At 72.8% G+C, this 111219-nt stretch carries 102 protein-coding genes, 1 tRNA gene and 2 pseudogenes (2 of these 105 only partly in view); 57 read left to right on the top strand and 48 right to left on the bottom strand.

What is annotated here, in order from left to right:
• Positions 1-221, top strand: partial view of a C40 family peptidase gene (locus tag ACZ4M8_RS10395; RefSeq protein WP_467605209.1) — the 3' portion only. 961 nt of this gene lie to the left of the window's left edge; 221 of the gene's 1182 nt are visible here — the last part of the coding sequence; its start codon lies off the left edge, out of view; the stop codon is at positions 219-221.
• 414 nt (positions 222-635) lie between these two features.
• Entirely contained in the window at positions 636-2021 is a 1386-nt protein-coding gene (locus tag ACZ4M8_RS10390; protein ID WP_467605207.1) for a PP2C family protein-serine/threonine phosphatase, read from the top strand.
• A gap of 99 nt (positions 2022-2120) precedes the next feature.
• Here the strand turns inward: ACZ4M8_RS10390 and ACZ4M8_RS10385 are convergent, their stop codons facing one another.
• From ACZ4M8_RS10385 to ACZ4M8_RS10375, 3 genes are all read right to left on the bottom strand, one after another.
• Entirely contained in the window at positions 2121-2459 is a 339-nt protein-coding gene (locus tag ACZ4M8_RS10385; RefSeq protein ID WP_467605383.1) for a DUF2516 family protein, read from the bottom strand.
• 100 nt (positions 2460-2559) lie between these two features.
• Positions 2560-3213, bottom strand: coding sequence for a hypothetical protein (locus ACZ4M8_RS10380; protein WP_467605205.1), 654 nt, complete (start codon positions 3211-3213; stop codon positions 2560-2562).
• Between the two features lie 47 nt (positions 3214-3260).
• Positions 3261-3662: a helix-turn-helix domain-containing protein gene (locus ACZ4M8_RS10375; RefSeq protein ID WP_467605204.1), complete on the bottom strand. Its 402-nt coding sequence runs from the start codon at positions 3660-3662 to the stop codon at positions 3261-3263.
• Positions 3663-3900: 238 nt separating this feature from the next.
• Here ACZ4M8_RS10375 and ACZ4M8_RS10370 point away from each other — a divergent pair, with 238 nt between their 5' ends.
• Entirely contained in the window at positions 3901-4638 is a 738-nt protein-coding gene (locus ACZ4M8_RS10370; RefSeq protein WP_467605202.1) for an SDR family oxidoreductase, read from the top strand.
• A 247-nt stretch (positions 4639-4885) separates the two neighbouring features.
• On the top strand, positions 4886-5821 hold the full coding sequence (locus ACZ4M8_RS10365; RefSeq protein ID WP_467605200.1) for a LysR family transcriptional regulator: 936 nt from the start codon (positions 4886-4888) through the stop codon (positions 5819-5821).
• A gap of 58 nt (positions 5822-5879) precedes the next feature.
• Here the strand turns inward: ACZ4M8_RS10365 and ACZ4M8_RS10360 are convergent, their stop codons facing one another.
• Entirely contained in the window at positions 5880-6674 is a 795-nt protein-coding gene (locus ACZ4M8_RS10360; RefSeq protein ID WP_467605197.1) for an oxidoreductase, read from the bottom strand.
• A 430-nt stretch (positions 6675-7104) separates the two neighbouring features.
• Here ACZ4M8_RS10360 and ACZ4M8_RS10355 point away from each other — a divergent pair, with 430 nt between their 5' ends.
• The 4 genes from ACZ4M8_RS10355 (at position 7105) to ACZ4M8_RS10340 (ending at position 11111) form a co-directional block, all read left to right on the top strand.
• The gene (locus ACZ4M8_RS10355; RefSeq protein WP_467605195.1) at positions 7105-7797 is read left to right on the top strand and encodes a DUF4232 domain-containing protein; all 693 of its coding nucleotides are present in this window, start codon (positions 7105-7107) and stop codon (positions 7795-7797) included.
• A 317-nt stretch (positions 7798-8114) separates the two neighbouring features.
• Positions 8115-9014, top strand: a complete 900-nt coding sequence (locus ACZ4M8_RS10350) for an aminoglycoside phosphotransferase family protein (RefSeq protein WP_467605193.1) — start codon at positions 8115-8117, stop codon at positions 9012-9014.
• A 172-nt stretch (positions 9015-9186) separates the two neighbouring features.
• Entirely contained in the window at positions 9187-10173 is a 987-nt protein-coding gene (locus ACZ4M8_RS10345; protein ID WP_467605191.1) for an aldo/keto reductase, read from the top strand.
• Positions 10174-10229: 56 nt separating this feature from the next.
• A complete protein-coding gene (locus ACZ4M8_RS10340) occupies positions 10230-11111 on the top strand; it encodes a class I SAM-dependent methyltransferase (RefSeq protein ID WP_467605189.1) in 882 nt (293 codons plus the stop codon).
• A 36-nt stretch (positions 11112-11147) separates the two neighbouring features.
• On the opposite strand, the gene ACZ4M8_RS10335 is transcribed toward ACZ4M8_RS10340, so the two are convergent.
• The 4 genes from ACZ4M8_RS10335 to ACZ4M8_RS10320 form a co-directional block, all read right to left on the bottom strand.
• On the bottom strand, positions 11148-11726 hold the full coding sequence (locus ACZ4M8_RS10335; RefSeq protein WP_467605186.1) for an NADPH-dependent FMN reductase: 579 nt from the start codon (positions 11724-11726) through the stop codon (positions 11148-11150).
• Positions 11727-12148: 422 nt separating this feature from the next.
• Positions 12149-12580, bottom strand: a complete 432-nt coding sequence (locus tag ACZ4M8_RS10330) for an ankyrin repeat domain-containing protein (protein WP_467605183.1) — start codon at positions 12578-12580, stop codon at positions 12149-12151.
• Between the two features lie 246 nt (positions 12581-12826).
• Positions 12827-13807, bottom strand: a complete 981-nt coding sequence (locus ACZ4M8_RS10325) for an asparaginase (protein ID WP_467605181.1) — start codon at positions 13805-13807, stop codon at positions 12827-12829.
• Between the two features lie 54 nt (positions 13808-13861).
• Positions 13862-14548 carry an RsiG family protein gene (locus tag ACZ4M8_RS10320; RefSeq protein WP_467605178.1) on the bottom strand — a complete coding sequence of 229 codons (687 nt, stop codon included), beginning with the start codon at positions 14546-14548 and terminating at the stop codon, positions 13862-13864.
• Between the two features lie 174 nt (positions 14549-14722).
• Here ACZ4M8_RS10320 and dtd point away from each other — a divergent pair, with 174 nt between their 5' ends.
• Positions 14723-15148, top strand: a complete 426-nt coding sequence (gene dtd / locus ACZ4M8_RS10315; protein ID WP_467605177.1) for a D-aminoacyl-tRNA deacylase — start codon at positions 14723-14725, stop codon at positions 15146-15148.
• A gap of 63 nt (positions 15149-15211) precedes the next feature.
• Here dtd and ygfZ read toward each other — a convergent pair whose 3' ends face one another.
• The 7 genes from ygfZ to ACZ4M8_RS10280 form a co-directional block, all read right to left on the bottom strand.
• Positions 15212-16177, bottom strand: a complete 966-nt coding sequence (ygfZ, locus tag ACZ4M8_RS10310; RefSeq protein ID WP_467605174.1) for a CAF17-like 4Fe-4S cluster assembly/insertion protein YgfZ — start codon at positions 16175-16177, stop codon at positions 15212-15214.
• Positions 16178-16251: 74 nt separating this feature from the next.
• Positions 16252-16701, bottom strand: coding sequence for a Fur family transcriptional regulator (locus ACZ4M8_RS10305; RefSeq protein WP_467605172.1), 450 nt, complete (start codon positions 16699-16701; stop codon positions 16252-16254).
• Between the two features lie 34 nt (positions 16702-16735).
• A complete protein-coding gene (locus ACZ4M8_RS10300) occupies positions 16736-17749 on the bottom strand; it encodes an ABC transporter substrate-binding protein (protein WP_467605171.1) in 1014 nt (337 codons plus the stop codon).
• A gap of 8 nt (positions 17750-17757) precedes the next feature.
• On the bottom strand, positions 17758-18696 hold the full coding sequence (locus ACZ4M8_RS10295; protein WP_467605169.1) for an ABC transporter ATP-binding protein: 939 nt from the start codon (positions 18694-18696) through the stop codon (positions 17758-17760).
• A complete protein-coding gene (locus tag ACZ4M8_RS10290) occupies positions 18696-19796 on the bottom strand; it encodes a FecCD family ABC transporter permease (RefSeq protein ID WP_467605168.1) in 1101 nt (366 codons plus the stop codon). The genes ACZ4M8_RS10295 and ACZ4M8_RS10290 overlap by 1 nt, the downstream gene beginning before the upstream one ends.
• Before the next feature lie 266 nt (positions 19797-20062).
• On the bottom strand, positions 20063-20650 hold the full coding sequence (locus ACZ4M8_RS10285) for a heme-binding beta-barrel domain-containing protein (protein ID WP_467605166.1): 588 nt from the start codon (positions 20648-20650) through the stop codon (positions 20063-20065).
• Between the two features lie 281 nt (positions 20651-20931).
• Complete coding sequence (locus ACZ4M8_RS10280; protein WP_467605164.1) at positions 20932-21624, bottom strand: FadR/GntR family transcriptional regulator; 693 nt, start codon at positions 21622-21624, stop codon at positions 20932-20934.
• A 93-nt stretch (positions 21625-21717) separates the two neighbouring features.
• Here ACZ4M8_RS10280 and ACZ4M8_RS10275 point away from each other — a divergent pair, with 93 nt between their 5' ends.
• Positions 21718-23280, top strand: coding sequence for an MFS transporter (locus ACZ4M8_RS10275; protein WP_467605161.1), 1563 nt, complete (start codon positions 21718-21720; stop codon positions 23278-23280).
• An 82-nt stretch (positions 23281-23362) separates the two neighbouring features.
• Here ACZ4M8_RS10275 and ACZ4M8_RS10270 read toward each other — a convergent pair whose 3' ends face one another.
• From ACZ4M8_RS10270 to ACZ4M8_RS10240, 7 genes are all read right to left on the bottom strand, one after another.
• Positions 23363-23590: a hypothetical protein gene (locus ACZ4M8_RS10270; protein WP_467605380.1), complete on the bottom strand. Its 228-nt coding sequence runs from the start codon at positions 23588-23590 to the stop codon at positions 23363-23365.
• 234 nt (positions 23591-23824) lie between these two features.
• The gene (locus ACZ4M8_RS10265) at positions 23825-24112 is read right to left on the bottom strand and encodes a DUF1416 domain-containing protein (RefSeq protein WP_467605158.1); all 288 of its coding nucleotides are present in this window, start codon (positions 24110-24112) and stop codon (positions 23825-23827) included.
• A 34-nt stretch (positions 24113-24146) separates the two neighbouring features.
• Positions 24147-24992 (bottom strand): sulfurtransferase, encoded by an 846-nt coding sequence (locus tag ACZ4M8_RS10260; protein ID WP_467605156.1) that lies wholly within the window; start codon positions 24990-24992, stop codon positions 24147-24149.
• 168 nt (positions 24993-25160) lie between these two features.
• Complete coding sequence (locus ACZ4M8_RS10255; protein WP_467605154.1) at positions 25161-25268, bottom strand: Ms5788A family Cys-rich leader peptide; 108 nt, start codon at positions 25266-25268, stop codon at positions 25161-25163.
• Positions 25269-25472: 204 nt separating this feature from the next.
• Positions 25473-26171 carry an LmeA family phospholipid-binding protein gene (locus ACZ4M8_RS10250; RefSeq protein ID WP_467605152.1) on the bottom strand — a complete coding sequence of 233 codons (699 nt, stop codon included), beginning with the start codon at positions 26169-26171 and terminating at the stop codon, positions 25473-25475.
• Between the two features lie 223 nt (positions 26172-26394).
• Entirely contained in the window at positions 26395-27849 is a 1455-nt protein-coding gene (locus ACZ4M8_RS10245; RefSeq protein WP_467605149.1) for a hypothetical protein, read from the bottom strand.
• A gap of 10 nt (positions 27850-27859) precedes the next feature.
• Positions 27860-28105, bottom strand: a complete 246-nt coding sequence (locus ACZ4M8_RS10240) for a MoaD/ThiS family protein (protein ID WP_467605378.1) — start codon at positions 28103-28105, stop codon at positions 27860-27862.
• Between the two features lie 336 nt (positions 28106-28441).
• Between ACZ4M8_RS10240 and ACZ4M8_RS10235 the strand changes: the two genes are divergently transcribed.
• Positions 28442-30175: an ABC transporter ATP-binding protein gene (locus ACZ4M8_RS10235; RefSeq protein ID WP_467605147.1), complete on the top strand. Its 1734-nt coding sequence runs from the start codon at positions 28442-28444 to the stop codon at positions 30173-30175.
• A 98-nt stretch (positions 30176-30273) separates the two neighbouring features.
• Entirely contained in the window at positions 30274-32175 is a 1902-nt protein-coding gene (locus ACZ4M8_RS10230) for an ABC transporter ATP-binding protein (RefSeq protein ID WP_467605376.1), read from the top strand.
• A 71-nt stretch (positions 32176-32246) separates the two neighbouring features.
• Here ACZ4M8_RS10230 and ACZ4M8_RS10225 read toward each other — a convergent pair whose 3' ends face one another.
• Complete coding sequence (locus tag ACZ4M8_RS10225) at positions 32247-33386, bottom strand: Fic family protein (RefSeq protein ID WP_467605145.1); 1140 nt, start codon at positions 33384-33386, stop codon at positions 32247-32249.
• A 23-nt stretch (positions 33387-33409) separates the two neighbouring features.
• Complete coding sequence (locus ACZ4M8_RS10220) at positions 33410-34273, bottom strand: alpha/beta hydrolase family protein (protein WP_467605143.1); 864 nt, start codon at positions 34271-34273, stop codon at positions 33410-33412.
• A 236-nt stretch (positions 34274-34509) separates the two neighbouring features.
• Between ACZ4M8_RS10220 and ACZ4M8_RS10215 the strand changes: the two genes are divergently transcribed.
• From ACZ4M8_RS10215 to ACZ4M8_RS10195, 5 genes are all read left to right on the top strand, one after another.
• A complete protein-coding gene (locus tag ACZ4M8_RS10215; RefSeq protein WP_467605140.1) occupies positions 34510-35313 on the top strand; it encodes a response regulator transcription factor in 804 nt (267 codons plus the stop codon).
• Positions 35314-35464: 151 nt separating this feature from the next.
• A complete protein-coding gene (locus tag ACZ4M8_RS10210; protein ID WP_467605138.1) occupies positions 35465-36490 on the top strand; it encodes a LacI family DNA-binding transcriptional regulator in 1026 nt (341 codons plus the stop codon).
• A gap of 139 nt (positions 36491-36629) precedes the next feature.
• Positions 36630-37700: a S1C family serine protease gene (locus ACZ4M8_RS10205; protein ID WP_467605135.1), complete on the top strand. Its 1071-nt coding sequence runs from the start codon at positions 36630-36632 to the stop codon at positions 37698-37700.
• Positions 37701-38319: 619 nt separating this feature from the next.
• A complete protein-coding gene (locus tag ACZ4M8_RS10200) occupies positions 38320-39054 on the top strand; it encodes a response regulator transcription factor (RefSeq protein WP_467605133.1) in 735 nt (244 codons plus the stop codon).
• Positions 39051-40586, top strand: coding sequence for a sensor histidine kinase (locus tag ACZ4M8_RS10195; RefSeq protein ID WP_467605131.1), 1536 nt, complete (start codon positions 39051-39053; stop codon positions 40584-40586). The genes ACZ4M8_RS10200 and ACZ4M8_RS10195 overlap by 4 nt, the downstream gene beginning before the upstream one ends.
• Before the next feature lie 108 nt (positions 40587-40694).
• Here ACZ4M8_RS10195 and ACZ4M8_RS10190 read toward each other — a convergent pair whose 3' ends face one another.
• Entirely contained in the window at positions 40695-42056 is a 1362-nt protein-coding gene (locus ACZ4M8_RS10190) for an LmeA family phospholipid-binding protein (protein ID WP_467605129.1), read from the bottom strand.
• A gap of 369 nt (positions 42057-42425) precedes the next feature.
• Between ACZ4M8_RS10190 and ACZ4M8_RS10185 the strand changes: the two genes are divergently transcribed.
• Entirely contained in the window at positions 42426-43265 is an 840-nt protein-coding gene (locus ACZ4M8_RS10185; RefSeq protein WP_467605127.1) for a hypothetical protein, read from the top strand.
• 111 nt (positions 43266-43376) lie between these two features.
• On the opposite strand, the gene ACZ4M8_RS10180 is transcribed toward ACZ4M8_RS10185, so the two are convergent.
• The gene (locus ACZ4M8_RS10180; RefSeq protein WP_467605124.1) at positions 43377-45209 is read right to left on the bottom strand and encodes a bifunctional metallophosphatase/5'-nucleotidase; all 1833 of its coding nucleotides are present in this window, start codon (positions 45207-45209) and stop codon (positions 43377-43379) included.
• A gap of 483 nt (positions 45210-45692) precedes the next feature.
• On the opposite strand from ACZ4M8_RS10180, the gene ACZ4M8_RS10175 reads away from it, so the two are divergent.
• The 3 genes from ACZ4M8_RS10175 (at position 45693) to mshD (ending at position 48841) form a co-directional block, all read left to right on the top strand.
• Complete coding sequence (locus ACZ4M8_RS10175; RefSeq protein ID WP_467605121.1) at positions 45693-46253, top strand: dihydrofolate reductase family protein; 561 nt, start codon at positions 45693-45695, stop codon at positions 46251-46253.
• Positions 46254-46578: 325 nt separating this feature from the next.
• Entirely contained in the window at positions 46579-47640 is a 1062-nt protein-coding gene (locus tag ACZ4M8_RS10170) for a serine hydrolase (protein ID WP_467605118.1), read from the top strand.
• A 253-nt stretch (positions 47641-47893) separates the two neighbouring features.
• Positions 47894-48841, top strand: a complete 948-nt coding sequence (gene mshD, locus ACZ4M8_RS10165; RefSeq protein WP_467605116.1) for a mycothiol synthase — start codon at positions 47894-47896, stop codon at positions 48839-48841.
• A gap of 148 nt (positions 48842-48989) precedes the next feature.
• Here mshD and ACZ4M8_RS10160 read toward each other — a convergent pair whose 3' ends face one another.
• On the bottom strand, positions 48990-50234 hold the full coding sequence (locus tag ACZ4M8_RS10160; RefSeq protein WP_467605113.1) for an NADH:flavin oxidoreductase/NADH oxidase family protein: 1245 nt from the start codon (positions 50232-50234) through the stop codon (positions 48990-48992).
• Positions 50235-50669: 435 nt separating this feature from the next.
• Here ACZ4M8_RS10160 and ACZ4M8_RS10155 point away from each other — a divergent pair, with 435 nt between their 5' ends.
• The gene (locus ACZ4M8_RS10155) at positions 50670-50918 is read left to right on the top strand and encodes a hypothetical protein (RefSeq protein ID WP_467605110.1); all 249 of its coding nucleotides are present in this window, start codon (positions 50670-50672) and stop codon (positions 50916-50918) included.
• Positions 50919-51401: 483 nt separating this feature from the next.
• A complete protein-coding gene (locus ACZ4M8_RS10150; protein ID WP_467605107.1) occupies positions 51402-51740 on the top strand; it encodes a hypothetical protein in 339 nt (112 codons plus the stop codon).
• Positions 51741-51829: 89 nt separating this feature from the next.
• On the opposite strand, the gene ACZ4M8_RS10145 is transcribed toward ACZ4M8_RS10150, so the two are convergent.
• From ACZ4M8_RS10145 to ACZ4M8_RS10135, 3 genes are all read right to left on the bottom strand, one after another.
• Positions 51830-52705 (bottom strand): helix-turn-helix domain-containing protein, encoded by an 876-nt coding sequence (locus ACZ4M8_RS10145; RefSeq protein WP_467605105.1) that lies wholly within the window; start codon positions 52703-52705, stop codon positions 51830-51832.
• A gap of 756 nt (positions 52706-53461) precedes the next feature.
• Positions 53462-53797 (bottom strand): hypothetical protein, encoded by a 336-nt coding sequence (locus ACZ4M8_RS10140; protein WP_467605103.1) that lies wholly within the window; start codon positions 53795-53797, stop codon positions 53462-53464.
• A gap of 211 nt (positions 53798-54008) precedes the next feature.
• Entirely contained in the window at positions 54009-54617 is a 609-nt protein-coding gene (locus ACZ4M8_RS10135; protein WP_467605102.1) for a GNAT family N-acetyltransferase, read from the bottom strand.
• A 140-nt stretch (positions 54618-54757) separates the two neighbouring features.
• Between ACZ4M8_RS10135 and ACZ4M8_RS10130 the strand changes: the two genes are divergently transcribed.
• The 7 genes from ACZ4M8_RS10130 (at position 54758) to ACZ4M8_RS10100 (ending at position 63072) form a co-directional block, all read left to right on the top strand.
• Complete coding sequence (locus tag ACZ4M8_RS10130) at positions 54758-55822, top strand: ATP-binding cassette domain-containing protein (RefSeq protein ID WP_467605100.1); 1065 nt, start codon at positions 54758-54760, stop codon at positions 55820-55822.
• Positions 55819-56835 carry an ABC transporter permease gene (locus ACZ4M8_RS10125; protein ID WP_467605098.1) on the top strand — a complete coding sequence of 339 codons (1017 nt, stop codon included), beginning with the start codon at positions 55819-55821 and terminating at the stop codon, positions 56833-56835. Before ACZ4M8_RS10130 ends, ACZ4M8_RS10125 begins: the two co-directional genes overlap by 4 nt.
• Before the next feature lie 325 nt (positions 56836-57160).
• The gene (locus ACZ4M8_RS10120) at positions 57161-57583 is read left to right on the top strand and encodes a YjbQ family protein (protein WP_467605096.1); all 423 of its coding nucleotides are present in this window, start codon (positions 57161-57163) and stop codon (positions 57581-57583) included.
• Positions 57584-57895: 312 nt separating this feature from the next.
• Positions 57896-58456, top strand: a complete 561-nt coding sequence (locus ACZ4M8_RS10115; RefSeq protein ID WP_467605094.1) for a DUF5994 family protein — start codon at positions 57896-57898, stop codon at positions 58454-58456.
• Between the two features lie 618 nt (positions 58457-59074).
• Entirely contained in the window at positions 59075-61369 is a 2295-nt protein-coding gene (locus ACZ4M8_RS10110) for an RNA degradosome polyphosphate kinase (RefSeq protein ID WP_467605091.1), read from the top strand.
• The gene (locus ACZ4M8_RS10105) at positions 61353-62567 is read left to right on the top strand and encodes a CHAD domain-containing protein (RefSeq protein ID WP_467605089.1); all 1215 of its coding nucleotides are present in this window, start codon (positions 61353-61355) and stop codon (positions 62565-62567) included. Before ACZ4M8_RS10110 ends, ACZ4M8_RS10105 begins: the two co-directional genes overlap by 17 nt.
• A 40-nt stretch (positions 62568-62607) precedes the next feature.
• The gene (locus ACZ4M8_RS10100) at positions 62608-63072 is read left to right on the top strand and encodes an NUDIX hydrolase (protein WP_467605375.1); all 465 of its coding nucleotides are present in this window, start codon (positions 62608-62610) and stop codon (positions 63070-63072) included.
• A gap of 223 nt (positions 63073-63295) precedes the next feature.
• Here the strand turns inward: ACZ4M8_RS10100 and ACZ4M8_RS10095 are convergent, their stop codons facing one another.
• Positions 63296-63886, bottom strand: a complete 591-nt coding sequence (locus tag ACZ4M8_RS10095; RefSeq protein ID WP_467605086.1) for an RICIN domain-containing protein — start codon at positions 63884-63886, stop codon at positions 63296-63298.
• Positions 63887-64086: 200 nt separating this feature from the next.
• Positions 64087-65094: an aldo/keto reductase gene (locus ACZ4M8_RS10090; protein ID WP_467605084.1), complete on the bottom strand. Its 1008-nt coding sequence runs from the start codon at positions 65092-65094 to the stop codon at positions 64087-64089.
• A gap of 192 nt (positions 65095-65286) precedes the next feature.
• Here ACZ4M8_RS10090 and ACZ4M8_RS10085 point away from each other — a divergent pair, with 192 nt between their 5' ends.
• Positions 65287-66195, top strand: a complete 909-nt coding sequence (locus ACZ4M8_RS10085) for an MmyB family transcriptional regulator (protein WP_467605081.1) — start codon at positions 65287-65289, stop codon at positions 66193-66195.
• A gap of 22 nt (positions 66196-66217) precedes the next feature.
• On the opposite strand, the gene ACZ4M8_RS10080 is transcribed toward ACZ4M8_RS10085, so the two are convergent.
• Positions 66218-67036, bottom strand: coding sequence for a class I SAM-dependent methyltransferase (locus tag ACZ4M8_RS10080; protein WP_467605079.1), 819 nt, complete (start codon positions 67034-67036; stop codon positions 66218-66220).
• A 241-nt stretch (positions 67037-67277) separates the two neighbouring features.
• On the opposite strand from ACZ4M8_RS10080, the gene mshA reads away from it, so the two are divergent.
• The 3 genes and pseudogenes from mshA to ACZ4M8_RS10065 all read left to right on the top strand — a co-directional run.
• Complete coding sequence (mshA, locus tag ACZ4M8_RS10075; protein ID WP_467605077.1) at positions 67278-68690, top strand: D-inositol-3-phosphate glycosyltransferase; 1413 nt, start codon at positions 67278-67280, stop codon at positions 68688-68690.
• A complete protein-coding gene (locus tag ACZ4M8_RS10070; protein WP_467605075.1) occupies positions 68683-69222 on the top strand; it encodes a type III secretion system chaperone family protein in 540 nt (179 codons plus the stop codon). Before mshA ends, ACZ4M8_RS10070 begins: the two co-directional genes overlap by 8 nt.
• Positions 69223-69574: 352 nt before the next feature.
• Positions 69575-70528: pseudogene (locus tag ACZ4M8_RS10065) on the top strand (glycoside hydrolase family 55 protein); the annotation flags it as partial.
• 1014 nt (positions 70529-71542) lie between these two features.
• Here the strand turns inward: ACZ4M8_RS10065 and ACZ4M8_RS10060 are convergent.
• Positions 71543-72943: an MDR family MFS transporter gene (locus ACZ4M8_RS10060; protein WP_467605073.1), complete on the bottom strand. Its 1401-nt coding sequence runs from the start codon at positions 72941-72943 to the stop codon at positions 71543-71545.
• A 314-nt stretch (positions 72944-73257) separates the two neighbouring features.
• On the opposite strand from ACZ4M8_RS10060, the gene ACZ4M8_RS10055 reads away from it, so the two are divergent.
• Positions 73258-74019, top strand: coding sequence for a phosphoglyceromutase (locus tag ACZ4M8_RS10055; RefSeq protein ID WP_467605071.1), 762 nt, complete (start codon positions 73258-73260; stop codon positions 74017-74019).
• A 524-nt stretch (positions 74020-74543) separates the two neighbouring features.
• Positions 74544-76091: a hypothetical protein gene (locus ACZ4M8_RS10050; protein ID WP_467605068.1), complete on the top strand. Its 1548-nt coding sequence runs from the start codon at positions 74544-74546 to the stop codon at positions 76089-76091.
• Between the two features lie 170 nt (positions 76092-76261).
• Here ACZ4M8_RS10050 and ACZ4M8_RS10045 read toward each other — a convergent pair whose 3' ends face one another.
• Positions 76262-76423 (bottom strand): hypothetical protein, encoded by a 162-nt coding sequence (locus ACZ4M8_RS10045; RefSeq protein ID WP_399087251.1) that lies wholly within the window; start codon positions 76421-76423, stop codon positions 76262-76264.
• Between the two features lie 160 nt (positions 76424-76583).
• Positions 76584-77261, bottom strand: a complete 678-nt coding sequence (gene phoU / locus ACZ4M8_RS10040) for a phosphate signaling complex protein PhoU (RefSeq protein WP_143940600.1) — start codon at positions 77259-77261, stop codon at positions 76584-76586.
• A gap of 607 nt (positions 77262-77868) precedes the next feature.
• Between phoU and phoR the strand changes: the two genes are divergently transcribed.
• Both phoR and phoP read left to right on the top strand, forming a co-directional pair.
• Entirely contained in the window at positions 77869-79191 is a 1323-nt protein-coding gene (phoR, locus tag ACZ4M8_RS10035) for a two-component system sensor histidine kinase PhoR (RefSeq protein ID WP_467605065.1), read from the top strand.
• Positions 79192-79196: 5 nt separating this feature from the next.
• Positions 79197-79868 (top strand): two-component system response regulator PhoP, encoded by a 672-nt coding sequence (gene phoP, locus ACZ4M8_RS10030; protein ID WP_467605373.1) that lies wholly within the window; start codon positions 79197-79199, stop codon positions 79866-79868.
• Positions 79869-79972: 104 nt separating this feature from the next.
• Here the strand turns inward: phoP and ACZ4M8_RS10025 are convergent, their stop codons facing one another.
• Positions 79973-80602, bottom strand: a complete 630-nt coding sequence (locus ACZ4M8_RS10025) for a copper chaperone PCu(A)C domain-containing protein (protein WP_467605064.1) — start codon at positions 80600-80602, stop codon at positions 79973-79975.
• Between the two features lie 702 nt (positions 80603-81304).
• Between ACZ4M8_RS10025 and ACZ4M8_RS10020 the strand changes: the two genes are divergently transcribed.
• The 7 genes from ACZ4M8_RS10020 (at position 81305) to ACZ4M8_RS09990 (ending at position 88691) form a co-directional block, all read left to right on the top strand.
• Positions 81305-81787 carry a CarD family transcriptional regulator gene (locus ACZ4M8_RS10020; protein WP_003953493.1) on the top strand — a complete coding sequence of 161 codons (483 nt, stop codon included), beginning with the start codon at positions 81305-81307 and terminating at the stop codon, positions 81785-81787.
• 384 nt (positions 81788-82171) lie between these two features.
• Positions 82172-82915 carry a 2-C-methyl-D-erythritol 4-phosphate cytidylyltransferase gene (gene ispD, locus ACZ4M8_RS10015; protein ID WP_467605062.1) on the top strand — a complete coding sequence of 248 codons (744 nt, stop codon included), beginning with the start codon at positions 82172-82174 and terminating at the stop codon, positions 82913-82915.
• Positions 82908-83441 carry a 2-C-methyl-D-erythritol 2,4-cyclodiphosphate synthase gene (ispF, locus tag ACZ4M8_RS10010; RefSeq protein WP_467605371.1) on the top strand — a complete coding sequence of 178 codons (534 nt, stop codon included), beginning with the start codon at positions 82908-82910 and terminating at the stop codon, positions 83439-83441. The genes ispD and ispF overlap by 8 nt, the downstream gene beginning before the upstream one ends.
• A gap of 330 nt (positions 83442-83771) precedes the next feature.
• The gene (locus ACZ4M8_RS10005; protein ID WP_467605061.1) at positions 83772-84182 is read left to right on the top strand and encodes a PPOX class F420-dependent oxidoreductase; all 411 of its coding nucleotides are present in this window, start codon (positions 83772-83774) and stop codon (positions 84180-84182) included.
• 171 nt (positions 84183-84353) lie between these two features.
• Positions 84354-85748 carry a cysteine--tRNA ligase gene (gene cysS / locus ACZ4M8_RS10000; RefSeq protein WP_467605059.1) on the top strand — a complete coding sequence of 465 codons (1395 nt, stop codon included), beginning with the start codon at positions 84354-84356 and terminating at the stop codon, positions 85746-85748.
• 187 nt (positions 85749-85935) lie between these two features.
• Positions 85936-86892, top strand: coding sequence for a 23S rRNA (guanosine(2251)-2'-O)-methyltransferase RlmB (gene rlmB, locus ACZ4M8_RS09995; RefSeq protein WP_467605056.1), 957 nt, complete (start codon positions 85936-85938; stop codon positions 86890-86892).
• A 200-nt stretch (positions 86893-87092) separates the two neighbouring features.
• A complete protein-coding gene (locus tag ACZ4M8_RS09990; RefSeq protein WP_467605054.1) occupies positions 87093-88691 on the top strand; it encodes a DoxX family protein in 1599 nt (532 codons plus the stop codon).
• Positions 88692-88785: 94 nt separating this feature from the next.
• Here the strand turns inward: ACZ4M8_RS09990 and ACZ4M8_RS09985 are convergent, their stop codons facing one another.
• The 4 genes from ACZ4M8_RS09985 to ACZ4M8_RS09970 form a co-directional block, all read right to left on the bottom strand.
• Complete coding sequence (locus ACZ4M8_RS09985; protein ID WP_467605052.1) at positions 88786-89775, bottom strand: alpha/beta fold hydrolase; 990 nt, start codon at positions 89773-89775, stop codon at positions 88786-88788.
• 90 nt (positions 89776-89865) lie between these two features.
• The gene (locus ACZ4M8_RS09980) at positions 89866-90594 is read right to left on the bottom strand and encodes a nucleotidyltransferase family protein (RefSeq protein WP_467605049.1); all 729 of its coding nucleotides are present in this window, start codon (positions 90592-90594) and stop codon (positions 89866-89868) included.
• A 30-nt stretch (positions 90595-90624) separates the two neighbouring features.
• Positions 90625-91041: a hypothetical protein gene (locus tag ACZ4M8_RS09975; protein WP_467605047.1), complete on the bottom strand. Its 417-nt coding sequence runs from the start codon at positions 91039-91041 to the stop codon at positions 90625-90627.
• 273 nt (positions 91042-91314) lie between these two features.
• A complete protein-coding gene (locus ACZ4M8_RS09970) occupies positions 91315-92451 on the bottom strand; it encodes an ABC transporter ATP-binding protein (protein WP_467605045.1) in 1137 nt (378 codons plus the stop codon).
• Between the two features lie 172 nt (positions 92452-92623).
• On the opposite strand from ACZ4M8_RS09970, the gene ACZ4M8_RS09965 reads away from it, so the two are divergent.
• A tRNA-Thr gene (locus ACZ4M8_RS09965) sits at positions 92624-92697 on the top strand.
• 215 nt (positions 92698-92912) lie between these two features.
• Here ACZ4M8_RS09965 and ACZ4M8_RS09960 read toward each other — a convergent pair.
• A pseudogene (locus ACZ4M8_RS09960) lies at positions 92913-93176 on the bottom strand (tyrosine-type recombinase/integrase); the annotation flags it as partial.
• Positions 93177-93357: 181 nt separating this feature from the next.
• Between ACZ4M8_RS09960 and ACZ4M8_RS09955 the strand changes: the two are divergent.
• Both ACZ4M8_RS09955 and ACZ4M8_RS09950 read left to right on the top strand, forming a co-directional pair.
• Positions 93358-94107, top strand: coding sequence for an HNH endonuclease (locus ACZ4M8_RS09955; protein WP_467605042.1), 750 nt, complete (start codon positions 93358-93360; stop codon positions 94105-94107).
• A gap of 148 nt (positions 94108-94255) precedes the next feature.
• On the top strand, positions 94256-97045 hold the full coding sequence (locus ACZ4M8_RS09950; RefSeq protein ID WP_467605040.1) for a tetratricopeptide repeat protein: 2790 nt from the start codon (positions 94256-94258) through the stop codon (positions 97043-97045).
• A 717-nt stretch (positions 97046-97762) separates the two neighbouring features.
• On the opposite strand, the gene ACZ4M8_RS09945 is transcribed toward ACZ4M8_RS09950, so the two are convergent.
• On the bottom strand, positions 97763-98203 hold the full coding sequence (locus ACZ4M8_RS09945) for an ankyrin repeat domain-containing protein (protein ID WP_467605038.1): 441 nt from the start codon (positions 98201-98203) through the stop codon (positions 97763-97765).
• 365 nt (positions 98204-98568) lie between these two features.
• Between ACZ4M8_RS09945 and ACZ4M8_RS09940 the strand changes: the two genes are divergently transcribed.
• The 5 genes from ACZ4M8_RS09940 (at position 98569) to ACZ4M8_RS09920 (ending at position 102751) form a co-directional block, all read left to right on the top strand.
• Positions 98569-99120 (top strand): GNAT family N-acetyltransferase, encoded by a 552-nt coding sequence (locus ACZ4M8_RS09940; RefSeq protein WP_467605036.1) that lies wholly within the window; start codon positions 98569-98571, stop codon positions 99118-99120.
• Positions 99121-99427: 307 nt separating this feature from the next.
• Positions 99428-99829, top strand: coding sequence for a helix-turn-helix domain-containing protein (locus ACZ4M8_RS09935; protein ID WP_467605033.1), 402 nt, complete (start codon positions 99428-99430; stop codon positions 99827-99829).
• A gap of 97 nt (positions 99830-99926) precedes the next feature.
• Complete coding sequence (locus tag ACZ4M8_RS09930; RefSeq protein ID WP_467605031.1) at positions 99927-100337, top strand: VOC family protein; 411 nt, start codon at positions 99927-99929, stop codon at positions 100335-100337.
• A gap of 165 nt (positions 100338-100502) precedes the next feature.
• On the top strand, positions 100503-101618 hold the full coding sequence (locus ACZ4M8_RS09925) for a M24 family metallopeptidase (RefSeq protein WP_467605030.1): 1116 nt from the start codon (positions 100503-100505) through the stop codon (positions 101616-101618).
• Between the two features lie 464 nt (positions 101619-102082).
• Positions 102083-102751 carry a pentapeptide repeat-containing protein gene (locus ACZ4M8_RS09920; RefSeq protein ID WP_467605027.1) on the top strand — a complete coding sequence of 223 codons (669 nt, stop codon included), beginning with the start codon at positions 102083-102085 and terminating at the stop codon, positions 102749-102751.
• A 283-nt stretch (positions 102752-103034) separates the two neighbouring features.
• Here ACZ4M8_RS09920 and ACZ4M8_RS09915 read toward each other — a convergent pair whose 3' ends face one another.
• Positions 103035-103532, bottom strand: coding sequence for a hypothetical protein (locus ACZ4M8_RS09915; RefSeq protein ID WP_467605370.1), 498 nt, complete (start codon positions 103530-103532; stop codon positions 103035-103037).
• Between the two features lie 194 nt (positions 103533-103726).
• The gene (map, locus tag ACZ4M8_RS09910) at positions 103727-104494 is read right to left on the bottom strand and encodes a type I methionyl aminopeptidase (protein WP_467605026.1); all 768 of its coding nucleotides are present in this window, start codon (positions 104492-104494) and stop codon (positions 103727-103729) included.
• A 226-nt stretch (positions 104495-104720) separates the two neighbouring features.
• Between map and ACZ4M8_RS09905 the strand changes: the two genes are divergently transcribed.
• A complete protein-coding gene (locus ACZ4M8_RS09905) occupies positions 104721-105038 on the top strand; it encodes a helix-turn-helix domain-containing protein (protein WP_467605024.1) in 318 nt (105 codons plus the stop codon).
• Between the two features lie 544 nt (positions 105039-105582).
• Here ACZ4M8_RS09905 and ACZ4M8_RS09900 read toward each other — a convergent pair.
• Positions 105583-106158 (bottom strand): TerD family protein, encoded by a 576-nt coding sequence (locus ACZ4M8_RS09900; RefSeq protein WP_467605021.1) that lies wholly within the window; start codon positions 106156-106158, stop codon positions 105583-105585.
• A gap of 237 nt (positions 106159-106395) precedes the next feature.
• On the opposite strand from ACZ4M8_RS09900, the gene arfB reads away from it, so the two are divergent.
• Positions 106396-106824: an alternative ribosome rescue aminoacyl-tRNA hydrolase ArfB gene (gene arfB, locus ACZ4M8_RS09895; RefSeq protein WP_467605019.1), complete on the top strand. Its 429-nt coding sequence runs from the start codon at positions 106396-106398 to the stop codon at positions 106822-106824.
• A gap of 12 nt (positions 106825-106836) precedes the next feature.
• On the opposite strand, the gene ACZ4M8_RS09890 is transcribed toward arfB, so the two are convergent.
• A complete protein-coding gene (locus ACZ4M8_RS09890) occupies positions 106837-107445 on the bottom strand; it encodes a flavin reductase family protein (protein WP_467605017.1) in 609 nt (202 codons plus the stop codon).
• Positions 107446-107756: 311 nt separating this feature from the next.
• Here ACZ4M8_RS09890 and cdgB point away from each other — a divergent pair, with 311 nt between their 5' ends.
• Positions 107757-109436, top strand: coding sequence for a diguanylate cyclase CdgB (cdgB, locus tag ACZ4M8_RS09885; protein WP_467605014.1), 1680 nt, complete (start codon positions 107757-107759; stop codon positions 109434-109436).
• Positions 109437-109711: 275 nt separating this feature from the next.
• Positions 109712-110590, top strand: coding sequence for a carbohydrate-binding protein (locus ACZ4M8_RS09880; RefSeq protein WP_467605012.1), 879 nt, complete (start codon positions 109712-109714; stop codon positions 110588-110590).
• A 28-nt stretch (positions 110591-110618) separates the two neighbouring features.
• On the opposite strand, the gene ACZ4M8_RS09875 is transcribed toward ACZ4M8_RS09880, so the two are convergent.
• A protein-coding gene (locus ACZ4M8_RS09875; RefSeq protein ID WP_467605011.1) for a 1-phosphofructokinase family hexose kinase crosses the window boundary here: on the bottom strand, positions 110619-111219 show its 3' portion. 341 nt of this gene lie beyond the right edge of the window; 601 of the gene's 942 nt are visible here — the last part of the coding sequence; the start codon falls outside the window, past its right edge; it ends in the stop codon at positions 110619-110621.

Raw genomic sequence — 111219 nt, 5'->3', positions numbered from 1 at the left:
CGATTCCGCGCACCTCGCAGGAGCAGTGGCGGCAGCTGCCCCGCGTCGCCGTCACGGACATGCGCCCCGGCGACCTGATCATCTATTTCTCCGACGCCGGCCATGTCGGGATGTACCTCGGTGACGGGGCGATCGTCCACGCGCCGCGACCGGGCCGGCAGGTCACGATCGCCGGGGCGGGTTCGATGCCGATCCTCGGAGTCGTACGGCCCGATAAATGACGGAATGGGAAGTGGCGGACCGGCCCGGCGTCGTTATCGGACGGTCGCCGGACCGTGGCACATTGCGATCGGTTCCAGCCCCGAGGGGGTGATGTTCGTCATTCCCTTTCCGTCTTCTCCGGCTCTCTCCAGGCCAAATGGCTTATCGGCAGCGGCATATGACGCCCGTCGCACGCGGTGGGTCATTCCGCACACCTGTCCGGTGGCGCTATGGTCGCACTCCCGGTGCCCGGTGGCGCACCGCTCTCCCCCACGAGCGGCGCACGACCGGGCACGTTGGTGCGCCGGACGGCGCGCCCCGGCACCCTCGGGAGCGCCTGCGCGGCGGCCTCGCCCGCCCGTCAGGGCGGCCCCCGGCGAGCCGGGCGGCACGGCCGCCCACCACGAATCAGGGGGAGGGAAGGAAGCAGAGCCATGTCCGTACCCGTACCGCACCGGCGCACGGCCGTGCTGCCGCAGCAGGCGGCCCCGGCCGGTGACGCCTGCGCCGCCGCACGCCGGACGGCGGACGGCTCGGCGGACGGGCCCGGTGCCACGCCCGCGCACCTTCCCCCGGCGGCCCCCGCGGAGGCCCGGCCGCCGATCCCCGGTGCCCGCCGCCCCGGGACGGCCGCCGACAACGGCTCCGGCCCCGGGCTGACCGTCCTCCTCATCGGCGACGACCCCAGCAGCACCGTCCCGGACATGTGGGACTGGGCCGGCCGTAAGGTCCGGCTGCGCACCGCCCGCAACCTCACCGAGGCGGCCCGGCTGCTCACCGACGACGTCGACTGCATCCTCCTCGACCTCGCCCCGGCCCCCGGCGGCCCGGCGGCGGACGGCGACGACACCCTCGGCGCGCTCCACGCGGTGCTGCGGATGGCCCCGGCCCACGCCGTCCTGGTGATGACGCCGGAGACCGACGCCGAACGCGCCGCCGAGGCCGTCCGCGTCGGCGCGCAGGACTACCTCTTCCGCGACGAACTGGACGGCGCCGTCCTCAGCCGCGCGGTGCGCTACGCCGTCGAACGCAAACGGGCCGATCTCGCGCAGCGCCAGCTCACCGAGTCCCGGATGCGCGCCCAGGAGAACGCCCGCCTGGAGCGCGGTCTGCTGCCGACCCCGCTGCTCGCCGGCTCCGACCTGCGGTTCGCCGCCCGCTACCGCCCCGGCCGCAGCCGCGCGCTGCTCGGCGGCGACTTCTACGACACCGTCCGGACCCCGGACGGCACCGTCCACGCGATGATCGGCGACGTCTGCGGCCACGGTCCCGACGAGGCGGCGCTCGGTGTGGAGCTGCGCATCGCCTGGCGGGCGCTGACCTTCGCCGGACTCTGCGGCGACGAACTCCTCTCCACCCTCCAGAAGGTCCTGGAGCACGAGCGGGCCGACGACGAGATCTTCGCGACGCTCTGCACCGTCGACATCTCCCCGGACGGCCGCCGCGCCGGACTCTGCCTCGCCGGCCACCCGGCCCCGCTGCTCTCCCGCGCGGGCGCCGCCCCGCGGCTGCTCCCGTACGAGTACGGCGGCCCGGCGCTCGGTCTGCTGCCGTACGCCCGCTGGCCGCGCCACCAGATCGAGCTGGGCGGTGCCTGGAGCCTGATGCTGTACACCGACGGCCTGATCGAGGGCCATGTCGGGGAGGGCCGGCTGCGGCTGGGCCAGGACGGGATGGCCGATCTGGTCGCCCGCCGGATGGCCGCGGGCCTGACCGGCGAGGAACTGCTCGACACCACCCTCACCGAGGTCCGCGACCTCAACGGCGGCGAGCTGACCGACGACGTGGCGGTGCTGTGGCTGGAGCGCGGCCGGGGCTGAGCGGACCCCCGGGAGACGGGGAACGGCCCGGACCGTGAGGTTCCGGGCCGTCGTGGGGCCGTCGGGCGGGAGCGGCCCGCGTCTCTTCCGCGCCGCCGCTCAGCGTCCGCCGTTGTACGGCCCGTACGGACCGTCGGAGCTGGAGCCGCCGTGGCGGGGGCCGCCACCGGTGGCGTGGCGGAGGGCGGGGCGGACGTCGACGGTGTAGACGATCACCGCGATCACGCCGATGATCGGCAGGAACGACATCAGCGGCATGACGAAGAGCAGCAGTGTCGCGAGAGCCAGGAAGATCAGCCACATCGCCTTGTTCTGCTTGTCGGCCGCGCGGTAGGCGGCGTCGCGGCGGACCGCCGCGTCGATCAGCATCACCGCGGCGTAGAGGCCCAGAGCCAGCTGCGCCCAGCCCAGCAGGGACTGGAATCCGTACACCAGCACGCCGTGCACCACCTTGTCGAACTCGGGCCGTCGCGGCCCACCGTACCCGGACAACGGGCCGGACACCTCAGGCGTGCCCGGCCCGCGGGGATGTCCACCGTCACTTCGACGGCGGGGTGCTCCGGCGGGTGGCGGGCTTGCGGGCCGCGGGCTTCTTCGCGGTGGCGGCCCCGTCGGCCTTGGCGGTGGCGGGCTTGGCGGCCGGCTTCGGGACGGCGCCGGTCCGGGACGGCTTGGCGGTGGCCTTGCCGTTGGCGGTGCCGTTCGCGGTGCCGTTGGCCTTCGCCGGCTTCGGGGCGGTCTTCGGCGCCGGGTCCGGCTCGATGACCACGGCCAGCTCCTCGACGTGGTCGGCGGCGTCACCGCGCCAGCCCTGCACCGCGCCGCGGCCCCGCTCGGCCAGTCCGTCGTACGTCTCGCGTGCCTTGACCGCGTACTCCGCGGCCCGGCCGACGCCCTGGAGGGCGAGGACCTGCGCCTGCTCGCGGATCTTCTTCAGATCGGTGTCGAGCGAGCCGAGCAGGTCGGTCAGCTTGCTCTGGGCTTCCTTGGCCTGCTGGGCGACGCGCGCCTGGACGTCCTTGGGATCCGTGGCCCGCACCGCCTCGATGTGCTTGGGGGCCTCCGCGCGGATCCGCTCGACCAGCACCGGCACCTCACCGAGCTTCTCGGCCGCCAGGTCGGCGGTGCCGGCCAGGGCGTACAGCGGGGTCGGGTCGGTGAGGGTCTTGCGGAGGTCATCGGTGATGGCCATGAGGTGCTTCCTCCTGCGTTCGGTGGACTGAGGTCGGATGCCGTGGCTCAGCCGTGGCCGGGAACGTCACCGGTCGGGGCGGTGTCCGTGCCGCTGCTGCCGTAGCCGTTCTCCTTGCGGAAGGAGTCGTAGATCTGGAGCAGGACCTGTTTCTGCTTCTCGTCGAGCGCGGGGTCGGTGCGTATCGCGGTCTGGACCTCGATACCGCCCGTGCCCTGCTTCTCGTCGAGGATCCCGGCCTGGACGTACAGCGTCTCGGCGGAGATCCGCAGCGCCTTGGCCAGCTGCTGGAGGATCTCCGCGCTCGGTTTGCGCAGTCCGCGCTCGATCTGGCTGAGATACGGGTTCGACACCCCCGCGGCCTCGGCGAGCTGCCGCAGGCTCAGCTGAGCCGTGCGCCGCTGCTCCCGCAGGAACGCGCCGAGATTGCCGACGTTGAGCGATGCCATGGCCCCATCGTGCACCGCTGGTGCTAACTATTGCAAGCAGGGTGCTTGCGGGAGTGTTCTCAGGGGTGGGCCCGGGGCGGAGGGGCCTTCGCCCCCGGTCCGGCGCCGGGCGGCCCGACCTGCGGCCGACCGCGTCGCTCGCGGGCCGTCCGTCCGGGGAGCGGTGGTACAGGTTCGCGTGCAGGCACGCGGGTCACGGGGTGGGCCGCGTGCGTTCTTCTTCCGAGGAGTCGGGGTCATGGCGGGAATTGCGGGCAAGGTGGTGGCGATCACCGGCGCGAGCAGCGGGATCGGGGCCGCGACGGCGGCGTACCTCGCGGCGCGGGGCGCCCGGCTGGTGCTGGGCGCGCGGCGCGAGGACCGGCTCGGCGCGGTGGTGGCGGAGATCACCGGGGCCGGGGGTTCGGCCGTGGGTGTCGTCGTCGATGTGACGCGCCGGGAGGATCTGGTGCGTCTGACGGAGACGGCGATCGAGCGGTTCGGCCGCCTGGACGTGCTGGTGTCCAACGCCGGGACGATGGCGGTGTCGCCCTTCGACGAGCTGCGGCAGGACGACTGGGACGCGATGGTCGCCACGCACATCACCGGGCTGCTCAACGGGATCGGCGCGGCGCTGCCCGTCTTCCGGCGGCAGCGGTCCGGGCACTTCGTCAACGTCGGCTCCACCGCGGCGCATGTCGTGAAGTCGCCGCAGGGCGTGTACGCGGCGACGAAGACGGCGGTCAAGGTCCTCTCCGAGGGGCTGCGGCAGGAGGCCGGGCCGGACCTGCGGGTCACTCTTGTCTCGCCCGGGTTCACCCACACCGAGGGGGTCGGCAAGGCGGCGAGCCCCGAGGTGGCGGCGGAGCTGGTCCGGATGCGCGACGAGATCGCCATGCCGCCCTCGGCCGTCGCGTCCGCGATCGGGTTCGCGATCGAGCAGCCGGACGGGGTGGACGTCGGCGAGGTGGTCGTCCGGTCGACGGCGCAGGGGTGAGGGAGAGGAGGGAGAGCGGGGGCCGGGCCCGAGGCGCTGACCTGCGCGGTTTCCGGCCGTCCCGCCGTACGGGCCGAGGGGCGCAGGTCCGCGGGTGGCGCGCGTCCACCGGTCGCCGCCCGCCGGGCCGGCCACGTCCCTCCCGCGTACCCGGCGCCTCCGGGGAATCCCCGCCGCCACAACCGGGTTACCGCCCCTGGCGGTACGGGAACGGCGGCGGTGGCCTCCGGCGGCAGGGGAGGGCTTCATGAGTCTGCGTCAGTTCGAGTACGCGCTGGCCGTGGCGGAGGAGGGGTCGGTGACGGCGGCGGCCGGGCGGCTGCGCGTCGCCCAGCCTTCGGTGTCCCAGCAGATCCGCGGTCTGGAGCGGGAGTTGGGCGTGGAGCTGTTCGCCCGTACGCCGGCGGGGCTGGTGCCCACCGTCGCCGGCCGCGCGTTCCTGCGGGAGGCCGAGGCGGCGGTGGGCGCGGCGCGGCGGGCCCGTGCGGCGGCGCGGGCCGGTGCCGAGGAGCTGGTGGGCGAGGTGGCGGTGGCGGCGCAGATGGGCTTCGGCGCCCGGCAGTTGCCGGCGGCGCTGGGCGCGCTGCGCCGCCGCTCCCCGCGTCTGGAGGTCACCGTCCTGGAGGAGCCCAGCTCCGCCGAGCTGGAGCGGCTGTGCCGCCGGGGCGCGCTGGATCTGGCCCTGATGGCGGCGTGCGAGCGGAGCCCCGCCGACGCCCACCACCTCGGCGACGAGGAGTTCGTCGTGGTGCTGGGCGCCGGGCACCGCCTGCTCGCCGCCGAGCGGGTCGAGCTGGGCGCGCTGGCCGGCGAGCCGTGGGTGCGGTTCGACCGGGACAGCGCGCTCGACGCCGTACTGCTGGACGTCCTGCGGCGCTACGGACCGGAGCCGGTCACGGCCGCCCGTGTCTCCCAGACGGCGACGGCCGTGCGCTGGGCCGCCCTCGGTCTGGGGGCCACGCTCGTCCCCGCCTCCGCGGTGCCCCGGGGGCATGAGCACCTCACTCGCCCGGTCTTCCCTGCGGTGTCGCAGCCCGTCATCGCCGTGCTCCGTTCCGGCCCGGGGCCGGCCGGGGCGGCCTTGCTGGAATTCCTGCGGAAGGAGGAATGGGGCGGGGACAATAATTCCGCACCGTCCGCCGGCCGTACGGCCGGGGAAAGTGCTGGTGCGGACGCGGGGTGAATTCCGGGTACGGCATGCGGGGGCCGGTGCGGGCCTGCGGTGGAATTCCGGTGGTGTGTCAGCCCCGCGGGAATTCGCCGCCGTCCACGACGAGTTTGCTGCCGGTCAGCCAGTCCGCCCGGCCGGAGGCGAGGAACAGTGCCGCGTGGGCGAGGTCGTCGGGGCGGCCCTCGCGGCCCAGCGGCGGGGTGTCGCCGGCGTTGGTCGCGCCGGGCGCCGCGGCCAGCCGCGCCCACCGCTCCCGGGTGTCCTCGCCGCCGGGCGTGGCGGTCCGGCCCGGGGAGAGGGTATTGACCCGGACCCCGTGCGGCGCCAGCTCCGCGGCCAGTCCGCGGCTGTAGTTCTCCAGCGCCGCCTTCGCCGCCGTGTAGTGCAGGAACTGCCCCACCGGCGTGGCGACCGCGGCAGAGGAGACGTGCACGATCGCCCCGGTGCCCCGCTCCCGCATGCCCGGCGCGAGCAGCGCGTCCAGCCGCACCGCCGACAGGAAGTTCAGCTCCAGCGCCTCCTGCCACCCCTCGTCGCCGATGGCCGAGGAGTCCGGGTACGGGTGCGCCCCGCCCGCGTTGTGTATCAGGATGTCCACCCCGCCGAACCGCTCCCGCGCGGCCGCCGCGACCGTCTCCGCCCCGGCCCGGGTCCGGATGTCCGCCGCCACGAAGGCGGCGCCCTCCGGCGCCGTGCCCGCCGCCGACCGGGCGGTGGTGAGCACCTCGGCGCCCGCCTCCAGGAGGCGGCGGACGACGGCCGCGCCGATACCGCGGGTGCCGCCGGTGACCAGGGCCCGCTTTCCGGTGAATTCCCGCTCCGCCGGGGAGCTCTGCTTCTCCGGCGCTTTCTCGGTGGTATTCATATCGCCGTTTACCTCACTCACGTCAATTCCGTCCGGGACCGGCCCGTTGATGTGCGATAAGCGGTATGCGCCGCGTGGCGGACGCCGCGTGCTTTTCGGGACCGGGCTGTTTCACGGTACGTACGGGAAAGCGGGCGGGGCAAAGACGGAAATGCAGTGGCGGGTAGAGGAAATTCCTATAGGGGGAGTCCGGAGGCTCGGGAGCGTCCTCCCGGTGGGCGGCACGGGCGGGCGCGACGGTGCGGGAGGGGCCCGGCGCCCCGAGCCCGGCGACCGCGGTACGGACCCGGCGCGGCGCCGCCAACGCCCGCCGCCTGTCCCGTTGTTAGCCGCGTGTTAGCCGGGTGGCAGTGGTGCGCCAGGGGCCCACGGCAGAGTTGTCGACGTACCGAGGAGACCGCGTCACCGACTACTCCAGGGGGAACCCGCCATGCGCTCGCTCACCACCCGCCGCCGTACCCTGCGCGTCGCCGCTGCCGCGCTCACCATGGCCGCCGGTCTGACCCTCACCGCCTGCTCCGGCGGGGACACCGGCACGAAGGCCGCCGGCAAGCCCGACTCGGCCGCGGCCGCCCAGGAGAACGCGGGCTCCGGCGAGTCCACCACGGTGGAGAACGGCGAGCCCCAGGGGGACGCGGCGAAGAAGGACGGCGCCGACGCGGGGTCCGCGGGCAAGGGGGCCGCCAACTCGGCCACCACCCAGGGCGAGCGCTGCCACACCGACGAGCTGAAGGCGGCCTTCGCCACCGGCGACGACGCGGCCCCGGACCCGGACGCGGAGGGCTCGACGACCACCAGCATCATGCTGACCAACTCCGGCGACCGCAGCTGCAAGCTCGCCGGCTTCCCCGGCGTGGACATCGTCAACGAGAGCGGCGAGTCCTGGTCGCTGGCCCGTTCGTCCGCCAAGTACAGCGGGATCACCCTGGCCCCCGGCGAGTCCACCGACTTCACGCTCAATGTCGCGATGACCGGTCTGGACGGCGACGCCTGGCTCGCCTCCTCCGTGGTGATCACCCCGCCGAACGAGACCACCCAGCTGCGGGTCGCATGGCCCTGGGGCCCGCTCCTCGACCAGCGCGGCGCCACCCACCCGGCCACCTACGTCAACCCCATCGGCTGACCACCCGGCGCGGTGGTTGCGGAGCGATGACCGGCCCCGGAACCACCGCACAGGACCCGCTGCCTCACCACCGACACCGACCGCCCCGCCACCGGACCACGTCGCACCCCCGCGCCCGGACGGCCCGTGCCCGCACCGGGCACGGGCCCCGACGCGTTACCGGGGCCCGGCGCCCGCCCGGGAAGGCCGCAGGCTCCCGGTCCGCCCGCCCGGGAAACCACCGGCCCCCACGCCCGCCCGGGAAGGCCACCGCCCCCCTGCGCCCGGCCCGGCAAAAGTCGCTGGCCCCCCGGCGCCCGGCCGGTCAGACTCCCGGCATGACGCTCCACGAGGACGAGATCGCGGTCGACGGGACGCTGGTGCGGTCGCTGCTGGCGGCGCAGTGCCCGCAGTGGGCCGACCTGCCGCTGACACCCGCCGGGCACGGCACCGACAACACCCTCCACCGCCTCGGCGACGACCTGCTCGTACGGCTGCCGCGCACCCCCGGCACCGCCCGGTCGCTGCGGAAGGAGCGGGAGTGGCTGCCCCGGTTGGCGCCGCGGCTGTCGTGGGCGGTGCCCGAGCCCGTCCACGCCGGGACGCCCACCGCGCGCTTCCCGCTGGCCTGGTCGGTCCACCGCTGGATCGACGGTGAGCTGCCCGGCCCCGCCACCGTCCGCGACTGGGCCGCCTTCGGGACCGATCTCGCCGCCTTCGTACGGGAGTTGCACGCCGTCGAGCTGATGGGCGCGGTGCGCGGCGGCGACCTCGGCTGGTACCGCGGCGGCGGGCTGCGGGAGTGTGACGACTGGGCCGTCACGTCCCTGGAGGCGTGCCGGGGCGTGCCCGGGATCGACGTCGACGTCCTGACGGAGGCGTGGCGGGCGGCGCGCGCCCTGCCGGACGCGACCGGGCCGCAGGTCTGGCTGCACGGCGACCTCAAGCCCACCAACCTCCTGGTCCGCGCCGGCCGCCTGCACGCCGTCCTCGACTTCGGCGGGCTCTGCGTCGGCCTGCCCGACGCCGAACACGCCCCCGTCTGGGACCTGCCCCCCGAGGCCCGGCACGCGTACCGCACCGCGCTGGATCTCCCCGACGCGACGTGGCACCGCGCCCGCGCCTGGGCCCTCGCCGTCGGCGCCGCCGGACTCCCGTACTACCGCGACAGCTACCCCGCGTTCGCCGCCGAGTGCGCCGCCCGGCTCGCGGCGATCACCGCCGACGCGCGGGGGTAGCAGGCGGGGGTGCCCGTACCGCCGTCGAGGGCCGGGGCGCCGCGCGCCACCGGCGGGAAGCGGCTCCCGCCACCGGCCGCTGTTGCCTTCGACCGCACTCCAACTCCTACCGTCAGGGGACGGCCGCGGCCTGGGAAGGCCCCGGGGCGGGCCACACCAGGAGGAGGCGGACATGACGGGGATGCCCACGCGCAGGCTCGGCGCGCTGGAGGTCTCGGCGCAGGGACTCGGCTGCATGGGGATGAGCCACGGTTACGGGGACGCGGATGACGAGCGGTCGCTCGCCACGCTGCACCGCGCGCTCGATCTCGGGGTGACGCTGCTGGACTCCTCCGACTTCTACGGGGCGGGACACAACGAGGAGTTGCTCGGCAGGCTCCTCGCCGAGCGCCGCGACGAGGTGGTGCTCGCCACCAAGTTCGGCTTCGTCAACCGCGTCGGCGAGCCACCCGTCGTCCGCGGTGACGCCGCCTACGTACGCCAGGCGTGCGACGCGTCGCTGCGCCGCCTCGGTACCGACCACATCGACCTCTACTACCAGCACCGCGTCGATCCGCAGGTGCCGATCGAGGAGACCGTCGGCGCGATGGCCGAGCTGGTCGCGGCGGGCAAGGTGCGCCACCTCGGGCTGTCCGAGGCGGGCGCGGAGACCGTCCGCCGGGCGCACGCGGTCCATCCGATCGCCGCGCTGCAGAGCGAGTGGTCGCTGTGGACCCGTGACCTGGAGCGGGAGATCGCGCCGGTCTGCCGGGAGCTGGGCATCGGCCTCGTCGCGTTCTCGCCGCTCGGACGCGGCTTCCTGACCGGCCGTTACGCGTCCGTCGAGGGCCTTGCCGCGTCCGACCTCCGGCGCACCCAGCCTCGCTTCGCCGACGGCAACCTGGAGCAGAACCTCGCGATCGTCCGGAAGCTGGAGGAGCTGGCCGCCGCCCGCGGGGTGACCGCCGGTCAGCTCGCGCTGGCCTGGGTGCAGCACCGCGGCGACGACGTCGTCCCGATCCCCGGCACCCGCCGCGAGCGCTACCTGGAGGAGAACCTCGCCGCGCTGCGGATCGACCTCTCCGCGGACGACCTGGCCGCCATCGACGCGGCCGCACCCGCGGACCGGGTGGCCGGCACCCGGTACGACGAGGGGAGCATGAAGCTGGTGGGGAAGTGAGGGGAGCGCCGGGCACCGGCGGCGGTACCGGGACGTCGTCCGGCGGCGGTACCGGGATGTCGCCCGACGGCGGCTCCGCCCCGGCCGCCGGAGGCGGCGCGCATCCGTCCGCCCCTGGCGCCGTGGGCGACGCCGCCGCCTTCCTCCGCCGTTTCCACGCCGCGCACCCGGCGGTCACCGCCCGCACCATGGCGCACGGCCGCGCGCCCGACGGCCGGTCCAGTTACGAACTGCTGCGGGACGCGATGGCCGGGCGGCGGCGGGTGCTGGACGTGGGCTGCGGCGACGGCCTGCTGCTGGACATGCTCGCGACCGCCCCCGGCCGACGCGTCGCGGGTCTCGACCTGTCGGCGCCGGAGCTGGCCCTGGCCCGTTGCCGTCCGGGGCTCACGACGGCGGAGCTGCACACCGGGAGCGCCGACCGGCTCCCCTTCCGCGACGGCGCGTTCGACGGTGTCGTCTCGCACATGGCGCTGATGCTGATGGACGGGGTGGAGCGGGTCGCCGCCGAGATCGCCCGGGTCCTCGCACCGGGCGGGAGGCTGGCCGCCGTCATCGGCGGTGGGCCGGCCGGGGGCGGGGCGTACGCGGAGTTCCTGCGGCTGCTGCGACCGGTGCTCGACGCGGCGCCGCCCGAGCGCCGCATCCCCCGCCTCGGCGACCGGCGGCTGCGCGACCGTGAGGGGTTCGACGCTGTCTTCGGGCCCGCCGGGTTCACCCCGGTGGCCTGGGAGCGCGTACCGATCGACCTGACCGCGCCGCCGGAGACGGTGTGGCGGACGGTCGGCGGGCTCTACGACCTCGCCCCGCTGGACGCGGCGACCGTCGCGGAGCTGCGCGCCCGCTTCACCGCCGCCACCGCCCCGACGGCGCTGCCCGACGGCCGCATCCCGTGCGCGATGGCCGTGCACGTGGCGGTGGCCCGGCGCACGGGCTGAGCGGCGGGGCGCGCCCGGTGCCGGGCGCGCCCCGTGTCAGGCGCCGTACGGCCGCGCGGCGCGGCCCTCGCGGAGGGTGAGGGCCCACCAGGTGAGCTGGTGCAGCAGGGTGTCGGCCGCCTTGGTGGCGGGAGCCGGGTCGTGGAGTTCCCCGGTTTCGTCGAAGAGCGACCAGGCCAGCGGGAAGCTGACCGTCTCGCGGACCGTCGTGGCGTGCAACTCCGCGAAGACCAGCCGCAGTTGCTCGACCGCCCGCAGCCCGCCGGAGATCCCCCCGTACGAGACGAAGCCGACGGGCTTGGCGTGCCACTGCGGGTTCAGCAGGTCGATGGCGTGCTTGAGCGGGGCGGGGAAGGAGTGGTTGTACTCCGGGGTGATCACCACGAAGGCGTCGGCGGCCGCGACGCGCCCCGCGAACTCCTCGAACTCCGGTGTTCCGTGGCGCAGTTCGTACGGGCGGACCGCGTCCAGGTCGATGATGTCGACGTCGAGGTGCTCGTGAGCGGCGGCCCGGCGGGCGAACCAACCGCTGATGACCGGCGCGAACCGGCCCTCCCGGGTGGAGGCGACGAGCACGGCGAGGGTGTGCCGGGCGGGAGCGAACGTTTCGGACATGGTTTTTCCTCCGGAGCGGAAGCGGGAGTACGTGGCGCGACGGGGCGGCGCCGCCGTCGGGACCGACGCTAGAACCTCAAGTTGACTTGAGGTCAACCGGCGGGTGGCGCACCCTCCGTCCGCCGCCGACGAGTCCGGTCCGCGACCCCGCGCCGCCCGGTGTCCGCCCTTCCGCCCAGGGCTGCCGAGGAGACGCCGGGGCCCGGCCCGAAGGCCGCTCAGACCCCTGCGCGGCCGGGGGAGGGGACGCCCCGGGCCCTCACTCCCACGTCGCCCGGCACCGGTGTCGCGACGGGCCCGCTCCGAAGGCGCCCGGACACCGCCTGCGAACCACAGCGGGACCGGGCCGCACCCCGGCCCGGTCCCGCTCCGCCCGGGGCCCGTGCCCCGGTGATCCGCCCGCCCGGACGGCATCCGTCCGCTCAGGCGGCTCCGAACAGCTTCAGCAGCTCCGTCTTCTGGAACATCCGGGCCGTGTCGACGGCCGACGGCGTGCCCGCGGCCGGGTCCGCGCCGTGCTCCATCAGCACCTTCACGACCTCGTCCTCACCCTTGAAGACCGCGCCCGCCAGCGGCGTCTGACCGCGGTCGTTGGGGCGGTCGGCGTCGGCGCCGCGCCGCAGCAGCGCCTCGACGGTGGCCGCGTGGCCGTGGTACGCGGCCAGCATGACCAGCGAATCGCCCCGGTCGTTGGTGAGGTTGGCCGGGACCCCGGCGTCCACGTACGCGGCGACGGTGTCGGTGTCCCCGTGGCGCGCGAGGTCGAAGACCTTGGCCGCGAGCTGTAGCACCTCGGGGTCGTGGGCGTGCTCGGTCGCCTCGGGCCCCTGCGGTCCGGTCTGCGCGTCGCTCATGATCGCCGGCCTCCTGCTGTGATCGTCACCAACTGACTGTCGCCGCCACTGTAGGCACCCGCCCGGCCCTTTGTGCAGGCCAACGCCGTACGGCCGGAGAACCCCACGCGAGCGGAACGCCCGTCCGGAAGGCCGGACGGCCGCGGCGCCGGACGGCCGGCCGGGGCCCGGCGGGCGCGCGGACCACGGCGGGCGCCGCTCCCGGCCTCACCGGGCGCCGCTCCCGGCCCCGCCGCACCCCGCCGCTCAGAACGCCGCCCGGACCTCGCCGACCCGGACGCCGCCGCCCGTCAGCGGGACGTCCTCGATCCGCGCCAGCACCGGCGCGTCCACGCCCATCCCGCGCAGCACCCGGGCCAGCACCGGGCCCAGGGTGCGGGTGTTCCCGTCGTCGATCTTGAAGGCGAGGGCCCGGCCGTCGGGCAGCGCCAGCGCCTGCACCGCCTCCGCGCCCATCTTCGACAGCGTGCCGGGCAGCTCCCGCATCAGCCAGGTGTCCGGGCGCCGGGTCCCCGCGACGTACTCGGGGTGCGCCCGCATCGCGTCGGCGACCCGCCGCTCGGGCGTGCCCTCCTCGGCCAGCACGAACGTCCGGAACGCGCGGGCCAGACCGGTCAGCGACAGCGACATCAGCGGCGCGCCGCAGCCGTCCGTGCCGATGTGCGCCACCTCCGTGCCGGATGCCGCGCGCACGCACTCCAGCACCAGCCGCTGGAGCGGGTGGTCCTGGTCGAGGTAGCTCTCCGTGGGCCAGCCGTTGGCGACGCAGGCGGCGAGCATCGCGGTGTGCTTACCGGAGCAGTTCATCGTCAGCGGCGAGCGGACCTGCCCGGACGCCAGGTACAGCTCGGCCTCCTCCGGGTCGAGCGGCAGATCCGGCGGCGTCTGCAACTGCGCCGCGTCGAGCCGGAACTCGTCCAGCATCGTCCGGACCAGATCCAGGTGGAACGCCTCACCGGAGTGGCTGGCCGCCGCCAGCGCGAGCCGTTCGCCGGACAGTTCCAGGCCCGCCCGCAGCAGCGCCGCGGCCTGCATCGGCTTGTTGGCGGACCGGGGGAAGACGGGGGCGTCGGCGTCACCGAGCGCCGTCTCGACGCCGCCGTCCGCGGCCAGCACCACCAGGGAGCCGCGGTGGCGCCCCTCGACGAAACCGGAGCGGACGACCTCGGCGAGGACCGGGGCGTACGGCGCATCCGAAGGGGCGGATATCGGGCGGGACGAAGACATCGGTTAAGCCTTCCGGGAACGGGACCGGTCCTCCCCGGAAGGCTGGTGGCCAGGTCAGGACAGCAGGTCGTCTACTTGTGCTTCCCCTTCACGGTACCTGCGGGTGATTTCGCTGCTGCAATCGTCGGCCATCCGCTGGAGCGACTGCCGCCGCCCGGAGACCTGCTGCTCGTACCGGACGAGCCGGGTCATCGCCTCCGTCAGCTCCCCGTCGGTCCGCGCCCCCAGATCGGAGAGTTCGACCTCGCCGAGCATGTCGTCGGCGAGCCTGCGGTACTCCTCGCCGTGCGGGGTGCCGACCGTGACGTGCCGGGCGGACGAGCGGTGGCGGGAGGGGACGTCCGCCAGGATCTCCGGGAGCCGGTCCAGCAGCGGCGGCAGCGGCGCCGCCCGGCGTGCCAGCTCCGCCCGCAGGATGTCGATCCGGCCCTGGAGCAGCCGCCGCAGATAGCTCAGATCGGCCTCCTCACGCTGCGCGTCGCGTCGCAGCACCCGCAGCTCGGCCAGGGTCGGGGCGGTCAGGTCCGGCTGGTCGACGGGGTGGAAGCGGTCGCGCTGCTGCGGTGGACGGTGCTGCGACCGGCCGGCTTGGAGCATGGGGCCATCCTCGGTGCGGGGGCCGTCGGCCGGGGCCGTCGCCAGGGTCGTCCAACGGGCGGCGGTCGGTGCCGGAGCGGCACTCGGGGTCGTACGGGCGGGTGGTACGGGACCGGGGATCCGCCCGGCGCCGGCAGTGCTCATGAGTGGTTTGTCCCCTCGTCCGGTGCGGCATCCAGGGCATGTTGTCCATGAAACGCACCACGTGCACGCATCGTGCCACTCTGGGCGGTCCGTATGCAGGGCCATGACACCCGAACGGCCCCCGGAGGGGCACGGCTGTCCGAACGCCTCGAAGGCCCCGGCATGATGGCGGGTATGCGAGCAGTGGTGCAGAGAGTGGACGGCGCGTGCGTCGTCGTGGACGGCGAAACGGTCGGCGAGATCGTCGGCGAGGGACTGTGCGTGCTGGTAGGCGTCACGCACGACGACACGGAGGGCAAGGCGGCACAGCTCGCCCGCAAGCTCTGGTCGGTGCGGATCCTCCAGGGCGAGAAGTCCTGCTCGGACACCGGCGCCCCGCTGCTGGTCATCAGCCAGTTCACTCTCTACGGTGACGCGCGCAAGGGCCGCCGCCCCACCTGGAACGCGGCCGCGCCCGGACCCGTCGCCGAACCGCTCGTCGACGAGGTCGTCACCCAGTTGCGGGCCCTCGGCGCCCGGGTGGAGACCGGCCGGTTCGGCGCCGACATGAAGGTGTCGCTCACCAACGACGGACCGTTCACGGTGCTCGTGGAGGTGTGACCGTACGCGGACGGCCGCGGCCCTCCGATGAGGACCGCGGCCGTCGCCGTACGCGGGGGCGCCCTACGGCGCGACCACGACCTCCTGGGCCGCGGCGGTGCCCGCGGCGTCCAGCGGCGCGTCGACGGGGACGTTCCGCTTGATCAGGCCGAGGGCGATCGGGCCCAGCTCGTGGTGGCGGGCCGAGGTGGTGACGAAGCCGATCTGCCGGCCCTCGGGCCCGTCGGCGGCGAGCCGCAACGGCGTGCCGTGCGGCGGCAGATGCACCTCGCTGCCGTCCAGGTGCAGGAAGACCAGGCGGCGCGGCGGCTTCCCCAGATTGTGGACGCGGGCGACGGTCTCCTGGCCGCGGTAGCAGCCCTTCTGGAGGTGAACCGCGCTCTCCAGCCAGCCCAGCTCGTGCGGGATGGTCCGGTGATCGGTCTCCAGGCCCAGGCGCGGGCGGTGCGCCTCGACGCGCAGCGCCTCCAGCGCGAGGACGCCGATCGCCGGGCCGTGCGCCGCGGCGAACGCGTCCAGGGAGCCGCGCGGCAGGAGGAGGTCCCGGCCGTGCGGCGTCTCGCGGACCACCGTGCCCTCGGGCGCCTCGGTGATCGAACCGGCCGGGAGATGCACCACCGCGAGGTCCGCGGTGCGGTCGGCGACCTCGACGCGGTAGAAGAACTTCATGCTCTCCAGATAGGCGATCACCGCCTCCTGGTCGCCCGGCTCGGTGTGCATCCAGGTCGTCTCCCCGTCGTCGACGAGGTAGAGGGCGTGCTCGATGTGGCCGTGCGCGGAGAGGATCAGCGCTTCGGTGGCCCGCCCCGGCGGCAGCTCGCTGACGTGCTGGGTGAGCAGCAGATGCAGCCAGCTCAGCCGCTCCGGCCCGGTGACGGTGACCACGCCGCGGTGCGAGAGGTCCACGAAACCCGAGCCGTCCGCCAGCGCGCGTTGCTCGCGGAAGAGGTCACCGTAGTGCGCGGCGACGCCTTCGTCGGGGGCCTCGGCGGGGACGGCGCCGGGCAGCGACAGCAGGGAACTCTTCATGCCGCCAGCCTACGGCCCGGCCACCGGCCGCCGGGATCGCGGGCGCGGCTGCCAGGCCCCGGGGGACGACGCCCCTACGCCCCGCCGTCCTCCGCCTGCCGGGCGGCCCGCTCCGTGCAGCCGCGGCAGCGGCCGAAGATGGCGAAGTGCTTGAGGTCGGTGGTGAAGCCGAACTGCTCGCGCAGCGTGGCGGCGAACGGCTCGGCCACCGACAGATCCGCCTCGATCACATCCGTGCAGTCCCGGCAGACCAGGTGCATGTGGTGGTGGCGGTCGGCGAGGTGGTACGTGGCCGAGCCGTGTCCGAGGTGGGCGTGGGAGACCAGTCCCAGCTCCTCCAGCAGCTCCAGCGTGCGGTAGACGGTGGAGATGTTCACGCTGCGCGCGGTCTTGCGGACCTCGGTGAGGACCGCGTCCGGCGTCGCGTGCTCCAGTCTGTCGACGGCTTCCAGCACGAGCTGACGCTGGGGCGTCAGCCGGTAGCCGCGTTTGCGGAGGTCGCTCTGCCAGTCGGTGCTCACCACGCCCCCAGTGTAAGGAGCGCCGCCCGGCCGGGCGTCAGTCGTGCGGCCCGGCGGCGAGATAGCGGGCGAGCGCGCGGACCGCCGCCGGGTTGCGGGGCGATTCGACGAGGTCGGCGTAGTCCAGCGTGAAGATCCGCTTGTTCTTCACGGCGGAGACGTTCGCCAGCGGCCCGTAGTGGAGCAGGAAGTCCTTCTTCTGCGCGGCGCTCGGCGCACCGTAGTCGTTGATCACGATGACGTCGGGGTCGCGTTCGACGACGGTCTCCCAGCCGACGGTGGTCCAGGTGTCCTTGAGGTCCTTGGTGAGGTTGACGCCGCCCGCCTTGGTGATGATGTCGTCGGGACCGGCGAAGGCGCCCGCGGTCAGCGGTTTGTCGGTGCCGCTGTCGTAGAGGAAGACGGAGGGCTTCTTCCCGTCCTTCGGGTGCGCGGCGCGGACCGCGGCGATCTGCGCGCGGTACTCCCCGACCAGCTTCGCGGCGCGGTCCTCGACGTGGAAGATCTTCCCGAGGTTGGTCAGATCGGTGTAGAGCGCCTCCAGCGGCGGCATCACCCCGCGGGCGCTGCCGGAGCCGCCGTTGCGGCACGACTCGGTCAGCACGTACGCCCCGATGCCGAGCTTCTTCAGGGAGGCGGGCGTGAGGTCGTTGCCCTCGCCGAAGCCGTAGTTCCAGCCCGCGAGGACGAGATCGGCGCGGGCGTCCAGCGCGATCTCCTTGGTGATCGCCTTCTTCGACAGCCACGGCACCTTGTCGTACGCGTCCCGCCAGGCGACCTTCTCGATGTGGCCCCGGTACGACGGCATGACGTACCCGGCCATCCGGTCCTCAAGACCGAGCGCCAGCATCAGATCGGTGATGCCGACGTCGTTGGTGACGACCCGGGACGGCTTCTTCGCGAACGTCAGGTCGGTACCGCAGTTCTCGACGGTGACCGGGTACCCGGCGGCGTCCTCGCGGTCACCGCCCTTACCGGCGGAGATCTTCGCCCCGCACCCGGTCAGAGCCAGCGCGAGCACGGAGAGCAGAGCGGCGGAACGGCGCAGCATACGGGGCCTCATCTGGGGGCGGGGGAGGGGGCGGCGGACTCCGGACCGTGGTCCGGGGCGTGCGGGGTGCCCGGAGCGTCCGGGGCGGGTGCGTCCGGCGGGGCGGCGTCCGGGCCGGATGAGGGGCCGGACGGCCCGTCCGGCGGCGCGCTCCCCGGGCCGTCCGCCCCGTCCCGCCGCTCCGGCAGCCGGTCGAAGAGCAGCTGTACGGCGCCGGTCTCCGGGTGGCGGACACGGTGGGCGCGGACGCCGAAGACGTCCGCGAGCAGCGCGGCGGTGAGCACCTCGTGCGGGGCGCCGGACGCGACGATCCGGCCGCCGTCGAGGACGTACAGCGCGTCGCAGTGCTGCGCCGCGAGGTTGAGGTCGTGCAGCGCCGCCAGCACCGTCAGCCGGCTGTCGCGGACCAGCGTCAGGACCTCCAGCTGCTGGGCGATGTCGAGATGGTTGGTGGGCTCGTCCAGCACCAGCACCCGCGGCTGCTGGACCAGCGCGCGGGCGATCAGCACCCGTTGCTTCTCGCCGCCGGACAGCCCGGGGAAGCCGCGGTGCGCCAGATGCCCGGCGCCGACCCGGGCCAGCGCCCGCGCGCAGAGTTCCCGGTCGGCGGCGGACGCCCGGCCGGAGCCGCGCTGGTGCGGCAGCCGCCCCATCGCCACGATCTCGGCGACGGTGAAGTCGAAGGTGGCCTGCCCCTCCTGCGGCAGCGCGGCCAGCAGCCGGGCGCCCGCGCGCGCGTCCATGGCGTGCAGATCGGCACCGTCCAGCCGGACCGTGCCGCCCGCCGGGCGCAGCGCCCGGTACACGCACCGCAGCAGGGTGGACTTCCCGCTGCCGTTCGGGCCGACCACCCCGATCAGCTGTCCGGCCGCGGCGCGCAGCGTCACGTCGCGGATCAGCCGCCGCCCGGCGATCTCCACGGCCAGGTCCTCGATGTCGACGCGCATCAGACGCCCCCTCCGAAGCTGTAGCCACCCCGCCGCATCAGCAGCACGAAACCGGGTACGCCGAGCACCGCGGTGATCGCCCCGACGGGCAGTTCGACGGGCGCGATCACCACCCGCGACAGCACATCCGCCCAGACCAGCAGCACCGCGCCGAGCAGCGGCGCCACCGCCGTCACCCGCCGGTGGTCGGCGCCCACCAGCATCCGCGTCACATGCGGCACCAGCAGCCCGACGAAGCCGATCGCCCCGCTGACCGCGACCACCGCCCCGGCCACCGCCGCCACCACCAGGAACAGCTCCCGCCGCAGCCGCCCGGCGTCCACCCCGAGCGCCGCGGCCGTCTCGTCGCCCATCGCCAGCGCGTTCAGCCGGCCCGCGGCCAGCCACAGGTGGAGCACCGCGCAGGCCACCGCACCGGCGGCGAGCGGCACCGACGGCCAGCCCGTCCCGCTCAGACTCCCCAGCAGCCACATCACCGCCGACCGGGCCGCCTCCCCGCGGTCCGCGGAGAACACCATCAGCGTCGTCACGGCGGAGAAGCCGTAGTACATCGCCGTACCGGTCAGCACCAGCCGCAGCGGGGTCAGGCCGTGCGGGGTGCGGGCGGCGGCGTAGACCAGCGCCATGGCGAGCAGCGCGCAGACGAACGCCGAGGTGGACAGCGCCCACACGCCCAGCGCCCCGGCGGCGCCGAAGAGCAGGACGGCGTTGGCGCCGACGGCGGCGCCCGAGGAGATCCCGAGGACGAACGGATCGGCCAGCGCGTTGCGGACCAGCGCCTGCACGGCGACGCCGATGGCGGACAGCCCCGCCCCGACGATCGCGGCCAGCAGCGCCCGGGGGAAGCGCAGTTCCCAGATGACGGTGTAGCCCGCGGCGTCCTCGGCGGGCAGCGTCCCGCCGGTCACCCCGGCGGCCAGGTAGCGCACCACCTGCCCCCAGCCGACCCCGGCCGAGCCGAGGGCCACCCCGCACACCACGGAGCCGAGCAGCACCACGACGAGCGCCGCGACCAGCGGCGGGAGGGGAACGCGGCGCACCGGCGCGGGCGCGTCGTACGCGGCGCGGTCCGCGGTGGCCTGGGAGGGCGTCGGTTCCACGGGTGGTCCGCCTTCGGCTCGGGCCGTCCTACGGGTGAAGGCACGGCCCGCGCGGGCGTCCGCCGCGGGCGTCCCCTCGCAGTCCACGGCGAGTTGTCAGGAGCGTGCGCCGCCGCGGGTGGTCGGACTCGCGGACGCCCCGGACGGGGCGCCGCTCACCGTTGCGGGTCAGTGCCGGACTCTCACCGGACTTCCCCCGCGGGGCGCGTCATACGTATGCGGTTGTCGGTGTACGGGGCACCGGCCCCGTACACCGCCGAGCGGGCTCAGCCCTCGTACGGGGTGCCGTCGGCGTTGAAGAACGAGACGCCGTCCGGGGTGTCGGCGGGCAGGGTCTTCGCCCACTCCTCCAGGTCGACGACCTTCTTCAGGTGCGCCGACATGTACGGCCGCAGCGGCACCTCGGGGGTGGCCTTCTCGCCGACCCACATCAGGTCGCTGTTGACGTAGCCGTAGAGCCGCTTGCCACCGCTGTACGGACCGGCGGCCTCGGTGCGGGCGACGGCGTCGGTGGCCAGGTCGATCTGCGGCTTCTTGTCGGCCAGCTCGCCGTACCAGACCTCGACGACGCCCTGGTCGCGGACCATGACGACCTCGACCTTGCGGTTGTCGTCGATGCGCCAGTAGCCGCTCTCGCTCTCCAGCGGGCGGACCTTCTCGCCCTCGCCGTCGAGCACCCAGCTGTGCGAGGTGTACTCCAGGAAGTCACGGCCGTCGTGGGTGAACGTGACCTGCTGGCCGAAGTTGCACTTCTCGGTGCCGGGGAAGTCGGCGACGCCCGCGCCCTCCCAGTTGCCGAGGAGGAAGGCCAGGGGAACGAGGGCCGGGTTCAGGTCGGACGGGATCTCGATCATCAGCTCAGGCGATCTGTGGGAGGGACAATGCGGTACGTCGGGAGGCGGTCGTCAGCGCTGACCCTGGTAGAGCTTCTTGTAGGTCAGACCGGCGAAGGCGATGACGCCGACGCCGACCAGGACGAGCAGGGTGGTGAAGACTGCCTCAAGCACGGCGTGCTCCTTGGACGGAGTGGGGTGGAACGGACCGTGGACGAGTCTAGTCGGCGCCGTTCGCGTCGGCGCTGTGAGGTTCCCCGCCGGAGGATCAAGGACGGCGGACGGGACGGTGAGGGGCGCCGTCAGCCGCGGGCGGGCGGCGGGGCGTCGGACCAGACGCCGGCGGCGTCGAGGTTGGCGGTGGCGCTGCGGGCGGCGTGTGCCGCATCGCCCGCCCGGAGGGCGTCGAGCAGCTCCTCATGGCCGCGCGGATCCGCACCGTCGAAGCCGGGCTCGTCCCACTGCGCGGCCATCGAGCGGCGCAGCGGCGGGCCGAGCGCGGTGTAGAAGGCGGTGAGCAGGGTGTTGGCGCCGGCGGCGGCGACGCCCTGGTGGAAGGCGAGGTCGGCGCGGATCCAGGCGTCGCGGTCGCCGTCGCGCCAGGCGGCGGCGCGCTCGGCGAGGAGAGTGCCGAGCGCGGTCAGCTCCTCCGGTGTGATCCGGGCGGCGGCCAGCCGGGCGCCCTGGACGTCCAGGGCCTGGCGGACCTCCAGCACCTCGGCCGGCTCGCTGCCGAGCCGCTGGAGCGCTCCGGAGAGTTCGCTGGTGGCGCGGACGTACGTCCCGTCGCCCTGCCGGGCCTGGAGGAGACCGGCGTGGCTGAGGGCGCGGGTCGCCTCGCGCAGGGTGCCGCGGGCGACGCCCAGCTGCTCGATCAGCGCCGCCTCGGTCGGGATGCGGCTGCCGACCGGCCACCGGCCCGAGGTGATCTCGGCGCGCAGCCGCTCGATGACGTCGTCGACCAGGACCGATCGACGGGCGGAGGCGAGAGTCACGGGGGCCTTTCTGTCAGGGGGATACCGGGCAGTCTACCGGCCCCGGCGATAAAGGTTGGACGTTTAAAGGTTGGACGTTTTATGTTTCCGTCCATGCCCGCACCCGAACCCCCGCCTCCGGACGCCCTCCCGCCCGCCCGCCGTACCGCGGGCCACCGCACACCGCCGCCCGGCCCCGCCCCGGTCCGGCCCGCCGCTCCGCGCCCCGGCCCGGACCGCTCCGCCCAGGACCTCACCGCCGGGGACTGCCCCGCGCGGAGCCGCCCCGGCCACGACGGCTCCGTTCACGACGGCTCCGGTCACGACGGCCCTGCTCAGGACCTCCCGGCTCAGGGTCCGTCCGCTCCGGGCCGTCCGGGTGAGCCGGTGGGGAGCGCCCCGCCCGCCGTCCGGTCCCGAGCCGGGCTGCTGACCGCCGCCGGGATCGTGCTGATCGCCGTCAATCTGCGGCCCGCCGTCGCCACCGCCGCCGCGCTGCTGGAACAGCTCCGCGCGGAGCTGGGGTTCGGACCGTTCGTCGCCTCGCTCGTTCCGGCGCTGCCCACGCTCTGCTTCGCGGTGGTGGGCGCGACCGGCGCCGCGCTGGCCCGCCGTGCCGGGACCGAGCGCGCCGTCCTGCTGGCGCTCGCCGCGCTCGGCGCCGGGCTCGCCGTCCGCGCCGTGCCGTCGACGGGCGCGCTGCTGGCCGGCACGGTGCTCTCCGCCGCCGGGCTCGCGCTCTGCAACGTCCTGCTGCCCGCCCTGGTCAAGGCGCACTTCCCCGGCCGGGTCGCGCTGCTGACCGGCGTCTACACCACGGTGATGGCACTCGGCTCCGCCCTCGCCGCCGCCGTCGCGGTCCCCGTCGCCGACCTCGTCGGCGGCCCGTCCCCCGGCCTCGCCGTCTGGGCGCTGCCCGCCCTCCTGGCACTCGCGGTGTGGTCGCTCGCCCCGGGCTCCGTCCGGACGGACCCGGAGCCGGGCCGGGACGGGACGGGGCCGGACCCGGGCGGCGCCGGGGAAGGGTGCCCGCGCGGGGAGGCCGTGGGGCCTGGCCCCGGGCGGGGCGCCGGTACCGCCCCGGAGCGCGCCGCCGTGTCGGCGTGGGCGGCCGGACGTACCCGGTTCGGCCTGCTGGTGACGGCGTTCTTCGCGCTCCAGTCGCTGGCGAGCTACGCGGTGATCGGCTGGCTGCCGACCGTACTGACCGATCACGGCGTGCCCGCCGACCGGGCCGGTTCCCTGCTGGGGGTGGCGCTGCTGGTCGGGGTGCCCGCGGCGTTCGTCCTGCTGCCGCTCACCCGGACCCCGGCGCGGCTGCGGCTCGCCTTCTGCCTCGTCGGCGCCGCGCTGAGCGCCGGCTACCTCGGCCTGCTGTACGCGCCGTCGGCGGCGCCGCCGCTCTGGGCCGTCCTGACCGGCCTGGGGCTCTGCGCCTTCCCGCTGGTCCTGGCGCTCATCGGGACGAGCGGACGGAGCGCCCAGGAGACCGCGGCGCTCTCGTCCTTCGCGCAGAGCACCGGCTATCTGCTCGCCTCGGCCGGGCCGTTCGGCGTCGGTCTGCTGCGCTCCGCCACGGGCGGCTGGAGCGTCCCGCTCACCCTGCTGCTCGCCCTGGGCGTCCTGCAACTGCTCGTCGGACTGGCCCTGACGTCACGGCGTACGGCCCGCGGCTGACCCGGGCCGCACCCGGGACACGTACCGGAACGGTGCGAGCGACGGGCGCGGCGGTGCCGTCCGGGTACGGGGCGGGCGGCGTTCAGTGCGAGTGGTGGTCGTCGCGGTCGTCCAGCTCGCGCCACCAGCGGTCCGACTCCGGGTCGCCGGACTCGTCCCACCAGCGTTCGTCGGGGCCCCGGCGGTTGGCGACGATCGCCGCTACCGGCGGGATGACCATCGCGACCACGCACATCGCCACCGCGGCCGTCACCGACCACATCCGCACCACGCTCCAGGCCAGCACGAAAAGGGTGAGGCAGATCCCCATCATCACGAAGTACCAGCGATGACGACGGCGGGGTGGCAGCCAACGAGGCATACCTCCACGGTAAATCCGCGCCCCGCCGGAAAGAAGCCCCGATGGCCCGCCCGCGGCGCCTCCCGCCGGGCCGTACCCCCGACACCACGAAGGGCCGCGCCCCCGCATGGCGTCCAACCCCGGGGTGCGGCCCTTCGGCCGGTGGGTGCGCGGCCGTCGCCGCGCACCCACCGCGTGCGCTCGTCAGACGGCGATGGCGACCTCCGACAGACCGCCCTGCTGTGCGACCACGGTGCGGTCGGCGGTGGCACCGGGGACGAGGGCGCGCACCGTCCAGGTGCCCTCGGCCGCGTAGAAGCGGAACTGTCCGGTCGCGGAGGTGGGGACCTCGGCGGTGAACTCGCCGGTGCTGTCCAGCAGCCGGACGTAGCCGGTGACGGGCTCGCCGTCGCGGGTCACGCTGCCCTGGATCGTGGTCTCACCGGGCTTGATGGTCGACGCGTCGGGGCCGCCGGCCTGTGCTCCACACATGGGGATTCCTTGAGGGTCGAGAGGTGGGGCGGACTTACTTGTTGGCGCCGAGCTCGATCGGCACGCCGACTAGCGAGCCGTACTCGGTCCAGGAACCGTCGTAGTTCTTGACGTTCTCCTGGCCCAGCAGCTCGTGCAGCACGAACCAGGTCAGGGCGGAGCGCTCACCGATACGGCAGTAGGCGACGGTGTCCTTGGACAGGTCGACCTGCTCGGCCTCGTAGAGCGCCTTCAGCTCGTCGTCCGACTTGAAGGTGCCGTCGTCGTTGGCGTTCTTCGACCACGGGATGTTGCGGGCGCTCGGCACGTGGCCGGGGCGCTGCGACTGCTCCTGCGGGAGGTGCGCCGGGGCGAGCAGCTTGCCGCTGAACTCGTCGGGGGAGCGCACGTCGACGAGGTTCTTGGTGCCGATCGCGGCGACCACGTCGTCGCGGAAGGCGCGGATGGAGGTGTCCTGCGCCTTGGCCTTGTACTCGGTGGCCGGGCGGCTGGGGACCTCGGAGCCGTCGACCAGGTCGCGGGAGTCCAGCTCCCACTTCTTGCGGCCGCCGTCGAGCAGCTTCACGCTGTCGTGGCCGTAGAGCTTGAAGTACCAGTAGGCGTACGAGGCGAACCAGTTGTTGTTGCCGCCGTAGAGGACGACGGTGTCGTCGTTGGCGATGCCCTTGGCGGAGAGCAGCTTCTCGAAGCCCTCCTGGTCCACGAAGTCGCGGCGGACCGGGTCCTGGAGGTCCTTCTGCCAGTCGATCCGGACGGCGTTCTTGATGTGGTTCTTGTCGTACGCGGCGGTGTCCTCGTCGACCTCGACGAGGACGACCTTCGGGTCGTCGAGGTGGGCCTCGACCCAGTCGGCGTCCACCAGAACGTCGGTGCGGCTCATGTTCTTCTCCTCCGGGGCAGTTGCGGGGGTGTGCTTGCGGACGGGCACGCGGATACGCCGGGATGCGCGGCGGCGTCAGGGCGGCGCGCGGCGCGGCGTGGCACAACGGGAACGGCGATCAGACGGAGCGGCCGGGGGGCGGTCCGGCCGGTGACGGGAGCGGGCCCGTCAGACAGGGCGACAGAGCATGGTGGCGACGCGGCACAGGTCGACTGCCCGCCGCTTCGTGAGGTTCGCCTGTCCCCGGGAACGGAGACCGCTCGATGCGCTCTGCATGCCGTCGATCGTAGGGACGGAAACCCGGGCCTGTCACCGGTGTGTCACATGGCGAGATGTGATTGTCCAAGGAGTGAAACGAAAGCCGCCGCCCGGCGCCCCCTCGCGGGGGCCGGGCGGCGGTGGGGTGGTGGGGGGTCTGTCGTACGGGATGGGCCGTCTCAACGGCTGGACGGTGGGGGTCCGGGCCGGGCGGCGGGACGGTCAGCCGGGGAGCTTGACGTCCGTACCGGTCGCGGAGATCGCCACGCCGTCGGGACCGGCGGTCACCTTGTCCAGCTTGAGGTTGGCCGGCAGCTGGTCCAGCTTCCACTCGTGGTCGGTCTGCTCGCGGACCTTGTCGGCGCAGCCGGGGAGGAGCCGGCACATGGTCGGGATGGAGTCGGCGCGCAGCCGCAGGGTGTCGCCGTGCGCGGTGACCGAGCCGGTCACCTCCAGGGAGCTGAGCAGCGGGATGGCCGGCGAGATCTTCACCTGGCCCTGGCCGTCCTTCGTCCCGCCGTACGTGACCTGCACGTTCGCGCCGGACGCCTTGGTCAGGTCCGCGTAGGAGAGGGTGGCGGTGGCGGTGGCCGACGCGGCGTTCTCGATCGAGCTGTAGTCGTCGGAGAGCTTGACGTCGTGGAAGACCGCCTTCAGCTTGTCGACGCGGAGCGTGTGGCCGTCGGCGTTGGCCTTCACCCCGCCCAACTCGGCGTCGACCTCGTCGAGGCTGCGCCCGGCGACCTGGGTCAGGAACGGGAAGCCCTTGATCGAGACCTCCGGGGTCGCCGCCAGCCCCTGACTGTCGCGGATCTTCTCCGCCGCCTTGTCCTCGGCGAGATTGACCGCGACCCGGTCGGCGGCGACGAACAACCCGCCGACCACCACGACCAGCACCAGCAGCACCTTCAGTGCGCGCATCGAACCCTTCCCCCACACCCGGCCGGTCCGCCCGGCCACTCGCTTCGTCTCCGTACGCCACGGGCCCCCTGCCCGCGCACCGGCGAGCCTAGACGACCGGCGGCGGGGACCGGAGGGGACGACCGGCCGGGACGGCGGCGGGCGGCGGCAGGCCCCGGAACGCAGACGGCCGCCGGCGGGCGCGCGGGGCGCCCGGCGGCGGCCGGTGCGGGAGACGGGCGGGTCAGCTCAGGACCGGGCCCAGCAGATGGACGGCCGGGGCGGCCAGCGCCAGCGGCAGGGCAACACCCGCGGTGAGGTGGACGAAGCGCGAGGGGTAGTCGTAGCTCGCCACCCGCAGGCCGATCAGCGCACAGCACCCGGCGGCCAGGCCCAGCACGGCGCCCATGACGCCGAAGCTGTTGAGCTGCCCCGCGGCCGAGCCCGCCCCGGCGGCGGCGAGCAGCGCGAGGACCGCGGTGACCGGGCCCGGCAGCGGCAGCGCGCGCACCAGGGCGGCCAGGGCGACGCCGGCGGCGCCCACCACCACGGCGTCCGGGAGCGCGGAGAGCTGCCCGGCGGCGAGCACCGCGAGCGCCGTGGAGGTCAGCCCCGCGGTCAGCGCGTACATCCGCTCATCGGCGCCGGAGCGGTTGCGCAGCTGGAGGACGAGGACGAACAGGCACCACACGCCGAGCGTGCCGAGGCCCACCAGCGGCGCGTCCTCGCGGTCCGTCGCCAGCAGCGCCACATCCGTCACCGCACCGCCCAGGAACGCCAGCGCGATGCCCTGCCGCGCCGGCCACATCCCGTTCAGCCGGAACCACCCGGCCGCGGTGACCGCCTGCAACAGCACCACCGGCACACACCGCACCGCCTCCGGCAGCGGCGCGGTCACCGCCAGCAGCAGCGCGAGCACGGTGGTCAGCGCGGCCGGCTGGATCCCCGGCGGAATGATCGGCGACCGCCCCTCCGCCCGTGCCCGCTGGTTGGGCGCGAGCCGGGAGAGGTCCTGCGGCGCGTCCTGGCCCGGGGCGCTTCCGGGGGAGCCGTGGCGGGAGTCCGCCCCGGGGTCCGGCGCCGCGCCCGGCCCCGTGCCCCCCGCCGGGTGCGGCCGGGCGGCGCCGTGCGGGACCGCGCCGCCGTCGCCGGGAGCGGGGACGGCGCCGGGCGGGGCGTACGCCTGCGGCACCTGCTCGTACGGGGCGCCCGCCTGCGGAACGGCCCGGCGTTGCCCGTACGGGGCCTGCCCGTGGCCGGGCTGCGCCTGCGCCACCTGCTCGTACGGGGCGGCGGCCGGGGCCTGCCCGTACGCGGGGGAGGCCGGGGCCTGCCCGTACGAAGGGGCCGGGGCACGGCCGTACGAGGGAGAAGCCGGGGCCTGCCCGTAGGGGGCGGCCGGGCCGTCCGGACCCGGACCGTGCGGGGCCCGGTCGTACGGTGCCGGGCCGCCGTACTCCTGGCCGTAGGGGGCCCGGCCATCAGGCGTCCGGCCCTGGGGGAGCTGCCCGGCGTGCCCCTGGTCGTACGAGTGACCGTGCGGGGCCTGTTCGTACGCCTGCGGGGCCTGTTCGTACCCGTGCGGGACCTGCTCGTACGCCTGGGAGGGCGGGGCGGAGGGGGTGTACGGGCCCGGGGGCGGGGTCTGGCCGGGGTGCGGGCCGGGGGAGCCGTAGGGCCGCTGCGGGGAGTCGTTCATGATCGCTTTCTCAGCCTCCGGCGAAGGGCGGCAGGACCTCGACGGTGCCGCCCTGGGTGAGCGGGACGTCCGCGTGGTCGCGGGTGCCGACCGGGGCGCCGTCCACCAGGAACGAGCTGCGCAGGAGGACGCGGGCGAACTCCGGGCGGGCGGCGTGTGCGGTGCGCGCCGCGGCCAGCGCTTCGGCGAGCGTCTCCGCCGCGTAGGGCTCCTCGGCCGTGCCCGCGGCGGCCTTGGCGGCTGCCCAGTAGCGCACGGTGCCAGTTGTTGTCACGGCGGCCTCTTCGTCGTGGGTGTCGGGGTGCCGGGTGGGTGGTCCCGTCGCGGCGCCGTGGGTGTGCCCGCCCGCGGGCCGCGCCGTCCATGATGGCGTACCGCGGTGCGGGCCCGTCGCGGCCGGGGCCGGTGCGGGGGCCGGGCGGCGCGCCCGGCACGCGGGTGGCGGAGGGCGCGCGCACCGGCGCGGGGGCGGGCCCGGCGGCGCGGAACCGCGCGGACCGGCACGGGCCCGTGCCACCTGGCGCCACCCGGGAAGACCGCCCGCCGGTCGGAAACCCGTTGCTACGGGCAAGTGTTCGCATAAGGTCGTACGGTGTTGGTCCGACTCGCGTGGGCGCATCTGCGGCCCCACAGGCGCGCGATAGCGCTGATCGTCCTCCTCCAGCTCGTCCAGACGCTGGCCACCATCTCCCTGCCCACCCTCAACGCCGACATCATCGACAAGGGCGTCGTCCTCGGGGACACGGGCCACATCCTGCGCCTGGGCGGCTACATGCTCGCCATCGCGCTGCTCCAGGTCGGCTGCGCGACCGGCGCTGTCTACTTCGGCGCCCGTACGGCGATGCGGCTGGGCCGGGACATCCGGGCGGCGGTCTTCGACCGGGTCCAGACGTTCTCCGCCCGGGAGGTCGCCGCCTTCGGCGCTCCCTCGCTGATCACCCGGACCACCAACGACGTCCAGCAGGTCCAGATGCTGGTCCTGATGACGTTCACGATGATGGTGGCCGCGCCGATCATGTGCGTCGGCGGCGTGATCATGGCGCTCAACCAGGACGTGCCGCTCTCCGGCCTCCTCCTGGTGATCGTCGTGGTCCTCGGGGTGATCGTCTCCCTCATCGTGCGCCGCCTGCGGCCGCTGTTCCGCGGCGTCCAGGAGCGCATCGACACCGTCAACCGCGTACTGCGCGAGCAGATCACCGGCATCCGCGTCATCCGCGCCTTCGTCCGCGACCGCCACGAACGGCGCCGGTTCGCCGTCGCCAACACCGACCTCTACGACGTGTCGCTGCGCTCCGGCAAGCTGATGTCGACGATGTTCCCGCTGGTCATGCTGGTCGTGAACCTCTCCAGCGTCGCCGTCGTCTGGTTCGGCGGGCTGCGCATCGACTCCGGCGCGATGCAGATCGGCTCGCTCACCGCCTTCCTCAGCTACCTCATGTACATCCTCATGTCCGTGATGATGGCGACGTTCATGACGATGATGCTGCCGCGCGCCGAGGTCTGCGCCGAGCGCATCCAGGAGGTGCTGGACACCGACAGCAGCGTCACCCCGCCCGCGCACCCCGTCACCGCCCTCAGCCGCCCCGGCGAGCTGGAGCTGCGCGGGGTGGAGTTCCGCTTCCCCGGCGCCGAGGAGCCCGTCCTCAAGGACGTCTCGCTGCTCGCCCGGCCCGGTGAGACCACCGCCGTCATCGGCTCCACCGGCAGCGGTAAGTCCACCCTGATCGGCCTGGTGCCCCGCCTCTTCGACGCGACCGGCGGCACCGTCCTGGTCGGCGGCGAGGACGTCCGCACCCTCGACGAGGCGACGCTCGCCCGCACCGTCGGACTCGTCCCGCAGAAGCCGTACCTCTTCTCCGGCACCGTCGCCTCCAACCTCCGCCACGGCGACCCGGACGCCACCGACGACGACCTCTGGCGGGCGCTGGAGACCGCGCAGGCCAAGGAGTTCGTCGCGGCGATGGAGGGCGGACTCCAGGCGCCGATCGCCCAGGGCGGCTCCAACGTCTCCGGCGGCCAGCGCCAGCGCCTGGCCATCGCCCGCGCCCTGGTCGGCAAGCCGGACCTCTACCTCTTCGACGACTCCTTCTCCGCCCTCGACTACGCCACCGACGCCGCCCTGCGCGCCGCGCTGGCCCGGGAGACCGGCGGCGCGAGCGTCGTCATCGTGGCGCAGCGCGTCGCCACCATCCGCGGCGCCGACCGCATCGTCGTGCTCGACGAGGGCCGCGTCGTCGGCACCGGCACCCACGCCGAGCTGATGGCCGGCAACGCAACGTACCGGGAGATCGTGCTCTCCCAGCTCACCGAGCAGGAGGCGGCGTGACCACCGCGGACAGGGAAGCGGGCGTCCGCGACGAGGACGCCGAGAGCGCGGAGGAGCTGCGCCGCACGGCGCGCCCCGCCGCCGGTCCGGCGCGCGCGATGGGCGGCCCGCCGCTGGTGAAGTCGATGGACTTCACCGGCTCCGGCAAGCGGCTGCTGGCCCAACTGCGGCCGCAGCGCGCCGCGCTCACCGGCGCGCTGGCGCTGACCGTCGTATCGGTGGCGCTGACCATCACCGGCCCACGCGTCCTCGGGCACGCCACCGACCTGCTCCTCGCCGGGCTGGTCGGCCGCGATCTGCCGTCCGGCGTCAGCAAGGCGCAGGCCGCCGAGCAGCTGCGCGCCCACGGGCAGGACGGCCTCGCCGACCTCGTCGGCACCCTGCCGCTCGTCCCCGGCCACGGCATCGACTTCCCCGCCGTCGGCACCGTCCTGCTCTACGCCACACTGATCTACGCGGTGGCGGCGCTCTGCGGCTTCGTCCAGGCGCGGCTGGTCACGACCGCCGTGCAGGGCACCGTCTTCCGGATGCGGGAGCAGGTCGAGGAGAAGCTGGCGCGGCTGCCGCTGAGCTACTTCGACAAACAGCAGCGCGGTGAGGTGCTCTCCCGCGCCACCAACGACATCGACAACATCCAGCAGACGCTCCAGCAGAGCCTGAGCCAGATCGTCACCTCGCTGCTGACCGTCCTCGGTGTCCTGGCGATGATGTTCTGGATCAATCCGCTGCTGGCGGTGGTCGCGCTGGTCACGGTGCCGCTGTCGGTGATCGTCGCCACCCGGGTCGGCAAGCGGGCGCAGCCGCAGTTCGTCAAGCAGTGGTCGTCCACCGGCAAGCTCAACGGCCACGTCGAGGAGATGTACACCGGCCACTCCCTGGTCAAGGTCTTCGGCCGCCAGCAGGAGTCCGCCGACCGCTTCCGCGAGCAGAACGACGCGCTGTACGAGGCGAGCTTCCGGGCGCAGGCCATCTCCGGTCTCATCCAGCCCGCGATGACCTTCGTCGGCAACCTCAACTACGTGCTGATCGCCGTCGTCGGCGGACTGCGGGTCGCCGCCGGCGCGCTCTCCGTCGGTGACGTCCAGGCGTTCGTCCAGTACTCCCGCCAGTTCAGCCAGCCGCTCGCGCAGTTCGCGGCGCTGGCCAACCTCGTCCAGTCCGGCGTCGCCTCCGCCGAGCGGGTCTTCGAACTCCTCGACGCCGAGGAGCAGACGCCCGACCCCGAGGACGCCCCCGCCCCGCCGCGCACCGCCGGACGCGTCGCCTTCGAGAACGTCTCGTTCCGCTACGACGAGGACACACCGCTGATCGAAGGCTTGTCCCTCACCGTCGAGCCTGGCCAGACCGTCGCCATCGTCGGCCCCACCGGCGCGGGCAAGACCACCCTCGTCAACCTCCTCATGCGGTTCTACGAGACCCGCTCCGGCCGGATCACCCTCGACGGCACCGACATCGCCGCCCTCGGCCGCGAGGAGCTGCGCTCCCGGATCGGCATGGTTCTCCAGGACACCTGGCTCTTCGGCGGCACCATCGCCGAGAACATCGCCTACGGCGCCCCCGACGGCACCCCGCACGAGAAGATCGTCGAAGCGGCCCGCGCCACCCACGTCGACCGCTTCGTGCGCATCCTGCCCGACGGCTACGACAGCGTCGTCGACGACGAGGGCGGCAGCGTCTCCGTCGGCGAGAAGCAGCTGATCACCATCGCCCGCGCGTTCCTCGCCGAGCCCGCGATCCTCGTCCTCGACGAGGCCACCAGCTCCGTCGACACCCGCACCGAGGTCCTGATCCAGCAGGCCATGGCCCGGCTGCGCACCGGCCGCACCAGCTTCGTCATCGCCCACCGCCTCTCCACCATCCGCGACGCGGACCTGATCCTCGTCATGGAGTCCGGCGCCATCGTCGAACAGGGCGACCACGCCACCCTCCTCGCCGCCGACGGCGCCTACGCCCGCCTCTACGCCGCCCAGTTCGCCGAAGCGGTCACCGAAACGGAGTAACGCCCCGGCCGCCGCCGCCCGCCGCCCGCTCGGTGATCTCCCCGATCCGGGCGGGCAGGGCGGGGCGGAGATCAGCCGGCGTACGGGTCGGTGATGGTGTGCCGCCGCTGTGCGGTGTCCAGGACGTGCCGGGGGAAGCGCGGGCCCGCTGTGTAGTGCCGGCCTCGGGTCTGGCCGACGGCGTTCAGCACCCCTGCCTTGGTGAGGGCCTGGAGATCCCTCGTCGCCTGCTGTGTGTTGAGCGCCTCCGCCTTCTCGTAGCGCGAGCGCCGTACCCGGCCCACCATCGCGACCTCGTGCAGCGCGGTCAGCTGCCGCTCGGTGGCCCCGAGCCCGTCGGCCGCTTCCATCAGCTGGATCCAGCAGTCGTTGGACCGGTTCACCCGGTGCTGTACGCGCTGGGTCTGCTGGTGGTAGGCGAGCAGGTTGAACCTGATCCACGGAAGGGTGTCGCGCTCGGGTGACCAGACGGGGCCGCCCACCTCACGGAGAACCTTGTAGTACTCCCAGGTGTTGCCCGGCATGCCCAGCCACTCCTCGATGGAGGAGAACTCCGGGGCCAGCACCCCGCCGCGGGCGATGACCAGTGTCTGGAGCGAACGGGACATCCGGCCGTTGCCGTCGGACCACGGATGGATCTTCACGAGGTTCAGGTGGGCCATCGCGGCCCGCACGAGGACGTGCCGGTCGAGGTCGCCCTCGTTGAGCCAGGTGACGAGCTCGCCGGTGAGGTCGGGGAGGAGCTCGTGGTCGGGCCCCTCGTAGTCGGTGGCGAGCTCGTCGCCGGGGGCCGTGATGCGGATGGCGGTCCGGCGCCACTGCCCCGCTGTGGTGAGCGGGTGGTGGTGGCCCTGGAGCATCCAGTGCAGACCGTTGAGGAGCCCCTTGCTGTAGCGGAAGTCAGGGGCGTTGTGGAGCGACTGGATGTAGGTCATGGCCTGCTGGTAGGCGAGCGTCTCCGCCTTGTTCTCCTCGCTGGCGTCCACCTCGCGTTCGCCGTCCATCAGATCGGCCACGTCCTTGGCGTCGACCCGGTATCCCTCGATGGTGTTCGACGCGGCGATGGCCCCGGCGGTCAGGGCCTTACGGAGATCCAGCTCCCATTTCCTGGGCACCTGCTGCACCGCGTGCCGGAGCTGTTCCCGCAGACCGTCGATCTCGTGCAGGACCTTCTGGTCGGCGGGTTGGAGGCGAGGGGTGCGATACAGCATGACGCAATGATACCTGACTCCTATCATTGCGTCGCGAGGGTCCGCTCGGTGATCCACCCCCCGATCCGCTCCAGCAGATCGGGCCCGGCGGCGTTCTCCGCGTGGGCGAAGCCCGGTTCGAGCCAGAGGTCGCAGGTGGCCGGGGAGGCGGCGGCGTGGAGGGCCCGGGGGTGGTCGAGGGGGAAGTACGGGTCGCGGTCGCCGTGGACGAGGAGCAGCGGGACGGGGGCGATGAGCGGGACGGCGGCGACGGGGGAGAGCGGGACCGGGTCCCAGCCCTCGGGATGGACGCGGGTGCGCAGGCCGACGCGGGAGACGAGGCGGCCGGCGGGGCGGGTGACGGCCCAGTGGAGGCGGCGCATCGGGGCGGTGCCGCGGTAGTACCAGCGCGCGGGGGCGCTCACCGACACGACCGCATCGGTGTGAGCTGCGGTGCGCCCCCTGTGCGCCGGGTGCAGCGCCGCGTGGCGCAGCACCACCGAGCCGCCCATGGAGAAACCCAGGGTGGCGACGCGGCGATGGCCCAGCGCGCGGGCCCAGCGGACCGCCGCGGCCACGTCCTCCACCTCACGGTCACCGAGGGTGGAGCGCCCGCCGGAGCCGCCGTGGCCGCGGAAGGAGAACGTCACCACCGCGGCCCGCTCGCCGAACGCGGCGGCAGCCCGGCGCAGCGCCGGGCGGTCCAGGGAGCCGGTGAAGCCGTGCGCGACGACCAGTGCGAGATCGTCGGCGGACCCCTCCCCACCTGCGGCTGCGGCGCCGGAACGAGGGGTGTACGCCGCCTCGATACGGACGCCGTCGGCGGTCAGCAGCGACGCTCGGTGACCACCCGACGTGATCGAAGGAACACGGGTGCGGCCGGGATCGACCTCGGGTCCGGGGGACATGTGGGCTATTCTGCTGGGCGTGGAGGATCCGGGCAGCGTTGCCCCCGGATCCTTTTGTGCTTTCGGGCAGGCACGGTGCGTGGCCGAAAGCAGCGTACGAAGCAGTGCCGCAGACTCCCCCGGCCGAGGCCGGGTGGTGCCCCCGTCGCAGGGACCGAGGAGGAACCAGACGTCATGGGCGAGCGAAGCGAGCAGTACCGACAAGAACGGGCCGGGTACCGGGCAGGTGGTCGGAAGTGAGTTCCCTCCTGCTGCTGACCAACGCGCTGCAGCCGTCGGCGGAGGTGCTCCCCGCCCTCGGCCTGCTGCTGCACGGCGTGCGGGTGGCTCCTGCCGAGGGCCCGGCCTTGATCGACACCCCGGGAGCGGACGTCATCCTGATCGACGGCCGCCGCGACCTGCCGCAGGTGCGGTCGCTGTGCCAGCTGTTGCGGTCCACGGGCCCCGGCTGTCCCCTGATCCTCGTGGTGACCGAGGGCGGACTCGCCGCCGTCACCGCCGAGTGGGGCGTCGACGACGTCCTGCTGGACACGGCGGGCCCCGCCGAGGTCGAGGCCCGGCTGCGGCTGGCCCTGGGGCGTAAGCAGATCGGCGTGGACGACAGCCCGATGGAGATCCGTACCGGTGATCTCTCGGTGGACGAGGCGACCTACAGCGCCAAGCTCAAGGGCCGGGTCCTGGACCTGACCTTCAAGGAGTTCGAGCTGCTGAAGTACCTCGCGCAGCACCCGGGCCGGGTCTTCACCCGCGCCCAGCTGCTCCAGGAGGTCTGGGGCTACGACTACTTCGGCGGCACCCGGACCGTCGATGTGCACGTCCGGCGGCTGCGCGCCAAGCTCGGCCCGGAGCACGAGTCGCTGATCGGCACCGTCCGCAACGTCGGCTACCGCTTCGTGGTGCCGGACAAGGCGGAGCGCGCGGCCGAGGCGAAGGAGAAGGCCGCGAAGGACAAGGCGGCCGGCGAGAAGAAGGCGGCGGCCGCGAAGGAGACGGCGCGCGCCGGCGGCACGGCGGCCGGGGCGCGGTCCGGCGGGAGCTGAGTGCCGCCGGCGGTTCGCCCGGCGCCCCCGCTGAACCGCCGGCTCCTCCGGGCCCTGCCGTCGCGCTCCCGGGCCGCCCCCGCGGGCGGCCGGCGGGAGTGTGACGACAGGGCCTGGGGCCGTCCCGGTCCGCCCGCGTAGACTGCCGCGCGTGGCCAAGGTGACGCGGGACGATGTGGCAAGACTGGCGGGAACCTCGACCGCGGTGGTCAGTTACGTCATCAACAACGGACCGAGGCCGGTCGCCCCGGCCACCCGCGAGCGGGTGCTCGCCGCGATCAAGGAGCTGGGGTACCGCCCGGACCGCGTGGCACAGGCCATGGCGTCGCGCCGTACCGACCTCATAGGGCTGATCGTCCCCGACGCCCGGCAGCCGTTCTTCGCGGAGATGGCGCACGCGGTGGAACAGGCCGCGGCCGAGCGCGGCAAGATGGTGCTGGTCGGCAACGCCAACTACCTCGACGAACGCGAGGTCCACTATCTGCGCGCGTTCCTCGGGATGCGGGTCTCCGGGCTGATCCTCATCAGCCAGGGACCCAGTGAGCACGCCGCCGCCGAGATCGACGCGTGGGACGCCCGGGTGGTGCTGCTGCACCGCAGGCCCGACGCGATCGACGACGTCGCGGTGATGACCGACGACGTCTGGGGCGCGCAGCTCGCCACCCGCCATCTGCTGGAGCACGGCCATCCGTACGTCGCGTTCCTCGGCGGTACGGAGCAGACGCCGAAGTCCGGCGACCCGGTCACCGACCATGTCGAGGGGTGGCGCCGGGCGATGCAGGAGGCGGGCATCCCGCTGACAGGCCGCTACTTCCAGGCGCCGTACAACCGCTACGACGCCTACCAGGTCGCGTTGGAGCTGCTGGCCGGACCGGACCGGCCGCCGGCTTTGATGTGCGCCACGGACGACCAGGCCATCGGTGTGCTGCGGGCCGCGCGGGAGCTGCGGATCGATGTGCCGGGGGAGCTGGCGGTGGCCGGGTTCGACGATGTGAAGGAAGCCGGGCTGACCGATCCGCCGCTGACGACGGTCGCCTCGGACCGGGAGGCGATGGCACGTGCCGCCGTCGATCTCGTCCTCGACGACGGGCTGCGGGTGGCCGGCTCGCGCCGGGAGCGGCTGCGGCAGTTCCCCTCCCGGCTGGTGGTCCGCCGCTCCTGCGGCTGCGGGGGCTGACGCCGGGCCGCCCGCGAGGGGCGGGCGCGGCCGGCGGGCCGGGGCCGGGCGGGTGTTCTTATACCGGGCATACCTACTTCTGCCGGGTCTCTCAGGGCGTTCTCACCCGGTTCTCATGGTGGCCGCGCACAGTGGTCTCATGACCGAGAGCTACCGCCGCAGCGGAGATGAGATGTCCCAGGACGGGCCGTACGGCTACGGCCACGGCGACGACGCCCGCGCGGGCGGGGCGGGGGCGTACCCGCCGCCGCCTCCCTACGCCCCCGGTGGCGAGGGTGTGTACGCGGGGTTCGCGGGTGCCGGTCCGCAGGAGCCGCCGCGGCGGCGGGCGCGGCGGCCGGTCGCGCTGATCGCGGCGGTGGCGCTGGCGTCCGGTCTGATCGGCGGCGGCAGCGCGGCGCTGATCGCCGGGGCGACGCAGCACCGGCAGGACTCGACGGTGTCGGCGCCGCTGGTCAACGCGGGGAAGACCAGCGGGAGCGGGGTCTCCGCGGTGGCGAAGGCGGTCAGCCCGTCGATAGTCGAGATCCAGGCGCGGACCGTGGAGGGCGAGTCGACCGGTTCCGGTGTGGTCGTCAGCGGCAAGGGCGAGATCGTCACCAACAACCATGTGGTGTCCGGCGCCCGGACGGTGACCGTGGCGTTCAGCGACGGCAGCCGGAAGACCGCGACCGTCGTCGGGACCGACCCCGACAAGGACCTGGCGCTGGTCAAGGTGCACGACGCGAAGGGGCTGACGCCCGCGAGCCTGGGGAACTCCGACGGGCTGGCGGTCGGCGACCAGGTCGTGGCGATCGGTTCGCCGGAGGGGCTGACCGGCTCGGTGACCAGCGGCATCGTCTCCGCGCTCAACCGCGATGTGACGGTGCCGAAGAGCGACGGGCAGAGCCGGGGGCAGGAGCAGGACGGGGATCAGTGGCCGTTCGAGTTCGGCGGGAACCGCTACAACGGCGACACCGGTTCGTCGAAGACCTCGTACAAGGCCATCCAGACGGACGCCTCGCTCAACCCCGGTAACTCCGGTGGTGCGCTGATCAACATGGCGGGGCAGGTCGTCGGCATCAACTCCGCGATGTACGCGCCGAGTTCGGCGTCGAGCAGTACCGCGGGCAGTGTCGGTCTCGGCTTCGCCATCCCGATCAACACCGTCAAGGCGGACCTCGACGCGCTGCGCGGTGGCGGCAGCGGCGGGCCCAACAGCGGGGTGTGAGCCCCGGGCGGCGGGACGGCGGACGGCGGATCGGTGTGGGGCCGGTCCGCGGGGTCCGGGGCGGCGGGCCGGTGTGGGGCCGGTCCGCCGCCGCGGGCCGTGTCCGGGGCCCGGCCCGCCGTACGAGCGGCCCGCCGTACGAGCGGTCGCCGTACGAGCCGGGCGGGGTCCGCGGGCCGTGCCCGCCCGTGGTCGCGTCCGGTCTGTGTCCGTCCGTGCGCCTGCGTCCGGCCCGGCCTCCCCTCGGGCCGGACGCGCCGGTCACCGGCCCGCGCGTCCCGGTCCCGCTCGGGCGGGGTCCGGACCCCGGACCGCCCCCGTGCCCCGCCTCCCCCGTATCCCATGAGAGGACGACACCATGACCCGTGGTCTGACTGTTCCGGTCCGCCGTGCGCGGCGGGCGCTCGCGGTGGCCGTCGCGTGCGCGTCCGGGCGTCCCGGCGCGGCGGAGGGCGGCGGGCGGCGGGGGCGCCCCGTCCCGGCTTCCGGCCGCCGCACCGCCGATCGCCGCAGGTGAGGGCTGTCCCGTGGCGGGCCTCGGGCGTGCGACGCTTGGCGCGGGTGGCCCGCCGCCCGTCGTTTCCGTATCGCGTCCAGAGGTATGCAGAGGTAGCCGCGTATGAGCCCCGCCGACCACGGTGACCAGCCCGCCCGCGTCCTGATCGTCGACGACGAGCCCGCGGTCCGCGAGGCGCTGCGGCGCTCGCTGGCGTTCGAGGGGTACGCCACACAGGAAGCGGTCGACGGGCTCGACGCCGTCGAGAAGGTCGCCTCGTACGATCCGGAGCTGATCGTGCTGGACGTGCTGATGCCGCGGATGGACGGGCTGACCGCCGCCCGTCGGCTGCGGGCGAGCGGGGTGACGGTACCGATTCTGATGCTGACCGCCCGCGACACCGTCGGCGACCGGGTCACCGGCCTCGACGCGGGCGCCGACGACTACCTCGTCAAACCCTTCGAACTGGACGAACTCCTCGCCCGCATCCGGGCGTTGCTCCGCCGCAGCTCCTACGCGGCGGCCGGGGCGCGGCCCGCCGACGGTGACGTCCTCGCCTTCGCCGATCTGCGGATGGACCTCTCGACCCGGGAGGTGACCCGCGGCGGGCGGCCCGTCGAGCTGACCCGGACCGAGTTCACGCTGCTGGAGATGTTCCTCGCGCACCCGCGGCAGGTCCTCACCCGGGAGCAGATCCTCAAGGCCGTCTGGGGCTTCGACTTCGAGCCGACCTCCAACTCCCTGGACGTGTACGTGATGTATCTGCGGCGCAAGACGGAAGCGGCGGGCGAGGCGCGGCTGGTGCACACCGTGCGCGGTGTCGGCTACGTCCTGCGGGCCGAGGGCGGCGGCGAATGACGGCGCCGCCACCGCCGCCCGGCGCACCGGCCCCCGGCGGCGCCACCGCGGCCAAGGCCGCGTCCGGTCTGGCGGCCCGCGCCGCGCGCCGCTACCGGCAGCTGCCGCTCCGCTCCCGGCTGGCGATGCTCACCGCCGTCGCCGTGGCCCTCGCGGTCGCGGCGTCCGCCGCCGCCTGCTGGCTGATCACCCGCGACCGGCTCACCGAACAGCTCGACTCCACACTGCGCAGCGTGGACGTCGGCCAGAGCTATGTGCAGGCGCTGAAGATCTCCTGCTCGGGCACGGCCGACGGGCAGGTGGCGTTCCAGCCGACGCCGTACACCGTGCAGTTGGTGTCCACGTCGGGTGATGTGTGCACCGCGCCGGACAAGGACCCGGTGCCCGCGCAGCGCACCGATGTGGCTGTGGCGGACGGCCGTCTGGACGGTGTCGTGCACACCGCCCGCTCCGCGCGCGGCACGCAGATGCGGGTGGCCACGCTCCACTACCCGGGCCCGATCACCGACGCGCGCGGCAACCGCATCGCGGTCTCGGTCGCCGCGCCGATGGACCAGGTCACCCAGCCGCTGAACCAGCTGGCGCTGGTGTTGCTGATCGTCTCCGGGGTCGGGGTGCTGGGCGCCGCCACCACCGGGCTGTGGGTGGCGCGCGCCGGGCTCAAACCGGTGGACCGGCTCACCGACGCCGTCGAACACGTCGCCCGGACCGAGGATCTGACGCTCCGTATCCCGGACGAGGGTGAGGACGAGATCGCCCGGCTCTCGCGGGCGTTCAACTCCATGACGGCGGCGCTCGCCGCCTCCCGGGAACTCCAGCGGCAGCTGATCGCGGACGCCGGGCACGAACTCCGTACGCCGCTGACGTCGCTGCGCACCAACATCGATCTGCTGGTCCGCAGCGAACGCTCCGGCCGCGCGATCCCGCCCGCCGACAAGGAGGCGCTGCTGACGTCGGTGAAGGCGCAGATGGGGGAGTTGGCGTCGCTGATCGGCGACCTCCAAGAGCTGTCGCGGACGCCGGACGCAGGGCCGGGCGGCGGCGGATCGCTGCGGGTGGTGGCGCTGCACGACACGGTCGCCACGGCGCTGGAGCGGGCCCGGCTGCGCGGCCCGACGCTCACCATCACCTCGGACCTCGCGCCCTGGTACGTCCGCGCGGAGCCGGCGGCGCTGGAGCGCGCGGTGGTCAATCTGCTGGACAACGCGGTGAAGTTCAGCCCGGCGGGCGGCACGGTGGAGGTCCGTCTGGCCGCGGGCGAGCTGACCGTACGCGATCACGGCCCGGGGATCGCGGAGGACGAACTCCCGCACGTCTTCGCCCGCTTCTGGCGCTCCCCGTCGGCCCGTTCGCTGCCCGGCAGCGGTCTGGGCCTGTCGATCGTCGCCCGGACGGCGGAACAGGCCGGCGGCGGCATCCTGCTGCGGCCCGCGCCGGGCGGCGGCACGGAGGCGGTGCTGACGCTGCCGGGCGCGCCGACGCCGCCGCCTCCCACGCCGGGGACGGCACCGGGCGGGGAGTCCCCGGGCTGACGGCAGAGGCCGGGGCCGAGCGCGCTCCGACGGGAACGAGGACGGGAACGGGGGCGGGGCCCGGCCGGGTGATCCGGCCGGGCCCCGCCCCCGTACAGGCCGCCGCCCTTACTTTCCCGTCTTCTTCGCCGCGTCGCCGAACGGCAGGTCGCGGCCGTCGAGTTCGGCGCGGATACCGTCCTCCTCGACGGAGATGTGGCGCAGCCGCACGTCACCGGGGGTCTTCGGGAGGCGGAACGAGAGGGAGAGCTGGTCGGCGAGTTGCGGTTTGGTCAGGCCGGAGAGGGCGCCGAGGACCTTGGGGTCGATGCCGACCTTCTGCAGCAGCCACGGGTGGTCGACGACGACATCGACGAGGTTGACCTTCATCAGCTTCGCCACGAAGTCCGGGGAGCCGGTCAGCTCGTGCAGCTTGTCCGAGCTGTGCAGCGCCTCGTCGACGTACTTCTGCGGGATGCCGATGCGCTGCACGATCGCCGGGACACTCAGCATCGACTTGATCTTCCCGGCCTGACGGCTCAGCTCCGCGGCGGCCTTACGGGTCAGCCGCAGGCCCTCCTCCTCGCCGGTGCCGGGGCGGTAGACGGCGACGTCGCCGATGTCCAGCCGCATCCGGCTGATCCGGGTGGAGACGCCACGGTCACCGGCCTGCTGGATACGGGCCTGGGCGTGCACCCGCAGTTCGTGGCCGGCGATCGGCAGGCGGCCCACGGCACGCACCTGGTTCGGGCCCATCTCGCTGAACTTGACCTGGGAGGCGCCCAGTTCACGGTTCATGTCGTCGAAGGCGAGCAGTACATCACCGTGCATCGTGCCGATGGTGGCGCCCTTGACGGCGGTGGGCAGATCGCCGTCAAGCCGGATGTCGCGGGCGCTGGCCTCGAACTTCGCGAGGGAGACCCGGTCGGCCGCCACGTCGGGGATGGTGACGTCGACCCGGTCGAGGTGCTTGTCCAGCACCTGGGTGAGGAAGGGGAAGCCCTTGATGCCGACCTCGGGCGCGGCGGTCAGGTGCAGTGCCTTCTTGATCTGCTGCTCGGCCTTGTTCTGCGCGTACAGCACGGCGAACCGGTCGCCGAGGGTGAGGAACGCGGCGGCCACCACGACCGCGACCACCAGCTTCAAGGTGAGCGGGACGGCGGCGAAGCGGCTGATACCGCGCTTGGTCCGCCGGTGGTTCGGCGGCTGCCAGGCGTCCTCGTCCTCCTCGTCGGAGCGCAGTCCGAGCCCCAGCGGATCGTCGCTGCCGTCCCGCTCGTTGAGGTAGCGGCGCCGCTCCAGCCGGTGCGGGGCGACGGGCTCCGGCTCCGGATCGGGCTCCGGGTCGGCGAGGGCGGCCAGGTCCGCGTAGGGGTTGACCGGCTCGAACTCGCGGGTGTCCCGCTCCGGATCGTCGGATGCCGGTGGGGCGGCGGTGTCCGGTCCGGGCCGTGGGGACGGGGGTGAAGATATGCGTTGGGGGGTTCGCATCCGCACATCTGACCATGAGCGGGTCCCCCGTTAGCAACTCCACCCGGCTGTAAGTGCGCAACGCCACGCTTGTACGCGGGGGGTGGGGGGAAGCGGGTGCGGCGGGCCGCTCGCGCGGGATGAGAGGCCGGGGCGGGCGGACGGGCGACGGGGCAGGCCGCCGGTGTCCGGCGGGGCGGGCGGCGGGCGCCGGGCTGCCCGGAGGTCCGGCGCCGGGTACGTCCGGTCGTCCCCGTGCGGGCCGCGCTTCGTCCGCCGCCGGGGCATCCCGGGCGCGGAGTGGGGGAACATGAGGGCTCGCGGGTTTCCGTGCCGCACCGCCTGCCGCGCCGACCCGCTCCGCCGTCACGAAACAGGGGGTCGCGCCGTATGGCCATGCTCAAATCCACGATGAAACAGCAGGTGGCCGAGGCCGTCTGCCGGGCGGCGCCCGGTGACCGGGCGCTGGTGACGTTCCAGGCGATCACCGGCCCGGTGCCCTGGCTGACCGCCGGGCTGCTGGGACACCTGGTGGCCACCTACTACTTCGTGACGCTCACCGACCGCGCGGTGGTCCTGCACCACCAGGCGGGCGTCGCCCAGCGCCCGACGGACATCGCCTACGCGATCCCCCGCGAGCAGGCCCAAGGGCTGGTCACCGAAGCCCGGTTGCGTCCGCTGTGGAGCGTGGTGCGCCTCGCCCTCCCCGGGGCACCGGCACCGGTCCGGCTGAACGTCCACCGGATGTGGCGCGCCGAACTGGAAGAGTTCCTCCCCCACGCCGGTGGCCCCGGCACCCCCGGCGGCGCCCCGCAGGGGTACGCCCCCGGGCCCGCCGGACCTCTCCAGGCGCCCCCGCCGGGCCCCCAGGGGCAGCCCGGTCCGGTGCCTCAGCCCGGTGCGTACGGCTCCCCGCAGGGGCAGGGCACCCCGCAGTCCCCGCAGCCGCCGGCCCCGTACGGGATCCCGCAAGGGCAGCCGGGGCAGCACTCCCCGGTCCCGCCGTCCGGCCCTTACGGGTACCCGCAGGGGCAACCGGGAGCGCAGCAGCCGGGCGCCCCGCAGGCCCCGGGCCAGGCGGGCGGCCCGCCCCAGGCGGGCCCGTACGGTGCGTCGCCGCAGGTCCCGGGCGAGGCGGGAGGCCGGCCGCAGTCCGGCCCGTACGGGGCGCCGCAGCAGCCGCCCGGCCCTTACGGCGCGCCCCCGCAGGGCAACCCGTACGGCGGCTGACCCTTCCCTTACGGGGCGGACGGTCGTCGTCGGGGCCCCGCGGGGGCGGGGGAGGGCGCGGGAGATGGTCAGGCGGGGCAGCCGCTCACCTGCTCCGCCGCCCGCGCGGGGTCACTTCACCACGGTGATCCGGTCCGCCTTCGGCGGCGTCAGCGGCTTGCCGGCCGAGGAGTGGGCCGTGAGGTAGGCGGTGAAGGAGTCCAGGTCGGAGCCGCCGACCAGCGGGTTCTTCCCTTCCTTGAGGGCGGGGAAGCCGTCGCCGCCGCCGGCCAGGAACTCGTTCATCGTGACGCGGTAGGTCTTCGCCGGGTCGAGCGGGGCGCCGTCCAGCTTCACCGAGTCCTTGACGATCCGGTCGGCGCCCTTCTTCGTCAGGTCCAGGGTGTAGGTGAAGCCGTCCGACACCTGAAGGATCTTCGGTGACGCCTCGTTGGCCCCGCTGACCTGCTGCTGGAGCGCGGTGAGCAGCTGGGCGCCGGTCAGGTCCACGGTCCGCATCATGTTGGTGAACGGCTGGACGGTGAACGCCTCCCCGTAGGTGACGACCCCGTCGCCCTCCTTGCCGGACGCCGCGTAGGCCAGATCCGAACGGATCCCCCCGGGGTTCATCAGGGCGAGCTGCGCGCCGCCCTTGTCCGGCGCCTTCGCCGCCTCCCGCTGCGCGTCGGCGACGACATCACCCAGCGGTGACTCCGGCTCTCGCGCGCCCCGGCCCGCGATATCGGCCGAGATGTGCCCGACGGGACGGTTCGCGACCGGCGCGGCCAGCTTGTTCCAGCGGGCGATCAGCGATGTCATGTCCGCCGCCTTGGGCTGCGTGCGGTCCACGACGTGGTTGGCGGCGCGCCCCGCGGCGCCCCGCGCCCGGACGTTGGTGCGCACGATGTCGCCGGTGGCGCGGTCGTACGTCAGCGTGGTCTCGGTGTAGAGCTTCCCGAACGACGCGGCGGAGGTGACCGTACGGGGGTTCCCGGCGGGGTCGGGGAGGGTGCAGACGTACGACTGGTGGGTATGGCCGGTGACCAGCGCGTCGACCTTCGGGGTCACCTTCTTGGCGATCGTGGTGATCGGCCCGGAGATCCCGTCGCCCGGCCCGGGGCTGTCGCAGTCGTAGTTGTACGAGGTGGAGGCGGGCATCCCGCCCTCGTGGATCAGGGCGACGACCGACTTCACGCCCTGCTTGTCGAGGATCTTGGCGTACTTGTCGATGGTGGCGACCTCGTCGTGGAAGGTCAGCCCCTTGACGCCGTCCGCGTTGACGATGTCGGGGGTCCCCTTCAGGGTCACCCCGATGAAGCCGATCCTCACGCCCTTGTGCTTCCACACGGTGTACGGCTTGAGCAGCGGCTTTCCGGTCTTGTCGTCGGTGACGTTCGCCGTCAGGTAGGGGAAGCCGGCGCCCTTGAAGGTCTTGCCCTTCTCGAAGCAGCCGTCCTTCGGGTGGCAGCCGCCCTTCTGGAGGCGGGTCAACTCGGCGCGGCCTTCGTCGAATTCGTGGTTGCCGACGGAGGTGACGTCGAGGCCGAGCTTGTTCATCGCCTCGATGGTCGGCTCGTCGTGGAAGAGCCCGGAGAGCAGCGGGCTGGCCCCGACCATGTCCCCGGCGGCCGCGGTCACGGAGTAGGGGTGTCCCTTACGGGCCGTGCGCAGCGACTGCGCGAGGTACTCGACGCCGCCTGCCGGAACGGCCTTCTTGCTGCCGTCCGGCTGGAGCTCCTCGACGGTCCCGGACGAGCCCTGCGGCGGCTCCAGGTTGCCGTGGAAGTCGTTGAACGAGAGCAGCTGGACATCGACGGTGCGGCCCTGGGCGGTGTGTGCGCGGGCGGTGTCCGGCGCCGCGCCGGACGGCAGGGAGGCCGCGGTGACCGCGGTGGCGGCGGCGAGTACCGCCGCTCCGGCCGTCAATCTGCGCGCGAGGCGGCGCCGTTGGGGTGTCGCTTGCATGGGTTCCCTTCCGTGGACCGGGCGGCCGGCGGCGCCGCGCGGAGGCGGGCGGCCGGGCGGTGGCTGCGGCACCGGCACGCTGACGCGTCCGGGCGGACCGCAGCCTACGGTCAACGCGCGTAGCGCAACAGGTCCGCAGGGGGACGGGGGAGGACGGGGAGATGACGGCGGGGTGGCGCCGAGGCCCTGGCGAGCGCGCTCCGGCGGGGCGGCCGGTGCGTGGCCGGCGTCTCGGGGAGCGCACGGCCCGGCCGGTACGCGGCGGCCGTACGGGCCGGGGCCTCACGCACGGCCGGGGCGTCGCGCGGGCCCGGTGCGGCGGGGCGCGGCCGATGCGCGGTGCGGACCCGGCGTGGCGCGAAACACTTGCCTTCCGGGAGCGGTTGGGCTTCGGTGAGACCCGCACCCGCCCGCCCGTGTCCCGCCGCCGTGCGGGGCCGCCCGGCGCCCGGCGGGCCCGTGCCCCGCAGACCGGATCGGAGCGTGACTTCCGTGCGCAAACTCTTCTCCTACGTGATGACCAGCGTCGACGGCTACTACGAAGGCCCGGACGGCGAACTGGACTGGGGGAACATCGACGCCGAGTACTTCGAGTTCGCCAACCAGAGCAACACCGCCATCGACACCCTGCTGTTCGGCCGGGACGGCTACGCGCACATGGCCGCGTTCTGGCCGGATGCCACCGGGCCCGACCCGGAGATCGTCACGTTCATGAACGGGGTCCGGAAGGTCGTGGTCTCCGACACGCTGGAGCGGGCGGAGTGGCACAACACCACCCTCGTCCGCGGGGACGACCTCGCCGCGACCGTCACCGCGCTCAAGCAGGAGCCGGGCAGGGAGATCGCGCTGTTCGGCAGCGTGAAGCTGACCGCGAGCCTGCTCGCGCTCGGCCTCGTCGACGAACTGCGCATCCTCGTCAACCCGGTCATCCTGGGCGCGGGCCACTCCCTCTACGCCACCCTCGGCCGCCGCCTTCCGCTCACCCTCTGGCGGACCACCACCTTTCGCTCCGGCAACGTGCTGCTGACGTACCGCCCGGCCTGACCGGTCCGGCCGCCCCGCGCGCCGGGGTCCCACCACGGGGCGGCCGGACCGGCCGCCCCGTGCGGCTTCCGTCCCGCGAGGAAATTCCCGGCATCACCCTGCCGCTGGTATTTATCCCTCCTTGTCCCCTGCTCCCTCTTTCCTCTTTCCCGGCCCCTTTTCCTTCTCTTGGGGAGCGCTTGAAATCGCCCGGGTAAGGTCCGCAGGGCCGGTTTCCGGAAATCGGAACCGGGCCCGCGCCGCAATTCCCGGACGTATCCGGCCGGGTCGTTCCGGCGCGGCGCACACAGAGATGACGCGAGAAGAAACCCAGGGGTTATCGAGGGTGACAAAAGAAAAGAAGGCCGAAGCGGAGGCCGGGGGGAAGGGCTGGGTCACGGCCCGCAAATGGGCCGCCGGGCTCATAGCCCTGACCGCTTCCGCCGCAGCGGCGGCGCCGGCGCACGCGGCCACGCTCCCCGTCGTCGGCACGGCGCGGAGCGCGGTCGCCGGTCCGGCCGTTTCCTGCGTATCGGCCGCTCCCGGTCTGGCGAAGCGCCTGGCCGACGACATGACGGCGCGGCTGAAGGCCCGCCGGAGCGCGGCCTCGCTGGCGCTCTACGACCGCAGGACCGCGACCACCTGCACCTACGGTGCGCACAAGAGGTACGACTCCGCGAGCACGGTCAAACCGATCGTGCTGGGCGCCCTCCTGCTGGACCGGAAGGGCAAGCTCACCGCACGGGAAGCGGAACTCGCGGCGAAAATGATCGAGCACTCCGACAACGCCTCGACCACGGCCCTGTGGCGGCAGCTGTCGAACCTCCGCAATCCGAAGCGGCCCGACCCCGTCAAAATCCAGCGCTTCCTCACCGCGGCCGGAATGACGGACACCGTCCTGGACCGGACCGGTAACTGGGGCCTGACACAGATCACCGCGGCGGACCAGGTCAAGCTGCTGAAACTGTTCACCGGCCGGAGCAACGCCGTGCTGTCCGCCGCCTCGCGCGCGTACGCCCTCCGGTTGATGCACGCGGTGGAGAAGGCGCAGCGCTGGGGGACGCCCGCCGGAGCGCCCGCCGGAGCGACGGTCGGCGTCAAGAACGGCTGGCTGCAGCGCTCGCAGACCGGCCCGAAGGACTCGTTCGACCGCGGCGACTGGAAGGTCAACAGCCTGGGCGCCTTCACCGGCGCCGGGTACGACTACGGTCTCGTCGTCCTCACCGAGAACAACCGGGTCCCCAAGGGCCGCCCGGCCACCGACGGTTGGGTCTACGGCATCAACACCATCGAGCAGGTGTCCCGCGCCGCGCACCACGCCCTGTACCCGACGGGGGCGGCCCCGCGCCGCTACGCCCCGCCGCGCCCCGGCACCGCGACGCTCAAACAGCTGATGACCCTCGGCTGACCCGTCACCCGCGGCCCGCCGGCCCGTAAGGGCCCGGCTCCGAGGCCCGGTCAGGCCCGTAAGGGTCCGGCACCGGGGCCCGGCCGGTCCCGTACGGGTCGCCCCGTAAGGCCCCGCCCCGGCGCGGCCCGGCGTCCCGTACGGGGTCCCCTGCGGCCCGTCGGCGGGCCCTTGCCCCCAGGGGAGCGGGCCCGTAGGGGCCGCCCCCCGGCAGTCCGTACGGGCCGGGCCCCGGGGCCGTACGCTTCGGGGCATGACTGACGCTGCACAGGAGATGGGCACCACCGGCCGCCGTATCCGGATCGCCGACGCGCTCACACCCGAGGAAGCCACCGCGGTGCTCGCGCTGATCGAGCGGGCCGCGCGGACCGACGGACAGCCGGCCGTGTCCGAACAGGGACGGCTCCAGCTGCGCGGCGGGGCCCGGGAAGGGGTCCGGCACCTGCTGGTCTCCGTACCGTCCGAGGAGGCCGCGGACGGCACCGAACTGGTCGGCTACGGCCAGCTGGAGGACACCGACCCGGTGGAGGCGCCCGCCGCCGAACTGGTCGTCGACCCCGCGCACCGCGGCCGCGGCCACGGCCGGGCGCTCGGCGGCGAACTGCTCGCCCAGTCCGGCCGCCGCCTGCGGGTCTGGGCCCACGGCGGCCACGCCGCGGCCCGCCACCTGGCACAGACCCTGGGGCTGACGAAGTTCCGCGAACTGCGCCAGATGCGCCGCCCGTTGACCGGCCTCGACCTGCCCGAACCACAGCTCCCCGACGGCGTGGAGGTCCGCACCTTCCAGCCCGGCCAGGACGACACCGCCTGGCTGGAGGTGAACGCCGCCGCCTTCGCCCACCACCCCGAACAGGGCGCGCTGACCCAGCGCGACCTCGACGACCGCAAGGCCGAGGCGTGGTTCGACCCCAAGGGCTTCTTCCTCGCCGAAGGCGAGGGCACCCTCCTCGGCTTCCACTGGACGAAGGTGCACGCCGACGAGGGCCTCGGCGAGGTCTACGTCGTCGGCGTCCGCCCCGGCGCCCAGGGCGGCGGCCTCGGCAAGGCCCTCACCACCATCGGCCTGCGCCACCTGGCCGCCGAGGGCCTGCCGACCGCGATGCTCTACGTCGACGCGGACAACACGGCCGCCGTCACGGTGTACGAACGCCTGGGCTTCGTCACCCACGAGACGGACCTGATGTACCGCTCGGAGACCTGAGCCCGGCCCCTTCTGCCCGAGGGCCCCGCGACCGTACGGCCGGCCGCGGGGCCCTCGGCGTGCGGCCGTACGGCCCGGCACCCGTCCCGTACGGGGGCCGGACGGCCCGCCCGCGGACGGCGGCGGGGACGGTCCGCCCCGGCCCGGACTACGCCGCCGGCTGCCGGGCGTCCAGCCAGGCGCGGTAGCGGCGCCGGGCCGTGCGCTCCCGGCACTGCTCGGCCAGGAGCGCGACGGCGGGACGGGTGCCCGGGGTGACGGCGCGGCCACGGGCCAGCCGGCGCAGCTGGTGGCGGACCTGCGCCATGCTCGCGGCCGAGGCGAGCGCCTTGTCGGACCAGGTCACCGGGGCCAGCGCGCGCTCCGCCTCGGCGCCGTCGGCCCAGCGGCGGGGCAGATCGGGGGTGACGGAGAGGGCGGTGCCCATCCCGGCGACCGCGACGCCGCCCGCGAGGACCCGCTCGGCGGTGGCGCGCCGGGTGATGCCGCCGGTCAGCATCAGCGGGACCGGGCTGGTGCGGACCAGATCGGCGGCGAGGTCGAGGAAGTACGCCTCCCGGGCGCGGGTGCGGTCGTCGGCGGCGCGGCCGGTCATCGCCGGGCTCTCGTAGCTGCCGCCGGAGAGTTCGACCAGGTCGACGCCGAGGGGCGCGAGCAGGGCGATCACCTCGCGGGCGTCGTCGGCGTCGAATCCGCCGCGCTGGAAGTCCGCGGAGTTGAGCTTGACCGCGACGGCGAAGGACGCCGGGACGGCGGCGCGGACGGCGCGCACCACGTCCAGGAGCAGCCGGGCGCGGCGGGCCGGGTCGCCGCCCCACGCGTCGGTACGGGTGTTGACCAGCGGGGAGAGGAACTGGGAGAGCAGATAGCCGTGGGCGGCGTGGATCTCCACCCCGTCGAATCCGGCCTCGGCGGCGCGGCGGGCGGTGACGGCGAACCGTTCGACGGTCGCCGTGATCTGCTCGGCGGTCATGGCGGAGGGGCGGCCGAAACGGCCGCTGTGCCGGCCGAGGTCCACGCCGAGGTCGGAGGGGCCCCACACCACACCGGGCATCCCGGAGGGGACCTGGCGGCCCGGGTGGTTGATCTGCATCCACACCTTCGCGCCGCCGGACCTGGCCGCCCGCGCCCACCGGGTGAAGGGCTCCAGCGGCGCTGCGGCGTCGAGGACGACACCGGCGGGACCGGTGAGCGCTTCGGCGTGGACCATGACGTTGCCGGTGATCAGCAGGCCGCTGCCGCCCTCGGACCAGGCGCGGTAGAGGGTGAACAGCTGCTCGTCGGGCAGCTGGCCCGGCCCGGCGAGGTTCTCCTCCATCGCCGCCTTCGCGATCCGGTTGGGCAGTTCCGCGCCCGATGCCAGCCGCAACGGTGTGAACAGGTCGTCCGCCATCGGGGTCTCCTCGTCCTCGCTCAGAATGTTCGCGCTGTACACATTAGGTCAAGAGTGTGAGCAGTGCAAACATAGGTGGGGCGGACCGGGGTACGGCGGGCCGGCCCGTGCCGTCGCGGCGATCCGTGCGCCCTGCCCCTGCGCGGTCCGTGCTCTTCCGCGCCCCCTCCGCCGGGCGCCCCCCTCCCCCTCCGGTGACCTGTCGCTTTGCCCGCGCATTACGTGGCCGCGCCCGGGAGTTGCCCGTACGGGCCGGGCTTCCGTACGCGGAAGGGCAGACCCGATAATTCGGCGGTTCGCGGCCAACTCCCGTCGCGGGGAACGCATCTCCTTCCATGAAAAGACGCAGAGCCAACGCCCTTGTCAGTGGCAGGGGTTGGCGCACCGTATGTGTACGGAACGGCGCTGAATTCAGCCCTGTCCCATGGAGGAAAAATGAAGTCCTGGCGTTCCCGTATCGGTATCGGCCTCGCCGTCGGTGCCGCGGCGGTTTCCATTCCGCTCTCCGCCGCCACCGCTTTCGCCGCCCCGCCGCCCGGCGACGGCTGGATCCCCGCCGGCGCCGAGCGCTACCCCTCGAAGGCGGAATGCGAGGCGAAGGAACTGCCCGGCGCCCAGGCGAACGGCTACCACGAGGTCTGGTGCGACGACAGTGACCCGATCATGGCGGTCTACTACCGCTGACCGGCCCCGCGCGGCGGGGTCCGCTCCACGGTGGCGAGGAAGAAGGTCTGTTTCCCCGGCGTACGGCGCCGGGGAAACAGACCTCCACTGCCGCTTCCCCCTTTCACGCCTGACCGTCTTCCCGCCTTCGCGACCGCCCGGACTCGCGGAGGGTGAATCCCGGGGAAGGGGAAACGCCGTACCGGGCGATGCGATCTGAAAGGGCCCTGTCCGAAAGGGCTCGGCGTTGTCCGAAATCATTCAGGTGCTGCCCGAAAGGGCCGGGGGAATGTGTACCCGGTGCTGCCTGGCAGGGGGCTGGTGAACTCGGCGGGAGCCGGTGCACCATGGCGCCTGTCGTTTGCTCGGGCAGTTGAGGTAGGTACGGGAGCGGGGGCGCCGGCCGAGCCGGTCGAATGGACGTTCTTGTTCCTCGCGCGACCGACCGGAATTCCCAGCCCGGTCCATGAGTACATCCACCACGCGAAAGAGGATGGAAAGCATATGACGGAGAACGAAACTCTCGCCGCCCACCACTTCAAACTCCAACTCGACGGCGTCATGTTGGAGGCGGTGAAAGGCATCAGCGATCTCCACATCGACAAGAACGGGGCGAAGGTCACCATCGTCCGCGGTGTGAAGACGAGCGCCGCGTTCACCGAGTGGGTCAACCGTTCGCTGCACGACGGCCATGGAGGGAGTGCCCTCACCATCAACGAGGAGGACTCCGCGGGCCGGACCGTCCGGCGCGTCCAGCTCGTGCAGGCCCGCGTCACCAAGTGGGAGTCCCGGAAGCCCAACGAGAGGGTCTTCGTCGTCGCCGGGCGGGGGTCGATCGAGTAGCACGCCGCCGCACCGGCGGCGCGTACCGGAATCGATCTCACCCGGCAGGACGCGTCTCCCGTCCGCCGCGGTGGGATCGGCGCCGGGGCCTACGCGCGGTACCCCTGCCGCATTTTCCGGATCAGCTCCAGGGAATGTTCCGGGGACAACGCGTGCGTCCTGATCAAGTCGTAGTCGTCCAGGGCGGATTCGACCGTCGTCACGGAATCGTGGACCCGCCCGCCGACCCGGGTTTCGGTGTAGAGCACCGTCGGGGCGTCGGGGAAACACAGCACGACGAAAGGCATCGCGGAGGTGCCGGGAACACCCGCCGAGAACGGCATCACCTGGAGCCTGACATACGACGATCCGGCCAGGGACCGCAGATATCCGAGCTGACCGGCCATGACCTCGGGGCCGCCGACGGCGGTATGCAGAGCCGTCTCGTGCAGGATGACCCAGAGGAACGGCGGATTCTCCCGCTCCAGTGCCGCACGCCGCCGTAGCCGGGCCGCGACTTTGTCCTCGATACCTTCCGGTGTCGCCTGCGGATGGGCGGCGCGGAGGGCCGCCCGCGCGTAATCCGCCGTCTGTACCATGCCGGGGACGAGGTGCGTCGCGTACATCAGGATCTGCGACGCCTCCCGTTCCAGATTCAGATACGGCACGAACCACGACGGGTGATTGCCCTCGTCGATCCGGGCCAGCATGGACTCGAAGCGGCCGTCGGCGCCGAAAGCCAGATCGCAGCCCTTGGCGAACTTCATGCTCGACATGACTTTTCCGGCTTCCACCATGCTGACGTAGGCGTGCGAGTAACCGGTGGCCGTGCCCAACTGTTTCTGGGTCATTCCGCGGTTCAACCGGACGCGTCGCACATCGAGTCCGAAGCGTTCCAGGGGATTCACATACTCCGGCGGTGTCGTCTCTTCCAATGCCGCGGCCTCTGCTTCTGAGGGTTCCGGGTCGACGTTACGGCAGGTCAACGCGGGCAGCGTTGCCGTTCAAGTGGCGCCATTCTCTTGCGCGCAGCGCTGTTGCGGGGCTGACGGGACGCCTGACGCGACGACTTCCGCGAGGCGCGAGCCACGGACCGGGGACGCAGGAGGGCAACGGTGATGCCGCATTCCGGGAAACGTAGCCGGACGCCCGTTCCGTACGCCACCGCGGGGAGCGGGAAACGGGCGGCCGGCCGTGCGCCGCCCGCGCGGGCGGATACGCCGGGGCCCGCGCACCGGGGCGAGAGGGCCGTTACCCAGGACGCCCGCGGGGCACGGCGGAGCCGGTACGAGAAGGCACCGGGGAGCGGACGCGACAGCCGGGTCCGCTCGCCGTACGGGTGCGGGCGGTACGGGCGCGCGGGGCGTCCGGCGGGGGTCATGTGCCGGGCGCCGGTGGCGGGTTGGCGGCCGGGCCGCGGGGCGGGGCCCTGCCGCACAGGTCTCCGTACGCGGTGCGGCACGCGGCAGTACGGCAGGTCGTGAGGGTGCGGCGGTACGCGGCGGGGGAGCCGGCGGCGGGGCCCGGGGCGGAAGAGGGCGGGGCGGCGGCCGGTTGACACCGGGGCCGGCGGCCGGAGTGCGGCCCGCGGGGAGCGCCGTGGCGCGCGGGCGGGCCGGTGCGGGCGCCGGTCGGTGTGGTGCTCGTGCCGAAGGCCGCGGTGCTCGGGGCGGGCGCCCGGCCGCGAGGTGGCCGCTGTCGCCCGGCCGCGCCGTGCCGCGGCCGGCCCGGGGGCGGCTGGGTCACTCCGGATGGTTCAGGGCTTCCTTCTGCAGTTGGACCGCGGCCACCAGGCTCAGCTTCGGCTCCGCCGTGCGGAGCGCCTTGACCGCCGCGACCGAGCCGGGGTCCCCGGTGAAGCCGACGGCCGCCAGCCGGGAGCGGACCCAGTGGGCACGCATCTGGCCGTCGGTGGCCGCGGCGGTGGCCTCCGCGAGCGCGGCGGCGCGCTCCAGACCCGGGCGCTCCTCGGGCGACGCCTCGGCCAGCGCCTGGCGCAAGGCGGACGCCACCACGTCCGCATCCCGGATGACCGGTACGACGTTGTGTTTTCCGCTCGGTCCCGCAATGGCTGCCATGCGAACAACCGTGGCATTCGTGCCCTGAGTGTGGCAAGTGGCTTGAGGTTTTCCAGAGAATCGCCCCGCGCCCGTCCGTCCCAGGTAGGAGCGGGGCGCGGCGGGTTGGCCGAGGGGCTGCCGCCGCCGGGGCCGTTCGGTGCGGGCACCGGTGGCGGCAAGCCGCCGCGCCGGGCGGGCGCGGACGGCCCCGCCGCCGGCGGCCCGCCCCTCAACTCCCCTCCGCAGCCCCCGTGTCCGTCTCCCGCAGCGCCCGCCATTCGCGGGCCGGCATCGCGTAGACGACCTCGTCCACCCACTCCCCGTCCAGGAACTCGTTCTCGACGAGATGGGCCTCGCGGCGCATGCCGAGGCGGGCGGAGGCGGTGTTGCGACCGTCCAACTCGGCCTGGATCCGGTGGAGTCGTAGGTGGTCGAAGCCGAGGGCGAGAAGGGCGCGGCTCGCCTCGGTGGCGTAGCCGTGGCCGTGGTGGTCGGGGTGGAAGACGTAGCCGATGCTCGCCTGTCGGTGGGCGGCGCTCTCCCAGACGAAGGTGACGTCGCCGACGAGGGTGCCGGTGGCGCGGACCACGACGGCGAGTTGGAGGACGTCGCCCTCGGCGCGCAGCGTCGTACGGGCGGTCTTGGCGGCGACGGAGGCGCGGGAGCCGGCTTCGTCGAGCGGGCCCCAGTAGAGGTACCGGCAGACCTCGGGGAGGCGCTGATAGGCGTGGATGGCGGCGAAGTCGCCGGTGGTCACCGGGCGGAGGTCGAGGCGGGCGGTGCGCAGCGGGTCCGGCGGGGTGAAGGGAAGCGGCGGGTGCGCGGGTGAGGTCGGCATCGGGGGGAGCGTAGACGGCTCAGGTTGACAGGCGCAGCCCCTTTCCCCCACTCTTCCACTACTTAATTAGTGGAATGAGGGGTGTGCGGGTGCGACGGGCGGTGAGTGACCCCCTCGGCGGCGTTCCGAGGGGTACGGCGATGGAGGCCATCGGCCTCGGCAGGCGCCACCGGCGCCACGGTGAGCTGCGGGACTGCACGTTCCGGCTGCCCGCCGGACGTATCTGCGCCCTGGCCGGCCCGCCCGGCGCGGGCACCGGCACCCTCCTCGCCCTCGCCGCCGGACACCTGCGCCCCACCGAGGGCACCGTCCGCGTCTTCGGCGCCGGCCCCCGCACGGCGGACGGCCGCGCCCGCGTCGCTTACCTCGGCCGCGAGCGGGCCGCCCGGTCCCGGCACACCGTCGCCGAGACGCTGCGCCGCGCCCGCGCCCGGCACGACGGGCCCTGGCATGCGGCGCGCGCCGAACGCGTCCTGGCGGCCGGCCGGGTGCCGCTCCAGGCGCGGGTCGGCGCGCTGTCACCGGCGCGCCACGCCCGCCTCGCCCTGGCGCTGACGCTGGCCAAGGACCCCGAACTGCTGCTGCTGGACGAGCCGTTCGCCGGACTCGGCCCGCTGGAGCGGCACGAGGTCGCGGCCCAGCTGATGGAACAGGCGGCGGTGTACGGCACCACGCTCGTGCTCTCCTCGTACGCCCTCGCCGAACTGGACGGGATCTGCGACCACCTGCTCTTCCTCGGCGGCGGACGGCTCCGGCTGGCGGGCGAGGTGGACGACGTCATCGGCGCCCACCGGCTGCTGCTCGGCACCGCCGGCCGCCCCGGGGCGCTGCCGGACGGCCTCGCCGCGCACCAACTCGTCGACGTCCGGTGGACGGGACGGCGCTACACCGCGCTGGTCCGGCGGTGCGGCCCGCTCGACGGGCCGTGGGACGCCGCCGAACCGTCGCTGGAGGAACTGCTCCTCGGCTACCTGCGCTCACCCGGGACGCCCGCGACGGCCGCGTACGGTGCCGAGGCGGTCGGCCCCCGGCTCTGGCAGCGGCCGGGCGTACCGGGGATGCCCCGCAACGCGGACGGCGGCGAGGCGGCGGCCCGGACGGCGGGCCCGCTGCTGCCCGGCATTCCGCGCGGACGGCGGGACGGCGGCGCGGACCACCGCGCGGCGCGGCGGGAACCACACGGAAACGAAGGGGTGACGGTATGAGCACGGCGACGGAGCCGCAGACGGCCGGGGTGGCGCGGCGCGCCGCCGGGACGGGCCGCCGGGGCGGTCTGCTGTGGGTGGTGTGGCGGCAGAACCGGGGCATGGTCCTCGGCCTGCTCGCCCTGCTGGTGGCCGGCGGCATCGGCATGGCGGTACAGCGCGGCGCGATGGCCGGCTACCTCGCCGAGCACGACATCGCGGGCTGCGCGCTGATCTCCACCGCTCCGCGGTGCCAGAACGTCCAGGAAGCCGTGGAGACCTTCCGGTCGTCCTACGGCGAGGGCTTCCGGCTCGCACAGGTGCTGCTGATGCTGATGCCCGCCCTGATCGGCCTCTTCATCGGTGCGCCGCTGTTCTCCCGGGAGCTGGAGAACGGCACCCACAAGCTGGTGCTGACCCAGTCCGTCGGTCCGCTGCGCTGGGTCACCGCGAAGCTGGCGCTGCCGGCGGTGTGCACCGCCGTGGCCGTCGCCGGGCTCGCCGCGTGCTACGTGTGGATGTGGCGCACCGGCGGCCAGGAGACGCTCGGTGCCTACTGGTACTCCGACTCCGGGTTCCTGGCGCTCGGCCCGGTGCCTGTCGCCCAGAGCCTGCTGGCGTTCGCGGTCGGCGCGCTGACCGGTCTGCTGATCCGCCGGACCGTCGCGGCGATGGTCGTCACCCTCGGGGTGACCGGCGCCCTGCTCGTCGCCTTCACGCTGGTCCGCCCGTACCTGCTGCCGCCGGTGATCACCGACTTCCCGCACGGCGGCTCGGTGCCCGACAACGCCTGGGTCCTGGGCGAGGGCAGCCTGACCACCAGCGGTGAACGCCTCCCCCAGGGCACCTGCTCCGCCGGCCCCGGCATGGAGAAGTGCCTGCTCGCCCACCACGTCGACGACGGCTCCTACGTCATCCAGCACCCCGCCGCCCACCACTGGCCGATGGCCTGGCTGGAGTCCGGTATCGCCCTCGCCCTGGCGGCGCTGGTGACGCTGGTGATCTACCGGGTGGTGCGGCGGAAGTTCGGCTGAGCGGGCCCGGCCCCTCCGGCCGGTTCCCCGTGGCGCGGCGGCGCCCGGCTCGTCCCTCACGGGGCGGGGCGGGCGCCGTTGCTGTGCCACGGGGGCGGACACCCGGCGCTCGCCCCGCACCCCTCCGGCATCTGCCGCCCGCCCCGAGCAGGCCCGGCGCCCGCTCCGCCCGCCCCGCCCCGCCCGGGTCTGTACGCCGCGAGCAGGGCTGAACCGGACGGTCCTTGCCGGGGGCCCGGCGGTGCGGCGGCTTCGGTGACCGGAGTCCGGTGGAACAACCCGTCCAGCCGTCAGAGCTGCTCGGTACAGCGGGTACTGGTGAACCATGACTGGCGCCTTCACCACCCGCACTGTCGACGTCACGGTCGACTCCGCCGAGACCATGCACGACCTGACGAACACGTGCTCCGCATTCCTCCGGGAGGTCACTCACGGGAGAGACGGACTGCTGAACGTCTTCACCCCGCACGCGATGTCCGGCCTGGCCGTCATCGAGACCGGGGCCGGCAGTGAGAACGACCTGCTGGCGGCCCTCCGTGAGGTTCTTCGCGCGGACGACCACCGGCAGGACCGCCACGGTGGCGCGCGCCCCGGCCGGGAGCACGTGCTCCCGGCCCTGGTTCCGCCCCACGCCACGCTGCCCGTGGTCGGCGGTGAGCTGGAGCTGGGGACCTCGCAGTCCGTAGTTCTGGTGACCACCGGCCGGGACACCCCCGACCGGAAGGTCCGGCTGTCCTTCCTCGGCTGACCGTACGCCGCGCTGCCCAGGCGCTCAGGTCCGCGGAGTGTTGCCGGTGCCGGTGAGGATCTGTTCGGCCGGGCGACATCGTCGGCCCGTACGGCTCTGGCCGTTGCGGCCCGTGCCGCGTCGGGTGGGACCACCCGCAGGGCGAGGTGATCGTTCCCGCAAGGTTGCCTGGTCGCGCGGGCCCTTTGGGTACCTGCCGGAGTAGGCTGAAGAAACCGGGAACACTTCGCACACCGGCCTCCACGCGGGTGTCGTTCCTGGCGAGTCACCATGCCGGGCCGCCGCCGTCGGGCCCGGGGCAGGGTTCGCATCATGGCTGTCACCATCGACCGTACGTGCACCGAGGGCCGCGCCCCTTCGCCGCCCGCTCGCCTGTCCTTGACGCCGGGAAGGGCGTCGGGGCTTCTGGACGGTGCCTGGTGGCCTCGCTCGCGTGACCTCTTCCGCGAACTCCCCGCACTGGCGGCGAGGCTGGACCGTTCCTGGGGGCGAGTCACCCACGTCACGGTGAATCCGGCCTTCTGGCCCGTGATCCCGCGCAAGGTGCCCGTCACCGGGCACACGGTGCACGTGGGGTGGTTCACGGATGAGCAGGACCCGCACAAGCTCCTCGTGTTCTCCTACACCGCGCACCGTCTGGACCTGCTGATCATCCCGCCGGAGACCGCCCCGGCCGCGGCCGCCAGGCTGATGTCCGCCTCGACCTCCCCCGGAGGTCTCCTCACCGCGAGCAGGCTGATGGAGGACGAACGAGCGACCGGCGAAGCGGCGGAGTCACGGGAGCGCGAAGAGGAATGGGAGACCGAGGGAGGGACCGCGCCTCCACAGGCCGGGAACCCGACCGGGCCTCCGCCCTCCGCCCGAGAGAGGTGAGGCCGGTGGAGATCGCCGTCACCCTGGCCGCGATCCTGGGCCTGATCACCGTGGGGCCCTCCTGATCCGCCGGCTCAACGCCCAGCACGACGAAAGGATCGCAAGCTTCCACTACAGCGGTGTCCTGCCCTGGCGCGACAGCAGCAGCCGACAGCACCCCCGGCGATCGACCCCGTCGGCCCCTCCTCGCCCGTAACGCCGCGAGCGACCACTCGGGGACCGCGAACGCCGCCGGATACCGCGCCCCCTCGCCCCGGAGGTGAAGCTCAGGGAAGCGCCGTACCGTTACCGCGCCGCTCCTGTTCAGCGGGCCGTCGACGGCCAGGAGCCTTTTGCGCCGTGTCGCCGCCGACGTGTCGCGGGCGCCCCGCCGCACCCCGCGTACGACCGCTCCCGCCCCGCGTGCGCCCCGTGCGCCGCCGCTGTGGCGCACCCGCCCCGTTCCGGCCCGGTAGCCCCCCGCTTGCCTGGTCGCCACGTTCGCGTTACCGGTGATTCAGACGCGCTTGCGAACCTCGGTGAATGCAGCCCGCTGTGCCGAACGTTCCCCCACCGCGGCGCTCCGCCGCGTCCCTCGCCGACGCGCCTGGAACGCACCAGGCGCGGAAGAATGAGGTCATGAAGCAGCAGCCGAGCGCTCAGGTCACCACCGCGACCGGCGAGCCGGCCGGGCCGCGGCCCGCCGTCGCGTCGCCGGGCCGGGGCCCCGCGGCCCAGCCGTCGGTCGGCTCCATCGCCGCCCACCGCCCGCACGCGGTCGGCCCCTCCGTCCCGGAGCTGGCACCCGACCTCGACTCCGACCCGGACGAGTACGAGGGGAGCGGCGTCCCGGGGGCGGCCGGTGAGGAGCTGCCCGAGGGACGGTTCCTCGACCGGGAGCGCAGCTGGCTGGCGTTCAACGAACGGGTGCTGGAGCTGGCCGAGGACCCGGCGACACCGCTGCTGGAGCGCGCCAACTTCCTGGCGATCTTCGCGTCCAACCTCGACGAGTTCTTCATGGTCCGCGTCGCCGGGCTCAAGCGCCGTATCGCCACCGGCGTCGCCACCCGCTCCGCCTCCGGACTCCAGCCCCGCGAGGTCCTCGACCTCATCTGGACCCGCTCGCGCGAGCTCATGGCCCGGCACGCCGCCTGCTACCAGCAGGACGTCGCACCCGCCCTCGCCGACGCCGGGATCCATCTCATCCGCTGGCCGGAGCTGACCGAGAAGGAACAGGCCCGCCTCTTCACCCTCTTCCGCCAGCAGATCTTCCCCGTCCTCACCCCGCTGGCCGTCGACCCCGCGCACCCCTTCCCGTACATCTCCGGCCTCTCGCTCAACCTCGCCGTCGTCGTACGGAACCCGGTCAGCGGCCACGACCACTTCGCGCGGGTCAAGGTCCCGCCGCTGCTCTCCCGCTTCCTGGAGGCGTCGCCGCAGCGGTACGTGCCCATCGAGGACGTCATCGCCGCCCACCTGGAGGAGCTGTTCCCCGGGATGGAGGTCCGCGCCCACCACATGTTCCGGGTCACCCGCAACGAGGACCTGGAGGTGGAGGAGGACGACGCGGAGAACCTCCTCCAGGCGCTGGAGAAGGAGCTGATGCGGCGGCGCTTCGGACCGCCGGTGCGGCTGGAGGTCGAGGAGTCCATCGACCCGTCCGTCCTCGACCTGCTCGTCCAGGAACTGAAGATCTCCGAGGCCGAGGTCTACCCGCTGCCCGGTCCGCTCGACCTCACCGGGCTCTTCGGCATCGGCGCGCTGGACCGGCCCGAGCTGAAGTACCCCAAGTTCGTCGCCGGCACCCACCGCGACCTCGCCGAGGTCGAATCGGCGTCCGCGCCCGACATCTTCGCCGCCGTCCGCGCCCGCGACGTCCTGCTGCACCACCCGTACGACTCGTTCTCCACCTCTGTGCAGGCGTTCCTGGAGCAGGCGGCGGCCGACCCGGACGTACTGGCGATCAAGCAGACGCTGTACCGCACGTCGGGTGACTCGCCGATAGTCGACGCGCTGATCGACGCCGCCGAATCCGGCAAGCAGGTCCTCGTCCTCGTCGAGATCAAGGCCCGCTTCGACGAGCAGGCCAACATCAAATGGGCGCGGAAGCTGGAGGAGGCCGGCTGCCACGTCGTCTACGGCCTCGTCGGCCTCAAGACGCACTGCAAGCTGTCGCTCGTCGTCCGCCAGGAAGGCGAGACGCTCCGCCGCTACGCCCACGTCGGCACCGGCAACTACCACCCCAAGACCGCCCGGCTCTACGAGGACCTCGGCCTGCTCACCGCCGACCCGCAGGTCGGCGCGGACCTCTCCGACCTCTTCAACCGGCTCAGCGGCTACTCCCGGCGCGGCACCTACCGCCGTCTGCTGGTCGCCCCGCGCTCGCTGCGCGACGGACTGGTCCAGCGGATCACCAAGGAGATCACCCACCACCGCGCGGGACGCCCCGCCTACGTCCGTATCAAGGTCAACTCGATCGTGGACGAGGCCGTCATCGACGCGCTCTACCGCGCGTCACGGGCCGGGGTGCCCGTCGACGTCTGGGTGCGTGGCATCTGCGCCCTGCGCCCCGGGGTGCCCGGACTGAGCGAGAACATCCGGGTCCGCAGCGTCCTCGGCCGCTTCCTGGAACACTCCCGGGTCTTCGCCTTCGGCAACGGCGGCGAGCCCGAAGTGTGGCTGGGCAGCGCCGATATGATGCACCGTAATCTCGACCGGCGGATCGAGGCGCTGGTGCGGGTCACCGACCCCGCGCACCGCGCCGCCCTCAACAGACTGCTGGAGACCGGGACTTCGGACACCACCTCGTCCTGGCACCTCGGCCCCGACGGCGACTGGACCCGGAACGCGGTGGACGCGGACGGCAAGCCGTTGCGCAACGTACAGGAAATGCTCATTGACGCGCGGAGGCGCCGGCGTGGCCCAGCGACCTGACCTCACGGCCGGGGGGCCGGGCGGTCTCATCGGCATCGGCAGCGGACACGGATCCGGCCCGTCGAGCGGCGCCCGCGCCGCCGTCGTGGACGCCCCCGGCCCCTGCGGCGACGGCCCCGGGGCGGCGGAGCTGCCGGACGGCGCCACCGCCGGGCAGGCCCTCGCCGGCTACCTCCACGACCGGTCCGCGGACTTCCTGCGCAGTCTGCGCCGCCACCGCGAGAGCGGACCGGACGCCGACGGTGCCGAGGAGGCCGCCCGGGAACTGCGCCGCGCCGCCCGCCGGATCAGCGCCGCCCTCTACACCTTCCGGCCGCTGACCGAGGAGGCGTGGGCCGACCAACTCCGCGCCGAACTGGGCTGGCTGGCGGGCATCCTCGCCCGCGAACACGCCGGCGCCGACCGCCGCGAGCGGCTGATGGCCGCCCTGGCGCGCCTCACCGGGCGCGACGGACGGCCGCAGCCCGCAGGCCGCGCCACCGGACGCGGCGGCGACCGCTCCGCCCGGGGCGCGGCGGCCACCCGCGCCCGCGCCGCCGCCCCGGAGACGGCGGCCGACACGGACGGACCGGACACCGACGGGCTGCTGTCGGCGGGCGCCGCCCGCGCCGCGGCCCTCCTCGACCGGCAGCTGACCCTGGCCCGCAGCCGCGCCCACACCGCCGCCCTCCAGGCGCTGGGCTCGGCCCGTTTCCACGCGCTCGCCGACGCCGTGGCGCTGCTGGCGTCCGAGGTGCCGCTGGCCCGCGCGGCGTCCGCCGCCCCGGCCGCCGGTGCGCTCCACCCGCTCGCCGAGCACGCCCACCGCCGCCTCGCCGAGGCCGTCACCGCGCTGCCGCTGGCCCGCGCCGGCCACGCCTACCAGGCCGACGCGCTCTCCGCCGAACACCTCCAGGACGCCCCCTGGCACCAGGTGCGGACACTGGTCCGGCTCAGCCGGTACGCCCAGGAGGTCGCCGCACCGGGCGGCGCCGACCCGCGGCTGGCGGAGGCCGGCCGGGTGCTCGGCCGCCACCGCGACGCCGCCGAGGCCGCGTCCGCCGCGGCGTCCGCCGCCCGTACGCCCCGTATCGCCCCGGCCACCGCGTACGCCCTCGGCGTCCTCCACGCCGACCAGCGGCACGAGGTGGCCGCGGCCCGCCATGCCTTCAGCCGGCTGTGGCTCCCCGGGCCCGTGCCCGAGAGCCGCTGGAGCTGAACGTCCGAGGAGGCCCGTGACCGGCAGGGAGAGCGACGAGATGACGACGGCGAGCGGGACGGTGCCCGGCCCGGCGGGTGAGGGGGCGCGCCCGATCCGGGCCGCCGGCTGTGTGCTGTGGCGCCCGGCCGGGTCCGGGGGCGGGCTGGAGATCGCGCTCGTCGGGCGGCCCAAGTACGGCGACTGGTCGCACCCCAAGGGCAAGCTGAAGCGGGGGGAGAGCTTCCGGGCGGCGGCGGTCCGCGAAACGGTCGAGGAGACCGGTATGACCTGCGTACTCGGCCCCCGGCTGCCCACCGTCCACTACGTCGTCGACGGCCGCCCCAAGGAGGTCCGCTACTGGGCCGCCGAGGCCACCGGCGGCGGCTTCATCCCCAACCGCGAGGTCGACCGGCTGCTCTGGCTGCCCCCGGAAGCGGCCCGCGCCCGGGTGACCCAGGACCGGGACCGTGGCCTGGTGGACGCCCTGCTGGAGGCGCTGCGGGGCGCCGGCGCGGTGGGCTGACGCCCCGCACGGCCAGGAGCGGGCGCAGGCTCAGGGACACCCGCGGGCGGACGCGGCCCGTCCTGGACGCGTCCGCCCGTCCTGGACGCGCCCGCCCGTCCGCCGGGGCCCGGTGCAGCCGACTTGGCGGCTCCCGGAACCTTCACCTTCCGGAACGCTCGCTTTCCGGCCCCCGCGGCGTCCCGTTCCCGGCTCGGGAATTCACGGTGGCCGGTCTTCCGTGTCAGGAATGTGCCGGGCGGATCTCCCACCGCTGGCTGCTGTTCCCGTTCGCCGTGTTCAGGTCCAGGCGGGGCGGATAAATGAGCAGCGGGGAGAGGTCGAGGGCGTAATGCGGGTCCTCGGCGGCGAGCAGCCGGTAGGTGCCGGGGGCGCCGGCCGGGGTGAGCCGCCAGGCCACGGGTGCCTGCTGCGTCGCCACCGGGGCGTGGGCGCTCGGCGCGTCGCGGTGGCCGAGGTAGGCGCCGCTGCGGACGTTGCGGAACGTACAGCCGCCGCGGTCGTCGCAGCTCACCCGCCAGCGCTGGGTGTCCGGGCGCTCCGCGGGCGGCACCAGCGTGGCGTGCGCGGCGGCGTCCCCGTCCGGCTGCGTCACCAACTGGCCGCGCTGCCCGAGGGTGTAGACCCCGTCGGCGAGCGGCGCGGCGGACGCCGGCGGGGTGGCCGCGACGCCGGTGCCGGGCACGGCGGCGGTCAGCACGGCGACCGCCACGAGGGCGGCGGCGCGGACGGTACGGCGGAAGGCACGGGGCCCCGGCGCCGGGCGCGGGGCGGTGGACGGACGGCCGGGGCGCGGTCGTTTCGGCAGGGTCAACGTTCTCTCCCGGGTGCGGAATTCACGGTGCGGCCGGAATTCTTCCCGGGCAATTCCCGGAATCCGGACGCCGGTCGAATCTAGTGCGGAATTCCGCTCCCGGGCGGACGGGTCCTGGCCGGCGGGCCGGTCGGGTGAGAGGAGTTCGAATTCCGGCCGGGGAATTCGAAAGGCCCGCCCCGGCGCCGCCGGGCGGGACCTCACCGCCGCCGCAGTGACGCGTCCGAGAGCGCCGGCGGTACGTAGTAGTTGTCGGCGGGGTTGAGGTCGCAGCCCGGCGGGACGATGGCGTCGATCCGGTCGAGGAGGTCCGCGCTCAGCGTCACGTCGGCGCCCTCCAGCAGGCCGTTCAGCTGGTCGAGGGTGCGCGGGCCGATGATCACGGACGTCACCGCCGGGTGGGCGAGGACGAACGCCGTCGCCAGATGCGGCAGCGTCAGCCCGGCGTCCGCCGCCAGCTGCGTCAGCTCCGCCACCGCCTCCGCCTTGCGGGCGTTCCCCGGCAGCGACAGGTCGAACTTCTGCGTCTCCAGCGACGCCCGCGAGCTGACCGACAGATCCCGCCCGGACAGCCAGCCGGCGCTCAGCGGACCCCAGGTCAGCACGCCCATGCCGTACCGCTGCGCGGTCGGCAGCACCGCCGCCTCCACGCCGCGCGCCAGGATCGAGTACGGCGGCTGCTCGGTGCGGAAGCGGACGTGGCCGCGGCGCTCGGACACCCACTGCGCCTCGACGATCTGCTCGGCGGGGAACGTCGAACTCCCCACCGCCAGCACCTTTCCGGCCCGCACGAGGTCCGAGAGCGCGCCGAGCGTCTCGTCCAGGTCGGTGTCCGGGTCGGGGCGGTGCATCTGGTAGAGGTCGATGCGGTCGGTGCCCAGCCGCCGCAGGCTGTCCTCGACGGCCCGGACGATCCAACGCCGCGAGCCGCCGCGCTCGTTGGGGTCGTCCCCCATGGGGTGGTAGAACTTCGTCGCCAGCACGACCTCGTCGCGCCGTCCCTCGATGGCCTTGCCGACGATCTTCTCGGACGCGCCCGCCGCGTACATGTCCGCGGTGTCCACGAAGTTGATGCCCGCGTCCAGGGCGCGGCGCACGGTCCGTACGCCCTCCTCGGGGGTGGTGCCGCCCAACGGGCCGAGCATCATCGCGCCCAGTGCGAACCGGCTGACGGAGATACCGGTGCCGCCGAGTGTCCTGCGCTTCATCTGCTGCTCCTCCTGCGGAGAGTGCGGTGTGGGTGCCGTGGCCACGGCGGACGGTGCCGCGCGCCGGTGTGCTGCGGGTCCCGGCGGCGGGCGGTGGCCCCAGCCTGCGGCCCCCGCACCGGCCCCACCAGACCCGCCGCAACCCGGGTCCGGCAGAACCACCCGAGCGGGCCCGGGTCGCATACTGGACGGATGCCGTCTGCCGAAGCCGAGATCAGCCCGTTCCTCAAGGCGCGCCGCGCGGCGCTCGATCCGGCCGCACTCGGGCTGCCCGGCGGGCTGCACCGCCGCCGGGTGCGCGGGCTGCGCCGCGAGGAGGTCGCCCAGCTCGCCGGGATCAGCGTCGACTACTACACCCGCATCGAGCAGGGCCGCGCCCCCGCGATCTCCGACGCCGTCCTCGACGCCCTCGCCGCGGCGCTCCGGCTGACCGGCGGGGAGACGGCGTACCTGCGCAACCTCGCCGCCCGCGGCCGCCGCGCCCCCGGCACCCAGGGACCGGCCGCCGGAACCGTACGGCCCGAGGTGCGGCAGCTGCTGCATGCGATGGACGGGGCCGTTCCGGCCATGGTCATCGGCCGGGGCCTCGACGTCCTCGCCTGGAACACGCTGGGCGGCCGGATCGTCTTCGACCTCGGCGCCGTCGCCCCCGAGCGGCGCAACTCCGCCCTGCTGGTCTTCCTCGACCCGGCGGCCCGCGCCCTCCACCCGGACTGGGACCGCGTCGCCGAGCAGGTCGTCGGCACCCTGCGCGCGGAGAGCGGCCGGTACCCGGGCGATCCGAGGATCGGCGCGGTCGTCGCCGAACTCCTCGACCGCAGCCCGGAGTTCCGTACGGCGTGGGAGGCGCAGGCGGTCAGCGAATGCCGGTACGGCGTGAAACGCATCGCCCACCCCTGGGCCGGCCCCCTGGACCTCACCTTCGAAAGCCTGCGGCTCTCCGAGGAGGACGACCAGACCCTCGTCACCTACAGCGCCCCGCCCGGCTCCCCGACGGAGTCCCGGCTGCGCGACCTGGCCCGCAGGGTGGCGGCGACGGCGGAACCGGGACGCGGGGGTGCGTCGGGCGCGCCTTCGGGGGAGCGGGTCCCGGCGGCGTGACGCGCCCCGGCCCGGTCGTCCTTCACCCCCGGGGCGCCACGGCCTCCCAGCACACCGTGACCTCGCCCTGACGGCGGCGGCGCGGGTCGCCGGTCAGGGGCCAGTCGGTGGCCAGGGCGCGGGTGGCGGCCAGCCAGCGCTGCCGGGCACCGAGGGCGCCGAGCGGCGCGGCGGCGGCCCAGGCACGGTCGAAGTCGCGGAGGAAGGCGTGTACCGGCTCGCCCGGCACATTGCGGTGGATCAACGCCTTCGGCAGCCGTTCGGCCAGGTCGGACGGGGTGTCCAGGGAGGCGAGCCGGGCCGCGAAGGTCACCGTGCGCGGCCCCTCGGGGCCCAGCGCCACCCAGACGTGGCGCCGTCCGATCTCGTCGCAGGTGCCCTCGACCAGCAGCCCGTCCGGCGCCAGCCGCGCGCAGAGCCGCCGCCAGACCGCGGCGACCTCGTCCTCGTCGTACTGCCGCAGGACGTTCGCCGCCCGGATCAACGCCGGGGCGCGTCCCGGGGCGCCCGGCAGCGGCACCTCGAAACCTCCGTGCCGGAACTCCAGACCGGGCCGCTCGAACGGCCGGGCCGCCGCCACCCGCTCCGGATCGATCTCCACCCCGACCACCCGCGCGTCCGGCCGGGCGGTCCGCAGCCGGGTCAGCAGCTCCAGCGCCGTCCAGGGCGCCGCGCCGTACCCGAGATCGACGGCGACCGGGTCCGGGCTGCGCCGCAGCGCCGCCCCGTGCTCGGCGGCGATCCAGCGGTCCATCCGGCGCAGCCGGTTCGGGTTGGTCGTCCCCCGGGTGGCGTTCCCGACGGGACGGACGGACGCGGGGACGGCGGAGCGGCGGGACATACGACGAGCCTAAGCGGCGCCCGGAGGGGGGCGGTCCGGTCCCGTGGCGGCCGGATCCGTTCCGTAGAATCCCCGGTCGTTCCGCCGCTCCGTCCGTCACGTCCAGTCGGCGCTCCGCCCCGTACGGTCACGGTTGGATAACGGAGAGAAGTCGGGCGGGCCGGGGGAAATGGATACCGGACCCGCGTTGTTGCACCAGGTCGGAGGCGCGCAGCCCGCCACGGAAGAGAGGTAGCTCGCAGTGAGCTCATACGTGTCCCGGCTCCGCAGTCGTCCCCTCGGCCAGCACCCGGGCCCGTCGCGGCTGCGGCTGCCCGGCGCCGTCCGCCGTCCGCGCCGGGTGGCGATGCTCTCCGTCCACACCTCCCCGCTCCACCAGCCCGGCACCGGCGACGCCGGCGGGATGAACGTCTACATCGTCGAGCTGGCCAAGAAGCTCGCCGCGATCAACATCGAGGTGGAGATCTTCACCCGCGCCACCACCGCCACCCTCCCGCCCGCCGTGGAGCTGGCCCCCGGCGTCCTCGTCCGCCACGTCGACGCCGGCCCGTACGAAGGGCTCGCCAAGGAGGAGCTGCCCGCCCAGCTCTGCGCCTTCACCCACGGTGTGATGCAGGCGTGGGCCGGCCACCGCCCCGGCCACTACGACCTCGTCCACGCCCACTACTGGCTCTCCGGCCACGTCGGCTGGCTCGCCGCTGAGCGCTGGGGCGTCCCCCTCGTCCACGCCATGCACACCATGGCCAAGGTCAAGAACGCCGCGCTCGCCGAGGGCGACACCCCCGAGCCCGCCGCCCGCGTCATCGGCGAGACCCAGATCGTCCGCGCCGCCGACCGCCTGATCGCCAACACGGCCGACGAGGCGGAGGAGCTGGTGCGGCACTACGACGCCGACCCCGGGCGGGTCGCCGTCGTCCATCCCGGCGTCAACCTCGACCGCTTCCGCCCCACCGGCCCCGGCGCCACCCCCGTGACGCTGACCGGCTCCGCCGCCGGCGCCTCCGTGGCCGCGAGCCGCGCCGCCGCCCGCGACCGCCTCGGTCTGCCGCAGGACGCGCTGATCCCCCTCTTCGCCGGGCGGATACAGCCGCTGAAGGCCCCCGACGTGCTGCTCCGCGCCGTCGCCGTCCTGCTGGAGCAGCGCCCTGAGCTACGCTCCCGGCTCGTCGTCCCGGTGGTCGGCGGTCCCAGCGGCAGCGGTCTCGCCAAGCCCGAAGGGCTCCAGAAGCTCGCCGCGCTGCTCGGCATCACCGACGTCGTCCGCTTCCATCCGCCGGTCGGCCAGCAGCAGCTCGCCGACTGGTACCGCGCCGCGTCCGTGCTGGTCATGCCCTCGTACAGCGAATCGTTCGGACTGGTCGCCATCGAGGCGCAGGCGTGCGGCACCCCGGTGATCGCCGCCGAGGTCGGCGGACTGCCGGTGGCGGTGCGCGACGGCGTCACCGGCCACCTCGTCGCCGGCCACGACCCGGCGGACTACGCCCGTGCGCTGGCCCGCTTCGTCGCCGACCCGGCGCTGCCCGCCACGATGGGCGCCGCGGCCGCCCGGCACGCCCGCTCCTTCGGCTGGGACACCGCCGCGGCCGCCACCGGCGACGTCTACACCGCCGCGCTCCAGGAGCGGCGCCGTCACCTACGATCACCCCATGGCTGACGAGGTGGCTGAGGTGAGGGACGGGCGGGACGCCGGAGCGAGTGCCGTCGCGGTGATCGAGCGCACGCTCGGCGACGCCGGGCTGACGTGGGAGTCCCCCGCCCCCGGCCGCTACGTCGTCACCCTCCCCGGCACCCGCAAGCTCTCCACCACCTGCTCCCTCGTCGTCGGCCGCCACTCCCTCTCCGTCAACGCCTTCGTCGTCCGCCGCCCCGACGAGAACCACGAAGCCGTCCACCGCTGGCTCCTGGAGCGCAACACCCGCCTCTACGGCATGAGTTACGCCCTCGACGGGCTCGGCGACATCTACCTCGTCGGCAAGTTCCCGCTCACCGCCGTCACCGAGGACGAGCTGGACCGCATCCTCGGCACCGTCCTGGAGAACGCCGACGGCAGTTTCAACACCCTGCTGGAGATGGGCTTCGCCACCGCGATCCGCAAGGAGTACGCCTGGCGCACCGCCCGCGGCGAATCCACCCGGAACCTCGACGCGTTCGCGCACCTCACGCGCGGGGGAGCGCCGGAGGACTGAGGCCCGGCGGGAGCCGTGCGCCGCCTCACCACGAGGTTCGCCGGGGCGCCGTGGGCGCCCGCCCCGCCCTGAATCGTCGGCTCGCCCTGAGTCGCCGCCCCGCCCGGGGCCCGTTCCGCGCCGGTTGCCGTCTGCCGTTCCGCCGGGGCCCACGCCGCCCGTGCGGAGGGGCGGCGCCGCGGCGGCCGGGCCCCGGACCGCCGCCGTCCGTCAGGAGGCGTACGGCGTGGGCGGGTACGGCGCCCCCGCGTCTCCCGGCGGTCCCGCCGTCCCTGTGGGCCGCACCGCCGGACGGGTCGGCGAAGCGGGCCCGGGGTGTCCGTGCGTCGGGCCGTTCCCCCAGGTCAACCCCATGATCAGGGTGACCGTCAGTACCGCGGCGGCGGCCGCGGCCCGCCGCACCATCCGTCGCTCCGCCGTATCCATCCGCACCGTCTCCCTCCTCGTCCACGCCGGCCGGACCCCGCGGGCCCCGCGGGGCCAGGGGCCCATCGGACCGGTACCCGCTGTCCCGGGCGCGCGACCCGGTCCGGGGTGCGCCGCCCGCTGCCGGGCCGGATGGCCACCGCGACCCCGCGTTCACCATCGTGGACCCGCCGTCCCCGGCGCGAGGGCGCTGACACCCGTATCGGATGCGCGGCCACCCCGACAGCGCGCCCCCGCGCCCGGATGCCACGGCGTTCCCGTCCGGCCCCCTTCCGCCCGCCCCCGCCCCGTGGCATCCTCACGCCGTCCGCAGTATGAACGTCGGTCACATACGTATACGTGGAGGGCGGGGCGCATGGCGACCACGAGACGAGGACTGCTCGGCAGCGCGATCGGCGTCGCGGCGGCGACCGCCCTGCCACCCGGCACCGCGACCGCCGCACCCCCGCCCGGCCCGGCCACCGGACGGCCACCGCTCCCGCCCGCGCCGGACCCGGCACCCGGGGGCGCCCGGCCCGCCGCCCTCTGGCGGGAGTTCACCCGCACCCCCTTCACCCACCCGCAGATTCCCTACGTGGGACGCGCCGGATACCGCGGCGGCGCCGAACCGCCCCGCCGCCCCGTGGTGGCCGACGCCGTCCGGGACTACGGCGCCCGCCCCGACGGCTCCGCCGACGCCGCCCCCGCCCTCAACCGCGCGCTGCGGGACGCCGGACGGCGCGGCGGCGGCACCGTGTACCTCCCGCCGGGCACGTACCGCATCGACGGGATCATCCGCATCGGCCACGACGACGTCGTGCTCCGCGGCGCGGGCAGCGGCCGCACCACCCTGCACGCCACCCGCAGCCTCACCGACCTGATCGGCCCGTACGGCAGCCGCTACGGCGGCGACAAGTCCAGCTGGTCCTGGGCGGGCGGCCTCATCTGGCTCTGCCCGCAGGCCCGTTGGGCCTCCCTGACCGACGCGATCAAGGCCCGCGACTGGCCGTTCGAGGGCTGGACCGGCAACCGCCGCGACGCCTGGCGCACCCTCGCCACCATCCGCCCCGCCCGCCGCGGCGACCGGGTCCTCACCGTCGCCGACACCACCGCCCTGCGCCCCGGCGCCCGCGTCCTCCTCCAGCTCTCCGACGACGCCGACCACACCCTGCTGCGCCATATGAGCGGCGACATCCCGGGCGCCGCCGCCTACTCCTGGGACGACAAGACCAAACTCACCTCGTACGTGCCCTACGAATGGCCCTGCCGGATCACCGCCGTCGACCCCCGGCGCCGCCGGATCACCCTCGACCGCCCGCTGCCGCTCGACGCCCGCCCCGCCTTCGACCCGCGCCTGACCACCCACATCACGCCGCTCACCGGCGCCGGGGTCGAGGGCCTGACCCTGGAGATGACCGAGACACCGCAGTCCCCGCACCTGCGGGACAAGGGGTACAACGGCGTCGCCCTCCAGTGCGCCTGGGACTGCTGGGTCGACGACGTCCACGTCCGCCACGCCGACAACGGCTTCCTGCTCGTCGCCGCCAAGGCGTGCACCCTGCGCCGCACCCGCGTCTCCGGGCGCGGCAGCCACCACCCGTACTGCTGCCGCGAGGGCTCGCACGACAACCTCGTCGAGGACTTCACCCTCGACCGCCGCACCGTCCCGGCGCCGCCCGGCACCCAACTGCACGGCATCAACGTCGAGGGTCTGTCCAGCTACAACGTCTGGTCACGCGGCCACATGGCGATGGGCACCTTCGACACCCACCGCGGACTGCCGTTCGCCAACGTCCGTACGGAGATCACCGTCACCAACGACGGCGCGCACGGCGGCGACGGCAGCGCCGGACCGCTCTACGGCGCCCGCTTCACCCACTGGAACGTCACCGTCACCAACCACCGCGCCGGCTGCCTACGGCTGGACGACATCGCCCCGTACAGTGCGACCGTCGCCCTGAGCACCGTCCGTCCCTTCGGCCAGATCGACACCCCCGACTTCACCGGACCGCTGCGCACCCGCACCGAGCTGTACGGGCACCCGGGCGCGGTCCTTCCGGCCAACCTTCACCGGGCCCAGCGGGCGCTGCGGCTGTGACCCGCCGACGGACGGCACCCGGCGCAGCAGCAGCGCGTAGCCGACCGCCGCGCCGGTGCCGACGACGGCGCACCCCGCCCACAGTGCCTGCGGCCCGAACCGGTCGATGACGGTGCCACCGGCCAGCGGCGCCGCCAGCGAGGCGACCGACCACGACAGGGAGTACATGCCCTGGTAGCGACCGCGGCCGTGGGTGGGGGAGAGCTGGACCACCAGCCCCATCTGCGTAGGGGCGTTGACGATCTCGCCGAGCGTCCAGACCGCGACCGTCACCGCGTACACCGCGACCGAACCGCCGACCGCGGTCAGCCCGAAGCCGTACCCGGCCAGCAGCGCGGAGCCGATCAGCAGCGCGGCGGGGCTGCGGTGTTCGATGAACCGGGTGGCCGGTATCTGGAGCAGCACGATCAGCACCCCGTTGACCGCGATGACCAGCCCGAAGTCGGTGCTGCCGAACCCGTCCAGACCCATCGACACCGGCAGCGACACGTACGCCTGCTGGAAGACGAGCGCGAGCAGGAGGTTCAGCCCGACGACCGTCATGAAGCGGCCGTCGCGCACCACCGTCAGCATCGACACCGAAGCCTCCTCCGGCGCCGTCCCGCCCGGCCCCGGCGCCTGCGGGCGGGACTCCGGCAGCTTGCGGAAGACCACCAGCGCGCAGGTCAGCACCAGCGCCGACTCGCCGAGGAAGAGCGCCAGATAGCCGTGCTCGGCGATCAGCCCGGCCGCCGCCGAGGAGACGGCGAAGCCGATGTTGATCGCCCAGTAGTTGAGCGCGAAGGCGCGGGCGCGGTCCTCGGGCGCGACGATGTCCGCCATCATCGCCTGGACCGCGGGCCGCGAGGCGCTGGAGGCGGCGCCGACCGCGCTCGCCACCACCGCGATGGCCACCGGATGCGTCATGAACCCGAGCGTCGCGACCGACGCGGCGGTCACCACCTGCGCCAGCAGCATCGTCGGCCGCCGCCCCAGCCGGTCGGTCAGCACCCCGGAGCCGAGCGACCCCACCACCCCGCCGAGCCCGTACAAGGCGCCGACCAGCCCCGCGTACGAAGCGGAGTAGCCGCGCCCGGCGGTGAGATAGAGGGCGAGAAAGGTCGAGACGAATCCGCCGAGCCGGTTGACCAGCGTGCTGGTCCACAGCCACCAGAACTGCGCGGGCAGACCGGAAAAACTGGCGGGCAGGGCCCGGACGAGCCGCGCCGGTGCGGGCATGGTGCTTCCCCCGATGGTGAGCGAGTGACGGCGCCGCGCACGGCACCCGACCGGAGCGGCCTCTTCCGGCGTCGCCCCGTACCGGAAAACTACTGAGCGCACCGGCCCCGCGGCCATCGAATTGACGGGAAACGTCAAGCGTCCCGGGGCCGGGCGGAGCCGGACGGCCGGACACCGGCCGTCCGCCCGCCGTCCGCCCCGCACCCGGCGGCCACCCCGCCCGCCGCACGCCGCCCACCTGCGACTTCGCCCCGGCACCCGCGCGGCCCGGCCTCAAGGCGTTCCCCGGCCGGGCGTCGATTAGGCTCGGAAACATGGCCGACGCACCGTACAAGCTGATCCTCCTCCGCCACGGCGAGAGCGAGTGGAACGCGAAGAACCTGTTCACCGGCTGGGTGGACGTCAACCTCAACGAGAAGGGCGAGAAGGAGGCGGTCCGCGGCGGAGAGCTGCTGAAGGACGCCGGTCTGCTCCCCGACGTCGTGCACACCTCCCTCCAGAAGCGCGCCATCCGCACCGCGCAGCTGGCCCTGGAGGCAGCCGACCGCCACTGGATCCCCGTCCACCGCAGCTGGCGCCTGAACGAGCGCCACTACGGCGCCCTCCAGGGCAAGGACAAGGCGCAGACCCTCGCCGAGTTCGGCGAGGAGCAGTTCATGAAGTGGCGCCGCTCGTACGACACCCCGCCGCCGGCCCTCGCCCGCGACGCCGAGTACTCCCAGTTCGACGACGCGCGCTACGCCTCGCTGCCGCCGGAGCTGCGCCCGCAGACCGAGTGCCTCAAGGACGTCGTCGTCCGGATGCTCCCCTACTGGTTCGACGGCATCGTGCCCGACCTGCTCACCGGGAGGACGGTCCTGGTCGCGGCCCACGGCAACAGCCTCCGCGCCCTGGTCAAGCACCTCGACGGCATCTCCGACGCCGACATCGCCAGCCTCAACATCCCCACCGGCATCCCCCTCTCCTACGAGCTGGACGCCGACTTCAAGCCCGTCACCCCCGGCGGCACCTACCTCGACCCGGAGGCCGCCAAGGCCGCCATCGAAGCGGTGAAGAACCAGGGGAAGAAGAAGTAATCCCCGCATCCCTCACGCCCCTCACCCGCGGACCCGATGGTGAGGGGCGTGAGGCGTCTTGCGGGGCCCTTGTGAGCCCATCGCCCCGAAGTTTCCCGGTTTTGACCCACGGCTCTGCCACTGGCGGCACTTTGACAGCTTGGAGCCGGGCGGTGACGACGCCATCGGAGTGTCCCGCAACGGCTTTGCAGCGGCCAAAATGAGACAATACGCGCTTCCCTTCAGCAGGGGGCTTGCGTGCTTGTGCGTTCGGTGCCGGTGTATGTGAATTGTTTCCCTCCCTGGCTTTTCGCCAGGTCAAGAGCTTGTCGCTGCATATGCGTTCCCTCCCTTCTTGGCTAGGTTGACCGGAAAGTAACGGGAAATGCGTCGCGTGGACCCCACTCCGCAACCGGCTTACTGAATTTGTTTCAGCCAAGATCATTTCTCTGTTAGTCAAAGGCTTGACGACTGAGGGTATCTTTGCCCGACAGTACTGCTGGCCGTGTGTAGGACGGTTTGTCTGTCTTCTCGTGGAGGGGTAAATGGCAGGTTACGGAGTTAGGGTCTCGGGTCCCGAAATTGACCGGTTCACGGTTGCCCTTGAGGAAGCTGCCAGGTCGACCGGACCAGCTGCCAACGAATTTATTGAGCCAGCTTCTGGCACGCTTGCTCGCGCCCTTTCCAATCGTAATCATCTAATCTTTGGGCGCCGTGGTTCAGGGAAAACCAGTTTGCTCCAGAAGGCGCGAAGCGAAATGATGGCCAACAGGCGCCCGAATGCGTATATCGATATGGAGAAGTTTAAGGGGCACGCATATCCGGATGTGCTCGTCAGTGTACTGATCGAAACCTTTGAAAATATTGAAGGTTGGTTGAATGGTGGTGCCGTCGCCCCGGCAAACAAAACTTCTTTTTGGAGCCGCGTTAAGCCTAAGCGGGGCCCGCTGAAGAAGCCCGTCGCTGCCGCGCTTTCGCGGGAGATCAGTAATCATATTAAGGAACTGAACGACCTTCTTTATGCCTATGATGACGCTGAAATTCAGACGCTAAGGAAGGATGAGAGTCAGCAAGAAGAAGGGGGAAAGGTGGATGTGGGCGGCCAGGTAAGTGCGCTTAAAATGAATAATTCGCGGTCGCGGACGGCTCGCGCTCTTTCCACGGACGAAGTCCATGAAACCGCTAGACGCTCAAAGATCGATGCCCTTCATCGACGTGTAATCGCATACCAGAAGACTCTGCGGGGTGTAGTGGAGATGTCTGGTGGGAACGGCTTCATCCTCCTCGATGACATGTACTACATTAAACGCACGAGTCAGCCCGAGGTTCTGGATTACTTTCATCGACTTTTCAAGGGGACTGGGTTGTGGCTCAAGGTCGGTACGATCCGACATCGTTCTTCTTGGTACAAAAATGGTGATCCCCCCCTTGGGATTAAGCTGGGAGATGATGTCGAAGAGATTGACCTCGACCTAACGCTAGAGAAGTATAAGACTGCTAAAAGATTCCTGATGCAAGTCACGGAAAATGTCGCATCGCGAAGTAATGTTGATATTCGTGATCTCATAAACGAAGGTGCGCGCGATCGATTGGTTTTGGCGAGTGGTGGCGTTGCGCGCGACTTTCTGTCAATTCTGCGAAAGTCTGTAGCTGTTGCGGCTGATCAAAGCTCGAGGAATATTGGAGTGGAGTCTGTAAATCAAGCCGCGGGGGAGCACGAGAGTTCGAAGAGGGATGAGTTTAATCGTGATGTTCTTGATGGGCAGAGGGAGCTGGAGGAAGAGCTCGAACGCATTAAAACTTTCTGCCTGGCCACCAGGAAGAAAAACTGTTTCCTTGTGGAAAAAGATCTGAGTGCCGGATCGCACGAGCGCGTGAAGGAGTTGGTCGACTTGCGCCTGATTCACTCCATCAATTCACGGGTCACAGTGCGTCACCGGCCAGGGCGTATTTACGAGGCGTACATGCTGGACATCTCTCAATACACCGGAGAGCGGAAGCGTCGAAACGTTGAGATCATTGAATTCTGGAAGCGTTCTGGAAGTGAGAAACTTCGAGGTGCATCGTTGATCTTTGCCGAGCGGTCCTCGTAATCGTATATTTATCTCCATGAGTTCGTGGTGAGCGCAGCCGCGAACTCATGGAGAGACTCTTGGGAGTCGGCGCATCCTGTCTCCGCCCTGCCGCGCCCCGCACACCACAAAGCCCCGCCCACCCGAAGGTGTGCGGGGCCGTCGTGCGCGGAAGGGCGGCCGCCCGGATGTCAGCCGCAGGAGCCGCCGCACTGGCAGGGCGCGCCGCCCTGGCAGCCGCAGCTGCATCCGGCGCCGCAGCCGCATGCGCCGAGCAGCGGCAGGCGGGGCCGTTCGCCGGGGACCTGTTCGGTGCGGGACGTCGTGTCGTGGTTCTCCGTGCTGCGTGCCATGACTGCCTCCTCTGGATCACCTGCCGCCATTCCAGTCCCGCGCACAGCGGCGCGTCAACGGCGCGTGGAGGCACACGGCCCCGGCGCACACCACCGGGGCCCGGGGGCGGGCCGGACGGCGCCGCCGCACCGTCCGGCCCGCCCCCGGGCCGTCACCGGGTCACGCGCCCTCGACCGCCGTCGGCGGCGCGATCTCGTCGGCGTGCTCACCGGTCACCAGGTAGACGACCCGCTTGGCCACCGAGACCGCGTGGTCGGCGAACCGCTCGTAGTAGCGGCCCAGCAGCGTCACGTCGACGGCCGTCTCGATGCCGTGCTTCCAGCGGTCGTCCATCAGGTGCTGGAAGAGCGCGCGGTGCAGCCGGTCCATCGCGTCGTCGTCCTGCTCCAGCTGGAGCGCCAGATCGACGTCCTTGGTGATGATGACCTCGCCCGCCTTCGCCATCAGCCGCTGCGCCAGCTGCCCCATCTCCAGGATGGTGGCGTGCAGGTCACGCGGTACGGCCGTCTCCGGGAAACGCAGCCGGGCCAGCTTGGCGACGTGCTGGGCGAGGTCGCCGGAGCGCTCCAGGTCGGCGCTCATCCGCAGGCTGGTGACGACGATCCGCAGGTCGGTGGCGACCGGCTGCTGCCGGGCGAGCAGGGTGATCGCGCGGGCCTCCAGATCGCGCTGGAGATCGTCGACCTTCTCGTCGGCGGCGATCACACTCTCGGCCAGCTTGAGGTCCGCGTCCAGGATCGCCGTGGTGGCGCGCCCGATCGCGGAGCCGACGAGCCGGGCCATCTCGACCAGGCCCTCGCCGATCGAATCCAGCTCCTCGTGGTACGCGTCCCGCATCTGTGACCTTCTCTCGCATCGTGGTGGCGTGGACGAACGGGGGCGCGGACGGTACGCACACACGTTCCGCTCCCACGCTCCCACGGACGGTGTGCGTACGGACCGGACTCCGCGAAGAGCCCGCCGGGCCGCCCGGGGCCCGGGGAAGGGGGTCCCGGGCGGACCGGACCGGTTCCGGAGCGGTCACCGGAAGCGATGGCTCCGGCGGACCGCGCCGGCGCTGTGGCCGTGCGCCGCTGCGGGACCGCTGCGCGCCCGCATCCGCACGGCCTCACAGTGCGCGGACATCACGACGAGCGGTGCCATCGGGGATGAAGCACGGACGGCCTCAAGGTGAACTCTGGGCGACGCGGCCACGGCCGGTGCGGCGTGCGGACCGGCCGTCCGGGCGCGGCTCGCGGCCGTGACGTGGCGCTTCCGGCGGTGCGCGGGGAGCGGCCCGCCGCCACCGGAGCGCCCGGAACCGACCGGCAAGTCCCCCGAACGGCCGATATGTGCCCTCCGGAATGAACCACCTCTGACGCCACGGTGAACTCTGGGCGACGGGTGTTCGAGCAGACACCCGGACGGCTGGGGAAGTGTCGGACCTGCCGCATAACCTGGAGCCATGAACGTGGACGCGGCCTTCGCCGCAGTGGCAGCGATCGCCGGTCTGGGTACCGGCGTCTTCGCCATGCTGGCGTTCCGCTGGAGCGAGCGGGACCAGGTCAAACCCACCCGCACCTCCCTGCACACCGACGCCGTCCTGCCGCCCGGCGTCGACACCGTCCTCTCCGTCCTCCGCTCCTCCGCCGTCGTGCTCGACGAGTCCGGCGCCGTCGTCAAGGCCAGCTCCGCCGCGTACGCCCTCGGGCTGGTCCGCGGCGGGAAGCTCGCCGTCGAGCCGATGATGCAGATGACCCGCGACACCCGCCGCGACGGCGAGATACGCCAGGTCGAGCTGGATCTGCCGCGCCGCGGCACCGGCCGCGGCGACACCCTCGCGGTCTCCGCCCGGGTCGCCCCGCTCGGCTCCCGGCTGGTACTCCTCCTCGTAGAGGACCTCACCGAGGCCCGCCGTATCGAAGCGGTCCGCCGGGACTTCGTCGCCAACGTCAGCCATGAGCTGAAGACCCCGGTCGGCGCGCTCTCCCTGCTCTCCGAGGCGGTGATGGACGCGAGCGACGACCCCGAGGCCGTCACCCGCTTCGCCGGCCGCATGCAGAACGAGGCCACCCGCCTGACCAACCTCGTCCAGGAGCTGATCGACCTCTCCCGGGTCCAGAACGACGACCCGCTGGAGGACGCCGAGCCGGTGGCGGTCAAGGAGCTGGTCGCCGAGGCGATGGACCGCTGCCGCCAGCCGGCCGGTACGAAACAGATCACCATGGCCTCCAACATGGGCGTCCCCTCCGGCGCCACCGCGGAGAGCGAGGGCCGGCGCCCGCTGCCCGTCCCCGACCTGCACGTCTGGGGCAACCGCGGGCAGCTCGCCGCCGCCCTCGGCAACCTCGTCGAGAACGCCGTCAACTACTCCCCGGCGCACACCCGCGTCGGGATCGCCGCCCGCCGGGTGTCCGCGCCCGGCGGCGACCTGATCGAGATCGCCGTGACCGACCAGGGCATCGGCATCTCCGAGAAGGACCGGGACCGCATCTTCGAGCGGTTCTACCGCGTGGACCCGGCGCGCTCGCGCGCCACCGGCGGGACCGGCCTCGGCCTCGCCATCGTCAAACACGTGGCCGCCTCCCACGGCGGAGAGGTCACGGTGTGGAGCGCTGAGGGACAGGGCTCCACCTTCACCCTGCGTCTCCCGGAAGCCGGCGCCGTACGCGACCGCGAACGGCCCGACGGCCACCCCGCTACGGAGGGCCTCGACGAAGAGGACCGCCCGTACGAGACCTTCAACGATCCACTTCCCGCTCACCCCGCCCCGGAGGTCCTTCCGTGACCCGAGTGCTCGTCGTCGAGGACGAGGAATCGTTCAGCGACGCACTGTCGTACATGCTCCGCAAGGAGGGCTTCGAGGTCGCCATCGCGGCGACGGGCCCCGACGGCCTGGACGAGTTCGAGCGCAACGGCGCCGACCTGGTCCTGCTCGACCTGATGCTGCCGGGCCTGCCCGGCACCGAGGTCTGCCGCCAGCTGCGTGGCCGCTCCAACGTCCCGGTCATCATGGTGACCGCCAAGGACAGCGAGATCGACAAGGTCGTCGGCCTGGAAATAGGAGCCGACGACTACGTCACCAAGCCGTTCTCCTCGCGTGAGCTGGTCGCCCGGATCCGCGCGGTGCTGCGCCGCCGCGGCGAGCCGGAGGAGGTCACCCCGCAGGCGCTGGAGGCCGGCCCGGTCCGCATGGACGTCGACCGCCACGTCGTCACCGTCGGCGGCGGCAAGGTCGACCTGCCCCTCAAGGAGTTCGACCTCCTGGAGATGCTGCTGCGCAACGCCGGCCGCGTGCTGACCCGTATGCAGCTCATCGACCGCGTCTGGGGCGCCGACTACGTGGGCGACACCAAGACGCTGGACGTCCACGTCAAGCGGCTCCGCGCCAAGATCGAGCCGGACCCGGGCGCCCCGCGCTACCTCGTCACCGTCCGAGGCCTGGGCTACAAGTTCGAGCCGTGACCGGGTCCGGCCGCCCTCCGGAGCGGTCGCCGCAACGCCGCTGGGGCGCTCCTTTCCGATCGGAAAGGAGCGCCCCAGCGGCGTTCGTGGTGCGAGCGGGCGGCTCAGTGGCCGGAGTGCGCCTCTTCGCCCTGCCCGCCGGGCTTACCGGACTCGGAGGGCTTGCCGCTCTCGGACGGCTGACCGGCCCCGGTCGGCGTCGTGCCGGGCTGCGGGACGACCTCCGGGCCGTACTCCTTGAAGTAGCTGTTGGCGGGCACGACCAGCGCGGCGATCTGCACCTTGCCGGTCTTGCTGAAGCTGAAGGTCACGTTCTGCGCGTTGCCGTCCTGAACGGCCTCCCGGCCGCTCGCCAGCACCGCCGTAGCGTTGCCCTTGCCACCGATCACCAGCGAACCGCCGGCGGGCACCGTGACGGGGCCCTTGCCGCCCTTCGCCGGGCTCAGCTCGGCGGTCTCGCCGGTGCCGGGCAGGGTGATGGAGTCCAGCTTCTGGTCCTGCGAGCCGTTGTTGAACACCGTCGCGGTGACCGCGGCCGGACCCTTGGCCTTCAGATCGGGCTGGGTGATCACGTTCGCGTTCTGGACCTTGATGTCGCCGACGGCGGTCGCGGCGTTGTCCGGCTTGACCTCCAGCGTCTGGGCGTCGTTCCCGGCGCCGCACGCGGAGAGCGAGGCGACGGAGAGCGTGAGGACGGTGGCGGCGAGGACGCCGCGTCGAAGGCTGCGGCTCACGGCGGCGGCATCTCCTTGGACGAGCTTCGGCGGCCGAACGGCGTCCGGTCGCGGATGGACGGCTGGGGCGGCGCAGCGTACGCGTCACGGTCGACGGGTACGTAAAGCCGCCCTAAGGGTGTGTCAGCGCCGCTAGGTTACCGAGCCGCCTCCGCGCCGCCGCACCCGACCCGCCCCCTGAGCGATCACGGCCCGCCCCGACGCATCGGAACCACCCCTTCCGGATGTGCCTTCCCCGGGGTGTGGCAGCGCATGGTTTGTGACGGGAATATGCACGGCAGGGGTGTTACCGGACCCGGTCGGCCGGATTCCGAGCGCTTCCCCGGCGAAAGAAGTATTCGCCGGGGAAATCGTCCGTCCACGGAATTGATCACCCGGTCGGCACACCACAAGGTGATCAATTCCAGAAACCCGTACGGAAGAACGGCGGAGCCCGAACGGAGTAGCGGAAGTCGCTCATACGGATCGGTGCAAAACGGGCCTTTCGTCCTGCCGGGCAGGGCCTCGCGGTCTCACCGCGGGCATGTTTCCGCCCGTCGGAGAAACGCCTCTCACCTGCGGATACCCGCGTTCCGGGGCCCCGCGCAGCACGGCGCGGCCACTGTTGTCAAGCCCCGAGATATGCCCTGACCTGCGAAAACGCCATTCAGAACGGTCAGTTCCCGTGTTAGCATGGATAGCCACGGAAGGGGTACCTGTCACATGACGTTCAAGGTTGGCGACACCGTGGTCTATCCCCATCACGGGGCCGCGCTGATCGAGGCCATCGAAACTCGCCAGATCAAAGGCGTGGACAAGACCTACTTGGTGCTGAAGGTCGCCCAGGGTGACCTCACGGTTCGCGTACCAGCGGACAATGCGGAGTTCGTCGGTGTGCGCGACGTGGTCGGCCAGGACGGGCTGGACCGGGTCTTCGAGGTGCTCCGCGCACCATACGCAGAAGAGCCCACGAACTGGTCCCGTCGTTACAAGGCGAATCTTGAGAAGCTCGCTTCCGGTGACGTGATCAAGGTCGCCGAAGTGGTGCGTGACCTCTGGCGCCGGGAGCGTGAGCGCGGACTGTCCGCCGGCGAGAAGCGGATGCTCGCCAAGGCGCGCCAGATTCTGGTGAGCGAGCTCGCCCTCGCGGAGAACACCAACGAAGACAAGGCCGAGGCCCTGCTCGACGAGGTCCTCGCGTCCTGACGACGCGCAGACCGCGCCGCAGCGCTCCGTGCGACGACACGGACGGACCGGCGTGGTGAGTGGTGCGCACGACGCGCCGCAGTGATGAGCACGCAGTGATGCCGCGGTGCCCGATGACGATCCGAACCCTTCGGGAGGATCTGTTGCCGGGCGCTGCGGCATATCTGCGCTCCGCACCGCTGCGTCCGAGCGGCCGCTCCCGGGACGGCTGACGCCCGCCGGGCGGCGAAGGTGGTGTGCCGGGCTCGAACGACTGCCTCGACCACTGTCACGGAAGGGGCGGTTGAGGCGTGGCGCCCGGCACGGTGAGGCCATACCCACGTCAGCCGCGATAACAAACCTGTCTGCCTTAATTCCGGGACCTCCCGGACTCCGGAGCCCTCGATGTCAGATCCTTCCCGTCCGCTCCGTACCGCCGCGGTGATCCCCGCGGCCGGTCGCGGTGTCCGTCTCGGGCCGGGTGCCCCCAAGGCGCTGCGCGCGCTCGGCGGTACTCCGATGCTGGTCCACGCGGTCCGCGCGATGGCCGCGTCCCGCGCCGTCTCCCACGTCGTCGTGGTGGCGCCGCCGGACGGCGCGCCCGAGGTGCGTGCCCTTCTCGACGAGCACTCCTTCGGGCGTGCCGAGCTGCTGGTGGTGCCCGGTGGCGAGACCCGCCAGGAGTCGGTGCGCCGCGGGCTCGACGCGCTGCCCGACGGCATCGACGTCGTCCTCGTGCACGACGCGGCGCGGCCGCTGGTGCCTGTCGACACCGTCGACACGGTGATCGCCGCCGTCCGCTCCGGCGCCCCCGCCGTCGTCCCGGCGCTGCCGCTCGCCGACACCGTCAAGCAGGTCGATCCGCGCCCCAAGGGCGAGGCGGAGCCGGTGACCGGTACGCCGGAGCGGGCGTTGCTGCGGGCGGTGCAGACGCCGCAGGGGTTCGACCGGGAGACCCTGCTCAAGGCGCATGACACGGTCGTCGAGGGCGAGGGCGCCACCGACGACGCGGGGCTGGTGGAGCGGCTCGGGGCGCCGGTCGTCGTCGTTCCCGGTCATGAGGAAGCGTTCAAGGTGACCCGGCCGCTGGACCTCGTCCTGGCCGAGGCCGTACTCGCCCGTAGGAGGGCCACTGATGGGTATGTCTGAGCCGGCCGAGCGGTCCGGGGCGGGGGCGGGGAGCCCGGTGGGGCTGCCCGGGATGCCGCTCGTCGGGATCGGCACCGACGTCCACGCCTTCGAGCGGGGGCGGGAGCTGTGGTGCGCGGGGCTGCTGTGGGAGGGCGCCGAGTACGGGCTCGCCGGGCACAGCGACGGCGATGTGGCCGCGCACGCCGCCTGTGACGCGCTGTTCTCCGCCGCCGGGGTCGGTGACCTCGGCGCGCACTTCGGCACCGACCGCCCCGAGTGGTCCGGTGCTTCCGGTGTGACCCTGCTGGCCGAGGCGGCACGCATCGTACGGGCCGAGGGATTCGCCATCGGCAATGTGTCCGTGCAGGTCATCGGCGTGCGCCCGAAGATCGGCAAGCGGCGGGACGAGGCGCAGCGGGCGCTGTCCGCCGCCGTCGGCGCACCGGTCTCGGTCTCCGGGACGACGTCGGACGGGCTCGGCCTCACCGGCCGCGCGGAGGGCCTCGCGGCGGTGGCCACGGCGCTGGTGGTCCGTACGGGGTGAGTCCGGGCCGGCTCGGCCGTCGGCGCGGCGCGGGTCCCGGGCGGGCGCGATGACATGGGGCCCGGCAGGGGCGGTTGCGGCGCCGCGTCGCCGGGCCGGTGCCGCCGTCGGGCGGAGCGGCTCTGGCCGGGTCGGCGTGCGGTGGTCCCGGCCCGTCCGTGGTGTGAGCCCGTAGGGGAGATCCCGGAGACGGGGTCCCCGGGCGGGGTGTGACCCTTACGGGGAGCCCCGGCTTCTCCCTGACAACGGCGGGAATGCCGTTGGACGGCGGGGGGTTGGGGAAGGAACGGAGTGTTCACCGCCGGACCGAGTCCCCAGGAAGGACATGTCGTGGCCGCCACCCTCTCCGACGCCCTCAAGAAGCTCCTCGACACCCCCGTTGTCGTGACCGTCGCCACGATCCAGCCGGACGGTGGTCCGCAGCTCTCCCCGGTCTGGGTGTGGCGGGACGGCGAGGAGCTGCTGATCTCCACCACCCGCGGCCGCCGCAAGGCGCAGAACCTCCGCCGGGACCCCCGCGTCTCCGTGCTCGTCCAGCCGGCCGAAGCACCGGAGACCTACGCCGAGATCCGCGGCACCGCCACCCTCGGCCCCGACGAGGGGCGCCGGCTGCTCGACGAGGTGTCGCGGAAGTACACCGGCAAGGACTTCGCGACGTACGCGCCGGAAGCGGCGGCGGAAGGGCCCGACGAGCGGGTGGTCATACGGATCACGCCGCGGAAGGTGGTCGAGCGCCTCTGACACACGCGGGCGGGGTGCGGTGCCCGTGGCCGGAATCCGCGGGGAGGAGGCAGCGGCGGGCGGCGTCGGATACGGCGGACGATCCGGGGCGGAAGGCGGGAGTGTCACGCTTCGGTGACCGCGGCCCCCGGGGGGCGCGGGGCACTCCCTCGTTCCGACTACCCTGGTTCCGTGACGATTCGCCTGTACGACACCAGCGCCCGGCAGATCCGTGACTTCACCCCGCTCGTGCCGGGCTGTGTCTCGATCTACCTGTGTGGCGCGACGGTGCAGGCTGCGCCGCACATCGGGCACATCAGGTCGGGCCTCAACTTCGACATCATGCGCCGCTGGTTCAGCCACCGCGGCTACGACGTGACGTTCGTACGCAATGTGACCGACATCGACGACAAGATCATCAAGAAGGCCGCCGAGCAGGGCCGCCCGTGGTGGTCGATCGGGTACGCCAACGAGGTCGCCTTCAACGAGGCGTACGACGCGCTCGGCTGCCTGCGGCCGACCTACGAGCCGCGGGCCACCGGCCACATCCCCGAGATGATCGAGATGATGCGCGGCCTCATCGAGCGCGGCCACGCCTACGCCGCCGACGGCAACGTCTACTTCGACGTGCGCTCCTTCCCCGGCTACCTGGAGCTGTCCAACCAGGAGCTGGACAGCCTCCGGCAGCCGTCCGGCGAGGGTGAGACCGGCAAGCGGGACGCGCGGGACTTCGCGATGTGGAAGGCGGCCAAGGAGGGCGAGCCCAGCTGGGAGACGCCGTGGGGCCGGGGCCGTCCCGGCTGGCACCTGGAGTGCTCCGCGATGGCCCACAAGTACCTGGGCAGCGCCTTCGACATCCACGGTGGCGGCGTCGACCTCGTCTTCCCGCACCATGAGAACGAGATCGCGCAGGCGAAGGCGTTCGGTGACGAGTTCGCGGTGTACTGGGCGCACAACGCCTGGGTCACCATGAGCGGCGAGAAGATGTCCAAGTCGCTGGGCAACTCCGTGCTGGTCAGCGAGATGGTCAAGCGGTGGCGCCCGATCGTGCTGCGCTACTACCTCGGCACCCCGCACTACCGCTCGATGATCGAGTACAGCGAGGAGGCGCTGCGCGAGGCCGAGTCGGCGTTCGCGCGGATCGAGGGCTTCGTCCAGCGCGTGGTGGAGAAGGCCGGGACGGTCGAGCCCGCCGCCGAGGTGCCGCCCGCCTTCGCCGAGGCGATGGACGACGACCTGGGCGTCCCGCAGGCGCTGGCGATCGTGCACACCACCGTCCGGCAGGGCAACTCCGCGCTGACCGCCGACGACAAGGAAGCGGCGGTCGCCCGCCTCGCGGAGCTGCGGGCGATGCTCGGTGTGCTCGGCCTCGACCCGCTCGACGAGCAGTGGGCCGGCGGCGGCGCGGAGCGCGGCGAGGACCTGCACGGTGTGGTCGACTCGCTGGTCCGCCTCGTGCTCGACCAGCGGCAGGCCGCCCGGGGGCGGAAGGACTACGCCACCGCCGACGCCATCCGCGATCAGCTCCAGCAGTCCGGCCTCGCCATCGAGGACACTCCGTCGGGCCCGCGCTGGTCGCTGTCGTGACCGGTCCGGGGCGCCGCGCCGCCGAGCTGCCCTGACCTCGCCGCTGGCCACGGCGGCAGCGTCCGCCGTGGCCTCCGGCCGCCGTCCGGATTCGCCCTCCCCGGCGGCCGCGGGCGACACTCAATCCATACGTACGTATCCACTCCACGTCGCGAGACGTCGAGAGCAGTGAAGAAACGGGTGACCCATGGCCGGCAACAGCCAGCGCAGGAACCGCCGCACGTCCAACAAGAAGGGCGCGCAGATGGGCAGCGGCGGCCAGCGGCGCAAGGGCCTCGAAGGCAAGGGCCCGACGCCGCCCGCCTCCGCGCGCAAGGGGCATGTCAAGAACCGCATCGCCAACGCCAAGGCCAAGCACGCCGCCGCCCGGCGTCCCGCCCCGCGGCGCGGGGGCGCGAAGGGCACGGCCGAGCTGGTCGTCGGCCGTAACCCGGTCTTCGAGGCGCTGCGCGACGGCGTGCCCGCGACCACCCTCTACGTCCAGCAGTTCATCGACTCCGACGAGCGGGTCCGCGAGGCGCTCCAGCTCGCCACCCAGCGCGGCGACATCAACCTGATGGAGGCGCCCCGCCCGGAGCTGGACCGGATGACCAACGGCCTCAACCACCAGGGCCTCGTCCTCCAGGTGCCGCCGTACGACTACGCGCACCCCGAGGACCTGGCGGCCGCCGCGTTCGACGACGGCGAGGAGCCGCTGATCGTGGCGCTGGACGGCGTCACCGACCCGCGCAACCTCGGCGCGGTCGTCCGTTCCGTCTGCGCGTTCGGCGGCCACGGTGTGGTCGTGCCGGAGCGCCGGGCGGCCGGGATGACCGCCGGTGCGTGGAAGACCTCGGCGGGCACCGCGGCCCGTACGCCGGTCGCCCGCGCCACCAACCTGACCCGGACGCTGGAGCAGTACCAGAAGGCCGGGCTGATGGTCGTCGGGCTGGCCGCCGACGGCGAGATGGAGCTCCAGGACGTCGAGGCGCTGGACGGCCCGGTCGTGATCGTCGTCGGCAGCGAGGGCAAGGGCCTGTCGCGGCTGGTCGGCGAGACCTGCGACGTGCGGGTGCGGATCCCGATGCCGGGCGGCGCCGAGTCGCTGAACGCCGGTGTCGCCGCCGGTGTCGTCCTGTGGGAGGCGGCGCGCCGCCGCGGCTGAGCGCACCTCGCCGGGCGCCGGGCCCCGGCCCGCGCCCGGCGGCCCCGCCGTCCGCAGTCGCAGGGCAAGGCATGACGCTCCGTGCGACTTCCGGCGATCCTGTGATTTTTTGACGGGTCTCGGACAGATCGGCCAGGTCAAGGCAGTGTCTTAACCGCTCGTCACTCGGTTAGATGAGCGTGGACACCAGAACACCCCGCATGCCTACGGGGGGACGCTCGCCGGGCTTCGATGACGAGCCGCCGCTGAGCGCGGTCAAGGTGCCGTGCGATCCCGCGCAGGTCATCGTCAACCACGCCAGCTTCCGGGTACAGCTCGCCGAGCCCGTCGTGGGCCGGGCCGGGGCCCGCGCCCCCGTCCTCGGCGCGCGGGGCGGCGGCCGCCGGGCGCCCGTGGTGTGGAGCGGCCGCACCGAGCCGGGCGGCTCGTCCGGCGCCACCACCCAGCTCCTGCGCGCCGTCCGCACCTCCGGTATCGGTCTGGACGCCGACGAGAGCGACGACACCGCGGCGACGCAGCTCCTGCCGCGCGTGCCCGACACCGGCCCCACCGTCATCGGCCAGCGCGGCCCCGCCGACGCCGACACCGCACTGCTCCGCCCGGTGCGCCCCGGCGGCCCCCACGACCCGTACGGGCCGCTCGCGGACGGCCGGGAGACGGCGTACGGCGGCGGGCGGGACGAGGCGTACGACGACGCCTACGGGGGTGAGGGCGAGGACCGCTTCGAGGCGCGGGAGAGTTACGACGGCGCCGGGCGGCGCCGGGGCGGCGACAGCGTCCGCCACGCGTACTACCCGGGCCGCCGGATGAATCTCGGCGTCGTCCTGCTGCCGCTGCGGATCTTCCTCGGCCTGATCTCGATCTACGCGGGCATGGGCAAGCTCTGCGACCCCGTCTACTTCGACGGCGGTGAGCGCGGCTCGATGGTGAAGTGGCTGTCGTCGCTCCAGCCGTGGGCGCTCGCCGTCCCGCTGCGTGACTTCGCACTCGGGCACCCGGTGGGCGCCGGGCTGACCGTCGCGTTCCTCCAGGTCGTGGTCGGGGTGCTGACCATCTGCGGGCTGTGGCAGCGGCTCGCCGCGTCGTTCGGCGCGCTGCTCTCCGCGGTGCTGCTGATGACCGTCACCTGGCGCAGCGTCCCGGCGTACGACGCGCCCGACATCATCTATCTCGCCGCCTGGAGCCCGCTGGTCATCGCGGGCGCCCCGGTGTACTCCCTCGACGCCCGGCTGGCGGGTGAGGCGTGGCGGCGGCTCGGTCCCCGCGTCGACGTCGGCGACCTGCGGCGCCGGGTGCTGCGCCGTGGTGCGGCGATGACCGCGGTGATCGCCGGGCTGACGCTGCTGATCGGCTCGGTGCTCGGCGGCGCCGTACGGTCGGCGACGGTCACCTCCGTCCCGCGGCCCGGCGAACCGGCGATCAACAACCTGCCCGGCCGTCCGCTGCCCAGCCCGCACCGGCAGGCGACCCGCCCGCAGCAGACCCGCACCGCCGCCCCGCAGCGCCCCGGTACGCCGCGGCCGGGCGCCGCGCACACCGCGGGGCCGACGGGTACGCCGTCCTCGACCGCGGGCAGCAGCTCCCCGACGGCGGGGGCGACCAGCGGTACGGGGCGGCAGCCCGGGACGGCCGCCACCACCGGCGCTCCGCAGCAGTCCCCCTCGACCGGGGCTCCGTCGACGGCGCCGGCGCAGTCGTCCGGCGGTACGGGCGGCGGAACCACCGGCTCCGGCGACGGCGGCACACCCGACGGCAAGCCGAAGGACCACACCGGAGCCCTGGGCGGCCTGCTGGGCTGACCCCGCCGAGCACCACGAACGGCCCCCGCGGACGGAGCGCATCCGTCCGCGGGGGCCGCTTCCGTGCAGAGGGCGGCCGGGCCGGGAGGGCGCGTCAGGCGTCCGGCAGCCCCCGCAGCCATGCGATCAACAGGCGGTTGACCTCGTCCGGCCGTTCCTGCTGGACCCAGTGGCCGCAGCCGTCCAGCAGGTGGGCGGCGGTGAGGCCCGGGAGGGTGGTGGGGAAGGCGGCGATGGCGTCGGCGAGCCAGGTGGTGGAGGCGTCCTCGGTGCCGCCGATGAAGAGTGACGGCTGGGGGACCGGCGCGCCCTCCAGGTCGGCGGTGGCGGCCCAGTCGCGGTCGGCGTTGCGGTAGCGGTTGAGCGCGCCGGTCAGTCCCGTACGGGTGAACTCGGCGGTGTAGAAGTCGAGTTCGCTCTCGCCGAGCCAGGCGGGGGTGCGGTCGCGGACGAAACGGTCGCTGAGGCGGCCGCCCTCGGGGACGAAGAAGTGGCCGGGGGAGGGCGGCATGGTGTCGCCGGAGAGCGAGGCGTAGAAGCCGGCGAGCCAGGCGCGGATGTCCGGTTCGATCTCCGCCTCGGCGCGGCCCGGCTCCTGGAAGTACCTGACGTAGAACTCTTCGTCGCCGCCGAGCATCGCGAAGACTTCGGACGGCGGGACGGGGCCGCGTGGGGCGTAGGGGACGCTCAGCAGGGCGACGGCGGAGCAGACGTCGGGCCGCAGCAGGGCGGTGTGCGCGGCGATCGGGGAGCCCCAGTCGTGGCCGACGAGGACCGCGTCGCGGGCGCCGAGGGCGCGGATCACGGCGGCGTTGTCGGCGACGTGCGCCGCCATGTCGTACGCCTCGACGGCCGCGGGCCGGGTGGAGCGGCCGTATCCGCGCAGGTCGAGGGCGGCGGCGCGGTAGCCCGCCGCGGCGAGGGCCGGGAGCTGGTGGCGCCAGGAGTACCAGGACTCCGGGAAGCCGTGCAGGAGCAGGACGAGCGGGCCGCTGCCCTGCTCGACGAGGTGGAGACGGCCGCCGGGGGTGTCCACCAGGCGGTGGGTCCACTGCGGTTGCGGTGTAGGTACGGGCTGCGGCATCGGTCCTCCCGGGGACGTCGGTCGCGTCAGGATGCGGCACCCGCCCGGCGGCCCCTGTACCGATTTGCCGTTCCGGCAAATCGGCCGCGCTCAACTCTCCGTCGCGCCAAGCTCCTTGGCGGCTTCGGTGAGGTCCTTGGTGGTGTCGATGGCGCGCCAGTACGCGCCGTGCGGGAGGGGGTAGCCGGCCAGCCGCCGCTCGCGGGCGAGCCGGGGGAAGGTGGTGCGCTCGTGGTCGCCGCGGTCCGGCAGCAGTTCGGTGAAGGCGGCGGAGAAGACGTAGACCCCGGCGTTGATGAGGTATGGCGACGGCGGCGCCTCGATGAAGTCGAGGACATGGCCGAACTCGTCGGTCTCCACCACGCCCCACGGGATCCGCGGCCGGGCCAGCGCGAGGGTGGCCTCCGCGCCGCGTTCCAGGTGGAAGGCGGCCATCTCGGTGAGCGGGAAGCGGGTCCAGATGTCGCCGTTGGTGGCGTACCAGGGCTCGTCCGGGCGGGGCAGTGACGCCGCCGCGTATTTGAGACCGCCGCCGCGGCCGAGAGGTTCGGTCTCGATGACGGTCGTGACGTTCAGCGGGAGGTCGGCCTCGGCCAGCCAGTCCTCCAGGACGTGGGCGAGGTGGCCGCAGGAGACGACCGCGTCGGTGACGCCCTCGGCGGCGAGCCAGGTGAGCTGATGGCCGATGATCGGGGTTCCCGTGCCGGGAATCTCGACCATCGGCTTGGGCCGGTCATCGGTGTACGGCCGCAGGCGCGAGCCCTGGCCACCGGCCAGGACAACGGCCTGCGTCGGATAGGGATACGGGGCGACTGTCATGGTTCGCACCCTATGCGGTGCGAGCGTCGGTCACTGGGCGGTGGCGACGCCGGAGGCGAAGGAGGTGTCGCACACCGGACGGGAGAACGCCTGCGCCCGGTGCCCGGCGCCGTACTTGGCGACGGCCGCCCGGCCCAGCGCCCGCGCGATGGACGTGCAGTGCTTGGCGAGCGACGGCCGCTCCGTGGTGGCCCGTTGGAGGTGGGTCAGCGCCACGCCCGGGTCCTTCTCCTGGAGTTCGAGGAGCAGGCGGTCGCGGAGGACGTCCTGCGGGGCCCGGGGGGCGGACTTGGCGGCGGTCTTCCCGCTGGACGCGGTCAGCAGCTGTGTGTCCGCGGACTTCGAGGCCCACGGGACGCTGGTGACCGCGAGCGTCCCGGAGAGGACGAGGACGACGGGGAGGACGAGGGCGAGAGTTCTGCCGATACGGCGCGCTGCGGAGTTCACGGTCGCGATGGTAGCGAGCGGTGATGATATGGCGACATTGCGTCACCTTATCGAGGGATGAGGGGGGAGGGTGGGGGAGGCGCGATGTTGACGAAGGGGGCGCGCGACCCGCTGCCGGGCGCCACCGGCGGGCGGCGGCGCGGTCGTTCCGCCCCGCCTCGCGCCCGGGTGCCGCCCGCCCCGTGAGCGCGGCGGCCATGAGGAAACAGAGTGGCCGGCCGCGGCGGGGAACACCGCGACCGGCCAACCGGTCCGCTGCGCAGCGGAGTCGGGTCAGTCCGCGAGGCGCTCGCCCGACGACGTCGAGAAGACGTGCGTCTCGCCCGGCTGCGGGACGACGTGCAAGGTGGCGCCCTTCTCCGGGACCTGGCGGCCGTTGACCCGGACGACCAGGTCCTTGGGTGCGCCGCCGACCTCGACGGTCCCGTAGACGTACGCGTCGGCGCCCAGTTCCTCCACGACGTTGACCGTGACGGCCAGACCGGCGGGGGCGTCGGAGGTCTCCTTGGACAGCGCCTTGGCGGCGCCGCCGTTCTGCTCGACGATCTCGAAGTGCTCGGGCCTCACACCGACGGTGACCGTCGTGTCGCCCTTGTCCGCCGCCGTGGCCAGCGCGTCCCGGCCCACCGGCACCACGCTGTTGCCGAACTTCACGCCGCCGTCGGTGATCGGCACCTCGACGAGGTTCATCGCCGGCGAACCGATGAACCCGGCGACGAAGAGGTTCGCCGGCCGGTCGTACATGTTCCGCGGCGAGTCGACCTGCTGGAGCAGCCCGTCCTTGAGGACGGCGACCCGGTCGCCCATCGTCATCGCCTCGACCTGGTCGTGGGTGACGTACACCGTGGTGATGCCCAGGCGGCGCTGGAGCCCGGCGATCTGCGTACGGGTCTGGACGCGGAGCTTGGCGTCGAGGTTGGACAGCGGCTCGTCCATCAGGAAGACCTGCGGCTCCCGGACGATGGCCCGGCCCATCGCGACGCGCTGGCGCTGACCACCGGAGAGCGCCTTCGGCTTGCGCCCCAGGTACTCCGTGAGGTCGAGGATCTTCGCCGCGTCCTCGACCTTCTGCCGGATCTCCGCCTTCGGCACCCCGGCGATCTTGAGGGCGAAGCCCATGTTGTCGGCGACCGTCATGTGCGGGTACAGCGCGTAGTTCTGGAACACCATGGCGATGTCCCGGTCCTTCGGCGGCAGATGTGTGACATCGCGGTCGCCGATGCGGATCGCGCCGCCGTCGACATCCTCAAGTCCCGCCAGCATCCGCAACGAGGTCGACTTACCGCAGCCGGACGGACCGACGAGGACGAGGAACTCCCCGTCCTCGATGGCGATGTCGAGCTTGTCGACGGCGGGCTTGTCGGAACCCGGGTAGATACGGGTTGCCTGGTCGTACGTGACCGTAGCCATGATGTGTCCCTTCACCGGCAGGAACGTGCCGGACGATCCGAGTAAAGGAGTGGCGTGGCCCACAACCGCGGGCCCGGCGCGACGCTACCCGCGGTGATCCCGGGTGTCAGCACCCCGGAGGTCACGAAATGGCGACCGGCACCCACCCCACCTGGGTACACTGCTCCCGCACGCCTCCTTAGCTCAGCTGGCCAGAGCACCGCTCTTGTAAAGCGAAGGTCGTCGGTTCGAATCCGACAGGGGGCTCTTGGATTGGGCCTTATGACCTGCGGGTTTGTCGCGCAAGGGCCCGGTGATCGGCCTCGGACTTCTGGTCCGGGGCCTTTTGCGTGAGCGGCCGGGCCAGCGGCGGATTCCCCGGCATCGTTCGCGATTCCGGTCGCGGTCGGACGCGCTCGCGGTTCGAGCCGGGCCGCCGCCTCGGCGATCGACAGGTCGGTCTCCGGCAGGAGGCTGGTGTACGTGTTCGCGGTGATCGCGATCGAGGAGTGGCCGAGCATCTCCTGGATGTCCTTGAGGTCCGCCCCAGCGGCGTGGGTCGGCGTGGCGGCGCCGTGGCGGAGGTCGTGGAGCCGGACGGGCGGCAGGTCGATCTCCTCGTACAGCTCGACGAACCGGCGGGTGATGTTGGCCGGGTGGAGCAACTCGCCGTTCTCGCGGGTGAAGACGCGTCCGGTCTCCTGAGTCCAGAAGCTCAGAGCACGGATCTGATGCCTATCGCCCACTGCATAGAACCGGGTTGATCCTCGCAGGCTCTCCTCGGGCAAGCTGCTTCGGGCGCCGAGCGGCTTGCCACCAACAGCAACCTCACCCCAAAGCAATACATAGAGTGGCCGACCTGGAACGCATTGTCAGTGGTCCCAGGTAGCGTCTCGCTTCTCGGTCTGAGGAGTGTGAGGAGACGTGATGACGGACGCGACCGTGCCCAGGGGTAGTCGGGCGAAGCAGGCCACGTATGTCTGGTTGATGAGCCTCACCGCGAACGAGGGGAGGTGTACGTACTGCGCCGTTCAGCCATCAACGACCCTGGATCACGAACAGCCTGTGGCCAGCAATGGCGCTGACGTGTGGTGGAACTTCCTCCCCGCCTGCAAGCCCTGCAACGATTGGAAGCGTGGGCGCAGCCCTATGGAGTGGCTCATCGATCAGAAACTCCATCGTGATCGCCCCCGAGACGGGTTCGACACTCGCAAGATGTCTGTCCGCATGTTCTCCGGTTTCGAGTCACGTATTGAACGAGTCCGCCGCGAGATTGGCGATCCGGACCGTCGTGACTGGTTCCGTCACCACTTCGGGGCTGACCGGTACAAGAACAAGGACGAGCTCTGGGGGCATCTCGAGCGCTGCAAAGAAACGCTGGCCAGCTACCCCCACCTCCCCTGGATGACCCCATGCGTTGCCCCCTCCGAACCGGACGTCTGCAGTCGGCGCATCTGCTGCGGGTGGAGGCACCCAGACGCACACGCCGTACGCGACGTGATCATCGGCCCCGGCCAGTACGCTGAGTTCCGCAAAGCGGCCTTCGACTCCAACATGTCTGTCGGCGATCTCATGTCGGCACTCGTCGTCCGCTACTTGCGTGACCGGCATGAAGGAGTGCCGGGCAGTCATGCGGCCCCGCAATCCGAAACGACGATCCCAACCCAGCGCAACTGAAGCGGCTAGCTCTGGATGTACGGGCTGCCCTTGAGGGAGACTTTCGAACGCTACTCGTCAGTCGCAGCTGAGCCGGTGGGAGGATCAGCTTTTCAGCCCCCCGCATAGAGTTCTCACTGAGCATCGAGTACAGACCTAGCGAGGCAACGTGGCGGAAGCTTCTGGGCAACCATTGGTGGTCGATGGCAAGCTCGAATCGTTGCCTTTCCATGAGCTGACTTCGTGGAGTCAGTTCGAGAAGTTGGTGTGCGAGTTCGTCCAAGCGGTCAAGCGGTTGTCACCTTGCCACCGGTACGGATCTCCCGGACAGGCACAGGGTGGTATCGACATAGCGGGACTGTCGGAGGACGGCAAGTGGCACGCCTTCCAGGTCAAACATGTTGCCCAGTTCGCTCAGGCGGATGCGAAGAAAGCCCTGGATCTCTTCCTGCGCGGTCCGCGGCCCTACTCGGCGACACGACTGGCCATCGTCACGTCCTGCAAAACTACCCGGGCCCAGGTCCGTGACCTGGTTCACCAATATCAAACCCAGCATCCAAGCCTGGTGCTCGAGCTATGGGACGCCGAGTATCTGGCCTCTCATCTGCGCCTCCAGCCGCGCATTGTGGCCCGGTACTTCGGCGATCATGTAGCGCGACGCTTCTGCGATACGGATGCCCTGGAGGCGTTCTACAAGGCTGGGGGCAGGGGTGAAATCGGCTGCCTTGTGCGTGACGCCGACCCGATCGGCCTGGAAGTCCACGAGGCGATCTCGGTCGATGAGAACACGGACCCTGAAGAGCCTGCTCTGCCGACCTACTTTCGAAGGCCCTTTGACGACGAACTCGACGTCGTCGTCGACAACGCTCTTGCTGGGAGCAGCGGGATGAAAGTCCTTCTTGCTGATTCCTCGACGGGCAAGACCCGAGCAGCCTGGGAATCCATTCAGCACCTCGGAAATGAGTGGCGGATATGGCATCCAGCCGACCAGGAAGACCTGCTAGCCTCGCTAGGCGCAGTAAAGCCGCACACGGTCGTGTGGCTCAACGAGATCAATCGCTATCTGCTCTGCGAAGACTCTCACCGAGATGAATACGTCGCGGCTCGACTCACAGAGCTACTACGCAATCCACGCCAGGCCCCTGTCCTGGTCCTGGGAACATCCTGGCATGTCCACTGGGTCGCGATGACCACCGCTCCTTCAGGAGAGCGCACGAAAACGCGAGCTCTCCTGTCTGGGCGCGCCCTCCCTGTTCCAGATCGGTTCAGTGATGACGAGGAGGCCGCTCTTCTCGATAAAGACCAGCACGCCGACCCCAGAATGCTGAAGGCCGCTCGCGAAGCCGAGGGAAGGCACATCATCCAGTTCCTGGCAGGTGGGCCAGCGCAATTGGAGCGGTACGCGAACGGATCGCCGACCGCTCGGGCCGTCCTGCATGCCGCCATGGACGCCCGGCGGCTTGGTCACGGCATGGATCTGCCTCGCGAGTTCCTCCAGTCTGCGGCCGCCAGCTATCTCACTGTGCTGCAACAGGACCTAGCAGAAACCGACTGGTTCCCTCGCGCCCTGCAATACCTGTCAGCTCCATGTCGCGGGGTTCGCGGACCCCTAGCACCGGTCCCGGGCTTCTCCACGAGCGACACCGAGCATCTCGGCAGCTACCGACTGGCGGACTACGTTGAGTTGCATGGCCGTCGGCACCGGAAACTCATCTGCCCTGAAGGTGAATTCTGGGACGCAGCGGTGGATCACGCTGCCAGCGCCAGAGATAAAGTCTCCCTTTCGCGGGCTGCACTTGAGCGGGGCAGGGTGGCCGAGGCAGAAACGCTGGCGCTAGCAGCAGCACAAGACGGAGATGGTGCTGCCCTTTCTCATTTGGCAGGTTGGATCCGCGAAAACCGAAAATCCGAAGATCCTGATGTCTACTACGAGCTGGCAGCTGAACTCGGCGACGTTGTTGCGCAGATCTCACTCGCTTTCCGTGCAGAGAACGAAGGGCGGCTCGAAAAGGCGGAACACTGGTACCGCAAAGCTATTGATCGAGACAGTCGTCGGTGGGATGCGATCGTGGGGCTGGCCTCCGTCTCATCTCAACGCGGAGACAGTGCACGCGCGATCGAGCTGTACAACCAGGCGCTCAGCGCCGGATTCTTCGGAGCTCGGGCTGTTGAGTACCAGGCACGTTGGCTGGCTGATCAAGGCCAGAACTCCCTCGCATTGCTCCTGGCGAAACGCTCCTTCCATGGCGGGAACACCGAAGCCTTTACAGGCTTGGCCTGGGCCTACATGTATAAAAACACGCCCCGAGCTATTGAGGTGTTCCAGTACGCCATGGCCGAAGGTGACGTAAATGCACCCAGGGAACTATCCTGGGCCCTCGAAAGAGAGGGGGATAGTGATGAAGCAGACCGTTTCTGTGAAATAGCCGTCTCTCTCGGTGAGACGAACGCTCTCCGTGGCCTGGGAATGATCCGTCGCAGTAAAGGTAACCACCGAGCTGCCGCCGCTCTCTTCTGGAGGGCCTACAACCTGGGTCTGACCTATGTGCTGCTAGAGCTGGCCAGGCTACGGGAAGAAGAGGGCGACCTGAAGCGAGCCGAGAGGATCTACTGGCGCGCCCTTGACGAGGGACAGTCCAGCGCAGCCCGGGAGCTCGTACGGATCTTGGAGACCGCTGGGAGGACACAGCAGGCCGAGCGTCTCGCAGGCACCTCGAAGGAACTTCTCGAAGCCTTGGCGAGAGCCCGAGCGGACCGAGGTGAATATGAAGCTGCGGAACAGCTGCTCCTTGTACCTGTTGCACAAGGTCATTCGAGCCTGCTTGTGACTTTGGCGCAGATTCGCAAGCAGCAAGGTGACCTGACAGGGGCCAAAAAGATGCTGCTGCGAGCACAGGACGCCGGAGTTTCCTACGTCGCGCGGTGGCTGGGGGAACTAGAAGACGACTTACAAGAGTAAAAACTAGTGGGCGGATTCCCATGTCCTGCACGTCTCCGGGCGACGTGCAGCCGAGCACGCGGGAGCCACGGCTACTAGGGGGGCACGCGTCCACCCACGAACGTGCCACAGGCGTCAGGCTCCACGGGGTTGATTGCCGTCACCCGCTGCAGCGGGAATCCCCAGGTCAGCATCTGCGGCCAGAACGAAGGAACACTAGAACGGGTCGGGGATGCTTGGGAATCGCGTGAGGCGTCGGTGAATGTCGGGGTGATGTGGGCGTACCGCGCCAAGACGCGGAGCCGTCTAAGCGCATCCAATTCCGTTGCGCCGAGCCCCTTCCTGCGTGAGCGGCGCGTGAGCGGACGGCGGAACACAAGGTGCTGAAAGCCGGACCCAAAAAACATCGTGCTGGGTGGTGCTGACCTGCAAGGTCAGCACCACCCAGCACGAATGAGCACCCTCGATCAAGAATTCGACCCCACTTGTAAAGCGAAGGTCGTCGGTTCGAATCCGACAGGGGGCTCTTGGATTGGGCCTTATGACCTGCGGGTTTGTCGCGCAAGGGCCCGGTGATCGGCCTCGGACTTCTGGTCCGGGGCCTTTTGCGTGAGCGATGCGTGAGCGGACCGGGTGCCCGGGAGGCGGTGGTGCGGCTCGGTCGGCGGTGCCTGGTGGGGCGGGCGGCGACGTAGGGGATTCCGCGGCACGGGCCGAGCCGGCAGGGACGCCGGCCTCTTACGGGTTCGGGGGGTTCTCCGGGGCGGCGGATTCCGCTGCGGTGAGGAGGGCGGCGGTTTCGGGGTGGGGGCCTTCGGCGGCCCATTCCAGAGGGGTGCGGCCGGTGCCGTGGTCTTCGCGGAGGCGGGGGTCGGCGCCGTGGGCCAGCAGGGTGCGCACCGTCGCGGTGTGGCCCCAGCAGGCGGCTGCGCACAGCGGGGTGCCCTCGGAGCCCAATCCGCTGCTCTCGGCGTTGGGCGAGGCACCGGCCCGGAGGAGCAGGCGGGCGATGTCCGCCGCTCCGTTGACGGAGGCCAGATACAGGGGTGTGGTGCCCGTGGCGTCCGGCGTGTCGGGGGTGAGCCCGGTCCGCAGGACGGCCTTCACGGCGCCGGCGTCACCCATCAGGATCGCGCAGAAGAGACGCCGGGAGAGCTTTTTGCGCTGTCTTTTGTTCATGGGCGCTGAGGCTAGCGGCGGGGGCGTTATGGGAGGTACCCGCGGGGGTCTCATCGGTTGTGGGGAAAGAACGCTGTGGCGCTGCGGAACGCGTAATAATCCGGTCGCGCCGCGGATACCGATCGGCCGCGGTACGTCGGTACGTGACCGGTGCGGCACCGTATTCCGCGTCGGCGGGGCGATTTTGTCTCCTGACCGCTTTCCGGGCGGCCGGTCAGCTGAGGAGGGGGAAGGCGTGGACGTGCCGTCCGCGGGGAGGGAGGGTGTGGGCGTACACCGGTCTCCCGTCGCCTGTCCTCTCCGGTTACCCTGCCTCGTTCTCGTAAAGGCTTGAAAGGGCTTGAAAGGCCAGGAGGTCCGTCCTGATGAGTAGTGATGCCCCGCCGGCTTTTCCCGAGCGGATGGAGCTTTCGGGGGAGGCGCTGGTGCTGCGGGATTGGGTGGAGGCGGATTGCGCGGAGATGCCGGCGCTGTTCGATCACCCGGATATCGCGCACTGGACGCCGATCGTCTCGCCTTTCGACGCGGCGGCCGCCCGTGAACGGTTGGAGCGGGCACGGCGGTTGCGGGCGGAGGGGACGGCGATTCTCCTGGCCGTCACGGTGGACGGCGGTGCGCCGCTCGGCGAGGTGATGCTGCGGCGCGCCCCCGAGGGGACGGAACTGGGCTACGCGATCGGGCCGGCGCACCGCGGGCAGGGGCTGGCGGCACGGGCGGTGCGGGTGATGGCCGGTTACGCCTTCGAGGAACTGGGGGCGGATCAGGTGATTTTGGAGTTGGAGGCGGAGAACGCGGCGAGTGTGGCGGTCGCGACCCGGGCGGGTTTCCAGCTGCTCGATGTGCCGTTGATCGTGGGGGAGGAGAAGGGGCGGCCGTACGCGTTGCAGACGTGGGGGCTGGCGCGGGAGCAGTTCTGACCTGACCTGATCTTGCCATGCCTCTTTCTGGCCTCCTTCTGATCCTCTGACCCCCGCCGTCCTGCCCGTTCCGGGCCCGCTCGTGCGCCCGGCGCAGGCAGGCCGGAACGGCTCCCGCCACCGCGCCGGCCACCTCACCGAAGATTCCTTGCGCCCACCCGCTGACAGAGCTCACCGTGGCTCGCTCCCCCTCGTAGCGCCGACGTGACCGGAGGCTTCTTCCACGGAGGTGCCGGACGGCCGCGGCAAGAGTGCCTCGGGTCGGGGCGCCACGGGGCCGGGCCGCCGTCCGTGCTCTGATGTCCCCATGAGTGAGGGCTCCGAGGAGCGCAACCGGCGCATGCTGCGGGCGCGGGACGCGATGGACCGTGCGTACGCGCAGCCGCTGGACGTACCGGCGCTGGCACGGATCGCGCACGTGTCGCCGGCCCACTTCGCCCGCACCTTCCGGGCCACCTTCGGTGAGACACCCCACCGCTACCTGCAACGACGCCGGGTCGAGCGGGCGATGTCGCTGCTGCGGGAGACCGACCGCAGCGTCACCGACATCTGTTACGAGGTCGGCTTCGGCAGCCTCGGCACGTTCAGCCGGACCTTCCGCGAGATCGTCGGACGCTCGCCGCGGACGTACCGCAAGGACCGCGGGGAAGCGGTGGCGGCGGGCGTGCCGACGTGTTTCGCCATGGCGTGGACGCGGCCCGTCGAATGAGAAGCGCGTGACCGTCCCCGGGCGGAGCGGAGCGCGGCGCCCGCAAGAGCGCAGTTCCGGAGAAGTTTCCGGCCACTCCCGCCCGTAGGTTGGAGCCATGTTCAACGCCATCACGCACTCACAGCTCTACGTCCTCGACCAGGACGAAGCCCTCGACTTCTACGTCGGCAAGCTCGGTCTGGAGGTCGCCGCCGACATCGATCTGGGGTTCATGCGGTGGCTGACCGTCGCCGTCCCCGGCCACCCGGAGCGGCAGATCCTCCTGGAGCGTCCGGGCACCCCGGCGATGTCCGAGGAGACGGCCGCCCAGGTCCGTGACCTGGTCACCAAGGGAGCGATGGGCGGCTGGCTCATCCTCGCCACCGACGACTGCCGCAGGACCTACGAGACGCTCCGGGAGCGGGGCGTCGAATTCACCCAGGAGCCGACCGAGCGCCCCTACGGGACGGACTGCGGACTGCGCGACCCCTTCGGCAACAACCTCCGCTTCACCGAGCCGAAGGCGTAAGCGCACCAGGGGCGTGCCGGAGCCCCTGCCGGGGGCGCGTCCCCCAGGCGACTGCGCCGGGCGTGCGGGCGAGGTGCGCGCGCCGGTGGCCGCCGGGGAGAGCCCCCGGTCACGGCTCGTGGCGAGCGGCTGCGGGGCCCGGGGCGGCGGGCGTAGATTGCGGCCATGGCGACCTCCATGACGCGTGACGCGTACGGGCAACGGATGGAACGGGCCGCCGCCGCGGCCGCCGCGGCGGGGCTCGACGGGCTGATCGTGACGCCGGGACCGGATCTGAGCTGGCTGTGCGGCTACCACGTCACGGCGGTCACCGAACGGCTGACCGCCCTCTTCCTCACCCCCGGTGCCCGGCCACGGCTGCTGGTGCCCGCCCTGGAACAACCCGACGCCGAGGCCGCCCCGGGCGCCGCGGCCCTGACCACCACCGGGTGGGGCGACGGTACCGACCCCTACGGACAGCTGGCGCGGTGGCTCGACCCGAAGGGCCGGTACGGCGTCTCGGACGCCACCTGGGCGCTGCACCTCCTCGGCCTCCAGCGGGCCCTGCCGGAGAGCGGCTACGGCGCGCTGTCCGAGGCGCTGCCGATGCTGCGGGCGGTCAAGGACGCGTACGAGGCGGAGCGGCTGGCGGCGGCGGGCGCCGCGGCGGACGCGGCGTACGACGACATCCTGGGGCTGCCGTTCGCCGGCCGCCGCGAGCGGGAGGTGGCCGAGGACCTCGCCCGGCTGCTGCTGCGGCACGGCCACAGCCAGGTCGACTTCACCATCGTCGGCTCCGGCCCCAACGGCGCCAACCCGCACCACCACGCGGGCGACCGGGTGATCCAGGACGGCGACATGGTCGTACTGGACTTCGGCGGTCTCAAGGACGGCTACGGCTCCGACACCACCCGTACGGTCCACGTCGGCGAGCCGAGCGCCGAGGAGCGCGCGGTGCACGACATCGTCCGCGAGGCGCAGCAGGCGGCGTTCGAGGCGGTGCGCCCCGGGGTGGCGTGCCAGGAGATCGACCGCGTCGCCCGCCGGGTGATCAAGGCCGCCGGATACGGCGAGTACTTCATCCACCGCACCGGCCACGGCATCGGCGTCACCACCCACGAACCGCCGTACCTGGTGGAGGGCGAACACCTCCCCCTCGTCCCCGGTATGTGCTTCTCGATCGAGCCCGGCATCTACCTGCCGGGCCGCTTCGGCGTCCGTATCGAGGACATCGTCCTGTGCACGGAGACGGGCGGCCGCCGCCTCAACACCACGGAGCGGGAGATGGCGTTGGTGCGGTAGCCGCACCGGGGCACGCCCCAGGTGCCTGCGCCGGTACGGGTGGGTCGTGCGGGTACGGGTCGGGGCGCGGGCGCGGAGAGGGCTCGGCGGAACGCGGGCGTGCGGCGGGCCGGTAGCGGTACGGGCACGGCGGCGCCGGGCGGGCCCCGGCGCCGCCGTGAGCGGGGCGGGCGTCCGGCCGGGCGGCGGGGTGCCGCGCCCGGGGTGGCCCGAAATTACTTTCCTCACGGCTTCACCGCAGGTCAGGCCGGGTTTCGCGGTGGTGGTGCCAGGCGGAGGGCGCCGCGGACGAGCTGTCGCCGACGGGAATTGTCAGTGGTGTGGTTCACGATGGGTGGCAGTTGGCGGTTGGGCGTACGCACGGTGCGCGTGGCCGTTCGTCCGGCCGCGGCGGTCACGGGGGTGCCGCCGCGCCCGGCGGGCGGACCGCGGGCGCGCGGGCGGCGGACGGAAGGCGGTGGAGCGTGGCAGGTCGGCGTACGGGGACGGTCCGGGCGGTGCGCCGGGCGGAGGTGAGACTGCCCGAGCTGACGGCGTACGACGGCGGCGATCTGGAGCCCGAAGGCGACTACGACGGGCTGGAGTTCACGGAGGTCGACGCGGCGGGTCAGTCGGCGCGTGGCGCACGGTTCATGGATTGCGCGCTCCGCCGCTGCGCCCTCGACGAGACGGTGCTGAGCCGAGCGCGGTTCATCGACACCGTCCTGAGCGGCATACGGGGCGTCGGCACGGACCTCTCCCAGGCGTCGCTGCGCGATGTGGAGGTCACCGATGCCCGGCTGGGCGGCACGCAGCTGCACGGCGCGGCGCTGGAACGGGTCGTGGTACGCGGCGGAAAGATCGACTTCCCGAATCTGCGCACCGCGAAGCTGCGGGACGTGGTCTTCGAGGGCTGCGTCCTGGTCGAGCCGGACTTCTCCGGCGCCGAGCTGGAACGCGTCACCTTCGAGGACTGCACGCTCGCCCGCGCCGACTTCACCGGCGCCCGGATGAAGGACGTCGACCTGCGCGGCGCCGCCGCCCTCGACGTGACCCGAGGCATCGACGGCCTCTCCGGCGCCGTCATCAGCCCCGCCCAACTCCTGGACCTGGCACCGTCGTTCGCGTCCCAGCTGGGGGTGCGGGTGGAATGAGGGGAGGAGGAGCGCGGCCCGTCCCGGCCAAGGCCGACGGCGACCGAGCTGTACGCACCGGCCCCGGCCGGGCAGGGAGATGTACGCACCGGCCCCGGCCGGGCAGGGAGATGTACGCACCGGCCCCGGCCGGGCCGGACGTCCCGTACGCATCGGCCGGGGCCAGACCGAAGGGCTTGTAAGCGCTCGCCGCGTCAGCCGTCCGCATCCGCCGCGTCGCCCATTACAGGTCGGCTTCGGGGCTCCCCGTAGGGGCCCGTGTGGGCCCGTGGGGCCCCGTGGATCAGACCCGGGGGAAGCGGGACTGGAGGGCCCAGATGGCGGGGTTGTCGGTGAGGCCGTCGTGCATGTCGCCGAGGTCGGCGATCAGGTCGTGGAGGAAGTCGCGGGCCTCGCGGCGCAGGGCGGTGTGGTTGAGGACGAGCGGGGGTTCGTCCGTCGTCATCCAGTCGGCGGTGACCTCGACCCAGCCGAAGCGCCGCTCGAAGAGCATCCGGTCGGCGGACTCCGTGAAGTCCAGCTCGGCGCGGACCGGCCGGGAGGACCTGTTGCCCCGCGGGTCGGTGTCCAACTGCTCGACGATGTCGCACAGCGCCCACGCGAAGTCGAGCACCGGGACCCAGCCCCAGGCCGTGGACACCTCACGGTCCTCCCGGGTGTCCGCGAGGTAGACGTCACCGCAGAAGAGGTCGTGCCGCAGGGTGTGGACGTCCGCGGTCCGGTAGTCGGTCTGCGGGGGGTCCGGAAAGCGGCGGGAGAGCGAGTAGCCGAGGTCGATCACGGCGTTGATGGTGTCATGCCCGGAGCGGGTCCGCGGCGGGGAGGCCACGGCGGAGGTGCCCCTGCCCACGCCGTAGGGGGCGCGGGGGCGGGCGGCGCCCTGCCCGATCGGCGCAGGGAGGCCGGGCGGCACGGTCGGCTGCGGTGGCGCCCCGCTCAGCCGGTCGAAAGGACGCCGGCGGCGGGCGGGGTCCGTTACGGCAGGGTCAGGATGCGCGGGCCGTCGTCCGTGATGGCCACGGTGTGTTCGAAGTGGGCGGCGCGGCTGCCGTCCGCGGAGCGGAGCGTCCAGCCGTCGGGTGCGGTGACGAACGCGTCCTTGCCGCCGGCGAGGAACATCGGCTCGATGGCGAGAACCAGGCCGTGCCGCAGCCGGAAGCCGCGGCCGGGCCGGCCCTCGTTGGGGACGGGCGGGTCCTCGTGCATCGCGCGGCCGATGCCGTGGCCGCCGTACCCCTCCAGGATCCCGTAGCCGGCGCCCCGGCCGATGCTGCCGACGGCGTGCGCGATATCGCCCATCCGCCCGCCGGGCACCGCCACGGCGATGGCCGCTTCGAGGGCCTGCCGGGTGGTGTCGAGCAGCCGCTGGTCCTCGGGGCTCGGCGCGCCGACGGCGAAGCTGACGGCGGCGTCGCCCGCCCAGCCGTCCACGACGGCGCCGCAGTCGATGCTGACCACATCGCCGTCGCGCAGCCGGGTCTCGTCCGGGATGCCGTGGACGACCGCGTCGTTGACGGACGCGCAGAGCACGGCGGGGAACGGTGTCGGAGCGAACGAGGGCCGGTAGCCGAGGAACGGCGAGGTGGCGCCGGCCTCGTCCAGGACGGTGCGGGCGGCCTCGTCCAGTTCCCGCAGCCGTACGCCGGGCGCGGCGGCGGCACGGGCGGCGGCGAGCGCGTCGGCCACGACCCGCCCGGCCACGCGCATCGCGTCCATCGCCGCATCGGTTTTGATCTCGACCATCGTGTTGCTGCCTTTCGTTGACTCGCGCACCGGAACCGCCGACGCCGCCGCGCACCCGGAGGGGCGCCCCGGTGCCCGGAGCCTCGATGTCCGGGCACCGGAGCCCGGACGTACGGGACACGTGCCTCGGGGTCGGGGCCTTCGGCAGGGCAGGGCGCAGCGATGGCGACACACCGGAGCGGTATTTCTTTACCGGTATTGGATTACCGGTATTAGTATCACGGTCATGGTGCGGACTCCACTGACTCCCTGGGAACGCGAGCGCGGCGAACGGCTCGGTGCGCTGCTGCGGGCGGCGCGCGGCGAGCGCAGCATGGTCGAGGTCGCGGCGGCGGCCGGACTGTCGGCCGAGACGCTGCGGAAGATCGAGACCGGACGGGTGCCGACGCCCGCGTTCTTCACGATCGCCGCACTGGCCGGCACGCTCGGCCTGTCGATGGAGGACGTCGTGCGCGCGGCCACTCCCGAAGGCACCCCGGACGAAGGGGCGGCACCGGCGCCACCGGTCCGGACGGTCATCCCTCACGGGCCCGCCGCCGCATAACGCGGTCATCCCTCATGGACCCGCCGCCGCATAACGCGGTCATCCCTCACGAGCCCGCCGCCGCGTAACGCGGAGGGGTGAAGCCGCGCGGCGCGGAGGGGGAGAAGAGGGAAAAGGGGGAGAGGGGGCGGCGGACTCCCGCCGTCCCGGCTCACCCGGATGTCCGGCGAGCGGCACGCTCCGGCGGAGCCGTGCGCACCGTCCCGCGGGCGCGGCGGCGCCGACCGGCACACACGGCACGGCGCCTGAAGCGTCATCGGAAGGGTGCGGCGCGGAGGAACGGAGGCGGCGGCGATCCCGGGCGCGCGGAGGCGGCGGCGCTCTCAGGGATGCGTACGGCACCTGCCGTCAGGGGCGGGGCCCGGACGCGGTGCGCTCGCCCTGTCCAGGGGTCGGGCCGTGATCGGTCGCCCGCCGCATGCGGGCTCAGGGGCGCGGAAGTTCAGGCGCACGGAATTTCAGCGGCGCGGGGAGGCCGTCCCCGCGGCAAGCGGGCGGTGCGGCGGGCCGGAGCCGTGCGGGCGGCCCGCCGCTGCCCGGGGTGTCAGACGTTGACGCCGAAGTCCTGGGCGATACCGGCCAGGCCCGAGGCGTAGCCCTGGCCGACGGCGCGGAACTTCCAGTCGGCGCCGTTGCGGTACAGCTCGCCGAAGACCATGGCGGTCTCGGTGGCGGCGTCCTCGCTCAGGTCGTAGCGGGCGACCTCCGCGCCGCCGGCCTGGTTGACGATGCGGATGTAGGCGTTCCGCACCTGGCCGAAGTTCTGGCTGCGGCTCTCCGCGTCGTAGATGGAGACCGGGAAGACGATCTTGTCGATGTCGGCGGGCAGCGCGGCGAGGTTGACGTTGATGGCCTCGTCGTCGCCCTCGCCCTGGCCGGTGGTGTTGTCGCCGGTGTGGACGATGGACTGGTCCGGCGTCGCCTTGTTGTTGAAGAAGACGAAGTGGGCGTCGGAGTAGACCTTGCCGCTCGGGTTGACCGCGATGGCGCTGGCGTCGAGGTCGAAGTCGGTGCCGGTGGTGGTGCGGACGTCCCAACCGAGGCCGACCGTGACGGCGGTGAGACCGGGCGCCTCCTTGGTGAGCGAGACGTTGCCGCCCTTGGACAGGCTTACAGCCATGGGATGTCCCTCTTTCCCTCGTTGAAGCATCGGGCTCCGTACTGCGGACGAAGCTACCGTTTCCCCACTGAACGCGAGCGAGGGGGCGAGAGGTTCCAGCTCCCTTTACTTTCTTTGCGGTTGGTTTTTCCCCCGAAGGGCCGAGGCGCCGGGGTGCGCGCGCCGCCGGCCGGGCCCCGGGGCGGGCCGCCGGGAAATGCGGATGACCAGGGGCGCGGAACGCGCGACCATAGAGGTATGTCCGGGCCCTATGTCATCCGCGGTGCGGTCGTTCTTCCCGAGGCCGAGCTGGTCTGGCGCTTCTCGCGGTCCTCGGGTCCGGGCGGTCAGCACGTCAACACCAGCGACAGCCAGGTCGAGTTGCGCTTCGACCTCGGCCGTACGCAGGCGCTGCCCGAGGTGTGGAAGGAGCGCGCCCTGGAGCGGCTGGCCCACCGGCTGACCGGCGGCGTGCTCTCCGTCCGCGCCTCCGACCACCGCTCCCAGTGGCGCAACCGCGAGACCGCGGCCGTACGGCTGGCCGCGCTGCTCGCGGAGGCGACCGCGCCGCCGCCCAAGCAGCGGCGGAAGGCGCGCGTCCCCCGCGGCATCAACGAGCGGCGGCTGCGGGAGAAGAAGCAGCGCGGTGACGTCAAGAAGGGCCGCTCGGGCCGCGGCTGGGACTGACCGGACGCGGCGTCAGCCCAGGCGCCGGTACTTCCCGCGGAAGTACGCCAGCGGGCCGCTGTCCTCGGCGGGGGTGGCGGCGGTCAGGACGCGGCCGATGACGAGGGTGTGATCACCCGCCACGACACGCTGCTCGGTGCGGCACTCCAGGGTCGCGAGGGCGCCGTCGATGAGCGGTGCGCCGCTCGCCTCGCCCCGTACATGAGCGATGTCCGCGAAGAGCAGTCGGTCGCTGATGCGGCCTTTCATGGCGAAACATCCCGCGATGTGGCGTTGGCTCTCCGACAGGACCGAAACCGCCCAGAGCGGCTGTTGCGCCAGCAGGTCGTCCATCCGGGAGTCGTTGCGAACGCTCACCATCACCAGCGGCGGGTCCAGGGAGACCGAGACGAACGCCGTGGCGGTCATGCCGGCGTCCTCGCCCCGCGGTCCGCCGTCCGGATCGTGCGCGGTGATGACCACCACACCGGCGGCGAGGCGGGACAGGGCGGCGCGGAACTCGTCGTCACTCACCCCACCAGAATGCGGGACCGGACCGCTTCCCGGCACGGCCGCGAGGCTGACGGGGGAGGTGGGGGCGGGCGGATCGGCGGATACGGCGGCGGGGCTTTTCGTGAACACGCCATGAACGCTAGCGCCGGGCGGTAGCGTCACGCATCGGGCCCCGGGACCACCCGCGGCCTAGGTCCGGCGACGGAGGGGCCGCCGGCTCGGCGCATTCGCGGAATTTGCGTTCAGGAAGCGCGGAACGGGCGGTTCTCCGTTTCCCGCGGCGGCTCTCAACTACACGTCACAGCCTGTGACTTGAGTCACAGCGTGCGGTAATTGTTGACCCTGTGTACCGAGTGGGCAGCTCACTGTGATTCAGTGGCCGTGGAAACGGACGACAAAGAAGCGTGGAGTTGCTGTCGAGGTCTCAGGGAGAGCGAGCGATGGAGGCCGAGTCGGAGCCGTATGTCCGCCTGACGACCTTGCGGCAGCTGCACCAGGCGGTCGCCGAGCTGAACACCGCTCGTAGCCTGGCGGACACCTTGCAGACCGTCGCGGACGGGGTGACCACCGGGCTCGGGTTCGAGCTGGCCGCGGTCAACCTCGTACGGCCGGACGGTGATCTCGTGGTGGCCGCGGTCGCCGGGAGCGCGGGCGCCGAGGCGCTGATGGCCGGGCGGATCGGCTCGCGTGACTCCTGGGAGCGGCGGCTGTCCATGGGGGAGCGCTGGGGCACGCTGTGCTTCGTGCCGTACACCGAGGGCTGGGTGCTGGACGACGACGACGTCCCGCAGTGGCACACCGGCGGCGCCGACCCCGGCTTCAGCGGCGCCTGGCACCCCAGGGACCGGCTCTTCGCCCCGATGCACACCTCGCCCGACGGCAGCGGTGAGCTGCTCGGCGTGATCTCCGTGGACCGGCCGCGCAACGGCCGCCGCCCCGGCGCCTGGGCCCGCGAGGCGCTCCAGATGTACGCGTTCCAGTCCGCCGTGGCGATCAGCAACGCCCGGCTGCGGTCCAACATGCAGCGGGCGCTGGTCCGGCTGGAGCGCGAGCAGCAGGCGCTGCGCGCCAGCGAGGAGTCCTTCCGGCAGGCGTTCGAGTACGCGCCGAGCGGGATGGCCGTCGCCGAGATGGGCGGTGACCAGCACGGACGGCTGCTGCGCACCAATGACGCGCTCTGCCGGTTGCTGGGCCGCCCCGCCTCCGCGATGCGCCGCTACTCCTTCTCCGACCTCGTCCACCCCGACGACATCGGCCTGCTGCTGCGCACCTCCGCCGAGGGGGGCCGCGCCGAGCTGCGGCTGGCCCGCCGGGACGGTACGTACATCTGGGTCTCGCTGCGCAACTCCGTCGTCGCCGACACCGCCGACGGGCCGCGGTTCCTGCTGACCCATGTCGAGGACATCGAGGAGCGCAAGCGGCACGAGCTGCAGCTCGCCCACCGCGCCAGCCACGACGCGCTGACCGGTCTGCCCAACAGCGCCGAGCTGCGGGCCCGGCTCAGCGCGCGGCTCTGCGGGCGGGCGCCGGGCGACGCCGCCGACGCGTACGCGGTCTCCGCCGCCGTCTTCGCCGGTGCCGGTGAGCCGACCCCCTTCCCGGCGGAGGGCGCCGAGGCGTACGAGGGGCTGGAGGGCATGGAGCAGAGCCTCGGCGGGGCGCTGCCGTACGACCACCATGTGCACACCGTCGCGCCCTCGGAGGGGCCGGCGGACGACGGCTCCAAGGGGCTCGCGGTCCTCTTCTGCGACCTCGACGGCTTCAAGTCGATCAACGACCGGTTCGGTCATCACACGGGCGACGCGGTGCTCATCGAGGTCGCCAGGCGGCTGACCAGCGGCGTCCGGGACGGTGACACCGTCGCCCGGCTCGGCGGTGACGAGTTCGTGGTCCTCGCCGACGGGCTGGGCACCGCCGACGCCCAGGACCTCGCGGTACGGCTGCGGAACGCGATCATCCCGCCGATCCGGGTGGACGGCCGCGCGGTCCGGGTCGGCGCCAGCTTCGGCATCAGCTGGGCCGGGTGCGGGATGACCGCCGAGGAAGTGCTGCAATCCGCCGACCAGCGGATGTACGTCGAGAAGCGGTCCCGGGCGAAGGCGAACCGCCGGGCGGGGTGACCGCCGCGCCCCGGCCCGCCACGGGCCTCGCGGACGGCGCTCCCGGGCCGGATCCGGCCCCGTACCGCACGTCACGGGCCCGGTGGCGGGCACCCGCCGTTCACCGATCCGTAGCGATCTTGTGCCCTGAACGGGCCCGGCGTGGTGTGGTCCGAACGGGGTAGGCTGCGCCGATGCGGCGCGGCGCCGCCGGGGGCTCGGAAAGTGCACAGACGCGCGGAGAACCGCAGGGGCATCCGGACGCGATACAGATCATCGCTGGGGAGTGACACGCAATGACGGCCGGCAACACGGGCTCGGACACGCCGGAGAACGACGACCCGTTCGGGTACCTCTACCGCTCGGAGGGCGGCGAGGGTGGCGGCGACGGCGCGACGCGGCAGCAGGGCGTTCCCCGGACCTCCTACAACCAGGTCCGCGCGGTCGGCGAGCGGCAGTACGGCGCGTCCCAGCAGTCCGGATACGGCCGGCCGAACGCCTCCTACGCGGCGCCCGAGACGCTGCCCGGCGGTGAGCGGCGTGCCGCGCCGGCCGGGCCGCCCCCGCCGCCGCAGCGCAACCACAAGGGCCTGCTGATCGGCGCGGTCGCCGTGGTGGGCGTGGTGTGCATAGCGATCGGCGTCGTCATGCTGACGAACTCGGAGAAGGACACCGGCGACGAGGCCCGGCCGAGCGCGACGGTGAGCACCTCCGAGGAGCCGGCGGACAAGCCCACCGAGAAGCCCAGCAAGGCGCCGCTGCCCAAGGACGACGCGGGCAGCCTGAAGCTCGGTGGCACCGCCACCACCTCCAAGGACGTCCCCGGGGCGCGTTCGGCCGGCGGGGTCTACGTCGGCGGGATGAACACCCCCGGCGCGTCGGCGACGTGGACGCTGAACGTCGAGGAGGAGGGCGCGTACAAGATGTGGGTCGGCTACGGCGTGCCGGGCAAGGACCAGAACCTCACGCTGACGGTCAACGGCAAGCGGGACTCCCGGCCGCTCAACATGGGCAACTTCGCGAACGCCGAAGAAGGCTCCTGGGACAAGTGGACGAAGACCTGGCAGCGGGTGCCCCTCAACAAGGGCACCAACACCGTCACGCTCTCCTGCGAGGACGGCAACAAGTGCGACGTCAACATCGACCAGCTGTGGCTGGAGAAGAAGATCTCCTGACCGCCGCCGGTCCCCGGGGCGGGGCCGGTCAGCGTCCCGGTGCGGTCGGGACGGGCAGTTCCGTCACCGGCACCTCGGGCAGCAGTTCCGCGTAGGTCGCCGCGTCGAACTCGCCGGCGGCCGCGGCCCGTACCGTCGCGGCGGACAGGGCGACCGCGCGGGCCAGGCGATCGGGCCATGACAACCCTTCGACCAGGCCGGAGAGCAGGCCGGCCACCGCGGAGTCGCCGGCGCCCGTGGGGTTCCCGGCGATCCGGCGCGGCGGGGCCGCCTGCCAGGCGCCGTCGGTGGTGACCGCGAGCATGCCGTCCGGGCCGAGGGACGCCACGACGGTGTGCGCGCCGCGGCGGCGGGCGTCGCGGGCGGCGCGCAGCGGTTCGGTGGTGCCGGTGAGCGCGGCGAGTTCGTCGGCGTTGGGCTTGGCGAGGTCGGGGCGGGCGGCGAGACCGCGGCGGAGCGGTTCGCCGCTGGTGTCGAGGAGGACCGGGACCCCGGCGGTGCGGGCGGCGCGGGTCAGCCGGGCGTAGACGTCGACGGGGACGCCGGGCGGCAGGGAGCCGCAGAGCGCCACCGCGTCCGCGTCGGCCAGCAGCTCGCGGTAGGCGCCGAGGAAGGTGTGCCACTCGGCG

It is taken from the genome of Streptomyces sp. NPDC027185 (assembly GCF_055567035.1).
The sequence above is the reverse complement of the archived record's forward strand: the minus strand, read 5'-3'. Positions and strand labels throughout refer to the sequence as shown.

Excerpts from the sequence above, each read along its gene's own strand:
- ACZ4M8_RS10390 (WP_467605207.1), top strand. The coding sequence starts at position 636 with ATGTCCGTACCCGTACCGCACCGGCGCACGGCCGTGCTGCCGCAGCAG.
- ACZ4M8_RS10380 (WP_467605205.1), bottom strand. The coding sequence starts at position 3,213 with ATGGCCATCACCGATGACCTCCGCAAGACCCTCACCGACCCGACCCCG.
- ACZ4M8_RS10375 (WP_467605204.1), bottom strand. The coding sequence starts at position 3,662 with ATGGCATCGCTCAACGTCGGCAATCTCGGCGCGTTCCTGCGGGAGCAG.
- ACZ4M8_RS10370 (WP_467605202.1), top strand. The coding sequence starts at position 3,901 with ATGGCGGGAATTGCGGGCAAGGTGGTGGCGATCACCGGCGCGAGCAGC.
- ACZ4M8_RS10365 (WP_467605200.1), top strand. The coding sequence starts at position 4,886 with ATGAGTCTGCGTCAGTTCGAGTACGCGCTGGCCGTGGCGGAGGAGGGG.
- ACZ4M8_RS10360 (WP_467605197.1), bottom strand. The coding sequence starts at position 6,674 with ATGAATACCACCGAGAAAGCGCCGGAGAAGCAGAGCTCCCCGGCGGAG.
- ACZ4M8_RS10355 (WP_467605195.1), top strand. The coding sequence starts at position 7,105 with ATGCGCTCGCTCACCACCCGCCGCCGTACCCTGCGCGTCGCCGCTGCC.
- ACZ4M8_RS10350 (WP_467605193.1), top strand. The coding sequence starts at position 8,115 with ATGACGCTCCACGAGGACGAGATCGCGGTCGACGGGACGCTGGTGCGG.
- ACZ4M8_RS10345 (WP_467605191.1), top strand. The coding sequence starts at position 9,187 with ATGACGGGGATGCCCACGCGCAGGCTCGGCGCGCTGGAGGTCTCGGCG.
- ACZ4M8_RS10340 (WP_467605189.1), top strand. The coding sequence starts at position 10,230 with ATGTCGCCCGACGGCGGCTCCGCCCCGGCCGCCGGAGGCGGCGCGCAT.
- ACZ4M8_RS10335 (WP_467605186.1), bottom strand. The coding sequence starts at position 11,726 with ATGTCCGAAACGTTCGCTCCCGCCCGGCACACCCTCGCCGTGCTCGTC.
- ACZ4M8_RS10330 (WP_467605183.1), bottom strand. The coding sequence starts at position 12,580 with ATGAGCGACGCGCAGACCGGACCGCAGGGGCCCGAGGCGACCGAGCAC.
- ACZ4M8_RS10325 (WP_467605181.1), bottom strand. The coding sequence starts at position 13,807 with ATGTCTTCGTCCCGCCCGATATCCGCCCCTTCGGATGCGCCGTACGCC.
- ACZ4M8_RS10320 (WP_467605178.1), bottom strand. The coding sequence starts at position 14,548 with ATGAGCACTGCCGGCGCCGGGCGGATCCCCGGTCCCGTACCACCCGCC.
- dtd (WP_467605177.1), top strand. The coding sequence starts at position 14,723 with ATGCGAGCAGTGGTGCAGAGAGTGGACGGCGCGTGCGTCGTCGTGGAC.
- ygfZ (WP_467605174.1), bottom strand. The coding sequence starts at position 16,177 with ATGAAGAGTTCCCTGCTGTCGCTGCCCGGCGCCGTCCCCGCCGAGGCC.
- ACZ4M8_RS10300 (WP_467605171.1), bottom strand. The coding sequence starts at position 17,749 with ATGCTGCGCCGTTCCGCCGCTCTGCTCTCCGTGCTCGCGCTGGCTCTG.
- ACZ4M8_RS10295 (WP_467605169.1), bottom strand. The coding sequence starts at position 18,696 with ATGCGCGTCGACATCGAGGACCTGGCCGTGGAGATCGCCGGGCGGCGG.
- ACZ4M8_RS10285 (WP_467605166.1), bottom strand. The coding sequence starts at position 20,650 with ATGATCGAGATCCCGTCCGACCTGAACCCGGCCCTCGTTCCCCTGGCC.
- ACZ4M8_RS10275 (WP_467605161.1), top strand. The coding sequence starts at position 21,718 with ATGCCCGCACCCGAACCCCCGCCTCCGGACGCCCTCCCGCCCGCCCGC.
- ACZ4M8_RS10270 (WP_467605380.1), bottom strand. The coding sequence starts at position 23,590 with ATGGGGATCTGCCTCACCCTTTTCGTGCTGGCCTGGAGCGTGGTGCGG.
- ACZ4M8_RS10265 (WP_467605158.1), bottom strand. The coding sequence starts at position 24,112 with ATGTGTGGAGCACAGGCCGGCGGCCCCGACGCGTCGACCATCAAGCCC.
- ACZ4M8_RS10260 (WP_467605156.1), bottom strand. The coding sequence starts at position 24,992 with ATGAGCCGCACCGACGTTCTGGTGGACGCCGACTGGGTCGAGGCCCAC.
- ACZ4M8_RS10255 (WP_467605154.1), bottom strand. The coding sequence starts at position 25,268 with ATGCAGAGCGCATCGAGCGGTCTCCGTTCCCGGGGACAGGCGAACCTC.
- ACZ4M8_RS10250 (WP_467605152.1), bottom strand. The coding sequence starts at position 26,171 with ATGCGCGCACTGAAGGTGCTGCTGGTGCTGGTCGTGGTGGTCGGCGGG.
- ACZ4M8_RS10245 (WP_467605149.1), bottom strand. The coding sequence starts at position 27,849 with ATGAACGACTCCCCGCAGCGGCCCTACGGCTCCCCCGGCCCGCACCCC.
- ACZ4M8_RS10230 (WP_467605376.1), top strand. The coding sequence starts at position 30,274 with ATGGGCGGCCCGCCGCTGGTGAAGTCGATGGACTTCACCGGCTCCGGC.
- ACZ4M8_RS10225 (WP_467605145.1), bottom strand. The coding sequence starts at position 33,386 with ATGCTGTATCGCACCCCTCGCCTCCAACCCGCCGACCAGAAGGTCCTG.
- ACZ4M8_RS10220 (WP_467605143.1), bottom strand. The coding sequence starts at position 34,273 with ATGTCCCCCGGACCCGAGGTCGATCCCGGCCGCACCCGTGTTCCTTCG.
- ACZ4M8_RS10205 (WP_467605135.1), top strand. The coding sequence starts at position 36,630 with ATGACCGAGAGCTACCGCCGCAGCGGAGATGAGATGTCCCAGGACGGG.
- ACZ4M8_RS10200 (WP_467605133.1), top strand. The coding sequence starts at position 38,320 with ATGAGCCCCGCCGACCACGGTGACCAGCCCGCCCGCGTCCTGATCGTC.
- ACZ4M8_RS10195 (WP_467605131.1), top strand. The coding sequence starts at position 39,051 with ATGACGGCGCCGCCACCGCCGCCCGGCGCACCGGCCCCCGGCGGCGCC.
- ACZ4M8_RS10190 (WP_467605129.1), bottom strand. The coding sequence starts at position 42,056 with ATGCGAACCCCCCAACGCATATCTTCACCCCCGTCCCCACGGCCCGGA.
- ACZ4M8_RS10185 (WP_467605127.1), top strand. The coding sequence starts at position 42,426 with ATGGCCATGCTCAAATCCACGATGAAACAGCAGGTGGCCGAGGCCGTC.
- ACZ4M8_RS10180 (WP_467605124.1), bottom strand. The coding sequence starts at position 45,209 with ATGCAAGCGACACCCCAACGGCGCCGCCTCGCGCGCAGATTGACGGCC.
- mshD (WP_467605116.1), top strand. The coding sequence starts at position 47,894 with ATGACTGACGCTGCACAGGAGATGGGCACCACCGGCCGCCGTATCCGG.
- ACZ4M8_RS10160 (WP_467605113.1), bottom strand. The coding sequence starts at position 50,234 with ATGGCGGACGACCTGTTCACACCGTTGCGGCTGGCATCGGGCGCGGAA.
- ACZ4M8_RS10155 (WP_467605110.1), top strand. The coding sequence starts at position 50,670 with ATGAAGTCCTGGCGTTCCCGTATCGGTATCGGCCTCGCCGTCGGTGCC.
- ACZ4M8_RS10150 (WP_467605107.1), top strand. The coding sequence starts at position 51,402 with ATGACGGAGAACGAAACTCTCGCCGCCCACCACTTCAAACTCCAACTC.
- ACZ4M8_RS10140 (WP_467605103.1), bottom strand. The coding sequence starts at position 53,797 with ATGGCAGCCATTGCGGGACCGAGCGGAAAACACAACGTCGTACCGGTC.
- ACZ4M8_RS10135 (WP_467605102.1), bottom strand. The coding sequence starts at position 54,617 with ATGCCGACCTCACCCGCGCACCCGCCGCTTCCCTTCACCCCGCCGGAC.
- ACZ4M8_RS10130 (WP_467605100.1), top strand. The coding sequence starts at position 54,758 with ATGGAGGCCATCGGCCTCGGCAGGCGCCACCGGCGCCACGGTGAGCTG.
- ACZ4M8_RS10125 (WP_467605098.1), top strand. The coding sequence starts at position 55,819 with ATGAGCACGGCGACGGAGCCGCAGACGGCCGGGGTGGCGCGGCGCGCC.
- ACZ4M8_RS10120 (WP_467605096.1), top strand. The coding sequence starts at position 57,161 with ATGACTGGCGCCTTCACCACCCGCACTGTCGACGTCACGGTCGACTCC.
- ACZ4M8_RS10115 (WP_467605094.1), top strand. The coding sequence starts at position 57,896 with ATGGCTGTCACCATCGACCGTACGTGCACCGAGGGCCGCGCCCCTTCG.
- ACZ4M8_RS10110 (WP_467605091.1), top strand. The coding sequence starts at position 59,075 with ATGAAGCAGCAGCCGAGCGCTCAGGTCACCACCGCGACCGGCGAGCCG.
- ACZ4M8_RS10100 (WP_467605375.1), top strand. The coding sequence starts at position 62,608 with ATGACGACGGCGAGCGGGACGGTGCCCGGCCCGGCGGGTGAGGGGGCG.
- ACZ4M8_RS10090 (WP_467605084.1), bottom strand. The coding sequence starts at position 65,094 with ATGAAGCGCAGGACACTCGGCGGCACCGGTATCTCCGTCAGCCGGTTC.
- ACZ4M8_RS10085 (WP_467605081.1), top strand. The coding sequence starts at position 65,287 with ATGCCGTCTGCCGAAGCCGAGATCAGCCCGTTCCTCAAGGCGCGCCGC.
- ACZ4M8_RS10080 (WP_467605079.1), bottom strand. The coding sequence starts at position 67,036 with ATGTCCCGCCGCTCCGCCGTCCCCGCGTCCGTCCGTCCCGTCGGGAAC.
- ACZ4M8_RS10070 (WP_467605075.1), top strand. The coding sequence starts at position 68,683 with ATGGCTGACGAGGTGGCTGAGGTGAGGGACGGGCGGGACGCCGGAGCG.
- ACZ4M8_RS10060 (WP_467605073.1), bottom strand. The coding sequence starts at position 72,943 with ATGCCCGCACCGGCGCGGCTCGTCCGGGCCCTGCCCGCCAGTTTTTCC.
- ACZ4M8_RS10055 (WP_467605071.1), top strand. The coding sequence starts at position 73,258 with ATGGCCGACGCACCGTACAAGCTGATCCTCCTCCGCCACGGCGAGAGC.
- ACZ4M8_RS10050 (WP_467605068.1), top strand. The coding sequence starts at position 74,544 with ATGGCAGGTTACGGAGTTAGGGTCTCGGGTCCCGAAATTGACCGGTTC.
- ACZ4M8_RS10045 (WP_399087251.1), bottom strand. The coding sequence starts at position 76,423 with ATGGCACGCAGCACGGAGAACCACGACACGACGTCCCGCACCGAACAG.
- phoU (WP_143940600.1), bottom strand. The coding sequence starts at position 77,261 with ATGCGGGACGCGTACCACGAGGAGCTGGATTCGATCGGCGAGGGCCTG.
- phoR (WP_467605065.1), top strand. The coding sequence starts at position 77,869 with ATGAACGTGGACGCGGCCTTCGCCGCAGTGGCAGCGATCGCCGGTCTG.
- ACZ4M8_RS10020 (WP_003953493.1), top strand. The coding sequence starts at position 81,305 with ATGACGTTCAAGGTTGGCGACACCGTGGTCTATCCCCATCACGGGGCC.
- ispD (WP_467605062.1), top strand. The coding sequence starts at position 82,172 with ATGTCAGATCCTTCCCGTCCGCTCCGTACCGCCGCGGTGATCCCCGCG.
- ispF (WP_467605371.1), top strand. The coding sequence starts at position 82,908 with ATGTCTGAGCCGGCCGAGCGGTCCGGGGCGGGGGCGGGGAGCCCGGTG.
- rlmB (WP_467605056.1), top strand. The coding sequence starts at position 85,936 with ATGGCCGGCAACAGCCAGCGCAGGAACCGCCGCACGTCCAACAAGAAG.
- ACZ4M8_RS09990 (WP_467605054.1), top strand. The coding sequence starts at position 87,093 with ATGCCTACGGGGGGACGCTCGCCGGGCTTCGATGACGAGCCGCCGCTG.
- ACZ4M8_RS09985 (WP_467605052.1), bottom strand. The coding sequence starts at position 89,775 with ATGCCGCAGCCCGTACCTACACCGCAACCGCAGTGGACCCACCGCCTG.
- ACZ4M8_RS09980 (WP_467605049.1), bottom strand. The coding sequence starts at position 90,594 with ATGACAGTCGCCCCGTATCCCTATCCGACGCAGGCCGTTGTCCTGGCC.
- ACZ4M8_RS09970 (WP_467605045.1), bottom strand. The coding sequence starts at position 92,451 with ATGGCTACGGTCACGTACGACCAGGCAACCCGTATCTACCCGGGTTCC.
- ACZ4M8_RS09955 (WP_467605042.1), top strand. The coding sequence starts at position 93,358 with ATGACGGACGCGACCGTGCCCAGGGGTAGTCGGGCGAAGCAGGCCACG.
- ACZ4M8_RS09945 (WP_467605038.1), bottom strand. The coding sequence starts at position 98,203 with ATGAACAAAAGACAGCGCAAAAAGCTCTCCCGGCGTCTCTTCTGCGCG.
- ACZ4M8_RS09940 (WP_467605036.1), top strand. The coding sequence starts at position 98,569 with ATGAGTAGTGATGCCCCGCCGGCTTTTCCCGAGCGGATGGAGCTTTCG.
- ACZ4M8_RS09935 (WP_467605033.1), top strand. The coding sequence starts at position 99,428 with ATGAGTGAGGGCTCCGAGGAGCGCAACCGGCGCATGCTGCGGGCGCGG.
- ACZ4M8_RS09930 (WP_467605031.1), top strand. The coding sequence starts at position 99,927 with ATGTTCAACGCCATCACGCACTCACAGCTCTACGTCCTCGACCAGGAC.
- ACZ4M8_RS09925 (WP_467605030.1), top strand. The coding sequence starts at position 100,503 with ATGGCGACCTCCATGACGCGTGACGCGTACGGGCAACGGATGGAACGG.
- map (WP_467605026.1), bottom strand. The coding sequence starts at position 104,494 with ATGGTCGAGATCAAAACCGATGCGGCGATGGACGCGATGCGCGTGGCC.
- ACZ4M8_RS09905 (WP_467605024.1), top strand. The coding sequence starts at position 104,721 with ATGGTGCGGACTCCACTGACTCCCTGGGAACGCGAGCGCGGCGAACGG.
- ACZ4M8_RS09900 (WP_467605021.1), bottom strand. The coding sequence starts at position 106,158 with ATGGCTGTAAGCCTGTCCAAGGGCGGCAACGTCTCGCTCACCAAGGAG.
- arfB (WP_467605019.1), top strand. The coding sequence starts at position 106,396 with ATGTCCGGGCCCTATGTCATCCGCGGTGCGGTCGTTCTTCCCGAGGCC.
- cdgB (WP_467605014.1), top strand. The coding sequence starts at position 107,757 with ATGGAGGCCGAGTCGGAGCCGTATGTCCGCCTGACGACCTTGCGGCAG.
- ACZ4M8_RS09880 (WP_467605012.1), top strand. The coding sequence starts at position 109,712 with ATGACGGCCGGCAACACGGGCTCGGACACGCCGGAGAACGACGACCCG.